We start from the raw sequence: 115,343 nt of genomic DNA, 5'->3' as shown, positions 1-115,343 counted from the left end.
TTTCCGATCGACCTGACCGACGATCTGCAAGGCATCGGCGGTACCCGTAACTGCGACTGGTTCTTCTCCGAAAACGCAGTGATGATCGACACCGCTGGCCGCTATGTCCAGCAGGAAAGCCAGCCCGATGTCGACGCCGTGGAATGGCTGGGCTTCCTCGACCTGTTGAAGAAGCATCGTGGCCGTCGTGCGCTCAACGGCGTCATCGTTGCGCTTGGGATCGACGCGCTGTCCGAGGGCGACGAAGCCGTCAAGGCGCATGGCCGCAAGATCCGCAGGCGCCTGGCCGAGCTCGAAGAGCGGCTGGAAATCCGCTTGCCGGTCTATCTCATGCTGACCAAGGCCGATCTGATCAGAGGCTTCGAGGCCTTCTTCGGCGGCCTGTCGACGGCGGCGCGCGAACAGGTATGGGGGACGACCTTCCCGCTCGATGCACGCGTCGACGCCAAGATGATCGCGGGCGAAATCACGACGCTGTCGAGGGAGCTGGAAAAGCGGCTGGTGCCGCGGCTGGAGGATGAGGACAAGCTGGCCGAACGGGCCGAGATCTTCCGCTTTCCCGCACAGCTGCAAAGCCTGTCCGAGCCGATCCAGGTGCTGGTCGAGGCGATGTTCGGCGAGAGCCGCTACGAGGAGGCAGCCTGGCTGCGCGGCCTCTATCTCACCTCGGCGACCCAGGAAGGCGCGCCGATCGACCGGCTGACCGCGGCGCTCGCCTCCTCCTTCGGCCTGCCGGCACGACGCACGATGCCGACGCAGCGCTTCGAGAAGCGCAGCTTCTTCCTCAAGAACCTTTTGACCGAGGTGATCTTCAAGGAGGCCGGGCTCGGCACCTTCGATCCGCTGGCGCAGCGCCGCCGCAGCTGGATCTGGCGCGGTGCCGCCGCTGCCAGCGCGGCTGCGGCCATACTCGCCGGCGGCCTGTTCACCTGGTCCTACTACGACAATCGCAACGCCATCGCCGCGCAAGCCGGCCAGTTCGAAGCACTGCAGGCGCCGCTGACGTCGACCGCCGCGACGCCCGCCTCGGTGCTGCAGCCGGCTATGGACGTTGCCCTGACCGCCATGGACGAAGTCGCCAATGCCAGGACTGCGCCTCCCAACAAGGCACAGGACCTGCTCGGACCATCGGCTTCGGCCGAGATGATGCGGGCGCAGACCGACACCTATGACCACGCTCTGCGCAACGTGCTGGAGCCGCGGATGGTGGCGTTGCTCGAAGCGACCATGTGGCGGCAGATCCGCGATCCGGACTTCATGCTGGGGGCGCTCAAGACCTACCGCATGATGACCGGCCTGTCTCAGATGGACTCCGACTTCGTCGAGAATTGGTGGGTGAACGACCTGCCCGAATTCGCGCCGGCCGCGCCCTTCCCGACCGCCGATGCGGAAGAACACCAGTTGGCCGCGATCCGGCGCATGGCGGTCGACGACAGCTACATCGCGCCCGACCAGGCGCTGGTCGCCGAAGCGCTGAAAACGGTCTGCACGATCTCGCTGCCGGCGCGGGCCTACAAGCAATTGCTGGCCGATCCGGCGGTGGCCGGATTGAAGGAATGGATCCCCGCCAATTTCGCCGGGCCGAACGGCGCCAAGGTGTTTTCGCGACGCTCCGACAAGACGCTGCGCGTCGGCATATCAGGCGCCTTCACCTATGACGGCTTCCACGACGCGATCCTCGACCGGGTCGAGGATGTGGCCGCCCAGGCGGCACTCGACCGCGCGGTGTTTGCCGGCGGTTGCTCGGAAAATTCCGAGACCTCGGTGTCGGCGCTGTCGGAAGATATCCTGAAGCTCTACTATGACGATTACATCGCGCAGTGGGACAGTTTTTTGCGCGACATGCGGCTGGCGCCGCTCAGCGACCTCAACATTGCCAGCGAGAATCTGAAAGACCTTTCCAGCGCCGATTCCGCGCTGAAGCGGCTGCTGACGGCGGTGGTCCAGGAGGTCGACCTCACCCGCTCGGACGAGGCGCCGACCGACGACAAGGCGGCGGCGAAGGGCGGCTCGAAACTGCTGGGCAAACTCGGCAAACTGGGCAAGATCGTCAAGACTGGCGCCAAGCTGCTGCCGCGCGCAGGATCGGCCAGCGAAGTCGACCTGACCGGCACGCTGGTGGCCGAACACTTCAAGCCGCTCAAGAGCACGATTGCCGAGGTCGACGGCCAGCCGCCGGCGCTCGATGCCGCGGTCGTTGCGCTGACGGCGCTGTCCAATGTGCTGCAAACGGTGACCGCCAATCCCGACCCGCAGGACGCGATCAAGAAACAGGGCGGGCTGGCCGAACTGACCGGCGCCGTCGCCCGCCAGGCACAGATCCTGCCCGACCCGGTCAACACCTGGCTGAGCGGCATTGCCGGCGACACCAGCGGGTTGACGCAGAAGGCCGTGGCCTCCGAGCTCAACGCCATCTGGCGCGCCGATATCCTGCCCTTCTGCCAGGCCGCGCTCAACGACCGCTATCCGTTCAGCCCAGACAGCGCCGTCGACGTCAATGTGCGCGACTTCGCCCGCCTGTTCGGACCGGCAGGGATGATCGACGGCTTCATCAACGACCATCTGATCAGCTATGTGGACACCTCGGCGCAGCCTTGGAAATGGCGTGCCGATTTCGGCCTCGACCCATCGGCGCTCGCCGCCTTCGAGCAGGCGCGGCGCATCCGCGACGATCTCTTTCCCGGCGGTCAGGGCCCGGTGATGGCGTTCACGCTGGAGCCGACCGACCTGTCGCCCAACGTCACCCGCGTGACGCTCAACCTCGACGGCCAGAACCTGGTCTATTTCAACAATGCGACGCGACCTCAGCCGATGACGTGGCCCGGCAAGGACGGCACCGGCGTCATCTCGCTCGCCTTCCAGCCGATCGACGGCTCGCCCGAAATCATGCTCAACGAGACCGGCAGCTGGGCGTGGCTGAGGATGCTGCGCGGCGGCCGCTTCACCGGGACGTCGCTGTCCGATGTCTACAGCCTGCGGCTGGGGACGAAAGGCATGTACGCCGATTTCAAGCTCAAGGCGGCGAGTGTCGAAAATCCCTACAACCTCCAGATGTTCAAGAAATTCTCATGTCCGCCGCAGATCTGATCCTGCCTGGCTTCTACGGCAAAATGCCCGCCACCGGCGACTTCGTCAGCCGGCGGCTGACGGGCGAGTTCGTGCGGCTTTGGGACCGCTGGCTGGCGCAGCATCTGGTGCCGCTGTTTGGCCAGGACATCTGGCCGCCGGCCACGGCGCTGCGGTTTCTGGCCGGCCCGAACTCCTTCGGCGCGTCGGCGGGCATCATCCTGCAGAGCGCCGACAAGGTGGGCCGGAAATTCCCCTTGAGCGTCGTTGCCCTGCTACCCGAAGCGCCTGTCGCGCTGACGCATGCCGAGGCATGGTTTGCCGGAATCGAGGAGGCCGCCACCGCCGCCCAGCAGGGCGAGCTGACGCCCGAAGAACTGGATGCAGCTTTGACGGCACTGCCGATGCCACAGGCCGAGCCGGGCGAAGAGCTGATCGCCGACATGGTGATGTGGACGGCGCACTCCGACATTTTCGACATCGGTCCGCACGCGCCGCAACCGACGCTGGAGACAATCCTCGCCGGCAGCTGGGAGACCAGCTGATGGGAGCGCAACTCTGATGTTCGTCAGCCAGAACACCACCCCGTTTCTCGCCGAGACTTTTCCCTATCAGGACAAGCATTGCGTGAAGTTCTGCGTCGCGGTCGTTCGCGCGACATACGATGTCGATGAGCAAGGCAACTGCACGCCCAGCACGACGCAGTCACCCTTCGTCTACGCCGATACCCACTACGGCGATCCCGAGACAACGTCGGTACGCGTCGAAAGTGATTTCGTTCCGGTCAAGCCAAAATGCGAAGTGCTGCTCGACGCCCAGGCGGTCGCACCAATCGGCCGTCCAATGGAATCGATGGAAGTTGCGCTGATCGGGCCCGGCATCGACAAACGCGCCATCCTCACCGGGCAAAGACGCTGGTTCAAGACAGGTCTGGGTGTGCAGGCCTCACGGACTACGCCCTTTGTCAGCATGCCTCTCGCGTGGCATCTCACTTTCGGGGGAACTGACAGGACAGATCCCGAGAAGCCGCACGGCGATGGCGTGAACCCTATCGGCACCGGCTTCCTGGTGAGCCAAGCCAATCCCGACGGTGTCCTTTTGCCGTGCGTGGAGCACCCGCAATCACGTGTCCGCATCTGGAACGACCGCGTGAAGCCGATCGGCTTCGGCCCGGTGCCGCGCTTCGCCAAACAGCGCGCGCAATATGCGGGCACCTATGACAAGAACTGGCTCGACAATATTTTTCCCTACTTGCCGACGGATTTTGATGATCGCTATTTCCAGGCGGCGCCACAAGATCAGTGGCTTGATCTGCTCAGTGAAGGGATGGTTTTCGGCTGCCTGGGGATGACTGAAAGAGGGCGCTTCGCGGCTAGGTTGCCAAGGCTCTCCGTGCCCGTCCGGTTTGTCTACGAAGACCGCATTGAGCGCAAGACCCTCGTTCCCGACACGTTGAACATCGTGCCGCACGAAGGCAAAATCGTGTTAGTGGGCCGGGTGAGCACGAAGGTTCCGCGCAAATTCGTGAAACTGCAGCAGGTGGAGATTGGCGTTAATCTCATCCCGGATGATGATGACAAGCCACACTACGCTGGACTGGGCGTGGCAATTGAAGCCCTGAAAAACCAACGGCGCCTGTCATGAGTTGGGTCTCCTGCATCAGCCTAGTGACACCGGTTGGCTACAGCGCCGCCAGTTCGATCGCGGCCATGCGGGGAAAAATAGCCGCATTCAACGAGCTGAGCTATCATGATGCGGAAGGCGAGCCGATCATCGGCGCAACAGTCGACGCCTTGCCGCTCAAGCTGCGAGGTCGCGAGCGCATCTCGGCGCTGGTCAAACTCGCATTCGAGCAACTCGATGCCGACACCGTGACCGGTCTGCCTTGGGGGCAGATGCCCCTTCTGTTGTGCACGCGTGAGAACGAAATGCCTGGTGGCAGGCTCAAAGGAATTCTGGCGGGAATAACACTACCGGACGGACGCGGGCTGACGGGACCGAAGCTGCTGCATATCGCGGGCGGCCCTGTCGCGGTTTTCACCGCATTGTCCCATGCCGAGACGCTTTTGAAGAGCGAAGGATATCCCGCATGCATCATCGTCGCCGTCGATAGCCTGGTGGATGCGCGCACATTGTCGTGGCTTGATCTACATCAGCGATTGAAAACCAGTGCAGTCACCGACGGACTGGTTCCTGGTGAAGCTGCCGGGATCCTGGTGGTGACGCGCGATGCCGCTTCTTTGACCGCGATCAGCATTCTCGGCATCGGTTTTGGCGTCGAGGGGTCGACCTTGTTCAACGAGACGCCCTTCCGAGCCGACGGCTTGAGCGCCGCCCTGAAGGCCGCGCTTGCCGATGCCGGCGTGCCTATGCACAAAGTCTCGTTTCGCCTGTCCGACGTTGCGGGTGAAAGCTACGCTTTCGAAGAGTTGGTGCTGGCACAGATGCGCAATATGCGTGAAGTCCGGCCCTGCCAAGACGTTTGGCACGCAGCGGATTGCATTGGCGACAGCGGCGCCGCCGCCGGCATCATCCAGTTCGCCTGGGCCGAGCAAGCCTATGCGCGCAACTATGCGCCGGGAAAGCTCGCCGCGCTTCACGCAAGCTCTTGCTTCGGCCCAAAGGCCGCAGCAATTGTGGCACCCAGAAGGCCTAGTTGACCGATGACAAAGGACGTCTTCGCCGAGAAGTGGGAAATCGCCGGCAAGAACGGCATGAACAAGTCATTGGCGCGCTTTCCCGACGTGTGTCTGTCACCGCCTTCGCCGCCAGCCGGGCCTATCCCGGTTCCTTATCCTGACACGTCGTTTTCGAAAGACCTCCAAGAAGGGTCCGAGACGGTCAATATCGGCGGCAAACCCGCCGCGCTCGCCCAAAAGTCCTATTACAAATCGTCGCCTTTGGGCAACGAGGCGGCCACCCGGAGCTTTGGCGCGTCTGTCGTCACCCACCAAATCACCGGCAAGACCTACTTCCAAGCCTGGGCGATGACGGTGAAGTTCGAGGGCAAGAACGTTTGCCGGCATATCGACATAACAACAAGCAATCACGCCTCGCAGATCGGCGCAACGCCACCGGCGCCTACGAATGAAACCCAGGACATGAAACAGGCCAAGGCGGCCATCCAAGCCGGCAAATGTCCCTGTTGCGGCAACCCTTTGCATAAGTGGCAGAAGGACCCCAAGACCAAGAGACCGTATCGGGTGATGACGGCGGGCGCCTTCTGGCGAAAGCAGATCAGCTTGATCAAAGTGCCGGACAAGCAGGCCGAGAAAGATACACTAACTGAGACCCTCGAGCGGATGAACAGAAGAAAGACCAGGCAGCGCAAGAAAAGAAAGGACGGCCAGCCGAGTTGCCCAAATGTCCAGACGAAGGAGAACCAGGGCTGCGCACTCCATTTCGACATACCTCAGCATCGCGATAAGATTACGCGACATCGTCCGACCGTGAAGCGACCACTTGGTCCAACAGCGGCCCAGGCAGCGGGCGACGCCTTCAGCTCGAAGAAGAAGAGCGCGGTTCTGAGTATCTGGAGCAAGATGAACCCGACGAATCCGATTCCCGCTGCTTATCCCCCTCCAAACAAGCCACCACCTAGCAAACTAAACCACAAGACGCCGCGCATGGCAGGTGGTTGCAACGATCAAGGAAACGTCGTTCCCCAGCACTACATGAACACCAAGGCCTGCAACGATATCGAAGATGACCAGAGCGAACTGGAAAAGGTCGCGAGCCTAATTTATTGAGTAGACATGGAACACTATCCAAAGATCGCCAACACCGCATTCGAGGAACTCAGCTATGGGTTTCATCCCAAGTCGTTCGACCTCTATGCGTTGGACCTAGCCCGCCTCGAAACGAGCACACGCGCATGGGAGCGGATAGCAGCGGTTCTGCTAGGATGCACGCGCGGAAACTTTTCAAGGCTTCCGGAACTCGGCCCGTTGATGCGAGACAATCCGCTTTACCTACTTTGGCATGCGATCGCCAACATTTCCGGTTATGCCGGCACACTTCAGTCGGTGCGGCAGACTTTCGATCATATCGAGGACAAAAGCGGAGACAATTTCCTCTATTTCCTGGCAATTGCACTGGGAGCTACATCCAACCTCTCTGCGGTCGACTACCTTATGGAAGCGCACAAACGAGCTGGGGACATCGAGCCGCTAAGACAGATCGAGCAGGAAATATCCTTCCTTCTTGAAGCCGAGGATGGCCCATTGATGGCGGGTTCCATGGAGGAAGTCTTGACGGACGAGGGCTGGGTCGAGAGAGCTAACCGCGAGAGATATTTCGACCAAGTGAAGCAGGCGCGCGATGCGGTGCTAGAGCGCGTAGGCTCCAAGGATATTCCGATCTATGGAGGCGAGGCGATCGACATCGCCAAGATTGCGAAGCGCATGTATCGCAACTTGAAACAGGACGAGGAGCGGGAGCAAAGGCTGGCACGGGAAGCGACGCTGTTCGAGGCTACCACAGGCATCAATTGCTCGAAAATGTTCGATAGAAACGGCAACTTGAAATCGTTGCAGGCTGCCGGAATCCTCGAGACATTTTTCGACAGCGATGAGATCGGGGGCTTCAAGGCGGGGCAGAGATATTTTTTCGGTCACCCGATAGGGATCTGAGCAGTTCCACGCGTGTGCGGAGAGATCGCTGCTGCAAGGTTGGCCCTATCCGAAAAATCCACTCGCCTTGGCCCACTCCATGACTTTGTCAGCCAGCGGGATTTTTTGCTCGCCATATTCGAAGCGGTGGACAAATTCCAAACCGGCTTCGGCTGGGTCAATGGTGAACAAATCATCTTCTTGCGCAGCGTCGGGGAAGAGCTCCAGAAAAGCCGCACCCGCTGCGGCGGCCATCGCGGGTTCGCGCATGCGATCGACGAGCCAGTTGAGTTGGGTCTTGTCGTTGAGCATCCCAACTGCGCGGACAGCCGCCGGGTTCGCGGCGCGCATCAGACCTCCCAGCCAGGACCGGACTTCCCTCGACTGCGTTGTATTGATCAAAGTACGCAGCGCGGTGAGTGCGTTAGCGTCGTCTGATGCGGCTACGGCCTCAAGATCGGGCCTAACCCGCTCCCCAAATCCAAGCTCTGCGAGTGCGACACCGGCCCAGAAGCGTACCTGGGCATCGCGATCATCGAGCAGCGCCGCGACAACCTGGACAAGCTCGATATGTCGAAGTCTCGCCGTGAGCCTAAGACCGATACACCGCGTCTCTGCGCCAGAGTCCTTTAGCAAACGCAAAAGCGTTCTGCCGGGGTCCATCTTGTGCACGTCGATCGCGTGAGCGGCAAGTTGCCGCTTAACGGGATCCTCGTGCGACACCCACTGTCTGACCCACCTCGCGATCTTGTCCGCTCGATGGATTTCCAACGCGCCAACAAAGCCGTAGGCTGCGTTCCTTTCAGCGCGGAAGAATTCAATCGACTCGTTCAGGCTTTTTTCGTCTTCCAGCTCAATTGCCAGCCATGCACACGTGAAAAGTTCGCCTTTGTCGGGAAAATCGGCCCATTGTTCGATGGCAAATGGCCAAGCCGCCGCGCCGGCGATCCGCAGCGCGTCTAGATGCACCTCAAGCCGGTCGCCAAAGCTCTTTGCCACCTGAACGTCCGGCGGGTCTGCATTCAGCAGCGTATCTCTTTGCGCCCAAAGGAATGCCACCAATTCGACATGCTGACGGAGCACGTCATCAGCCACCCTGTTGGGCCGCGCCTGCGTTGTGACCTGTGGCCCAGTCATCAGTTCAGATTCACGGAGCCACCGCGGATATTGTTCGCACCGCTAGCATGGCTCACGATGTATTTTCCGCGAAGCGAGATATGTCCATCACTGTCAAGTATGAGACTGGACTTTCCGCAGCGAAGTTCGATCCTCTTCGAGGCCTTCAGTCGGACATATTCACCATCGCTGATAACGCGCTGGGCCGCGCGCTTGCGGGCTGGTTCGATGATCGGTCCCATGATGAGCGGACGTCTCGGGTCGCCGTCCTGAAACAGCAACGCCACTTCTGATCCTATCATAGCCTGATTGAGCTCAACCAGGCTTCTGGCCCTCAGCGCCACATCCTCGGGATTGCCGGGAAATACAACCAGCGGACCCTGATCGTCGAAACCAAGGAACAGCCCGATGACCACCCCATAGATACGCTCGACAACTTTGCTCATCGCGACCTCAATTCTCGTTGATCTTCGAGCCCTTCAGGATGATGTCACCCGAGGCTTTGGCGTTGATCTTACCAGATGCCTTCAAGAAAATGTCCTTTCCCTCCACAACGATCGTGCCATCCTTTTTCATGACAACCTTCGAACTTCCGCATGTTAGGGTGATGTCGTCCGCCGCTTCGATCGACAGGCTTTTGCCAGACTTTGTAACCGAGTCTTCCTTGATGTCGGTAAGGCTACCCTTTGCAATCTTGAGCATGAACCCGCCACCAACTTCAGTGGAGTCATTCGACGTGATTTTGGCTGTGCGCGAAGCGCCTACATCGGTGGCCTGTGACGCGGCGATCGCGACGGTCTGGCCAGCACCGATGCTGATGCTCTGATCGGCGCCGATGGTCCAGGTATCGCTCGTGCCTATGTTGTGCGTCTGGCTGATGCCCACGGTCATTGAGCGTGTCGCGCCGATGGTATTGGTCTGCACCGCACCCACGGTTCGGGTCTCGGAGGCCCCAACGGTATCGACCCGCGCCGCGCCAACAGTCACCGTCTGCACGATCGCCACGGTCTGCGTGTGATTAGCGCCGATCGTCTCGGTCGAGTTGGAGCCGATGCTTATCGTCTCGTTCGAACCCACCGTCAGCGAGCGGTTGACGCCGACGGTCTCGGTGTCGTTGTTGCCGATATTGGTGGTCTGGTCGACGCCGACCTTGACCGTCTTGTTGTTGCCGACGTCCTCGTCGAGGTTGTGACCGACGGAGTGCTTGGCGTCGTGGTCTATGCGGTCGGACTGGTCGTGCTGGACCAGCTTCTGGCGATCATTCTTGATCAGAAGGTGATGGTCCTTCTGCGCCTGGAAATTGACCAGTTCGGAGCCGGCCTTGTCCTCGAACATCAGCTCGTTGTAGCCGCCACCGCCCTTCGACGAGTTGGATTTCCAGCCCGACTGCGTGGCGTTGCCGGGCAGCCCGTAGGGCGGCATCTGCGAGGCGTTGTAGACCCGGCCGGTGATGATCGGCAGATCCGGATTGCCTTCGATGAAATCGACGATCACTTCCTGGCCGATGCGGGGAATCTGGATGAAGCCCCAGCCGCTGCCGGCCCAGGTCTGCGACACGCGCACGAAGCAGGAGCTCTTCTGGTCCTTCTTGCCCAGGCGGTCCCAGTGGAACTGCACCTTCACCCTGGCATATTTGTCGGTGAAGATTTCCTCGCCGGACGGACCGACGACCGTCGCCGTCTGTGGCCCGCGCATGATCGGCCGCGTCGTGATGCGCGGTGGCCGATAGGCGACTGAAGTCGGCGCCACGCCGAGCACGACCTTGAAATTCTCGCCATCGGTGTCGACGCCGGCGCGGTAGCCCGGATCGAACAGCCGGTATTCGGCGCTGACGACCAGATACTCCTTGTTCTGGTCTTTGCGCGGAAAGCCGTCGAGCTTGAAGGTGCAGCCGGAGAACAGGCCGCGCACGGTGCCGACGGCGGCAATGCGCATATGCGCCGCCTGGATTTCTTCGCGCCTGATCGCCGCCAGGCTGTCGCCGCGGCCGACTTCCAGATGCGCGCCGGGGTGGCGATAGTTCTCGCCGGCAGCCTGCTTGTGGCCGAAGGGCTGTGCCGACTTCGCCATCAAATCGGCGGCGGGCTTCTCGAAATCATAGTCGGTGTGGGCATAGGCGCCGGGGCGCACCGCGCTGCCTGGAATCCAGTCGGTGATGTACTCGACGTCGCGGCGCGAGCCCTGCCCTTCGAACTGATAGAGCACCGTCTCATAGCCCGGCGCTGGCTTCAGCTTGCTCATGGCGTCGGCCAGGATCAGTGTGTGCTCACCCTCGGCATGCTCGAAGAAGTACATTATGCCTTCATGCTCGAGCAGCCGCTGCACGAAATCGAGGTCGCTCTCGTCGTACTGCACGCAATATTCGCGCGGCGGATAGGAGCCCTGCAAGCGCTTCTCGAACTTGGCGATGCCGCCATATTTGGAGAAAATCTCCTCCACGATCTCGACGGCAGTCTTGTCCTGGAAGATGCGGCAGTCGGTGGTATTGCCGAGGAACCACAGCCACGGCCTGACGACCGCCTCATAGTGAGCCAGCCGATCTTCGATGCGGGTAAGGCGAAACTCGGCGATGAGGCCGCTGAACCAGCGTTTGGGATCGGCCTCGCCTTCGATCGAAACGGCGCCGCCCAGCATCTTCAGCGGGTCGATATCGGCATTGGTCGAGACAAATCCAACGGTGTAGGCAAGGCAGCGGCTGATCTCGTCGCGGCCGACGAGATGCGTGAAAGTCAACAGTTCGGCGCCGACCGGCGTCTGCACAAGCGCGGCGCGTTGTTCACTCGGCATGGGTCGTGCCCCTCCTGAGCGCTAGTGTGGCAGGTTCGATGCCCTTCTTGTGTTAACGACCTCACGTTCAGGGACATTTCGCAACTTGCCACCTAAGCCATGTTGAGCCTACCACATGTTCTATGGCAGACCAAAGAGGACAAGCGGCAGGCAGTTGCTGTTGGCGCCGCTTTCGCCAGTGTGAAACGCCGCTCTCCCGCTGTGCCCGCAAGCTGCTAGACTGTGGCACATCGGATCAATGGAAACGGCAGCGGTCGACGGTCCATAGCGCATGTTCATCAGTCTGCAGATCAGCAATGTCGATGTCCTGCCTGCCGGGCTGCCGCCCGGCTACGCATCGCGCGACCGCGGCTTCGAGATCGGGCGGGAGAACTGCGCCTGGACCTTGCCCGATCCGGACAAGTTCATCTCCGGCCGACATTGCGAAATCCGCTACGAAGGCGGCGCCTTTTTTCTCCACGACGTCTCGCGCAACGGCACATTCGTCAACGGGTCGAGCCAGCGCCTGACCGGCCCGCATCGGTTGGCGCAAGGTGACCGGCTCCGGATCGGCCGCTATATCGTCTCGGTGTCGATCGATGACGGGAACCCAGCCTTCGGTGGCCATGGTTCGACGCAACGGCAGATGCCAGTTGCCGGATCCTTTCCAGACCATGTCGCATCGCCACGGTCACCGACCGCGCCACCCGCTTCGGTCTCCAGCCGGCCGCAGCAAGCCGACGAGATCCTGCGCGCGATTGCCGCCGGCGCCGGCATTCCGCCAGAGGTGCTTTTGCTGCGCCAACCGCAGGAGGTAGCCGGCGAGATCGGCGCGGTGCTGCGCATCGTCGTCGACGAGCTGGTGTTGCTGTTGAAGGCGCGCGCCGCTGCAAAAGTCCTGGCCAAGACCAGCGACCGGACCATGATCAATTCCGCCGACAACAATCCGCTGAAGTTCGTGCCCGGGACAGACGAAATCCTCGACATCATGTTCGCGCGGCGCAGGGCCGGCTATCTCGATGCCAGGCACAGCATCGAAGACGCTTTCCACGACCTCAAAACACATGAATTCGCCACCTTCGCCGCCATGCAGGCAGCGCTGTCGCGGTTGCTTGACGATCTGTCGCCCGAGGCGATTGCGAAAAAACTGCCGCCATCCTCCTTTGCCTCGAAGAAGACGCGCGCCTGGGACGCGCTGGTCGCGACCTGGCGGGCCAAGGAGGAAGCGCACGAGAACGGCATGCTGGACATATTCCTCACCTATTTCAGTGAAGCCTATGCCAAGGCCGCCAAACAGAAGACCGGCAAGGGCTAAGCCCGCGCACCGCTGAAGACACCGTGAAGGCGACCCGAGCACGGGCCGGCCACCAAAATTGCGCCGGGTTTCCATCGCAACCTTCTGAGACTACGATCACATACGACGATTGAGCACGCGGGTACGGTTGGTCGACCTCGGGGGTCTGCGGCACATGTCATGTCACGGCGAGATAGCGTCCTGCGGTCCGCGTTTGCGCGGACATGGCGCTGTGCGTCGCGGCGCGCGGGCGTAGAGGCAGGGATCGGCGATGAGCTCGAAGGATGATCCTTTCGATCCGACCGGCAAAACCGTCATCCGCCCCAGCCGCCCCAATCCCGGCCGCAAGCAAAAGACGGTTCTCGCCCGCGATGCGCCGGCCCCCGGCAGTACGGTGATCGCCCCTGCCAGCGTCCCGGAACCCACGGTTTTCGATCCCAACGCCGGCCGCCAGCCGCCGTCCGACGTCACGGGGACGGTGATCTATCAGGGAACGCCCTTCGCCAACGCGCCGGCCGATCCGCCCGTTCACGGCTCAGCCGGGACGGCGGGGAAAACGCCATGGGATGCGCTGCACGGCGCCAGCGATGCCGTCGATTATGGCGCGGCCAACCCGATCGTCGCTGCCGCGGCGCCCTTGCTGATACTGCTTGGGCATCTGCGGCTGATGGCTGTCGAAAGACCGGCCGAGCCGCTGGCGCAGCATGTCGCCGGCCTGATCGAGGATTTCGACCGCAAGATCGCCAGGACCGATACCTCGGAAGAGGATGCGCGCATCGCCAGCTATGTGCTTTGCGAAACCGCCGACGATATCGTCGCCAATCTGCCCGGTTCCAGCCGGGATGCGTGGGCGCAGCACGCCATGCTGCAGCGCTTCTTCCAGGTCAAACCCACCGGCGCCGGTTTTTTCCAGGCGCTGAACACGGTGCTGGCGACGCCGGAACCTCATCGCAATCTCATCGAGCTGATGCATGTCTGCCTGTCGCTTGGCTTCGAAGGCCAGTATCGCGGCCAGCCGCGCGAGAGCCTCGAACGGGTCCGCCGCGACGCCTACGAGACATCAGCCTATTTCCGCGTCCTCGGTGACGACGACATTTCGCCGCGCTGGCAAGGCTTGTCGGTCACATCGGCGCAAGGCTCCAGGCGGGTTCCGCTCTGGGCCATAGCCGCTGCAACCGCGGCAGTTTTGACCGCAGCCTTTTTCACGCTGCGCGTGCTCATCACCAATGATGGCGAGGCTGTTGCCGGCGAGTTGCTGGCGCTCAATCCGGCGACGCCGGTCACCATCGAGCGCACCGGTTTCGTGCCGCTGACCGAGGAGGTGAAAGTCGTCGCAGCGCCAACGACGATTGCGCAGGTCGATCGCATCCGCACTGCCTTGGCCAAGGAGATCGAAGGCGGCGGCGTCAGCGTCGGCACCAAGGGTGATTTCATCATCGTGGAAATCAGCAACGCCCTGCTGTTCCAGTCGGGACGAGCCGAGGTCAAGCCGGAGTTCGAGCCGGTGGCCGCCAGCATCGCGGCGGCTCTCGACGCGGAGCGCGGGCCGATCCGGATCGTCGGCCACACCGACAACATCAAACCGAAGAAGACCAGCGCCTTCAAATCGAATTTCGACCTCTCCGTCGCACGTGCCCAGTCGGTGGAAAAGATGATCGCAGCGCATTTCAGCGATCCGTCGCGGACAAAGGTCGAGGGCAAGGGCGAGGACGAGCCCATCGCCGACAATGCAACGCCGGACGGCCGCGCCAAAAACCGCCGTGTCGATGTAATGATCCCGCGGGAGGAGATGCTGTGACCGGCTGGCTGCTGCGCATCTTCAGCGCGCTCGCGCTCGCCGGCTTTGCCGCCGCGGTCTGGTACGCCGGCCCGTTAATCCGCTTTGCCGGCGCCCGGCCGTTGGATCCCATCTGGCTGCGGGCAGCGATCATCGGCATCGTCGTCGGAACGGTGGCGATCATCTATGCAATCCGGTTCTGGCGCAGGCGCAAGGCGCAGAAGGCGCTGGAGGCCGCCATGGCCAGCGCCGAGGATGACGGCAGCGATGCAAAGGTGCTGGAAGCTCGCATGAACGAAGCAGTCGCGACGCTCAGGCAGTCGAGCGGCAAGCGCAACTTCCTCTACGACGTCCCCTGGTACATCGTCATCGGCCCGCCGGGCGCCGGCAAGACCACCGCGCTGGTCAATTCCGGCCTGAACTTTCCGCTTGCCGGGTCGGGCCAGGCGCAGCCGGTGGCGGGTGTCGGCGGTACGCGCAATTGCGACTGGTGGTTCACCGACGAGGCGGTGCTGATCGACACGGCCGGGCGCTACACGACGCAGGATTCCCATGCACGGACCGACAGCAAAAGCTGGCTGGCGTTCCTGTCGCTGCTCAAGCGGCACCGGACGCGTCAGCCGATCAATGGCGTCATCCTGGCGATCAGCCTTGCCGATCTGATGGCGGACGGAGAGCAGGCGGCCCGTGTCGCCGAGATCCGCAGCCGCCTGCAGGAAATCCACGAGGTCCTGAAGGTCCGCTTTCCCGTCTACGTGCTGTTCACCAAGGCCGACCTGGTCTCCGGATTCATGGAATATTTCGGCGGTTTCGACGAAGCACGCCGGCGCAAGGTGTGGGGCGCAACCTTCCAGACCGCCGAGCGCGGCCTGAACATGGTCGCAGAAGCGCCAGCCGAATTCGACGCGCTGGTGAAGCGCCTGACCGAAGAGATGAGCGAGCGGCTGCAGGCGGAGACCGATCCGGTCGCGCGCATCGCCATTTTCGGCTTCGCCGCGCAGCTCGGTGCGCTGAAAGGCCGGATCGTGAATTTCCTCGAGGGCGTTTTCGAGCCGACGCGCAAGCAGCTGAACGCCCCCCTGCGCGGCCTGTATTTTTCTTCCGGCACGCAGGAAGGCACGCCGATCGACCAGTTGCTGGGCAGCATCGGCCGCAGTTTCGGCAAAAACGTCCAGGCGCATCTTTCCGGCACCGGCAAAAGCTTCTTCCTGCACGATCTGTTGAGCCGCGTCATTTTCGCCGAGTCCGGCTGGGTGTCCTATGACAGGGCGGCCGACAGGCGCGTTGCGATCGCCCGCTACGCCGGCCTGACAGCGATCGCGGCCATAGCGATCGCCGCGCTTGGCGTTCTCGGCCTGAGCTTTACGACCAACAAATCGCTGGTCGCTGCGACCGGCCAGGCGGCAGGCCAATACCGCGCGACAGCCGCGCCGCTGCTGGCCAGCACGACGGTGTCGGATGCCGACCTCGAAACCGTCATCGGTGCGCTAGATGCGCTGCGCGGCCTACCAGCCGGCTATGACACCAAGGATCAGCCGACGCCGGCCACGGCGACGTTCGGCCTCAGCCAGCGTGAGCGTATCCTTTCGGCTTCCGAGACTGCCTACCGGCAAGGGCTGGAGCGCATGTTCCGCTCGCGCCTGCTGTTCCAGCTCGAACGCACGATCGAGGCCAGGATGGCCGATCCGATGGCGCTGTACGAGCCGCTGAAGATTTACCTGATGCTGGGCGGCAAGGCGCCGAAAGTGGATGACGAGCTGGTCGTCACCTGGCTGAAGCGGGACTGGGAACAGAACCGCTATCCCGGCGCCCACAATCGCGACGGCCGGGCGCAACTGGAGAAGCATTTGCGCGCCATGCTGGCGCTCGACGATGACCAGGATCCCTCGTTCGAACTCAACCGCGCGCTGGTCGAATCCGCCCAGCGCTCGCTCGGCCGCATGAGCCTTGCCGATCGCGCCACCGCGCTCATCCAGTCGGCCACCTATGCGGCGGCGCTGGACGATTTTTCGGTGTCATCGCAAGCCGGCGCGGAGGCGCCGATGCTGTTCGAGCGCAATGACGGAAACGATCTCGCCGGCCTTCGCGTCCCCGGTCTCTACACCCATGCCGGCTTCGACTTCTATCTGGCGCAACTTGCCAGGAGCGCGCAGGCGCTGGTCGACGATCAATGGGTGATCGGCTCGAGCGGCGAGCAAGGCGGTTTCGACCAGGAATTGCTCAAGCTCGGCCCGGAGCTGCTCGATCGCTATGGCAAGGGCTTTGCGGCGGCGTGGAACGAGGTGCTCGACAGGTTGAAGTTCAAGGCAATGGCCGCCGACAAACCGCAATATCTGGCGCTGTCCGCAGCGGGATCACCGAGTTCGCCGCTGATGCAGCTGTTCGAGGCGATCGCGCGCGAAACAGCTTTGACGCAAGAGCGCAATCCGGCTGCGCCGTCTCAAGACAGCGGCCAGGAAATCGCGGCACGCGCCAAGGGCCTCGCCCGCATCGGCATCGAGCTTGCGGCGCGCAAATCGCAGAGCAGGGCCGGGACCGCCTTTGTCAGTACGCAGAACCAGGATCCCGGCGCCAACATCGAAGCCCAGTTCCGGTCTTTCCAGGCTTTGGTGGCCGGGGCGCCGGGGCAGCGGCCGCTCGACGCCCTCACCCAGAATTTCCGCGAAATCTATCAGAGCGTGCGGCTGGCCGCCGATGTCCCCGCCCAGACGGACCAGGCCAACGCCAATCTGCAGCTGCAGATCTCGACGTTGCGCGCCAATGCTTCGCGGCTGCCGAAGGCGCTGGCCAGGATGGTGAGCGCGGCGGCGGACGATTTCGAGGGCACCGTCGCCGAAACATCGACCACGCATCTCAACGAGATGCTGGAGGAGACCGTCGGCCGTCCGTGCGAAGAGATGATTGCCGGGCGCTTTCCATTCGCCCCCGCCGGTACCGACGATGTCGCCATGGCGGATTTTGCCAGATTGTTTTCTCCAGGCGGGGTTCTCGACCGGTTCTTCGCGCAGAACCTGGCGTCGCTGGTCGACATGAGCGGCCAGGACTGGGACTGGAAGCAGGACACCAGGTTCGGCCGCAATCTGGCGAAATCGACGCTGAAGAACTTTCAGCTCGCGGCACAAATCCGCGCGGCTTTCTTTCCGCTCGGCGGGCCGGTGCCGTCGATCAACATCACCTTCACGCCGCTGTCGCTGCATGGCGATGCCGACATGGCGCTGCTCAATATCGACGGCCAGGTGCTGCAGGCCACCCAGGCCGGCAACACGCCCGGACTGATTCCGTGGCCGGGCAAGACCGGTTCGGCCAGTCTCAGCCTGACGCCGGAGCTGCCCGGCCGTGAGTCCGCAATCAAGTTCGACGGTCCCTGGGCGTTGAAACGATTGCTGGACAAGGGACAGGTCACCGCCAATGGCGACAGTCTCGAAGCGCATTTCGTCATCGGCGGACGGGATGTCGCCTACACGATCAAGACCGGGGAGGACGGCAACCCATTCACGCTGCCGGCGCTTTCCGCGTTCAGCTGTCCGAAGGCTTTCTGATGGGGAATTGCATGGCAGGACCAGCGATTGCAGGACGCAGAGACAGCGGCGGCACCACACGGTCCGTCATCAGCGGCTTAGATTTCGATACTCTAATGAATGGGGCTGTGGCAGACTGGCCAGGCACGTCAGCCAAGGCGTTGCGGAGCGTAGGCAAGTGAACGATGCCGCCTTTGAGAGCTACGGCGTGAGCCACAAGGGCTGCGTGCGCAACCACAATGAGGACAGCTTCCTGGTCGAGCCGCAGATCGGCCTCTGGGTGGTGGCCGACGGCATGGGCGGGCACGAGGCCGGAGAAGTCGCTTCGGCAAGCATTGTCGAGCATCTGGCGACGATCGGCATCGCCAGTTCGGCGCCGGATCTGCGCGCCCGCTTTGAGGATCGGCTGAACCGGGCGCATGCCGAGATCCGCCGGATTTCGCGCTCACGCGGCGTGACCATCGGCTCCACCGTTGCCGCACTGCTGGCCATGGACGGCAGGTTCGCCTGCCTGTGGTCGGGCGACAGCCGCGTCTATCTCGTGCGCAACGCCGCGATCTCGCAGATTTCGCGCGACCACACCGAGGTCCAGGAACTGCTCGACAGCGGCGCAATCAGCGCGGCCGAAGCGGAGAACTGGCCGCGCCGCAACGTCATCACCCGCGCCATCGGCGTCAACGACGAAATCGCCATCGACTTCCAGCAGGGAGAGACCCTTGCCGGCGACATTTTCATCCTCAGCACGGACGGGCTGACGGCGCATGTCAGCGACGCGGAAATTGCGGCAGCAGTGCTCTCGGCAGCGCCGCAGGCTGCCTGCGAAAAGCTGCTTACCATGGTGCTCGAGCGCGGCGGCACCGACAACGTCACCATCGTGCTGGTCAAGATCAGAGACAAAGGCAATGGCCTGTCCCGTGCAGGAGGCCAAGACCGATGAGCTCCGACGACAAGACCCGGCTATTGCCCAACATGGCGGATACCAGCGTCGGCACGCAGCTCAGCGGCATCTACGAGCTCGACGAACGCATCGCGTCGGGCGGCATGGGCGAGGTCTATCGTGGCCACAACATCCAGACCGGCGATCATGTCGCGATCAAGATCGTGCTGCCGGAATTCGCCCGCGACCAGACGATCCTGTCGCTGTTTCGCAAGGAAGCCTCGATCCTCAACCATCTGTCGCATGACGCGGTCGTACGCTACCACGTCTTCACCATCGATCCCGGCATCGGGCGGCCCTATCTGGCGATGGAATTCGTCGACGGCCAGTCGCTGTACGACGTCATGCGCGGCGGGGCGATGGCGACTCCGGATGTGCGCAAACTGTGCCACCGGCTGGCCTCGGGCCTGAGCGCCGTGCACCAGGCCGGCGCCATCCACCGCGATCTGTCGCCCGACAACATCATCCTGCCGGGCGGCCGGGTCGAGCGGGCAAAGATCATCGATTTCGGCATTGCGCGATCGGCCGCGGTCGGTGGCGAGACGCTGATCGGCGGCAAGTTTGCCGGAAAATACAATTACGTCTCCCCCGAGCAGCTCGGGCTCTATGGCGGCGAGGTCAGCGAACAGTCCGACATCTACAGCCTGGGGCTGGTGCTGGCGGCGGCGCTGCGCGGCAAGCCGATCGATATGGGCGGCTCGCAATACGAGATCGTCGAAAAACGGCGGACCGTCCCTGATCTCTCCGGCATCGATGCCGATTTCAGGGACATTGTCGAAGCGATGCTGCAGCCTGACCCGGATGATCGACCGGCCAGCATGGCCGAAATCGCCAGGTTGACGCGCGACGACAGCGACGCAACCTTGCCGCCGGCATCGCTCGCGCCCCGGCCCGGTCTGCCGCGAACCGGGCAGACCGCAGGGCCTGTCTCGAAGATCGGGGACTCGCCGGCCCAAGGCTTCGGTTCGGCCCCGCCAAGCGGCACGGCGGAGCCGTCTTTCGTGCCGCACGTGCGCCCGGCGCACCTGTCGCAGCCGAAACCGGCTGCTGAAACTCCCAAGCGAGCAAGCACACCGCCGAAGCGTGCTACTACAGGCAGAAATCTGACGATCGCGGGGCTGTCGGCGGTGGCCGTGGTATCGCTTGGAGGGCTCTATGCATCGGGTATCGTGGGATTCGGAGACGGGCCTCGCGTCACCGACACCGGCAAGCCGCTCCAACCCGAACTGACAAAGCCGATCGTCGCTGACAAGCCCGTTCCGGACACTGCGCCGGTCGAGAAGACGGTGCCAAAGCCGCAACCAGCGGAGACTCCGGCTGAAGATCAGGCCAAAGCGCCGGTCGAGCCGCAGCCGACGCCGCCAGTCGCGTCGAGCGCCACGGCCCCGCTGCCGGCCGCACCAACCGACAAGACCGTCGCGCTGCAACCGCCATCCGGCCCGTCACAGTCCGATGCCGCGAAGAACCCCGAGCCTGTCAGTCCGCCGGTAGAGCCCAAGGCGACAGCGCCAGCCACGCAAACACCTGAACCGACGGCCGAGGCCCCCAAACCCACAGCACCGACGCCGGAACCCACCGCTCAAGCGCCCGAGCCCAAGGCGCAGGCGCCTGAACCGACCGCGCAGGCGCCCAAGCCGGACACGCAGGCGCCTGAACCGACCGCGGAGCCTAAGCCGAGCCAGCCCGATATCGCCAGCGGTGAGCAGGCCGACAAGCCGGCAGAGCCCGACATTGCCATGAACGTGCCCAAGCCGGAGGTGCCGCCACCGGCCGATGCGGCCGCGGAGCGGGTCACCTGGGTACGCGCCTTCAATGGTGGTGACTGTTTTTTTGCGACGGTGACGTCGGCCGCCGACAAGGGTGTCGCGATCGAGGGCTTCGGCACGTCGGTGCCACCCTTCGAACAGTTGCTTGGGGAATTCCAGGCGAAGTTCCATGTCGAGCCGGATATCAGCGTCCGCCTTATCCAGCCCCCGCAATGCGGGATCACCGGCTTCCTGCGTTTCATGGGCGCGAGCACGGCCGACAGGCCGCAGCTTGTCCTCGACCAGACATCGGTGCCGGACGGCTCGCCGATCGACGGCACGCTGATGACGCATGGCGGGCTGGTGTCGAGCGTGTTCCTGATCGACCACAGGGGCATCGCCTTCAACCTCGACGATCATGTTGTCGTACAAGCCGACAAGGCGACCTTCTCGATCCCGATCGGGCTCGGCGCCGCCGACAAGGCGGCAGGCAAGGCGTTGCCGCAGATCATCATGGTGATCACCGGGCCGCAGGACATAAAGGCGGCGGACTTCACAACGCCGACGCCGGCCTCGGTGCTGTTGCCCAGGATCCTCGACGAGATCGGCGCCAGGAGTTCGGCATTTTCGGCGACCGCCAAATACTTCCGCCTCGGCGGCTAGCACCGACGCCGATGCAACGCCGTCGCCGTGATCCCGTCCTGCTTGCCCGGAACGTGCGGGTGAAGCTCTCCGCGAGCGCGGTCGCGACGCTGTTGCTGGCGCTTCTTTCCACCGGGCAGGCGCGCGCCGAATTCACCGTCTGCAACCGGACGCTCGACGTCGTCAATCTTGCCGTCGGTCAGAAGGTCGACGATGCCGACCAGACCGATGGCTGGTGGACCATCGGCGCCAATCAATGCGTCAACGTCATTCGCGAGGAGCTGACCAACCGCTACATCTACATCTACGCGACGGATGTCTTCGGCCACGCCATTCTGGCAGGCTCCACCGACATGTGCATCGAGCGGCGGCGGTTCTCGATCCGCGGCATCGATGAATGCTGGCAGCGCGGCCATATCGCGGCGAAGTTTCTCGAAGTCGACACGCAGGAACAGGTGCGCTGGACCTTCTTCCTGACCGGAAGCGCACCGTGACGCACAGCATCGACACCAGCTTCAAGGCAAAGAAGCAGGCGCGCGCCGCGCTGCGCAGGCGCAGGATCTGGATCGGGCTGGCGGCTGGCCTGGCGACAATCGTCCTCGCCGCGATTGCCACCGGCTTTTATCTTACCGCCGACTACTGGTCGTTCGGCGACGAAGACGAGGAACTGCAAGCCGTCGAAGGCTCGGACGACGTGCCGGCCGACGCATCGGTCTACGTGCCGGCCATCATCGACCTTGCCGGCGACCCGATGTGGATCACACTGGCGCCGGAGGCGGGCGCCGCCAAGAGCCGCGGGATGCCGCGCCCGACGGAGCTCGACCAGGCCGGCATCTCCCCTCAGATCATGGTTCTCTCCGACGTGATGCTGAGCGCCAGCGAAAAATTCATGACGACGATCCCCTCGACGCAGGAGGATTTCGCCTTCTTCCAGGCGCAGCGGAAGACCGCGGTCGCGCCACCGGCCGAAACCGGCGATCCGCAGAATGACCTGCAGAACGATCTGAAGCCATCGCCCGGCGCGGACGGGGCTCCGGCGGCCTCCGGCCCAGCTCCTGACCCGCAGGTCGCTCCGGGTGCATCGACGGCGGCCGATGACCCCGAGGCCGGCTGGGGCGAGACCATCGATGAGGGCGAAGCAGCACTCCCCGCCTTTCAGAAGACAGCGGTCGAAAACAACACCAGCGTTGCCAACGTCAGCTCGGAATACCAGCGCTTCGAGGCGACCCAGGACATTTTCGTGAAAATCCTCAACGACCGCAGCCTGGACAGCGTGGCGCTCGATGCGCATTTTTCCGCCGACGACGCAAAGCTTGCCGGCGAGGCGCTGAAGGCGCTGTTCGACAAGGACGGCCTGCAGCCTGGTTATGTCGTGGCGATGCGCGGCTTTAGGCCGACGCGCGAGACCACGACGATGTCGCTGATGCAGGTCTCGATCTACGCCAGGAACGTCTTTGTCGGCACGCTGACACGCAACGCGGCCGGTGCCTTCGTGTCGGGCGTCGACCCGTGGGTGCGCGAGGACCTGTTCAATTATTCGGGCGCCGAGACCGAAGGCACGCAGAAACGGCAATACCGCCTGCTCGACGCGATCTATTCGACGGCGGCCCGCAACAATGTGCCGAGCGGCATCATTGGCGAAGCCATCATGTATCTGTCGCGGGGACAGGATCTGGATGCTTTCGCCAGCGAGGACCAGCGTCTTGTGCTGATCTATTCGCAGACGCCGCGCGGCAAGAACGAGACCGACGGACGGGTGCTCTATGTCGGTATCCAAGGCACGCAAAAGAGCTTGGATTGTTTCGTTTTCCAGCAGAGCGACGGCCAGTTTTCCTGCGTCTCGGGCGATGACCAGGTGCGCTCGCTGACGGTGGCCAACGGCATGGTGACGCCGGTCAACGGTGTCATGACGTCGACCTTCGGGCCGCGCAAGCATCCGATCCTGGGCGTTGTTCGCATCCACAAGGGCGTCGACTGGGCAGCACCCGTGGGGACCCCGATCGCAGCAGCCTTCGACGGCGAGATCATCTTCCAGGGCGACGGCGGCGGCTACGGCAATGTGGTCAAGATCGCCCATGGCGGCGGCCGCGAGACGCGCTACGCGCATATGTCGAAATTCGCCATCGCCAGCGGTGTCGGCACCAAGGTGAAGGCCGGCGACATTATCGGCTATATCGGCACCACCGGCCTGTCGACCGGGCCACATTTGCATTTCGAACTCTATCAGAGCGGTCAGGCGATCGATCCGCTCGGAACAGTGACCGCTGCAATCGCCGTCACTTCCAGCGATCCCGCCGTCGAAACGCTGACCGACCGTATCGTCCACGTCGAATCGGGCGGTAGCGCGCGGGCCAAGAACCCGCTGTCTTCGGCGACAGGCGCCGGCCAGTTCATATCCAAGACCTGGATCCGGATGATGAACACCTATCGTCCCGAACTGGCGCGCTCGCTGTCGACCGCAGACCTGCTCGCTTTGCGCTACGACGCCACCATCTCGCGTGAGATGGTGCGCAATCTGGCGCGCGAGGGCGAAGCCTATCTCAAGGCGCGTGGCCACCAGATCACCGCCGGCCGGCTCTATCTCTGCCATTTCCTCGGTATGGAAGGCGCCCATCAGGTGCTGGCGTCGCCGGGATCGGCGCAGTTGAGCGCCGTGCTCGGCTCGTCCGTTATCCAGGCCAACCCGTTTCTTGCCGGCAAGACCGCCAGCTACGTCGTCGACTGGGCGGAACGGAAGATGGGCCGCAAATTGCCGACGCCCGCCACCACCGATGCGGGCCAGCAGACGACGACGGAAGTCCGCCAGACATCGCCGGAGTTCGAAAAATACAAGCAGGCGATAACGGCACTGGTCGGCTCGATCCAAAATACTCTTGAGCCGGGCTAGAGCTGGCAGTTCGCCCCGGCTTTCGCCAAGCCGATTGGTTCTGAGGCCGGCGAATGGTATGTTTGCGGATATTTGGGAAGGTTTTTGGGTCCTTGTGAACCAAAACTGTGGCTGGGATCACATACGCCCAACAACCATTTTGGCAGAAGCGATACAGTCGCTGGTGAAATTTAGCATGCGCAGCCATCAATAACGCGCCCCATTGGGGCGGAGGGCCGATCCCATGAAAGCGTTTGCCGTCCTTTTGAGCGGAATTTTTCTGTTGATGTTGACCGTGCTTGGCACCGTCCAGGCGGCGGCGCCGGATGCCGGTGGCGTCAAACGCGTCGCGCTGGTCATCGGCAACAGCAAATACGTCCATGCCGTCGAATTGCCCAATCCGGCCAATGACGCACGCCTGATCGCATCGACGCTGCGCAATGCCGGCTTCGAGGTGATCGAGGGTGTCGACCAGGACAATGCCGGCATGCACAGCCTGATCAGCAAATTCACCGAGCAGTCCTACGATGCCGACCTCGCCGTCATCTTCTATGCCGGCCACGGCATGCAGGTCGACGGCAAGAACTTTTTGATCCCGGTCGACGCCGAACTGACGTCACCTGCCTATCTCAAGACCCGCACCGTCCAGATCGACGACTTCATGGCCGCACTGCCGCCCGACCCGGCGGTCGGCGTCATCATCCTCGATGCCTGCCGCGACAATCCGCTGGCACGGACGCTGGCGGTCGCGATGCCGAAGACCCGCTCCACCGCGCTGGGCACCGGCCTGGCGCCGATCGACCCTAAATCAGAGGGCGTCGGCACCGGCGGCATCCTGATTGCCTATGCCACCGACCCGGGCGCCATCGCCTTTGACGGCAACGGCGTCGACAGCCCCTACTCGACCGCGCTCGCCAGGCACCTGACCGAACCCGGCGTCGAGATCCAGAGCGCGCTGACGCGGGTGCGCGGCGAAGTGGCCGAGACCACGCAAGGCCGCCAGCGGCCATGGCACAACGCATCGCTGGGCCGCGAGGTCTTCCTTGGCAAACCGGCCGCCGAAGCCGCACCGATGGTAAAACCGGCCGCCGATGACGCGAACGCCGCGGCAGCGCCCGCTCCTGCTCTCGGCACCAGCGAACCGCCTTCGTGGGAAGTCGAGCAGCGGCTTTGGGACGAGGCCTCGAAGCGCAACACCGCGCCATTCTACGAAGCCTATCTCGAGCAGTTTCCGAACGGCCGCTTCGCCACGGTGGCGCGGCTCAACATCGATGCGCTGAACGATCCGAAAGCCCAGGAACGGGAAGTCGCCGCGCTTGCCGCGGACGAAGCGAACTCGGGTTCTGCCGTGCGCACCTCGGTCGGCATTTCGGACGACATGAAGAAGGTGCTGGGCACCGAGGAGACGGAGAACGCGATCGGTCTCGATCGCCAGGGCCGCATCGACCTGCAATTGCGCGTCGAGGCGCTGGGCAACGAACTTGGCCGCGTCGACGGCAATATCGGCGCCAAGACCCGGCAAGCGATCGGCGACTGGCAAGAGGGGAACGGGCTGCCTCCGACCACCTTCCTGACGCGCGAGCAACTGGCGTTCCTGGTTATCCAGACGGATCCGATGATGGAGGCCGTGCGTGCCAAGCATGAGGCCGACCAGGCCGGCGTGGACAAGCCGAGAAAACAGGTGGTGCAGAAGGCCCGCACGCTGAAGCCGGTGGCGGAAAAGCCACGCAAGAAGCAGTACGCCCAGAAGCCGCGCCGACAACAGCAGTTCGTGCAGAAAAGGCGCAACCGCGAGGTCGTGCGCGAGGACGAACCGCCACCGCGGGACAACAATGATTTCCTGACCAAGGCGCTGATCTTCGGCACCGGCGTAGCGGTCGGCGGCGTGCTCAAGAACTGACCGATCACATCGAACGGCAACAACGCCGCGTGTCCGTTGGACGCGCGGCGTTTTCTGTTAAATTTCAACATCCAGTCGAGATCGCGCCTAGTCATCCTCGTATGCGCTGAAATAGTTCCGGAACTTTCACGCGCGATCAAGTGCTAGTGCAGAGCATTCGGCCGAAGGAGAGTAAAAACCTTGTGGCGGCAGATGGATGGTGGTTTGGTCTTTCCTAGTGAGAGAGGAATCGGATGTCCAGACTTTGGCTAACTTACGCTTGGGTAGACAACCAGAACGCGGACGTGGATTTTGTCATTCAGTCCCTGAAAGACCTTGGCCTGGATGTGAGATACGATCGAGCTGAACTGCTCACTGGAAGACGTTTGTGGGATCAGATCGACAGAGGCATCTCCGACCCGGCCAGAACTGACGCGTGGGCTATTTTTGCGACCAAGCAGAGCCTAGAAAGCGAGCCTTGCCAAGAAGAGATTGCATATGCCTTAGATCGCGCGCTCCGAACGCGCGGCGGTGATTTTCCCTTGATTGGGATATTCCCGCAACCGATTGAACGCGGTTTGATCCCTTCAGCAATAGCGACGCGACTATGGGTGAGTCTTCAGGACCCTAACTGGGCTAAGCAAATTGCTGCCGACCTGTCGAAAACGCCGAAAAAGGCAGAGGGCGACAGAGTTGAGAATTTTGTCGTCGGATACCACACGCAAGGTGAGGAAAAAATCGTAGAATTGAGACCTCGAGCGGGTCAATGGTACCCAGCCATATTCGCAGTGCCCACCGCCGAATACTCCAAAGTCAGACTGATTGCGGTTGGTCCAGCCGGCCGACCCCCAATGACCTCCATGGTGTCTGAGAGCGATGTCGCGTTTCCGGGCTACAAGGGAATTCGACTTGGCAACGCAATCAACAACCTGACCAGCATCTATGTTTATCTCCAGGGACAGCCCTCAGAGATTGTGTTCGGCGCCGAGGGAGAACTCTATCGTTTGTTTTCTAAAGGCGAATAGGAATGCGCAAGGCGCATCCGATGCTGGTAGCGGGAACTTTCCGAATTCGGAAGGCCACAAGAACCTGCGCCGGAGACTGACGCGATTTTCGCTAGATGGAGCGGCACGAACAGCCTAGTCAAAAGCCGATGGAGCTCGGCCGATAGGACGAAAAGCATGCTGTCAAAAGACGCAGCCAGCGACACTATTGCGCTTTCACCCGCATCTCGACCCGGCGATTGGTGGGATCGTAGGGGTCGGGGTTGCGTGGATTGGCCTCGCCGAGACCGACCGCCTTGATGCGGTTGGCTTCGATGCCGTTGGATTCGAGGAAGGCCGTCACCGACTGCGCCCTGCGCTGCGACAGGCCTTCATTGTAGGTCGCCGAGCCGGATGCGTCGGTATAGCCTTCGACGACGAAGGACAGCTTGCTCAGCCGATCGTCCTTCAGCGCCTTGGCGAACTCGTCGAGTTCGCTGCGCGCCTTGGCGTCGAGCTCGGACGAATCCAGGCTGAAATTGATCAGCATATCGAGGCGGGTCTTCTCCGGAGGCTTTTCTTTCTGGCTGGTCTTGCTCTTGCACTCGTCCTCGGTGCCGACACAAATCCCGCGTGCCGCGCCGTGATCGATAGCGCCGGCAAAGAACTTCACAATGTCTTCCGATTTCTGAAGTGGGTCGGCATAGACGTGCGTCGAGAAAAGCACGGTCGCCAATGCCAAGACTGAAATGTGCCGCTGCATAACGGTTACTCCCGTTTCGAGCATCCGATTTTCACTCAGGCCCGATCCATGGATCCGGGCCAACTCTTCCTGTTCGACAATGATCTGTCGAGATCACGGTCGGCTGTGGAATATACCAAACCGTGAGGCGTTTGTCTGTGAACAACGTCATGGACATGTGGTGGTCGACAGACTTGACCCGCGCCTCGCAGGCGGGTTGAGTGAGGGCTGGGGGAGGATAACAGCAGCGATGGTCAACGGGCTTCGATTCCAGACCGCACGCGATCTCTTCGCCGCGAACACGGCTGTCGCCCGGGACATGACGGCCGTTCCGACCGACCAACCCTCGCTCGAGTTCTGCCGCCGGCTGATGGCCGGGCGCATCCCCGAGGAAGCGATTACCTTTTGCGCCTATCTCCTGCCTGACCGGGCCGCAATCTGGTGGGGCCATGAGTGCCTTGGGCATCTGACCGAGCTGCTCGAAGAGCAGGATCTCGCAACGCTGGCCCTGATCCAGGACTGGGTCGGCGACCCCAACAATGCGAGCCGCCGGGAGGCTGTCGCCGGGGCGGCGATGACGCAGCAGCACACGCCTGCCGGCTGGATCGCGCTAGCGGCGCAACGGCACATCAATGGCCTGACGCCGCAGACCAACGGGTCGAGGCTGCGGCCGCTGCCGGCTGCGCATGCCGTCAATGCCGGCATACTGGCCGGACTGGCGCGGGTTGCGGTGGCGGACCGTTTCTCCGTGCTCACCGCCTTTGTCGAGATGGGCATCCATCTGGCCGAAACCGAGGCGCTGCGCCGAGCCTGATTGCTCTGGATCGTGATGAGATTTCATTGAAATCTGATCCAACCCATTGTTGGCGGTCTCATTTGCAGCCGTTTTGCGCCCATTTGCCGAGTGCCACCTTGAAGCGCGTGCCCAGCGGGTGTTGCAGGCGCAACACCGAGACATCATTGGTGACGTAGGTCTTGGCCTGGTCGCACAGCCGCTCCTCGGTCCATTGATGACAGTTGCTGCACTGGTTGTCCCAGACGGACTTTTCCAGGCCCTCGACCGGACTGAAGTGCGGCTTGCCCTGGATGAGTTGGGCGATGCTCTTGCCGTCGATCGCCGGGTCGCCGAAATTGACCGGAACGTCGAAAAGGACTGGCGCGTCCGAGCCCAGCTTCGGAATTTCCTCACGCAGCTGTTCCAGCGCCTGCTCGCCGGCGTCCGCACCCGGCGGATTGGCGGCCGCGCCGGTGCGCGCCTGCGTATCGCCTTCGGGCGCAGCCGCGCCGGAATCGCCGACGATCAGCGGCGCCTTGAGATCGACCTTGTGAAGCACGACATCGGTGGTCAGCGAAACGTTGATCCAGGGCCGCTGGCGTCCGGCTGTGGCCTTGAACACATCCGACGTAACCCGGTTCATCGCTTCGGTGATCGAGACGTTGACCTCGCCGATATGGGCAAGCAGCGCCGCCGAAAATGGCGAGTGCTCGCCCGGTCCGTCATAGGCGAGCTGGTTGGGACTGGCAGCGAAGGCGACCAGCGTGCCGGCGCCGCCATTCTCGATCGGTATTTCGGCAAGGCCGCTGCTTGCCGTGCTGTCGCCGCCAGTCTCCTTGGCAAGCACATCGGCGAGCGGGTTGTCGCGGCAGGCGTCGAGGAACACCAGCCTGATGCTGGTCTCGCGCGACATCTGCCGCAGGATGAAGTCCACCTGCACGGCTTCGAAGTCGAGCGAGGTCTCGTCCTCCAGCGCCGCATCGACAGGCAGCAGGTAATTCCTGCCCGAGACCTGCAGGCCATGACCGGCATAGAAGAACAGCGCGATATCGGCGCCACGCACCTGCCGCGCGAATTGCGCGATCTTTTCCTGCGTCTGCGCCTTGGTGAGATCGAGGCCGGAGACGATTTCGAAGCCCAGCCCCTTCAGGCGATCGGACATTGCCTGCGCATCGTTCACCGGATTGGGCAGCACCGGCGCGTTCCGGTAATGGGAATTGCCGAGCACCAGGGCGATGCGGCGTTCGGCACTGGCCGCGGTCATGGTAATGGTCATGGTCAACGCAAGCGCCAGCACCGCGAGGCCGATGCCGCGCATGAAGTTGCCGCAACTTGCAATCATGTCCAAACGCACCGGATTCCTTTTCGGTTGACGGGCCTTCTCAGTTAAGGACCGGCTCAGTTGGCGAGCGGCGTGGCGGAGAACTCGATCCGCCGGTTCAGCGCCTTGTTCTTCGGCGTATCGTTCGGCGCCACCGGCTTTTCCTCGCCATAGCCGGAAGCCGTGATCTGCGCCGATGGAATGCCCGCAGCGATGATCGCGTCGGCGACCGCCTTGGCGCGCCGTTCCGACAGGTTCTTGTTGGCCGTCGGCGACCCGTCGGAATCGGTATGGCCCGAAACCTCGACCTTCAGTTTCGGACATTTGCCGACGACGCCGACCACCTCGGCCAGCAGTGGGCGGCTCTTTTCATCGAGCCGAGCGCTGGCTGGGCGAAAATAGACGGCGCCGGTGCGCGACAGCACCTCGAACCTGTTCAGGCATTCATCGTCGCTGAAGGACGTCTTGCCTGCATCTGTGGCGACCGGCCCGGCATCGGCTGGGGCTGCGACGGCAGGCGCCGCCGCCGGCTTGGCCCCATCAGCGGTGAAGACGAAGTCGAACGACACCGAAGCCGTCGGGACGATGCTGCTGACATTGGCCGCCTGCTGGAGTTTTTCGATGTTGGGCAACAGGCCGAAATCCTCGACATGCACGGCGACCGGCGCCTCCGAGGCGATCGACACCATGCTGTCGGTGATCATGGTGACCACGACATTGGCCTCAAGGTCCTTGTCGACGCCGTGCAGGCTCAGGCGAAACGGGATATGCGCGCTCATGCGCCGTTTGGTGGCGAGATCGGCAAAAGCGGCGGGATCGACTTTCGCCGTCACTTCCGCCGTCGGGAATTTAAAGGTTTCGAAGAACAGGAAGCGCATGCGGACATTGCGAAGGTCGATGCCGGTGTCGACCGAGTTGAGGTCGAACGTGACCTTGGCGGCGCCATCCGATGTCAGCGTGCCCGAGAGGTTCCTGATCTTGTTGGTTTCGACAATGGTGTTCTTCTTCACCGATTGATAGGTGAGCGTCGAATTCGCCGGATCGAGCGTCCAGTTCGGCTGCGCGTTGGCCGCCTGCGGCGCAAGCAGCAACAGACCGAACACCACGACCACCAGAGCGGGCCGACGCCAGCGCTGCGACGACTTTCCATGCCTTACTAATCCGACGACCCCGAACATGCATGTCCCCCGTGACAACACATTTCAGTTGCGATGACGGCGGTCGAACGCCGTGACCTCAGCCAGCATAGAGCGTTAGCCGCGGCTTAGCGAGTAGCGGAGGCGTGATATCGCCGTTGCTTGCTCGGACAGGCCCCGGTTATCGGCTGGCCCACAGCACCCCACGCTCGAAGATGGTGCGCATTTGCGGGACGGAAAACTCATCCGCGGTGTGGCCGAGCGCGCTGAAGAAGACGCGGCCCTTGCCGTAGCGGCGCTTCCAGACCACGGGCATGACGACGCCGTCGATGAAGTCGAGATGCTCACCGCTGAACGTCGTCGTCGCCAGCACCTCGTTGCTCGGGTCGACATGCATGTAATACTGCTCGGAATGGTAGGCGAAACCCTCGATACCCCTGACGATCGGATCGTCGCTGATGATGTCGACACGGTAGTGGATGATGTCGCCGGGGTGCGCGACCCATTGGCCGCCGGTCATGAACTGATAGGCCGGCTCGTTGCGAAAACTGTCGCCCATGGTGCCGTGGAACCCGGCAAGGCCGGTTCCGCCGCTGACGGCGGCGGTGAGGTTTTGCAGCTCCGGTTTCTCGATCGTCGACATGGTGATCACCGGCACGATCAGATCGATGGCCGGGAGCTGCGGATCGGCGAGCGCCGATGTGCCCTCTTCTATCCGCACCTCGAAGCCATGCCCGGTCAATATCTCGCTGACGACAGCGGCGCTGCGGGCCGGCGTGTGACCCTCCCATCCGCCCCAGAAAATCAGTGCCGTCTTGCTCATGCTCGTCTCTCCTTTGGTCGGCAATATTGATAGGCAAGCGGAACGCTTTTGTCTTCCTTCCATGATGGGCATTCTGGGACGGGCATTTCTGGTCGGAAATCACGAACCGGCGATGAATTCCGTGGATGAGGACCGATTGGCCGCGCTGGCGTCTTGTTTCAATACCGGGCTGCACTCAAATCAGCTGTCTTCGCGTTTGCGCAGACATCGGTCCGATGCGCCCGCAACCAGCCGGAGCCTTCCGGGGAGACCGCTTTATGAGTTTCGACCAGACGACTGTCGCCGCTTATCTGGAAGTCATCACCATCAACCTTGTGCTCTCTGGCGACAATGTCGTGGTGATCGGCATGGCGGCCGCAGGCCTCGCCAAGGCGTTGCGGCAGAAGGCGATCATCGCCGGCATTGCCGCGGCGGCGGTGATCCGCATCGTCTTTGCCGTGATCGCGGTGCAGCTGCTGGAAATTCCTGGGATCATGCTGGTCGGCGGCATGCTTTTGTTCTGGGTGTGCTGGAACATGTTCCAGGAGTTGCGCTCGGCCGGCGACGGCGAGGACGTCGACACTGAAGCCGCAGCACTTGCGACGGCGCGGCCGGCCAAGGCGCTGCGCACCGCGATCCTGCAGATCGTCGTCGCCGATGTCTCGATGTCGCTGGACAATGTGCTGGCCGTGGCGGGCGCCGCCGCCCACGACATGAATGCGCTGGTGTTCGGTCTCATCCTGTCGGTGGTTCTGATGGCGGTCGCCTCGACGCTGGTGGCGGCGCTACTTGCCAGGTATCGCTGGATCGGCTGGCTCGGTCTGGCGATCATCGTCTATGTCGCGGGAAATATGACTCTGGACGGCATCGAGCAAATGAGAACGGTCGACTTCCACGCGCTGCTCTCGCCAGCTGCAAGCTAGCGGTGCATGCGCGGTCTTTCGTGACTTTTCAGCCTTAGAATCTACCAACCGCTATCTGTCCGCTTTGGGAGAATGATGGACAACACCAGTGCAAAAGTGGCCATCGTCGTCGCCACCCTGCGAAAGGCTGGAGTTGCGTGCCACCTTTTCGGAGGTTGGGCGGAGGAAGTTCTTGGTTTGCGCGCGCCATCCCTGCATGGTGATATCGATCTGCTTTATTGTGACGAGAATTTCACAGAGTTTGATAGGGCGCTTCAGGACCTTCCTCGTTTCGAGGAGATGCCTCTGAAACGCTTCCGTCATAAGCGAGCGTTTCGTTTCCTTGGAACAGTGTGCGAGTTTACGCTCGTTCAAGGGTTAGAGAGACCAATAACTCTGTTTTGGGGGGACGTTCCGTTCGCGTGGGACAGCCCTCTCTGGCATGATTCCCTTGTCGAAATTTGCAGCGAGCCGATTTCGGTCGTATCTGCCGCAAATCTCAGGCGATACCGTAGGCACCATAGGGCGACACAGCCTTATCGCTGGCGTGAGCCACAAGCGCTGGAACCCTATGAGTAACTGGTCTTAGCGACAGAAAAGCTATAGTCAGGCGATGTCGAAAATCCGTCCTGGGTTGAGAATGTTGTGCGGATCGAACGCCACCTTCAGCCGGCGCATGGCTGATATCTCGGCGTCGCTGCGCACGAGGTTCAGCCATTTCTTCTTGTCGAGGCCGATGCCGTGCTCGGCCGAGACGGCGCCACCGCATGCGGCAACGCCGCGATAGATGATCTCATAGGCGGCGGCCGGTTCCGTGGTGTCGACCTGATAGTGCAGATTGCCGTCGCCGAGATGGCCGAAGACGTAGATCTCGGCGCTGCTGTCGACGGCGTGGATCGCGGCTTCGGCGTTGCGCAGGAAATCCGCCATTGCCGCCAACGGGATGCTAATGTCGACGCCGAGCATTCCCTCGATCGCAAACAGGAATCGGTTAGCCTCTTCGCGCACATCCCATAGCGCACGGAATTCGCGTGGCGACTGCGAGACGACCACGTCGTCGACGATGCCGTCCTCGACCGCCTGCATCAGCACCGAAGCGAAACGCTCGCCGTCCAGCTCGGCCTGGCTGCCCTGGATCTCGGCCAGCACATAGACCGGCGCGCCGACAGGCAGCGGCGCCGGCGCCGCCATGCCGGCAATCATGGCGCCGTAGAGCGGCGAGAAGTTTACCTCATAGGCCGAAAGCAAGGGCCCGAGCCGCTGCTTGAGCAACCCCAGCAACGCAATCGCCGCCTCCAGCGAGCCAAGGGCGCAAAAGGCGGCAACCTCGGTGGCGGGCTTGGGATGCAGCCGCAGGCAGGCGCGAGTAACCACGCCCAGCGTGCCTTCGCTGCCAATGAAAAGCTGGTTGAGATCGTATCCCGAATTGTCCTTGGCCAGGCCACGCAACGAAGTCAGGATCGAGCCGTCGGCAAGCACGGCCTCCAGCCCCAGCACCTGGGCGCGGTACATGCCGTAGCGCAGCACGCGAATGCCGCCAGCATTGGTGGCGATGTTGCCGCCGACCGTCGCCGTGCCGCGCGCGCCGATATCGACGCCGAACATCAGGCCGGACGCATCGGCCGCTTCCTGCACCATTTGCAGCGGCGCGCCGGCTTCCGCGATGATGGTTGCCGCGGCGCGGTCGGGCGCTTCGACCGCGGTCATGCGCTCCAGCGACAGCACCGCTTCGCCCGGCTGCACGCGCGCGCCGCCGGCCAGCCCGGTGCGGCCGCCATGGACGACCAGCTTCTGGCCGATACCACTGCATAGGCGCAGGATTTCGGCGACGTCGGCGGCGTTGCGCGGACGCAAGACCAGTTCGGGCTGGCCGCCGCCCTTGCCGGAGAGGTCGTCGCCATAGCGCGGATCGATAGCATCGCCGATCACAATCGCGGCGGCATCGAGCCGACGATATAGCTGGGAAAGAAGCCGATCGATCTGTTGTGTCATGGTGCCTGGACTTTTCAGCGCTCTTTGTGACCGAGACTTTGATGCGCGACAATTTTCGCGTCAATTGAACAAATTTACGCACGGTATAATCTGTCATTGCGCGTTGAACCCACTGACGTTTCCTGTAAATTTCGTCTGCCGTTGCGTGGCGGACGCGCCGGCTGCAGGACCGTGGGCAGCGTCAAGGGATGACCGAGGTTCTGGCGCGTGCCAGACGAGGATTGAATGCCAATGACGCACAAGACGATGGAGGATTTCGCCCGCTCCTGCGGCGTCTCCAGGCCGACGCTGTCGAAATATTTCGACGATCCGACCAGCGTCAAGCCGGCAACGCGCAAGCGCATCGAAGAGGCGTTGCGGTCGTCCGACTACCAGCCCAATCTGTTTGCCCGCAACCTCAACCGCAAGCGCACCCGCGCCATCGGCATTGTCGTACCGACGGTCACCGATCCCTTCTATTCCGAAATGGTCAGCCGCATCGAGCTCAGGCTGCGCGACGAGGGCTACTGGCCGATCGTCATCTCCTCGCATGGCTCAACCGAGCTCGAAATGGAGGCGACACGTACCATCCTGTCGCTGAAAGTTTCGGGCGCGCTGATCGCGCCGCTCGGCTTGCGCTCGGACCGGCGCGCGCTGGAGAAGCTGACCCAGACAATGCCGGTCGTCTATTTCGATACCTATCTCGAAGGCGGCACGCCCTTTGTCGGCAACAACAATGCCCAGAGCGTCTCGACCATCGTCGACTATCTCTGCCGCTCCGGCGACGCCCCGGTCTATTTCGATATCCCGCATGTCAATCACAATTCGCCGGAGCGCCTGAACAGTTACATCGCCGCGATGCATCAGCTTGGCCAGGACCCGGTGGTTATCGGCAACACCCGAGACTACACATGGGATTTCGAGCGCATCGGCTACGAGCAGATGGAACAGATGCTCGGGGCCAGCGGCCTGCCGGGCAAGACCAGAGGTCTGTCCGGCAAGACCGGAGGTCTGCCCGGCAAGACCATACTGTGTGCGAATGACCGCCTGGCTTTCGGCGTGATGGCGGCAGCCTTCGCGAAAGGGCTGAAGATCGGCCGCAAGGCCGATTGCGACCTGCGTATCGCCGCCCATGACGACCATCCGCTGAGCCGCTACACCTGCCCCGCACTGACCACCATCGCGCAGGATTTTGCCGCCATGGCGGGGCGCAGCGTCGAGACATTGCTCGCTTTGCTCAACGAGGATAGGGCGAACGTCGCGCCGAAGGTCAGCCTTGACGCCGCCCTGGTCATGCGTCAGTCCGCTTGAAATTTCCAAAGGCGGGATCGAAGCTGAGCCACGCGGCAATGGCGGCGGCAACCGCCTGTCTCGCTGCCGGGCCGTGACGGCCCATAGAGACGAAGCCGTGGATCTGACCGGGCCAGTGTTCCAGCACGACCGGCACGCCGGCCTCGTGCAGACGCCTGGCATAGGCCTCGCCCTCGTCGGCGAGGATGTCGTGACCGGCGATGGCGATGAAGGCGGGCGGCGCGCCGGCGAGGCTATCCGCCTTCAGCGGTGAGATGCGCCAGTCGACGATGTCGGCGGCGTCGCGGATGTAGTGATCTCGGAACCAGGCCATGGTCGAGGCGGTCAGGCCAAAGCCTGCGGCGAAGCGGCGATAGCTGTCGGACGTCTGCCCGGCATCGGTGTTGGGATAAAACAGAAGCTGCGCTGCCGGCGGATTTTTGTCCCCCCGCGTGAGCAGGCCGAGCACCGTGGCGAGATTGCCGCCGGCGCTGTCGCCGGCAACCGCGATGCGGGCAGCGTCGATGCCGAGTTCGTCCGCGGCGCTTTGCATGAAGGCAAGTGCCGCTCGGCAATCCTCTATTGCCGCCGGGAATTTGTGTTCCGGCGCCAGCCGGTAGTCGACGGAAACGACGACAGCGCCCGCCTCGTTGGCGAACCAGCGGCAGATCTCGTCATGCGAGTCGAGATTGCCGATCACCCAGCCGCCGCCATGGAGATAAAGCAGCGCCGGAGCGCCTGCCGAAGGCGCGCCCTGCCCGCGATAGATCCTGAGCCTCAGCGGACCGCTGGGTCCTGCAATGATGCGCTCGCTGATCGACGCGACCAGCTCGCGCTCGCCTTGCAGGGTCGGGAAGCCTTCATTGTAGGCACGGCGCGCCTGCTCAGGCGTTCCCGTTTCGAACGGCGGCGCGCCGGCCTGGCTGCCGAGCTCGAGCAAATGCCGGGCCTCCGAATCGAGTGTCGACAGGGACGGTGGCGATGTCACGGACGAATCTCCCGTCAGGCAAGCAGGCTTGCCGCTTCGTCTTCGCCAAGCAGCGGCGGCTGGTCGACCGTGCCGTTGACCGCGACGGAGCCGCGGCTTTCGCCCGAGGCCAGGATCGCCTCCATGATCTCAAGCACATGCAGCGCCAGCTCGCCCGAGGCGCGCGGTTTTCTGCCCGCGTCCAGCGCGCGCGCCAGATCGGCGACGCCGAGCATGCGGTAATTGGCACGGTCGGGCGCGGCATAGGGCCAGTTGCGGGCGCCGTAGAGTTCGTTCTTGCTGGCGAAATCGGCCCAATCGGCGCCACGTTCCGACAGCGAGACCGTGCCGCCGAACGTGTCGGGATCGGGTAGCCTGAGCGAGCCTTCGGTGCCGTGCAGTTCGATCGGATGGTTGGAGTGTTTGAACACGTCCCAGGAGGCGCCGAAGGTGACGGTGGCGCCGGAACGGAATTCGAGCAGCGACATTATGTTGGTCGGCGTGCCGACCTTGAATGTCGTGTTCTTGAACGGCCCGTCGGCCGTGATCAGCCTCTCCTCCTGGCCGCGCGTCGCCATCGCCATGACGCGCTCGACCGGCCCGAGCAGATTGACCAGCACGGTCAGGTAATAGGGACCCATGTCGAACACCGGACCGCCGCCGGGTTGATAATAGAATTGCGGATTGGGATGCCAATGCTCCATGCCGCGCCCCATCATGAAAGCGGTGCCGGTCACCGGCTTGCCGATGGCGCCGTCATCCATCAGCCGGCGCGCGCGGCGGCCGGCTGCACCCAGGAATGTGTCCGGCGCCGAGCCGATCAGCAGGCCGCGCTTCGCGGCCTCGGCGACAAGGCGGCGGCCGTCGGCGGCGGAGGTTGCCAGCGGCTTTTCGGTGAAGACATGCTTGCCCGCCGAGAGCGCTGACAACGAAATGTCGAAATGCGCCGCGGGGATTGTCAGGTTCAGCACGAGGTCGATATCGGGGTCGGCCAGCAGCGCGTCAACGCCCAGGGCGCGGATGCCGTATTCCCTGGCGCGCAGCTCAGCCATGTCAGCGGAAATGTCGGCGCAGGCGCGTAGCTCGACACCACCGAAGAGCGCTGCATTGCGCAGATAGGTCATCGAGATGTTGCCGCAGCCGATGACACCGATGCCGAGCTTTGTCTCTGATCCGTGCATTTCCAGCTTTCCTCTCAAGCCAAGGGCATGCTGCGCAACCGTTGCAGTTCCCACGACCCCCCGCAATCCGCTATACAGGACTTTAAATGTTGACGCGCGTAAAATTTTTATAGAGCATGTGAGAGTTCTGGCGCAGGATTGGGAGGCCGCCAGCGTGAGGAGGAGAACATGACCGGCATGAAAAACGGCCGACGGCCGCTGCGAAGCCCGTGGGTCATGCGCGCTTTCCGTCGCGCATCAGAGACCGGGATGGGTTCAGGCATAGATCACCTTGGCCCCGATCCTATCAAGCTCGCTGCGTATTGGACCGGGCAGGCCATCGTCGGTGATCACCACATCGACGGCCGACAGCGAAAATGCCTTGGACGTCCCGCTGACGCCCCATTTGCTCGAATCGGCGAGCAGGACAACGCGCCGGGCCATGCGAACGAGGTTTCGCTTCGTTCGCGCCATGTCTTCGTTCACGTCGACCACATCCAGTGACGAGTCTATCGCATGCGCTCCAACAAAGACCTGATGCGCTACCAGGCCGCCGAGAGCCGTATCGGCATCGGTGATCAGCGTGCTCACCGTGTCGGGATAGACCCGGCCGCCGATCATATGAACGTCGAGCCCGGGACGATGCATAAGATGCTGCACGATATTCATGGCCGTGGCCGCGACCACGACATTGCTGAGCGGCGGTAACTGCATGGCAAGCTGCATCAAGGTCGAGCCACCGTCGAAGATGACTGACTGGTTGTGCTCGAAAAGGTCGAGCGCCGCCCGGGCGATGCGCTTCTTTGCGTCGAGGTTCGTTTGCATCCGCCGCGCGAACGCGGCCGTCGTCGAATCGGTGGTCCGGGTCACCGCCCCTCCACGGGTCTTGGTCAGCAGTCCCTTGCGGTCCAGTATTTCGAGGTCGGAGCGCACCGTGACCTCCGAGACGCCAAACCCGTCCGACAGGTCCTTGATGCGAACCTGTCCGCTGCGTTGCACCTCGCCCAGGATCGATTGGCGTCTCTGCTCCGACAACATTGCCCTGCCTTGCCTTCCCGGGCCAGGCAATCGCCCTGGCCTCGGCTCACCTTACCGGAAATATGCAGATTCGAAAGGTTTCGAAAGATTGTTTTTCTTTTTTCTTTCGGAAACACTGGATTTGGCATTTTTAAATCAACCGATCAGGGAATTTTGGACTCATGAGCCTAGGAACCAGGGTGCGCCTCGCGCGCCTCTTCTCGCATCCATCGGGGAACCTTTTTGGCGGCGCGGTCGACCACTTCGTCGGCTATGGCGACGTGCGCAAAGGCGGCCTTGCCGACCTGCCGGGTGCGCTCGCACGCGTCATGGCGGGCAAACCCGACTACGTCAGCATCCAGCCTGGCACCGCGCGCCATCTGTGGCCGCAATATGCGGGCAAAGCTTCCCTGGTGATTCAGGCGGGCTGCTTCACTGCGGACGATCGCATCAGCGAGTTGATCGCAACGCCCGAGGACGCGGTGCGCGCGGGGGCCGATGCGTTGGCCGTGGCCATTCCGGTGCGCGGCGCGACGGAGGGCAAATACATACGCTGGCTGACCGATTCGGTGAATGCGGCGGCCCGCTACGGCATGCCTGTGGTGGCGCATATCTACCCTCGCGATTTCACCGACGGAGCAAAGATCGTCTTCACCCCCGACGAGATCGCCTATGCGGCGCGCATCGGTTACGAGTCCGGCGTCGACGTGATCAAAATCGGCTACACCGGCGATTTCGAGTCGTTCCGGGAGACCGTCCGGACCTGCCCGGTGCCGGTTGTCATCGCGGGCGGTCCAAAGACCGATACGCTGCTCGGCGCGCTTCAGCAGACGGCGGATGCCATCCGTGCCGGCGCGCGCGGCGCCGTGGTCGGCCGCAATCTCTGGGGGCACGGCGATCCGGAGAAGGCAGCGCTTGCCTTTCGCGGCGTCATCCATGACGGCCTTTCGGCGCAAGACGCCCTGGCGAAGGCGGGTGCCTGAACGATGCCCACCATCCCCTCGATCCTCGGCTTCGGCGCTATTGCGATCGACGACATCGTCTACGTCGATCAGCCATTGTCGGCGGGCAAGGGTAAGGTTCTGCAAAGTACCCGCGCCTTCGGGGGAAATGTCGCGACGGCGCTGGCCGCCGTCGCGCGGCTCGGCGGAACCGCCGGGTTCGTCGGATGGCTGGCCAGTGCCGCGGACGACGCGGTGCAGTTCGATCTCGTGGCGAGCGGTATCGAAACCGCATTCGCGCCGCGCCATCCCGACGCGCGCCCGGTGCACTCGCGGATCACCGTCGGCTCGGACGGGGAAAGGTTCATCGCGTATGACGACGATGCGATGCTGGGCACCGCTCCGGACTTTCCGGACGATATCCTCAGCCGCGCAACCGTCCTGATCGTAGATAGCTATGCGACCGGGTCGCTGGATGTCGTGGCTCGGGCTCGCGATCTCGGCCTTGCGATCCTCGGCGATATCGAATGGAGCAGCGGCCCCGCCACGGAGCGGCTGATCGCGCTCTGCGACCATCTCATTCTTCCACTTAGCTTTGCACGGACTGCCACGGGGCGCCGATCGCCTGCCGAGATGCTCGATGCCTTGTGGTTGCCATCCCGATCCGCCGTGGTTCTGACCGATGGAGGCAGGGGTGTGTACTATCGCGGCCGTGAAGAGACAGGTCTCTGGCACCTGCCCCCGCACCGGGTTGCGGTCGTCGACTCCACAGGCGCGGGTGACTGCTTTCATGGCGCCTATGCCCATGCGTTGACGCGCGGAGCCGACACTGCGGGCCGGGTGGCATTCGCGGCCGCGGCGGCGGCCGTTTCGATAACGGGGCGTGGCGGGCGCGAGGCGCTTCCGACCGAGGACCAGGTCACGCAACTCCTGGCATCGGCGAACGCGCCGTCAGTAGTCCAACTGAAAAATGCGCATGTCGATGCTGGAGCATGAACTGAAACGATCCGAGGAAACATTTCGCAGGCGAACACAAGCCCAGGAGAATCATAAAAATCGGGGCTTATACTTGTGGAGGGAGGAATATGGCAGAAGTCATTCTTGAGAATATCTGCAAAACTTACGGGAACAGTTTTCGCGCAATCGATCAGTTGAACCTATCGGTCAAGGACGGCGAGTTCTTGATTCTCGTCGGGCCGTCGGGCTGCGGCAAATCCACGGCGTTGCGAATGATCGCGGGGTTGGAAGACATCACCAGCGGCAGCCTTCGGATCGGCGGCATCGACGTCGTCGACATGCCGCCCAAGGACCGCGACATCGCGATGGTCTTCCAGAGCTACGCGCTCTACCCGCATATGACGGTATCCGAAAACATCGCCTTTTCGATGCGGCTGGCAGGCAAGCCGAAGGCCGAGCGCAAGAAGCGCGTGGACGAGATCGCCAAAACTCTTCAGCTGACGTCTTTGCTGGACAGCAAACCCGCGAACCTGTCAGGCGGGCAGCGTCAACGGGTTGCCATGGGCCGCGCCATGGTGCGCGAGCCGGCCGCCTTTCTCATGGACGAGCCGCTTTCCAATCTGGATGCGAAACTGCGTGTGCAAATGCGCGCCGAAATCACCAGCCTGCAAAAGCAGCTCGGCGTCACGACCATTTACGTGACCCACGATCAGATCGAAGCGATGACGATGGGCGACAGAGTCGCGGTGTTGAAAGGCGGTGTGCTGCAGCAGGTCGACACACCCAAGAGGCTCTATGAATCGCCGGTTAACGCCTTCGTTGCCGGCTTCATCGGCTCTCCTTCGATGAACCTTTTCGAGGCGACCCTGAAGGGCGGCGAGCTCGCTTTTCGCGACTTCGCCGTCCGGCTGCAGGATGCAGCCTTCGTGCGCAGGCCGGCCTTGAGGTCGTATGCGGGGCGCAAGGTCGTGCTCGGGATCAGACCGGAGGATCTTTATGACAGCAGCCTTGAATCCGGTCGCAAGTATCAGACGATACCGGCCAGGGTGACCTCGATCGAGGAACTCGGCTCCGAACAGATCGTCCACATGAACATCGACGCGGTCCGGGTGGACTCCGGCGATCCGGATGCGGTGGACGATTTCGGCCTGGCGTCGAACGCGGTGGCGAGGTTCGAGCCGATCAGCGCCGTCCGCTCCGGCTCGGAAATCCGGTTGGCCGTGGATGATGCCAAGTTCCATTTCTTCGATCCCGAAACGCATCTGGCGATCTGAAGATCTGCGGAAGACCGCGGGCGGGAGCGAGGTGCCTGCGGAAGATACAAGAAGGCTTCTGAATGAACAGACGACCGTCCGCATTGTGCGGCCGATCTTGAAGAAGGAGGAGAAAATGATGTTTCGGATACGACCCGCGATGCTGAAAATAGCCGCGGCCGCATGGTTGCTTGGTGCAACCGGCGCCATGGCGGACACGACGCTGGAATTCACACAATGGTGGGAGCCCGAATTGCCGGCGGGATCGCTCAGGGCAATCATGAACGACTTCGAGGCTGCAAACCCCGGCATCAAGGTGACGCTGGTCAGCGGTCCCTATGCGACCACGCGAGACCAGATCTCGGTCGGCGCCGCAACCGGAACGCTTAGCGACGTCGTCGGTCTCGACGGCGCCTGGGTGAACAATCTGAACGCGCAGGGTGCGCTGGCCGACATGAACCCGATGATGGATGCGAGCGGGTTCGACAAGACCCAGGTCGCGGATATCATCAAGGTGGACGGCAAGGCGGTGATGTTTCCCGTGGCTTCGTTCGTCTATCCGGTCTTCGTCAATCTGGACCTCGCCGCCCAGGCAGGCGTGACCAAGCTGCCGTCGACCCGCGGGGAGTTTCTCGAAGCCGCCAAGAAGATGACCCACGCCGACAAGAACCAGTATGGCTGGGTGCTGCCCTTGTCGCTGCAAACGCCGTCCGGTGTCCAGAACGACCTGATGTCGTGGGTCTGGGCCTCGGGCCAATCGATGATGGTTGAAGGCAAGCCGGCTCTCGAGGGCAAGCCGGTCGTCGATATGCTCACCTTCGTCAAATCACTGAACGACGCCGGCGTCATCTCGCCCGGCATTGCCACCAAGACCGAGCAGGAGAAGGTCGAGGAATTCGTCAACGATCGGGTCGGAATGATGATCGACTCGCTTGCGCATGTGAACCTCATCCGCAAACGCAATCCCAAGCTGAACTTCGACCTGATCCCGGTCCCGGTCGTGGCGGACTACAGCGGCAAGCGCGGCCTTCCCTACGCCTCCTGGGGCATCGGCATCTCCGCCGCCTCGAAACATCAGGATGAAGCCTGGAAGCTCGTCCAATATCTAATGAGCGAGAAGGTGAATGCCAAGCTCGTGTCGCTTGCAAATGCCTTCCCGGGCAACGTCAACGCCAAGCCCGATTTCGTGACCTCGGACAAGGCTTTCGCCAAGGCTTTCGAAATCTTCAAGACCGGCTATCTCGCCAACGAGTTCACGGGCCTGCCGGTGGCTGAAGACCTGATGACCCAGTTCGACGTGGAGGTTCAGAAGATGCTTGCCGGCGAGCAGTCTCCGGAACAAGCCGCAACCAACGCTCAAAAGGGCTGGACGGCGAAATTCTGAGCGGCCATTGCCCGTTTGCTATCTTCCACCGGGTGGCCCGGCCTCGGCCAGGCCACCCGTCAACAACGGATCGGCAATTTGAGATGGACCTGTTTTTGAAGCGCACCTTCCTCTTGAAGGCACATCCCAGGGGTCGCACATGACCGGGCAGAAGCGCTCCCACCATCGACTGAAACGAGCGGTCGCACCCTATCTCTATCTGTCACCATCGCTCCTCATAATCGGCCTTCTGATGCTGCTGCCGATGGTGACGGTGATTGGCTATTCGTTCCAGAACAGCGCGGTGCTGCGTCGCGACCCGTCCTTTGCCGGACTGAAACACTACCAGGCGATCTTTGCCGATCCGGTGTTCTGGGCCTCGCTGTGGCACACGCTCTACTTCACCTGCATGAGTGTCGTCTTCCATATGACCATCGGCATGCTCTTCGCACTCATGCTGAACAGCGACCGCATCAATCCGACGCTGCGCAACATCCTGCGCGTGCTGTACATACTGCCCTGGCTGTTCACCGCGGTGATTATCGCGGTGATCTGGCGCCTTCTGCTTGAGCCGAATGGTGTCGTGAACAGTGTTCTCATGCAGATCGGCATCATCGGTTCCAAGGTCGAGTGGTTTTCCTCGCCCGCGACCGCGCTGCACGCCGTCACCTTCGCCAATATCTGGGCGGGCTACCCGCTTTTCATGGTCAGCCTGCTCGCAGGCTTGCAGGGCATTCCCAAGGATTTCTACGAGGCCGCCGATATCGACGGCGCGAAGGCCTACCAGAAGCTGATCTTCATCACCATTCCGCAGCTGATGCCGATCATCATCAGCATCTCGCTGCTCGACTTCATCTGGACCATGCAGGTCTTTCCATTGATCTGGATAACGACGGGTGGCGGTCCGATCTACTCGACCGAGGTCCTCAGCACCTACACGTACAAGCTGGCGTTTTCGAGCTACAACCTATCGCAGGCCTCGGCGAGCGCCGTGGTCATCCTGCTGATCTCTCTCGGCCTGACGCTGTTCTACATCCGCTATCAAAAGGCTCGGTAGTCACATGAGGAAAAGGCACACGCCCAAAGACAGGCTGATCACCGCCGCGCTCCATGTCGCGCTTGCCGCAGGGCTCTTTTTCGCGGCCTTCCCGATCTACTGGATGCTGAGCAGCTCGTTCAAGTCGAACACCGAAATCTTTGCCCTGCCACCAACCGTCCTGCCGAAGGCCTTCACGCTGGAAGCGTATGCGGCCATCCTTGGTGATCCGGTAAAGCTGCGCTTCTTCTTCAACAGCTACTTCGTGGCTGGAGCGGTGACCGTGCTGACGGTGCTGATCGCCTTGCTGGCGGCCTATGGGTTCAGCCGTTTCAATTTTCGCGGCAAGGGCAGCCTCAACACGCTCATCATCAGCACGCAGACGATCCCGCCGATCACGCTTTTGATCCCGTTCTTCGGGCTTGTCGTCTCGTATGGCATCTTCGACACCTATGTCGCGCTGATCCTGACCTATCTGGTGTTTACGCTGCCCTATGCGATCCTGCTGATGACGGGATATCTGAACACCTTGCCCCGCGACCTCGATGAAGCGGTGGCTGTCGACGGCGGCACCAGTTGGACCGCACTGTGGCGGGTGATCGTCCCGATTTCACTGCCTGGTATCGTGGCGACGTCGGTCTACACCTTCCTGTTGTGCTGGAACGAATTTCTCTTTGCGCTGACGCTAACGAAGTCGACGTCCATGCGCACCGTCCCGATCGGCATCCAGCTGTTGATGGGACAACACGCCTTCGAATGGAACCAGATGATGGCGATGAGCGTGCTCGGCTCGCTGCCACTGCTGGTCATCTACCTGGTTGCCCAGAGGTTCTTCCTCGCCGGCATGACCGCGGGCTCGGTCAAGTAGGGTATCCCTCGAACGGAGGTGGAATCAAGGAATGAAAGGATGACCGTGAAAGACCTGAAAGTCGGCTGCCAGACCTTTACCTGGGAAATGCTCGGGGACCGCTTCGCCGGCGGCCCGGACGATCTGCTCAAGGCGATCGCCGATGGCGGCTATGCCGGCATCGAGATCACCGAGACGATGATCGGCCGCTATGCCGAAAAGCCGGCGGAGTTCGCGGCCGCGCTGAAATCATCCGGACTGACGCTCGTCTCCTTCGCCTTCGGCTCGAAGAGCGGTTTCACGCTCAGGGATGAGATCGGCGCCGACCTCGAGACCGCCAAACGCTGGATCGACTTCGCCGCCGCCTTTCCCGGCGCGCTGGTGTCGATGGGCTCGGCCACGATCGTTTCCGACGGGCCGCGCGACGGCAAGTTTGCCATCGCCGCCGAGGTCTACAACAAAGCCGGCGAGCTCGGGCGCGAGGCCGGCGTCCAGGTCGCGGTGCATCCAAGCTCGCATCACAATACGCTGCTGTTCGACCGCGCCGACTACGACCGCATCTTCGGGCTGCTCGACGCCTCGCTGGTGGGCTGGGTGCCCGACACCGGCCACATCTTGCGCGGTGGCCAGGACATGGCGGATACGCTCACCACTTATCGCGACCGCATCCGCTATTTGCATCTGAAGGATGTCGACGCGTATGGAACCTGGGCGATGCTCGGCAAGGGCGTCTGTGACACGGCGAAGGTGATCGAGATCGCTGGTGCTGCACCCAATTTCAACGGCTGGCTGGTGCTGGAGGAAGAATCCGAAACGGCTGCCGCCGACCCTGCCGGCGCCGTCAAAACCAACCGCCAGACAATGCGCGGCTACGGAGCCTGAGACGATGACGACGAACAAGTCCCTGTCCGGCCCCGCCGCAATTGCCGCTCTGCCGCGCAACCGGCTTATCGGCGAGTTTTCGCTGTGGTCGGCCGACCTCGCCAATATGGAGCGCGATTTGAAGCGCATCGAGACCCATGTCGATGTTCATCATATCGACGTCGCCGACGCCCGATTCACCCCTGGCTTTCTGTTCTTCCCGGACCTGGTGGCGCGCATCGCCAAGCTCACCGCGAAGCCTATCCATGTCCATTTGATGGTCGAAGCCGAGATCGTCGAGGAACAGACGCGCCAGTTCATCGAGGCCGGCGCCGACCTGATCAGCGTGCATGCCGAAAACGGCGAGACCGGTCTGCGGGCCGTGCGGCTGGCGCGTGAACTCGGGGCCGAGGCCGGCGTGGTGCTGCGGCTGGAAACACCGGTCGCGGCCGTCACGCCCTTCCTGCCGGAAGTGGCGTTCGTGACGCTGCTCGGCACTTCCATCGGCGTCAAGGGCCAAAGCCTGTCGGAGCAGGCGTGTCCGCGCCTGATCGAGGCGCGCGTGCTGATGCGCAAAGCCGGCCGCGAGGCCGACATCGTGCTCGCCGCCGATGGCGGCATCCGCCACGAGACCGTGCCCTTACTGCGCGCCGCAGGTGCGGAGACCGTGGTGCTGGGCTCGCTGGCCTTCGGCGATCCCGACCTTGCCCGGCGCATGGCCTGGCTGCACGGGCTGGAGGTCGCCGCCTGATGACCAAGCTTGCGCTGGCCTTCGATCTCGGCGGCACGGCGCTGCGCGGTGCGCTGGTCGAAAGCGATGGCCGCATCGTCGCTCATGCTTCAGCGCCGACGCTTGCCGGTGCGGGATCCGAGGCGGTGATCGGCCAGATCGTCGCTCTGGCAGGCACGCTGCTTAGGGAACACCCGCAGGCAAACGTCGCCGGCATCGGCGTCGGCGCGCCGGGACCGCTCGACCCCAAGGCGGGCATCGTGATCGCGCCGCCGACGCTGGCCGGCTGGCACGACGTGCCGCTGATCGACATTCTGGGGCAGCATTTCGGCCTGCCGGTGCGGCTGGAAAACGACGCCAATGCGGCGGCGCTCGGCGAATGGCGTTTTGGCGCCGGACGCGGCAGCGGATCGCTGGTGTTCGTGACCGTATCGACCGGCATTGGCGGCGGCGTCGTCGCCGATGGCCACATCTATCACGGCAGGCGCGGACTGGCGGCTGAGATCGGCCACATGACCATCACCGGTGAAGGCGACCGCTGCTTTTGCGGCGCCATCGGCTGCTTCGAGGCCGTTGCCTCCGGAACCGCGCTCGGCCGCCGCGCCACGCGACTGACCGCGCCGGGCGACGGCTCGCTCTTACGACGGCTGTCAAATGACGGTGACGTCTCGGCCAGGCATGTCGTAGAGGCTGCCAAGGCCGGCGACGCCAACGCTCTCGACCTGATCGAGGCGGAAGCAAAATGGCTGGGCATCGGCTTCACCAATCTCTTGCATCTCTATTCGCCCGATCTGATTGTCATGGGTGGCGGCCTTTCCAACGGGTTCGACCTTCTGGCACCGTCGATCAGAGCGGTCATCCAGCAGCGAGCGATGCCGGCCTATCGCGACGTGCCGGTCGTGCAGGCTGAACTCGGCGACCGCGCCGGGCTGATCGGCGCCGCGAGCCTGATCCTGTGGGAAGGCGAACCGGGTGCGCCGCTGGCGATGGCGCAGGACGACAAGGACAGAGGCGCGACCCCCGATGCCACGGAGGCACGCCATGGCTGAACTCGAGCTGCGCGGCGCGCGCGAAGATGGTGAATGGTCCAGTTTTGAATGCAGCGCCAAGGTCCCCGAAGAGGACCCCTACCCTTCGCGATTCCAGCTGGCGTATTTTCGGATCGTTTGCCGCTTGTCTTCCGACAAGCCAACAAGGAGACTCTCCTCGAGATAGCCTTGCCGGATGAGATTGGCGAAGACCTGTATTAGCTGTGAATAGCGATAGTCGAACATCTGGTCGATCTTCCGTCGCTGCTGCCGCAGAAAGTCTTCGACATCCCACATTTCGGAAGGCGTTGCCGCAACGTGGGCCCTGCTCTTGAGTTCAGCCAACGTCTTGTCGAGCGCCACCTTCAGCGCTGCGTCATAGGCAGTGCGGGCGACTTTCTTTTCGGACGGAGACCATTTCTCATCAGCGGTCATCGACTGTCTCTATCGTGTTCGCGGCGGCCGTCATCCGGTAACCCTGGGACGCAGGACCCCGCCTTTGGGACCAATCTACTTTCCGCAATGGTGATCGTTGACCTTGTTCAGCGCATTCGCGTCCGGCCCGACCCGGTCGTAAGAGCACGGGCCGGCCGCCGTGGTGATCAGCATTTTGTCATAGTAGCGCGGGCCGCCGAACAGGGCGTAGATGAGGTCGCGATGGGCGGGGACGTAGCGTTCGGGTTCTGGCTGACGATGGCGATGCTTGTCTTTGGCGACAGCCGCTGTGGACAGGCTGCAGCCGACAGCGAGAGCGAGCATGCAGGTCGCAAAGATCTTGGTGGTCATCGGCAGTACCCCTTCTGACGGTTCGGAATCGCAGCATATCCAAAAGCGCCTGCCGAACAAAGGTTCCCTCGCCGGCATTGCCGGCCGGTGCCGAAATCAGCCCGCACTGCGCGCGCGCCGCCGTTCGGCTGCAACCAGGAGGTCGACGAAAGCGCGCACCTTGGCCGGCCTGAAGCGCGCCGGCGGGAAGACGGCATGGATGCCACCGGACGGCAAGGTCCAGTCCGCGAACACCCGCACCAGCCGGCCGCGCGCAATGTCGTCGGCGACGCTGTAATCCGGAAAGATGCCGAGGCCGATGCCGGCCAGCACGCAGGACAGCACGCCTGGTGTCTTGTCGCAGCTGACGACGGGGTTGAGTTCGGCCAGCACCGTTTCCGTGCCCCTCGAGAACAGCCATTGGCCGACCCCGCGCAACTGGGCGTTGCCGACCCAGGGCAGCGACTTCGCCTGCCTGGGGCTGGCTTCCCCAGGCAGCCTGGCGGCCAGTTCCGGGCTGGCGACGACGAATTGCTGCAGGCTGCCCAGCCGCCGCGCCAGATTGCTGGAATCGGCAAGCCAGCCGACGCGGATGCCAAGATCGATCTGCTCGTCGACCAGGTTGCTGACCGCATCGTCGAAGATCGTCTCGACCCGCATTTTCGGGTATTTTCTGATGTAGGCGGCGATGGTCGGCGCCACCACCTTCTCGCCATAATCGAGCGGCGCCGTCAGCCGCAGCGTCCCCGTCGGCTGCGCCGCTCGCTGCGAAATGTCGCCATAGGCTGCCTCCGCCTCGCGCAGGATGATCGCGGCCCGGTCATAGAACAGACGACCCTCTTCGGTCGCCGTCACGCGCCGGGTCGTGCGCCGCAACAGCGTAGCGCCAAGCTCTTCTTCGAGCTTGCCGACCTGATGGCTGACCACAGCCTTGGCAACATCGAGACGGTCGGCAGCGGCCGTGAACGAGCCGGTCTCCACCACGGTGGCGAAGTAGACGAGCCGGTTGAGATTGAGGAGTTCGGTCACAGGCCGCTCATTGTCTGATTTTATCAGACAGTTTGTATGATTGATCGCTATTTTTCGCAAGCGGTCCAGCTGTCATCTATCGGGCAACAGAATGAGGCCGCCATGACCAATGCAACCCTAACCTATCTTTTCGACCCGCTCTGCGGTTGGTGCTATGGCGCCACGCCGATGCTGGATCGACTGGCCGCCGGCGGGGCCGCACTCGATCTGTTGCCGGTGGGGCTTTTCTCCGGTGCGGGCGCGCGGCCGCTGGATGCAGGTTTTGCCGCCCATGCCTGGGACAATGACCAGCGCATCGCGCGGCTGAGCGGACAGCGCTTCAGTCAGGCCTATCTCGACAATGTGCTCAATGTCAGCGGCACCTTGCTCGATTCTTCCGCTGCCACCATGGGCATCAACGCCGCCGGACTGGACGACTGGCGCCAGCGATTTGCGGCGCTGAAGGCGATCCAGCATGCCCGCTACGTCGACGGCCGCGATATTGTGACGGTTGACGGCGTCGCCGCGGTACTGGCCGACGCCGGCATGAGCGACGCGGCAAAGCTTTTGAAAGCGCCGACGCAGGCGTTTCTGGCGAAGCATGACGACCTGGTCAGCCGCGGGCGGGCATTGTTCCAGCGGCTGCATGCCAATGGCGTTCCCGCGCTCGCGGTGATCGGCCAAACGGCGCCGCGCCTGATCGGCGCCAACGCGCTGTTCGGCAGCTACGACAATCTCGTCGCTCACATCGAGGCGGCGTAGTCCCAGAAACTCTCCCCAGACGAAATTCTCCCCAGACGAAAGGAAAATCCCCATGAAAATCGCACTTATCGGCGCGTCCGGCCAGGTCGGCTCGCGCCTGCTCAAGGAACTCTCCGATCGCGGTCACAGCATCACCGCCATTGCCCGGCATCCAGACAAGATCGCGGCACTTCCGGGCGTGATTGCCAAGAAGGGCGACGTCTTCGACAAGGATGGCCTTGCCGCCCTGATCAAGGGTCATGACGCGGTGATCTCCTCGGTGCATTTCCTCGACAGCGATCCCGATACGCTCATCGCAGCCGTGCGTGCTTCCGGCGTCAAACGCTACCTCGTCGTCGGCGGCGCCGGCAGCCTTGAGGTTGCGCCCGGCAAGCGCCTGGTCGACACGCCGACCTTCCCTGATATCTACAAGGCCGAGGCGCAGAAGGGCGCCGACTTCCTCGACACGCTGCGGACGGTCGACGATCTCGACTGGACCTTGCTGTCGCCTTCGGCGCTGTTCGTCGCCGGCGAGCGCACCGGCAAATACCGCATCGGCAAGGACACGCTGCTGACGTCAGACAAAGGCAGCAGCATTTCCTTCGAGGACTATGCCATCGTCATGGCCGACGAGATCGAAAAGCCGGCGCATATCAAGCAGCGCTTTACCGTCGGCTACTGAGCGCACTTCATTGACAGGCGGGCCACTCGACGGAGTGGCCGGCGCCGGTTCCTATCGACGATAGTGCCATCGGAGCCTCCGATGGCACTATCGCTTTCTTCCGTTTCCACTCCTGCCGCCGGTCTGCGAACTCTCGCCCGGAGCGGTTCAGGACAGGAACGGAAACATGGCAGACATCGCAAAATCGAAAATCGCTATCGTTGGCGGCAGCTCCGGAATGGGGCTGGCGTTGGCAAGGCGGTGCCTGGTCTCAGGCGCCGAAGTCATCATCGTCGGCCGCAGTGAAGCCAGGCTCAAGCGTGCCGGCGAGGCGCTGCAGAACCCTTCCGCTTTGAGCGCCGTCGCGGCCGATATCGCCAGGGAGGATCAGGTCGCTGACCTGTTCAAGCGAATTGGCCGGCTCGACCATATCGTCAGCACCGCCGCCGACATCGAAGGCGCCTATGAGCTATTGCCTTCAGTCGACCTGAAGGCGGCGCAGCGGGTCGTCGAAAGCAAATTCTACGGGCCGCTGCTGCTCGCCAAGCATGGCGCGCCGCAGCTTTCGGCCAACGGCTCCATCACCTTCACCTCAGGCATTGCCGCCTACCGGCCGGCGGCGCGCGGCTCGGTCGTTGCCGCCGTCAACGCTGCGCTGGAAGGGTTGGTGCGGGCGCTGGCGGTCGAGCTGGCGCCGGTCCGTCTCAACGCCGTCTCGCCGGGCTGGGTCGACACGCCGATCTGGAGTTTTGTGGCCGGCGACAAGAAGCACGAGACGCTCGATGCAATGGCCAGGCGCCTGCCGGTCGGCCGCGTCGGACAGCCGGACGACATTGCCGATGCCATCGCCTTTCTGATGGGCAACGGTTTTACGACAGGGACGGTTCTGCATGTCGAGGGCGGTCACCGGCTGATCTGAGCGCAGCGAAATTCCTGGCCGCGGCCGCCAGCAGCAGTTTCAGCGCCGGCGGCTGGACGCGCCGGCGGCGCCAGATCATGACCAGCGACGCCGTGCGGGCCGGACCCGGCCATGGCAATTCGACGATCTCGCCGCGATCGAGCGCGTCGGCAACGGCCAGCCGCGGCACCAGGCTCACGCCGACACCAGTCGCCACCAGGCCCCCAATGGCGCCGATGCTGCCGACTTCGGCGGCAAGTTCTGGCGCTGCAATCTCGGCAAAGGCAGTGTCGAACAGATGCCGGTAGACGCATCCGGTTTCCGTCACCACGAAACTCATCGCGGCGAGCGCGGTTAGGTCGTTCTGTCGCGATGCGGCCGCATGCTCAGCTGATGCGACAAGGACCAGCGGCTCGGCCGATATCGTGCGCCGGGCCAGACGTTCGTCCAGACCGCCCTTGTCGAAACAGAAGGCGACGTCGATCTCGCTCTCTTCGAGCTGCCGCAGCAGGGCATCGCTGCCGGCGATTTTCAGCCGCAGACCGATCTCCGGGTGGTCGCCTCGAAAGGCCGCCAGCCATTGCGGAAGTCTGACGGTCGCAATCGTCTCCAGCGCGCCGACCGTAACCGTTCCGGCGGTCATTCCCGTCGTTGCCTCGACGGCAATACGCGCCTCCTCCGCCAGTTGCAGAATCTCTTCCGCATAGGGTTTCAGCGCGTCGCCGGCCGTTGTCAGGTCGAGGCCGTGGCGCGAGCGGATGAAGAGGACGACACCAAGTTCGCTTTCCAGCGACTGGATCTGGTCGCTGACGCTCGACTGCGCCAGATGAACCTCCCGCGCTGCGCGGGTGATGTTGCGGTGCCGCGCCACGGCGAGGAAGGTCTTGAGCAATCGTGGGTGCATGCCGTTTCCGGATCTGTCTCTGTTCGACATTTCGGGCTTGGCTGGTCCATTTGCAACCCTGTTCCATTTGCAACCCCGGTCCATTTGCAACCCCGGTCCATTTGCAACCCATTGACGCCGGCGTCATCTGGTTGCGGCAGACCGAAGGGCCAGAATTTCGCGGCAATGACCCGCAAGTTTTCCCACGGCCGGCGCGGTGGCCCAAGAGATCGCCTCTGGCAGATCGCATCGTACGTATGCTCTATGCCAAGCTGATTTCCAGCACCGATGGAAGGACCGACATGCCCCGCCCGCAAGGAACCATCGCCCCGATCCTGACGCCGTTCGAGAACGATGGCCGCATTGCCCGTGACCTTTGGATCTCACACGCCAAATGGGCGCTGGGCCAGGGCGCGCATTTCCTGTCGCCGTTCGGCACCACGGGCGAGGCGCTGTCGCTCTCGCTCGACGAGCGCATGCAGGCGCTGGAATGGCTGGTTGCATCAGGCATTTCGCCGGGGCGCATGATGCCCGGCACCGGCGTCACCGCACTGCCCGAAACCGTCGAACTGTCGAAGCACGCGGTCGGCCTCGGCTGCGCCGCCGTGATGGTGCTGCCATCGTTCTTCTACACGGCCGCCGGGGACGATGGCCAGGCGCGCTACTACAGCGAGCTGATCGAAAGGGTGGCCAACCCGGCGCTGAAGATGATCCTCTACCACATCCCGCAGAACTCCGGCGTGCCGGTAAGCCCTGCCCTGACCGCCCGGTTGAGCGCGGCGTTTCCAGAGACGGTCGTCGCCTACAAGGATAGCGCCGGCGACTGGAACAACACGGCGGCGGTGATTGCCGCCGCACCCGACGTCGCGGTGTTCCCCAGCTCGGAGGCGCAACTGACCAAGGGGCTCGCCAGTGGTGCTGCGGGCTGTATCTCCGCGACCGTCAATCTCAACGCTGCGGCCATCCGCGCCCTCTACGACGCGACGATCGCTGGCCAAGACGTCACGGAAGCGGACGCCGCGATCAGGGCGTTCCGCAAGGTGATCCAGGATGCAGGCCTGATCCCGGCAATGAAGGCCGTGCTGGCGGTGCGCTCCGGCGACAAACGCTGGCTCAACCTGCGCGCGCCGCATGAGAATGCGACGCTGGAAAGCGGCAAGGCGCTGCTCACTGCGCTCGGTCCCGCAGCCGATCACATTGGCCGAGGTCACGCATGATGGCGGTTGGCGCAACCCACATGCTCGCATCTTTTCAATCGGCCTAAAGTGACGAGCCTGCCGCCTCTAACGCCGACACGGGCTTAAGCGGTCGCGGACGATCAGCCCCTTTCAGGCACAGTGCGATACCGCCATTGGCCCTTGAACGGTCAAAATCGAGGCGTACCATCGCGGTATCTGAAACTGAGTCTGTTTTCATTCGTCTGGGCTAATGTCCGGATCGGATTGGGTATTTTCCTTGGCAATGGATGCAACCCGCGGCGCAGCGATGCGCGGCAAATCGTTTGCCCATGTGGCGGAGGCGTCCTGGGGCAAGGGCCTCAGCACGCTGCTGCGCATCGTGCGCATGACGCTGCGCCATCCTTGGCAAGTTGCGATCACCATCGCCTCGACCTTCATTGCCGCGACGCTGCAGCTGTTCATCCCGCGCCTGCTCGGCCACGCCATCGACCAGGCGCAAGGCGTGATGGCTGGAGGCGGCGGCGCGGCGGCTGAGCAGGCGCTGTGGACGACGGCGATCACCTTGCTCGTCGTCAGCATTCTGCGCGGCCTCTTCACCATGGCGCAGAATTATTATGGCGAGGCCGTTGGCCACCGCACCGGCTATGAGCTGCGCCTGGCCTTCTACGAGAAGATCCAGCGGCTGAGCTTCTCCTTCCATGACCGGGTGCATACCGGCGACCTGATTACGCTTGGCCTGCTCGACCTCGACGGCGTGCGCATGTTCTTTTCCACCGGCATATTGCGCGTGGTGCTGCTCGGCGTGCTGATCGGCGTCGGCTCCTATCTCCTGATCAGCACCGATCTCGAGCTCGGGCTGCTCAGTCTGAGTTTCGTGCCGTTCGTCGCCTGGCGCTCCTCGGTCACACAGCTCAGGCTGCGCAGCACCTGGCTGACGCTGCAGGAGCGGCTGTCAGTGCTGAGCCGGGTGATGGACGAGAACCTCGGCGGAATCCGCGTCGTGCGCGCCTTTGCGGCGCAGCGGCATGAGCTGGAAAAATTCGACCGCGCCAAGAAGTCGGCGCTGGAGCTTGCCGACCAGCGCGTCGACATCCGCGTCTCTAACACCAGCGCCATGAATTTTTCCTTCCTGGCGGCCATGGGCCTGGTGCTGTGGTTCGGTGGCCAGAAGGTGATCGCGGGCCAGATCAGCGTAGGCACGCTGGCGCAGTTCCTCACCTTCATGACCATCCTGCAGATGCCGGTGCGCCAGCTCGGGCTGATGGTCAACTCGTTCGCCCGCGCCTCGACCTGCGGCACAAGGCTGTTCGAACTGCTTGACGCCGAACTTGACATCGAGGATGCGCCTGATGCCAAGGATCTCGTGGTCACCGAAGGCTTGCTGCGCTTCGACAATGTCGGCTTCCGCTACGCGGGCGCCGGCGGCCGGCCGGCGCTGTCGGGCATTTCCTTCGAGGCCAGGTCCGGCGAGACCGTCGGCATTGTCGGCCCGCCTGGCAGCGGCAAGTCGACCATCGCGCATCTGATCCCGCGCTTCTACGATGTGACGTCAGGCGCGATCACCATCGACGGGCAGGATATACGCGAGGTCACGCTGCAATCGTTGCGCAAGGCGGTCGGCGTCGTGCAGCAGGACGCCTTCCTGTTCACCACCTCGATCGAAAACAACATCGCCTATGGAAATCCCTGGGCGCGCGAGACCCGCATCGGGCAGGCGGCTGAATACGCCCAGTTGCACAATTACATCATCGGGCTTCCGGCCGGCTACACCACGGTCGTGGGCGAGCGCGGCTCATCGCTTTCCGGCGGCCAGCGGCAGCGCCTGACCATCGCCCGCACCCTGATGCTGCGGCCTTCGGTGCTGGTCTTCGACGATTCCACCGCGGCTGTCGACGCCGGCACCGAGCAGCGAATCCGCACCGCGATGAAGCGCTTCGCCAAGGACCGCGTGACGCTGATCATCTCGCACCGGCTGAGCTCGCTGATGCATGCCGACCAGATCCTGTTCGTCGAGAATGGCCGCATCTCCGAGCGCGGCACGCACCAGGAATTGTTGGCGCTGGGTGGACGCTACCGCGCGCTTTACGACCTGCAGCTGCGGCCGGACGACGATTTGCCGGTGGCGGTGGGAGCCGCATGATGTCGACACAGAACGACGACCAGAAGGAAGACACCAGCCGGCGGCCCACAAGGGCCGTCGTCGGTTCGCACCGCGACGAGGAAGAGGTCTTCGGCAAGGTCTACGATCCGCGCATCGTGCGCCGCATCTGGAGCTTCGTGAGACCGTATCAGGGCCGGATCTTCATCTCGGTCGCCGCCGTTTTGGTGTTCACTCTGACGCAATTGGCGATCCCGCTGGTCATCCGTTACGCCATCGACCACGGCATGGCGGCGGGCAAGGCCGACAGCTCCGTCATGAACTGGGCCATCGGTGCCTTCGCCCTGATCATCCTGATCAACTATGCCGCCAGCTATATCCAGGAAAGCGTCGTCGGCAAGGTGGCCGAGAATGTGCTGTCGGATTTGCGCCGCGCCATGTTCAGCCATCTGCAGCGTGTGTCGCTGAGCTTCATGGACAAGACCGAGGTGGGCCGGCTGATGTCGCGCCTGCAGGGCGACGTCAATTCGATGCAGGAATTCCTTGAGACGTCGGTGATGTCGGTGGGCGACATCGTGCTTCTGTTCGGCATCGTCAGCGTGCTTTTGTGGCTCGATTTCCGGCTCGGTCTGCTGACGCTATCGACCATGCCGGCGTTGTTCATCGTGCGCCTGTTCTGGCTGCCGCGCGCCAAGGTCGCCTTCATGGCCGCGCATGAGACCAACTCGATCGCCAATGGCGCGCTGGCGGAAGGCATCCATGGCGTGCGCACTGTGCAGAGTCTCGAACGCCAGCACGTCAATTTCGACCTCTATGACGAGAAGGTGCTGGCCAATCTCAGGGCTCACCTGACCTCGGCCAAATATGCGCAGGTGATGGTGCCGATCGTCGACACGCTGACCGGCATTGCGATGGCGACGGTCATCGTCGTCGGCGGTTCGATGGTGCTGTCGCACAGCCTCGACATCGGCGTCATGGTGGCGTTCCTGTTCTACATCCAGCGCTTCTTCGACCCGATCCGCTCGCTCACCATGCAGTACAGTGTCATGCAGCGCGCCATGGCGTCGGGCCAACGCATCTCCGAAGTGCTGGACGTGCCGGTCGACGTTAGCGACAAACAAGGCGCGGTGGCGCTGACGCGCGACATGGACGGTTCGGTCGAGTTCAGGAACGTCACCTTCGGCTACCGGCAGAACCAGCCGGTGCTGAAAAACATGTCCTTCCGCGTCAATCCCGGCGAGACGGTTGCGCTTGTCGGTCCGACCGGTTCGGGCAAGTCGAGCTGCATGGCGCTGGTGCACCGCTTCTATGATGTCTGGTCGGGCGAGGTGCGGGTCGGCGGCCACGATGTGCGCGATGTGACGCAGGATTCGCTCGGCGACCAGGTGGCGATGGTGCTGCAGGAGCCATTCCTTTTTTCCGGCACGGTGCTGGAGAACATCCGCTACCACAAGACATCGGCTACCCGCGAAGAGGTTGTGCGCGCCGCGCAGGCCGTCGGCGCGCACGACTTCATCAAGCATTTGCCCGATGGCTACGACACCGAGCTCGAACAGCGCGGCGGCAATCTGTCCCTCGGCCAGCGCCAGCTGATCAGTTTCGCCCGGGCGCTGGTCGCCGACGCAAAAATCCTGGTGCTCGACGAGGCCACGGCGAGCATCGATTCCTACACCGAGATGCTGATCCAGAAGGCACTGGTCACGCTTCTGGAAGGCCGCACCGGGCTGGTCATCGCGCACCGGCTGGCGACCATACGCGGCGCCGATCGCATCATCGTTCTACAGAACGGCGAGATCGTCGAAAGCGGCAACCACGAGCAGCTGATGGCGCTCAAGGGCCTCTATGCCAGGCTCTACAACATGAACTACGCATCGTTCGACGATATTGCCGAGGAAGACATAGGCGCGCTGGCCGGCAAGGCGACGTGAGCTGCTGCCGGTTCGGCTCGACTGGAAATAGTGCGGGGCCAAAACTCGTCGTCGACCAATTCGGCTTCAGATGTCGACACGTTTCAGCTCGCCTTCCAGCGTAAGCCCGGCGTCACGCCTGCCGGCGCGTTCGGGTGGACGAGCCGCCGGCCGCCTTAAGGGCGATCCCGCGTAAATTCTGAATTCTACGCGCCGCCCAGCGCGCGCGATGGCCCGCCCAGCTTGCGCCTGAACCTCAGCAAACGCCGTGATGATGGCTTTCGTTCCTTAGCCGTCGGATGAAAATCGCCGGGGAACAGGAAGGCTTGCTGGGAGTTTAGTTCTTCGAGCCGCGCCGTGAACGGCGCGGCAGCGAAGGAGACGGCATATGGGCCTGGGTACCATTCTTATTATCATCCTGATCATCGCGTTGCTCGGCGGCTTCAGCGGCCTCGGCGGCGGCCCCTTCTACGGCACTGGTTACTATGGCGGCGGTGGCCTCGGGCTGGTGCTGATCATCGTGATCATTCTGGTTGTTCTCGGGCGAATATAGCGTCGCCATTGGCGGCCGCCGAGTTCTACGGCGGCCGCGTTTTCGCCTGACATTGAGGTTTGAAGACATGGCAGCTGAAGACATTGCTGGTCCGGAAACACTGGGCCGGCGTCGGTGCGAGCGAGAGCGAACGCGACGAGCTGGGATATCCTAATGGTGGCACGATCCGAAGGCGGCGGGCGTAAGCTGCAGACCCCGACACCCGCCTGGCGGCCGTGGCGTTCATCGAGGCGGATCGGACGCTTCGAGGAACCCAGGACGGCGACGAGGCGGGTTCGGCCTTTCTCGCTCTTGTCGACAAGGGCAGCATCGGCCCGAAGGCCGCAATGGCAGGCACGCCTTACGCCTGAACGCGGTCAACCCGCCGTAGTTCCGCCAGCAGAAACACCACCAGCACGCAGCACAGAATGCCAAGCGACGATGGCAGTCCCTGATGTCCGGTCAGTTGCATCGCCAGCCCGGCCACCGGGGAGCCGACGATGCCGCCTACGCCCCATACGAACGCGAAGGCGGCATTGCCGGCGATCAAGGCTTGACCGGTGAAACGCTCGCCGAGCTGGATCAGCGACAGCGTGTAGATCCCGAACGAGACCCCGCCCCAGACGAAGAAGAGCGGCCAGATAAGCCACGTAGCGAAGAGCAACGGCAACAGCCAACAACCGGCCAGGCAAGCCAGGACACAGAACAGCATCATCGGCTTCGAGCCAAACCGTTCGGCGGCGCGCCCAAGCACGACCTGCAGCACGGCATTGCCGGCGATGAAACAGGTGATGAGCGAAGCGATGCGCTGCTCAGTGCTGCCGAGCGCGGCACCATAGACGGCGAACAGCGAAAGCAGGACTTGCTCGAAGACGGCAGCCGTGAAGACTGCAAACAAGAGCAGCGGCGCCCGGGCGAAGAAGCCGCCGACCGACACCGCTTCGCCCTCACGCGGCATGTCGGGCAGGCGTGGCGCGACGGCAAGCACGATCAGGCCGCAGACAAGGAAGGCCGCGCTGCCGATGATGAAGGGTGGCCATCCTTGCGTGCCGACCAAGCCTAGCGACAGCGGGCCGAGGCCAAAGCCGGCGGAAACGATGGAGGAGTATAGGCCCATGATGCGGCCTCGGCGTGCGGCGGGTGTGATCGAGACCAGCCAGGTTTCACTGATCACGTAAAGCGGATTGGCAAAGAAGCCGAGCAGGAAGCGCAACGGCATCCAGGCCCATACATCCTGCGTCCAGGCAATCGCGATCAGGACGGTTGCTGCCAGGATCGAACACACAACCGCAAAGCGCGCCGCGCCCACCCGCCGGACCAGCGCCGGCGTGAAGAGCGACGATATAATGAAACCCAGAGGCGTCATCGCGGCCGAGAGGCCGATAAGGCCCGGTGTCGTCCCTTGCCGTTCCAGGATGAAGCTGAGCAGCGGATAGGTCAGCCCCTGTGCTACGGCGAACACCGTAACGGTCGCGATGATGCCGGCCATCGCGACCCATGCGATGCGGTTCTCTGGCGGTGACGTCGCGTCTTCGGCGCTCATGCCGGCTTCGAAGCAGGATCGGCACGTTCCGGCAAGTGCAAATGCCGGCAAAACGCCGCGGTACGCCCAAACAGGCGGGCGGGTCTTATCCGCGACATCAGCTCACACTTGCCAGAAGCGTTTGACGATTTCGGCCTCGACCTGGCGTCTGGTCAGACCGATATCGTCGATCAGGTGCGGATTGGCCTCCGCCATCTGCTTGAGGTCCCAGCGAAAGCGTATCCGCTCGCGCCAGGCCGCGATCATGCCCCGCGGGCCCGTCGGACGCCTGCCCGATGACACCGCCTTTTCCGGCAAGGCTGCACGAGCAGAAGCAAGGGTATCGTTCATGGCAACCTCCATTCGGTTTGAGGAGCGACAGCCCTCGGCTTGAAAGAGGTTGAATTCTGCCGCATGCGGACGGCGCCGTAATTAAGCGCAGCCAAATAGTTCTCAAAAGTTCCAAACTGGCTAGAGCACCTCGCCGTTTCATGGAAACGACGAGGCGCTCAACTCTTTGTTTTGACGCCATACGTCCGTGAAGCGCTCCGCGCTTTCCCGTGGGAAAACCGCCTTCACACCTTTCCTGGAATTGCTCTATAGATGCGCGTTATGCAGGGATCGCGCTTTGCCTTTGGTCCGTTCGTGCTTGATCCGGGTGCGGGAACGCTCCTTCGGGACCAAGTTCCCGTAGCCGCCGGCCACCGCGGACTGCAGCTGCTGGCGGCGCTCGTCGCCCGGCCCGGCGAGATCGTGGCCAAGGCCGAGTTGATGGATGCGGCATGGCCAGGCACCGCCGTTGAGGAAGGCAACCTCACCGTCCAGATTGCGCAATTGCGCAAGCTGCTTGGTCCGGCCACGAACGGCGGAGAATGGATATCGACCGTTCCGCGCGTCGGCTATCGCTTCGCCGGCGCCATCGAACAGCTCGGCGACGAGAAGCGACAGGCTTTGCCGCTGCCCGCCAAACCGTCGATAGCCGTGCTGCCCTTTGCCAATTTCAGCAACGACCCCGAGCAGGAAGCCTTCGCCGACGGGTTGACCGAAGACCTGATCACCGACCTGTCGAGGATTGGCGGCCTGTTCGTCATCGCGCGCAACTCGACCTTTGCCTACAAGGGCAAGGCGGTGGATGTGCGCGAGGTCGCCAGGGAACTTGGCGTGCGCTATCTCTTGGAGGGCAGCGCCAGACGCGCCGCCGGGCGCGTGCGCATCAACGCCCAGCTGGTCGACGCGCTGAGCGGCGAGCATTTGTGGGCAGACCGCTTCGATCGCGGCCTGGAAGATATTTTTGCCGTTCAGGACGAGGTGACGGCCAAGATCGTCGAGGCGCTGCTTGGCCGGCTGCGCGCGCCGCTGCCGCGCAACCGGCCCCGAAATCTCGAGGCCTACGATCTGTGCGTGCGAGCCCGCAACCTGATCGACGTCTCGCCGGAGACGGCGCGCGAAGCGCATCTGTTGCTGACGCGCGCGCTTGCGCTCGATCCGGACTATGCCGAAGCCTATCGCTGGCTTGCCATGAACCACTGGATGGGATGGGTGCATTGGGGAGAGCCCATTGAGCCTGCCCGCGGCCTTGCCCTGGAACTGGCGCGCAAGGCTGTGGCGATCGATCCCAACGATGCCGGCTGCCACTGGGTGCTTGCTAACCTGCTTGCCTATGAGCGCAGATTCGACGAAGCGGATGTGGGATTTGCCAAGGCGTTCGAACTCGACCCGAACGAGGCCGATGCCTGGGCGACATTGTCCGACATCGCGGTCCTGGCCGGGCGCGTCGAGGACGGCCTCGACTATATCGGCAAGGCGTTCCGGCTGAACCCGTTTCCGGCAAGCTGGTACTACCTGACGCTCGGCCAGGCGCAATATGCGGCGCGCGACTATGAAGCCGCCGTCGGGACGACGCGCCGGGACGAGACGTATCGGACAAGCTCGCGCCGTTTCCTTGCGGCAAGCCTTGCGCAACTCGGCCGGATCGATGAGGCGCGCGCCGAGGTCGACCTGTTCCTTGTCGCGAACCCACATTTCACCACCCGCCACTGGGTCGAGACGGAGCCGTTCCGCGACACTGCCACGCTCGACCATTTCGTCGATGGCTTCCGAAAGGCCGGACTTCCGGAGTGACGGACCGGCGTGCTCGATCGATGCAGGCACCGTCGGTTGCGGCTCAATCTGCCAGTGTTTGCAAGTCGCGAGGCCGCTGACCGATCTTGCTTCCGCGAGCAGTCATCCAACAGCGATTGCAGCGAAGCGGCGCGCGAAACCTCTGTCACGGTGAAGCCGGCTGGAACGGCCAACGATCGATCCGGCCGCGGGTGAGCGCTGAGTGGCGGCGGGCGACTACCTGTTGCGCTCTCGTCTGCAATGCCGGCATCGCGGTCGCCGTGGGCAATGATCGGCTTGCCTCGTTGAGCTTTCGACGCGCTCCGACAACTCGCGATGATTTTTCTAGATGCCGGATGATTTTCTAGATGCCGTTTGTCGAAGCATGATCTTTTCCGAAAACCGTTTCCCACTTTCTGGATCACGCTCTAGCGGCTGGCGTGATCGGGCAGTCCGCGCAACCTGATTATCTGAGCGCCCTTTAGCTTTCCTTGTTTGAGGCCGGCGGCGGGAGTAATAGTCGCCACGGAATTGCGAGGAGGAAAAGATGACGCTGAACTTCGACCCGAAGGCGAAGGCCACGGCGTTGTACCATGGCGAATTCCGACCGATGTTCATTGGCGGCAAGTGGGTCGCGGCGCGGTCCGGCCAGGGCATGCAGGCACTCAATCCGGCAACAGGCGAGGTGCTGGCGACAGTGCCGCGCGGCGGGGCTGCCGATATCGACTCGGCGGTGGCCGCCGCGCGCGCGGCCTTCGAAGGCCCATGGTCCAAATTCTCGCCCTACGAGCGGCAGTGCGTGCTGCTCAGGATCGCCGATCTGTTCGAGACGCATTGGGAAGAGCTCAGCGTTTCCGACACGCTCGATATGGGACTGCCGATCACGCGCACGCTCGCCAACCGGCGCCGCGTCATCGGCATGCTGCGCTTCTATGCCGGCATGGCCACCGCGCTGCATGGCGAGACGATCGACAATTCGATTCCCGGCGAGATCGTCACCTTCACCCGGCGCGAGCCGGTGGGCGTCGTTGGTGCGATCATTCCCTGGAACGCGCCGACCGCCGCCTCGATCTGGAAGATCGCGCCGGCGCTGGCGACAGGCTGCACCATCGTGCTGAAACCGTCCGAGGATGCGTCGCTGACGCCGCTGCTGATCGCGCAACTGATGCAGGAAGCCGGCGTGCCCGACGGCGTCGTCAACGTCGTCACCGGCACCGGGGCCGAAGCCGGTGCGCGGCTCGCCGAACATCCAGACGTCAACAAGATCGTTTTCACCGGATCGACGCTGACCGGCCAGGCCATCGCGCGGACAGCCGTGGCCAACCTCAAACGCGTTTCACTGGAGCTCGGCGGCAAGTCGCCGATCATCGTCTGCCGCGACGCCGACATCGACAAGGCTGTTCCGATCGCGGCGATGGCGGTGTTCGTGCATTCGGGCCAGATCTGCATTGCCGGCTCGCGGCTGTTCGTGGCGCGCGAAATCCATGACGAGTTCGTCCGCCGGCTCGCCGATTTCGCCGGCAGACTGCGGATCGGCCATGGCATCGAGGCAGAGACGGAAATCGGACCGCTCATCAATGCCAGGCAGGCAGGCAAGGTGGAGGGCTATATCAGGGCCGGCAGCGACGAAGGCGCCGAACTGGTCGCCGGTGGCTCGCGGCTGACCGGCGAGCTCTACGATGGCGGCAACTTCATTGCGCCGACGGTCTTCGGCGCCGTGTCGGACCAGATGACCATCGCGCGCGAGGAGATTTTCGGCCCGGTCATTTCGGCGATGCCCTTCGACACGCTCGACGAAGCGGTGGCGCGTGCCAATGCGACGCCCTATGGCCTGGCCGCCGGCATCTTCACCACGCATCTGGGCACCGCGCACAAGCTTGCGCGGCGGGTCAAGGCCGGCTCGGTCTGGGTCAACATGTACCATGCCATCGACCCGGCGGTGCCGTTCGGCGGCATGAAGATGTCGGGTTATGGCCGCGAGGGCGGCATCGAGCATCTGCACGAGTATCTGGAGACCAAGTCGGTCTGGATCCAGACCGACTGATATTCGCGCGGCGTACTCTGCGAAATCACGATGAAACCAAAACGGCCAGGACGGCGGCGCAGTCACCGGCTTTGACCAGGCCGGGGAAATGCCGCGCCGCCAGAATGCCGGACATTTTTGCCCGGATTTCCTGCGGAGCGATGCCGGTGCGGCCGGTGGAATGGATGCGCGCCAGCACCGAGCCTTCTTTCACAGGCTCGCCGAGATCGACCATGGTTTCGATCATGCCGTCGTCCTCGGCGAAGGAGAAGCAATCGCCCGACGGCATGTCGAGCCACTGCGTCGGGCTCTTCTCTACTGCACCGGCGACAATGCCGGCATGACGCAGCACATTGCTGATGCCGCGCCGCGCAATCCGCACCGTCTGTGCGCGCGAGGTGCCGCCGCCGCCAAGCTCGGTGCTGACGAAGACCTTGCCCATTTCCTCCGCCGCCGTGTCGTACATGCCGACGGAGTCGATCTCGATCATGCGCATCGAGAACGGGGCAGAGAACGCCGCGACCGCATCGAAGGCTTTCTGCTCCAGCACCTTGTCGGGCACCGTGTGGGCGGCACAGAAGGGCACGAAATCCAGTGTCTTGCCACCGGAGTGGAAGTCGAAGACGAGGTCGGCGCGGGGCAGCAATTCGCGCTGGAAATAGTCGGCGATCTTTTCCGTCACCGTGCCGTCGGGACGGCCGGGAAAGCTGCGGTTCATATTGCCCTTGTCGATCGGCGATGTCCGGGTGCCGGCGCGAAAGGCCGGATAGTTCATCGCCGGCACGATGATCACCGTGCCGCTGACCTGTTTGGGATCGAGCGTGCGGGCGAGATCGTAGAGCGCCAGCGGCCCCTCATACTCGTCGCCATGATTGCCGCCGGTGAGCAGGGCAGTCGGCCCCTTGCCGTTGCGGATGACGCAGATCGGGATCATCACCGAGCCCCACGCCGAGTCGTTGCGGCTGTAGGGCAGGCGCAGGAAACCATGTTGCACGCCGTCCTTGTCGAAATCGACGGTCGGGGCGATCGGGGATGGGCGAAGGCTAGGCATCGGGCTCAATTCTTCACCACCAGTTTGCGCGGTACATTGGCGAGGCACTCTACACCGGTTTCGGTGATCAGGATGGATTCGGTGATTTCCAGTCCCATGGTCTCCAGCCAGAGACCGGTCATGAAATGGAAGGTCATGCCAGGCTTGAGTTCGGTGCGGTCGCCGGGGCGCAGGCTCATGGTGCGTTCGCCCCAATCCGGCGGATAGGAGAGACCGATGGAATAGCCGGTGCGGTTGTCCTTGACGATGCCATATTTCTTCAACACGGCGAAAAAGGCGTTGGCGATGTCCTCACAGGCATTGCCGGGCTTTGCCGCCGCCAGCCCCGCCTCCATGCCTTCCAGTGTCGCCTTCTCGGCATCCAGGAATTCCTGTGTCGGCTTGCCGAGAAAGACGGTGCGCGACAGCGGGCAATGGTAGCGGTTGTAGCAGCCGGCGATCTCGAAGAAGGTGCCCTCGCCCGACTTCATCGGCTGGTCGTCCCAGGTGAGATGCGGCGCCGAGGCGTCGGCGCCCGACGGCAGCAGCGGCACGATCGCCGGATAGTCGCCGCCGATGCCGTCGACGCCGCGCGTGCCGGCATCGTAGATCTCGGCGACCAGATCGCATTTGCGCATGCCGACCTGGATCTTGTCGACGATGCGCTGGTGCATGGCTTCGACGATACGAGCCGCCTTGCGCATATAGTCGATTTCAGTCGGGCTCTTCACCGCGCGCTGCCAATTGACCAGCGCTGTCGCGTCGACGAAGCGGGCGTTGGGCAGGTGCTTCTGCAACGCGGCGAAGGCGGCAGCCGAGAACCAGTAATTGTCCATCTCGACGCCGATGGTCAGCTTGCCCCAGCCGCGATCACTAAGCACGCTGGCCAAAAAATCCATCGGGTGGCGCTCGGTCGACTGCACGTAGTGGTCGGCATAGCCGACGATGTTGTCATGCGCGAGATAGGCGGTGCGCTTGGCGCCATTGGCATCCTGGCCGCGGCCGTACCAGACCGGCTCGCCCGATGGGGGCACAATCACTGCTTGGTGCACATAGAACGACCAGCCATCATAGCCGGTCAGCCAGGCCATGTTGGAGGGGTCGCTGATGACAAGCAGATCGACGCCTTTCCCCTCCATGGCTTTCCGCGTCTTGGCGAGGCGATCCGCAAATTCGGCGCGCGAGAATTTCAGGTTCGGTTGCATTGTTCTTGGTCCTCGTTTGTTGGGCCTTGCGGCCAGCATCAGCTTTCAAAAATGGTTCCGGCATTTGCCGCCCGCGCCCGGTTGCGAGCGAGCGTGGCGATCGCCGTATCCTGCACGCCGGTGCCGGTGAGGTCGGCGATGGTGATGTCGCTGGGTGAGCGCCTTCCGTGCCGTTCGCCGGCGATGATCTGGCCGAGTTCGGTGACCGCGGCATCGGCTCCCATCACGCCCGATGCGATGGCGTGATGCAGTTCTCCCAGACGCCGTGTCTGCTTGGCGCTGTCGGCGACATAGAGATCGGCCATGCGCAGGATCGCCGGCGCGATCTCGTTCTTGTGTTCGGCATCCGAGCCCATGGCGGTGATGTGCTGCCCGGCAACGACAAAGCCGGCCTTGATCAGCGGCTCGGTCGAGGGCGTGGTGGTGACGATGATGTCGGCGCCGATGGTTGCTTTGGCTGCATCCGGCTCGGCGCGCACGAGAATGCCGAGCTTTTCGCGCAGCGCGCCTGCGGCCGTCTCCGCCTTGACCGCATCGCGCGCCCAGATACGTGCCTCGGCGATCGGCCGCACCAACATGAGCGCTTCGAGTTGCAGCCCGGCTTGCACGCCGGCGCCGAAGATTGCGGCGACGGACGAATCCGGCCGCGACAGATGCTTCGCCGCGACGGCGCCGGCAGCAGCGGTGCGGACATCTGTGAGATAGCCATTGTCCAGCAGCAGCGCCTCGACCACACCGGTTCTTGCCGAGAGCAACACCATCATGCCGCCCCCGCTGGGCAGACCGAGCTTCGGATTGTCGAAGAAGCCGGAGCTTATCTTAACGGCGAAACCGTCTATTCCAGGCACATAGGCCGACTTCACATCGACCTCGCCGCGCTGCTCGTGAATGTCCAACCGCAGGATCGGCGGCATCGCCACCGGCAATGTGGCGAGCGCGCGGAAAGCGTTTTCGACGCAGGCGGCCGCGTCGAGATCGAGCGGCACGATTGTGCGCAGTTCCTTCTCGGTGAGGATCGTCATCCGGCTCATGTGTCGCGCTCCATACTAGCGCGCACCACGAAGGATAGTGTTCCGTCGCACCCCCCTCTGGCCTGCCGGCCATCTCCCCCGCAAGGGGGGAGATTGGACTGCACTCCTGCCTTCGCCAATCTCCAGCGCAGCAAGAATAGCGACCGCATCGAAGCTGCCGATCTCCCCCCTTGCGGGGGAGATGTCCGGCAGGACAGAGGGGGGTGGGCGGGAATTCGGCGTGGGAGAGTTTTCATGCCGCGCGCTCCGCGATTGCGTCACCGCAGACGATCTTGCGATGCGTGTTCATGTCGATATTGCGGCCCGAGAGAAGAACGACCACCGGCCCGGTCGCCCTGACCTTGCCGGCGAGTAGCGCAGCGATGCCGACCGCACTGGCGCCTTCGACGATCTCGCGCTCTTGTTCATAGGCATGGCGGATGCCGGCGGCGATCTCGTCCTCGCTGAGCAGGATGACGTCGTCGAGCAGATCGCGGCACATGGCGAAGGTCAGCCGGTTGTCGAGACCGATGCCGCCGCCGAGCGAATCCGCCAGTGTCGGCAACTCCTCGACCTCGACCGGACGGCCGGCATCGAGGCTGGCCTTCATCGCCGCGCCGCGCGCCATCGAAACGCCGATGATTTTTGTCCCGGGGCTGACGCCCTTGACGGCGGCGGCGATGCCCGAGGCGAGTCCACCACCGGAGAGCTGCACCAGGACGAGAGCGGCATCCGGGACCTGCTCGATCATCTCCAGTCCGAGCGTGCCTTGCCCGGCGACGATGGCGGGATGGTCGAAGGGCGGCAACATCACCAGCCCCTCTTGCGCCACCAGCCGCTCGACCTCCTGCTGCGCCTCGTCCTGACTGTTGCCGATGATGCGGACATCCGCGCCAAGCCGACGGATTTCGTCGAGCTTGTTGCCCGGCACCAGTCGCGACATGCAGATCACCGCACGCATGCCTTCGAGCTTCGCAGCATGGGCCAGCGCACGGCCATGATTGCCGGTCGACGCCGCGACCACGCCGCGCGCCTTCTCCTCGGCGCTCAGCGAAGCAACGGCATTCGAGGCGCCGCGCAGCTTGAAGCTGCCGGTGGTCTGGCGGTGTTCAAGCTTGAGGTGGACGGGGATGCCCAGTCGTTCGGAAAGGCTGTGAGATAACCCTGTCGGCGTGCGTTCGATTTTGCCGGCAACTCGCTCCCGGGCGGCACGAATATCGTTAAGGGTGACTGTCGTCATGATCGTCAATCGCGCGGCAAAGGCAGCGTCATCAGACGGCCAAATTCGGGATGCGACGTCCCGTCGCCACACAACCGCAAACAATTCCAGGCGCTGGCCTGATTGCTGGTGACGACCGGGCGGTCGATCGCCTGTTCCATGCCGGGAACCGCGAGCGCTCCGCGCAATGCGGTGCAGGACACGAACAGTGCATCGGCCTGCGCATGCGTCGCCTCACGAGCCAGGTCGACGATCGCTGCCGGCGCAATGCGCGCCATCTCGCGATCGTCCTCGAAACCGAGACAGGTGAAGCTGAGGATATCGAAGCCACGTGCGGCGAAGTAAGCCGCCATCGGCCTGGAGGTTTGGACGGTGTAGGGGGTGAGGATGCTGATCTTTTTCGCGCCCAGCACCTGCAGCCCGCGCAGGCCGGCCATCGGCGGCGTGACCACAGGAACACCCGGCTTGGCAGACTGGATTGCGGCCTCGATTTCAGCGTCGCCAATCACCACCGAGGCCGAGGTGCAGGAGTAGCAGATCGCGTCGAGGTTTTCGTCGGGCAGGATCAGCGCCGCGCCCGCCGCAAGCTCCGGCTGCATCTTGCGCAAATTCTCCGGCGTAGTTGGATTCTTGTAGGGAATGCGCGCGACATAGACGCCGACCCGCTCGCTCGCCACCATGCGGCGAAAGTCCGGCTCGCTGGTGTGGTCGGTGGCAAGGATGATCAGGCCGACGCGCTTTTCCAGCGGACGCGCGTCGAGCGCCGGCATTGTCGGCGTCAGCCTGATTTTGGGCAGCGGTTTCATCTTGAGAATTACCTTTCGATCTTGCCGTAGCGATGTTCCAGCCAGCGCAGCAGCACGACCGAGAAGAGGCTGATGACGAGGAAGAAGGCGCCGACCAGCGTGATCGGCTCGATGTAGCGATAATAGGTGTTGGCGACGCTCTTGGCCTGGTTCATCAGCTCCAGCACGGTGATCGCCGACAGCAGCGGCGTCTCCTTGAACATGGCGATGAAATAGTTGGCCAAAGCCGGGATCATCGGTGGGATCGCTTGCGGAATGATGATGTTGGTCCAGGTCTGCGTGGCGCTCAGATTGCAGGCCTTGGCCGCCTCCCACTGGCCGCGCGGCACGTTGTCGATACCGGCGCGATAGACTTCCGCCGTGTAGGTGCCGTAGTGCAAGCCGAGCCCGATGACGCCGGCGACCAGCGGCGGCAACAGGATGCCGAAATCCGGCAGCACGTAGAAGATGAAATAGAGCTGCACCAGAAGTGGCGTGCCGCGGATGAATTCGGCCGCCCAGCCGACGGTGCGCGACAGGACCTTGTTGGGCGAGCGTCGCGCCAGCGCGATGCCCAGACCCACGATAGCGGCCAGCACGGAGCCGAGCAGCGTTGCCAGGATGGTGATCTTCACGCCCTGGATCAGCGTCGGCAGGATCTCCCAGACGAAGTTCCAATCCCAATCCATCAGGAGGCCCAATTTATCAGAAGGGCATTGGCCATCAGACGCGCACCCCGTCGAGGCCGCGCGCCATGCGGCGTTCCAGAGAACGCACGCCCCAGGAGATGATCAGCGCCAGGGCGAAATAGATGATCAGGATGGTGGTGAACGGCGCCAGCGTGTTGCCGGTCTGCGAGCGCACGACCTGCGCCTGAAAGGTGAGATCGGCGAGCGAGATCAGCGACACCACGGAGGTCGCCTTGAGCAGTTCGATGGCATTGTTGCCGAAGGTCGGCAGCATGACCAGCAGCGCCTGCGGCAGGATGACATGGCGCATGCCTTGCCAGCGGCCGAGGTTGAGCGCGATGCAGGCCTCATATTGTTCGCGGCCGACCGACTGGATGGCGCCGCGTACCACCTCGGCCGCATAGGCGCCGACATTGAGGCCCAGCGCCAGCACACCCGCCTGCAGCGGCGTCAGTTCGAGGCCGATCAACGGCAACACGAAATAGGCAAAAAACAGCTGCACGAAGATCGAGGTGCCGCGGAAGAATTCTATATAGGCGGTGGCCAGCCAGCGCAGCGCAAAGAAGCGCGACACGCGGCCCATGCCGGCGAGGAAGGCCATGATCAGGGCGAGCACCGACCCCATCAGCGTCAGCTCGATGGTGACAAGCGCTCCCTGCAATATCAGGCCGAGGTAGCCGGACCACTGGGTCATTCGGGTTCCAACGGTTGGGTTCTAGCTCCTTCTCCCCGTACACGGGGAGAAGGTGCCGGCAGACAGATGAGGGGCAGCGCTAAATTCTCAGAACCTGGCGCCGCCCATCATCCGGCCCTTCGGGCCACCTTCTCCCCGTGAACGGGGAGAAGGCAAAACGGCCCTATTTCGCCGCGCAGAGTTTGTCGCGCGTGGTCGACATCGCTGCTGCCGCCGAGAAGCCGTAGGGCTCGATGATCTTGGCGAACTCGCCGGATTTCTTCAGCTTGGCGAGCTCGACATCGAAGGCATCGCGCAGGGCCTCATCGCCTTTCTTGAAGGCGGCGCCGTCGCAATAGACCGGCGCGCCGACCACCGGGGCGATGACTTCGAGGTTCGGATCGTTGGCTTTCTTGACGAGGTCGTTGATCGACAGGACGGGAAGCGAATAGGCATCGATGCGACCGTCCTGCAGCATCTTCAGGCCGCTCTGGCCGTCCGGCACGACGATGACGCGCTCGCGCGGCACGCCGGCGTTGAGCGCCAGCTTCTCCTCGGTGCCGCCACCGGGCGCGCCGATGGTGGCTGACGTGTCCTTGGCGACGTCCTCGTAGCTCTTGAAGCCCTTCGGATTGCCCTTCTTGACCAACATCGCCTCGGCGTCGCACAGCACCGGCTCGGAATAGACGACCGCCGCGCAACGCTCCGGCTTCATGAACAGGCCGGCGGTGACGACGTCGAAGCGGCCGGCCTGCAGGCCGGGGATCATCGCGCCATATTCGGAGATCGAAGCGACGATGTCGGCAACACCGAGACGCTTGAAGACCTCGCGCGCCACGTCGGGCGCCGCACCCGAAACTTTGCCGTCGGCGGCGACCGCCGTATAGGGCGGCTCGTTGGCGATCGCGACGCGGGCAAAGCCCTGCGCCTTCAATTGCTCGAGCTTGCTGTCATCGGCCGAACCGGTGCTCGACGCGGCGAGCACCGCCGTCAGTGCGAGACCGGCGACGCCGGCCAGAATGCCAAGTTTCTTCATTGTTCCCAACTCCTTGTTGTCTTCTTGGTTTTGTCTGGGGCGGTCTTCCGCCCCGCAAAGCGGTCAGACACGATGTCCGGCTGCGATGATCTTCTTCAGGAAGCCTTGCGTGCGCTCCTGCTTTGGATGGCGGAAAATCTCGTCTGGTTTGCCCTCTTCGACGATCTTGCCGCGGTCGAAGAACAGCACGCGGTCGGCGAAGTCGTGGGCAAAGCCCATCTCGTGGGTGACCAGCAGCATGGTCATGTCGGTCTCTGCGGCGAGCTTGCGCATGACATTCATCACCTCCTCGACCAGCTCCGGATCGAGGGCCGACGTCACCTCGTCGAACAGCATGATCTTCGGCGACAATGCCAGCGCACGGGCAATCGCCACGCGCTGCTTCTGGCCGCCGGACAGCTGCGCCGGCATCGACTTCGCCTTGTCGGCCATGCCGACCATGTCGAGCAGTTCCATGGCCCGCTTTTCAGCGGCGGCGCGAGGCGTGCCCTTGGTCAGCATCGGCGCCAGCGTGACGTTATCCATGACGCATTTGTGCGGAAACAGATTGAACAGCTGGAAGACCATGCCGATCTTCTGCCGCATCTTGGTCAGGTGCCGCTCGTCGGCGGGCAGCAGCTGGCCGTTGCGCTCCATGTGATAGAGCTGCTCGCCATCGATCTGGATATGGCCGCCGTCGATCTTCTCCAGCGTCATCAGGATTCGCAGGATCGTCGTCTTGCCCGAGCCGGACGGGCCGATCAGCGCCAGCTTCTCGCCGGGCATGACCTGCATCGACAGGCCGTCCAGTACCTTGAACGAGCCGAAGCTCTTCGAAATGGCGTCGACCTTGATGATGGGTGAGGACAAATGAATTTCCCCTGCTGGAGAAGCCTGTGCCCTTAACGATGCGGAACGCGCCAAATCATGTCAATTGGGAAAATAAAATCATGACAATATTTCCGGCACTGCATGATTCCAGAGCAATTCCCGCTTAGATTGCGAGCAGCAGATGCTCCGGATCGCCAAGCAGCAACTTGGTGACAACGCCGAGGCCGGCGCGCAGTTCCCCCTCGGTGGTCGAGCCGAGCGAGATGCGCACCGCCGGATGCCAGGGCGCATCCGAGATGCGGAAGGAGGTGCCGGGCGCGATCGCCACGCCTTGCAGGCGGGCCTGGGCGACGAAGCTTTCCTCGGCACGGTCCGCGGGCAGTTGCAACCAGACATGCAGCCCGTCGCGCCTGGCGCGATAACCAACCCCGCCCAGCACCTCGGCTGCGATGTCCTGGCGGCGGCGCAATGCCGCGCGCTGCCAGCGAACGAGTTCCATCGCCGTGCCGTCGGTCACCCATTTGGTGGCGATCTCGGCCACCAGCGGCGTCGCCATCCAGTTCGACACCAGATGCCGGTTGGCAACGGCGGCGACATAGCGGTCGGGCGCCGCGAGATAGCCGATGCGCAGGCCAGGTACGGTGATCTTGGTGAAGGAAGTGACGTAGAGCGTGCGCTCCGGCGCAAAGGCGGCGACCGGCGGCGGCCGGTCCTCGATCAGCGGACCCAGCACATCGTTCTCGATGATGGCGATGTCGTGCTTGCGCGCGACCGCGGCGATCTCTTCGCGCCGCCGAGCGTCCATCAGCGTCGCCGTCGGGTTGATCACCGACGGTTGCACGAATACCGCGCGAATGTCGGTGAGCCGGCAGACCTCGTCCAACGCCTCCGGGATCAGGCCATTGCCGTCGATCGGCAGGCCTTCCAGGTTGAAGCCGAGATAGCGCGCCAGCGGCACCAGCGTGTGGTGGCCGATGGCCTCGGTGGCGACAGTCGATCCCGGCGGCGCAACGCTCATCAGCGCCACGGTCATCCCGGCGGTCGCGCCATTGGTCAGGCTGATATTCTGTGCGGAGGTGTCGAGCCCACACAGTTTCAGCCATTCGACAGCCACCGCGCGGTGACGCGGGAACACCATGTTGGGCCGGAACGACAACGCCGAACTGGATGGCAGGTTTTCGGCCAGCCAGCCCAGCGCCTGCTTCAGCCGCTCCAAATGCATCGGCTCGCAGACCGGCTTCAGGATTGACAGATCGATGACCTCGCCGAGGCGCTCCGGCAGATAGGGCGGCTCCGGGTCGCGGCGCTGCGTCTGGACAAAGCTGCCACGGCCGATCTCGCCCGAAATCAGGCCGCGCCGGATCAGTTCTTCGTAGGCGCGGCTGACCGTCTGCACCGACAGTTTTAAATCGTCTGCCAGCCTTCGATGCGTTGGAAGCCGCGCGCCGTTGGCCAGCCGCCCGTCATGAATGGCGCGGGCGAACTGGTCGGCCAGCGTTTGATAGGCTGGCCGACGGATGAGCGCAGGGTCGGGTTGCCATGATGTCATGACTTAATAGAGATCGAAATCAGTGCAATTGACAATCGAAATAATGCGCCGTCATGGTGATGCCGACAAAAAGCGGACGCCGATGACATCGAAACTCGACGCGGTCGACCTCAGGATACTCGACGCCATCCAGCGCGACGGGCGCATCACCAAGCTGGCGCTGGCCGAACAGGTCGGGCTGTCGCCGACGCCGTGCTGGATGCGGCTGCGCAAGCTGGAGAAGGCAGGCATCGTCTCGGGCTACCACGCCAGGATCGCCATGCGCGTGGTGGCGCCGGTCGCCACCGTGTTGATGGAGGTGACGCTGGCCAGCCATCGCCAGGCCGATTTCGACCGCTTCGAACGCGTCATCCGCGACATCCCCGAAATCGTCGCCTGCTGGTCGGTGGGCGGCGGCGTCGACTATGTGGTCAAGGTGATGACGCGCGACATCGACGCCTATCAGCGGCTGGTCGACGACCTGCTGGAGCGCGAGATCGGCATCGACCGCTACTTCACCTACATCGTCACCAAGACGGTGAAGGACGAAATCGTGCTGCCGATAGCCGACCTGCTGCCGGCGTCGGCATAAGCCCGGAGAGAATGTCTGTCGGGACGGCACAATAGAGAGAGTCTCTCTCCTTCAGGGCGTCGAAACAGTCTCTCTGTCTGCATGTGACGGATAGTCTTCCCGCATCGTCCGAACCGGGAGGCCTCGACCATGTCCGCGCATTTTGCCCGCTCGCATCGCCATGAGGCGCTCGACCGCCTCTCCGACCGCCGGCTGCTGCGCGAGCTTGCCTATGTCGATGGGCATTGGACCGCGAGCGAAGCGGCCGAAAGCTTTGAAGTCACCGATCCGGCCACAGGCGCGACGGTCGCGTTTGTCGCCGCGCTCGATGCGCAGCAAACGACAAGGGCAATCGGTGCCGCCGCGCGTGCCTTCCCGGCTTGGCGGTCACTGCTGCCGCAGGAGCGGTCGAGAATTCTGCGAAAATGGTTCGAGCTGATCATCGCGGCGAAAGACGACCTTGCCCTGCTGATGACTTTGGAACAAGGCAAGCCGCTGCAGGAATCGCTCGGCGAAATCGACTATGCCGCCTCTTTCGTCGAATGGTATGCCGAAGAGGCAAAGCGCCTCAACGCCGAGAGCGTCACCAGCCATCTGCCGAATGCCGAGATGATGGTGAGGCGCGAGCCGCTCGGCGTTGTCGGCGTCGTCACGCCCTGGAATTTTCCGGCGGCGATGCTGACCCGCAAGGCGGCCGCCGCACTCGCCGCCGGCTGCACCATCGTCGCACACCCGTCCTCGGAGACGCCGCTGTCGGCGCTGGCGCTGGCTGAACTCGGCGAGCGCGCCGGCCTGCCCGCCGGTGTCTTCAACGTCATCACCGGCAAGGCAGCGACGATCGTCGGGCGCATGTGCGAAGACCCGCGCGTCCGCGCCATGAGTTTTACCGGCTCGACGGAGATCGGCCGGTTGATCGCCGCACAGTGTGCTCCGACGATGAAGCGGCTGGTGATGGAGCTTGGCGGCCATGCGCCGCTGATCGTCTTTGCCGACGCCGATGTCGACAACGCAGTGAGCATTGCCATCGATGCCAAGTTTGCAACGTCAGGCCAGGACTGCCTTGCCGCCAACCGCATCTATGTCCAGCGCCCGATCTACGATCGCTTCTGCGCCGCCTTTGCCGAGCGCATCGAGGCGCTGCGGACCGGCAATGGGCTTGTCGAAAAGATCGATATCGGACCGCTGATGCATGAGCGCGCCGTGACCAAGGTCGAGGAACAGGTCGCCGATGCCGTCGCCCATGGCGCGCGCTGCCTCACCGGCGGCAAGCGGCATCAGGCCGGGCCGCTGTTCTACCAGCCGACGTTGCTGGCCGATGTCAGCGACGAAGCGCTGATCATGCGCGAGGAGACCTTTGGGCCGGTCGCCGCAGTCACGCCGTTCGACAGTGAGGACGAGGTGATCGCCCGTGCCAACGCCACAGAATATGGCCTCGTCGCCTATGTCGTTACCGAGAATGGCGCCCGCCAGCAACGTATGGGCCGCGCGCTCGACTACGGCATGGTCGCCATCAACCGCGTCAAGATCACCGGAGCGCCGATCCCCTTCGGCGGCGTCAAGCAATCCGGCATCGGCCGCGAAGGCTCGCGCCACGGGCTCGAAGCTTTCACCGATCTGAAGTACCTCTGTCTGGACGTCACATAGTCCGTCCGGCCATCTCTCAAGGAGTCAAAAAATGCTCGACCAGTCCAACGAACTCAACGCCTGGGATCGCGACCATTTCTTCCATCCTTCGACCCATATGGGCACGCATGCGCGGGGCGAGAGCCCGACCCGCATCATGGCCGGCGGTGAAGGCGTCACCGTCTGGGACAACAATGGCAAGAAGAGCATCGATGCCTTTGCCGGTCTCTATTGCGTCAATGTCGGCTATGGCCGCCAAAAGATCGCGGATGCCATCGCCACCCAGGCGAAGAACCTCGCCTATTACCACGCCTATGTCGGCCACGGCACCGAGGCTTCGATCACACTGGCCAAGATGATCATCGACCGCGCGCCGAAGGGCATGTCGAGGGTCTATTTCGGCCTCTCGGGTTCGGATGCCAACGAGACCAACATCAAGCTGATCTGGTACTACAACAACGTGCTTGGGCGGCCGGAGAAGAAGAAGATCATCTCGCGCTGGCGCGGCTATCACGGTTCGGGCGTGATGACGGGATCACTGACCGGGCTCGACCTGTTCCACAACGCCTTCGACCTGCCGCGCGCGCCGGTCCTGCACACCGAAGCGCCCTACTATTTCCGCCGCGCCGACCGCTCGATGAGCGAGGAGCAGTTCTCGCAGCATTGCGCCGACAGACTGGAAGAGATGATCCTGGCCGAAGGTCCCGAAACCGTCGCCGCCTTCATCGGCGAGCCGATCCTCGGTACTGGCGGCATCGTGCCGCCGCCGGCCGGCTACTGGGAGAAGATCCAGGCGGTGCTGAAGAAGTATGACGTGCTGCTGGTCGCCGACGAGGTGGTGACGGGCTTCGGCCGTCTGGGCACCATGTTCGGCTCCGACCATTACGGCATCAAGCCAGACCTCATCACCATCGCCAAGGGGCTGACCTCGGCCTACGCGCCGCTGTCGGGCGTCATCGTTGCCGACAAGATGTGGCAGGTGCTGGTGCAGGGCTCCGACAAGCTCGGTTCGCTCGGCCATGGCTGGACCTATGCCGCGCATCCGATCTGCGTCGCCGCAGGTGTCGCCAATCTCGAACTGATCGACGAACTGGACCTGGTGACGAACGCCGGTGAGACCGGCGCTTATTTCCGCGCCGAACTGACCAAGGCTGTCGGCGGGCACAGACACGTCGGCGACGTGCGCGGCGACGGCATGCTGGCGGCGGTCGAATTTGTCGCCGACAAGGACGACCGGGTGTTCTTCGACGCCTCGCTCAAGATCGGGCCGCAAGTGGCGACAGCACTTGCCGCCAGCGGCGTCATCGGCCGCGCCATGCCGCAGGGCGACATACTAGGCTTCGCGCCGCCGCTCTGCCTGACGCGTGAGGAAGCCGACATCGTCGTTTCCAAAACCGCCGATGCCGTCAACAGCGTGTTTTCCAATCTCTGAGATCGACCGTGAATGCCATGACCAAGACCCTCCCCGCCACCATGGCCGCCGTGCTGCTCACCGGGCATGGCGGACCGGAAAAGCTCGTCTATCGCAGCGATGTGAAAGTGCCTGTGCCTGCCGCCGGCGAGGTGCTGGTTAAGGTCAGCGCTTGCGGTATGAACAACACCGATGTCTGGGTACGCCAGGGCGCCTATGGCACGGAGGAGGACGCTGCCGCCGTGTCGACGTGGCGGCGGCAAGGCAACACGCTTACCTTCCCGCGCATCCAGGGCACCGACACGGTCGGCACCATCGCTGCCGTCGGCGAAGGCGTTTCCCCGGGCCGTATCGGCGAACGGGTAATGGTCGACTTTTCGATCTACAACCGCGACGACGATTCGCTCGCCGACATCGACTATATGGGCCACGGTCGCGACGGCGGGTACGCCGAGTACCAGACGGTGCCGGGCGAGAATGCGCATGTCGTCGATACTGAAATGAGCGACGTCGAACTCGCCACCTTCTGCTGCGCCTACCTCACCGGCGAACAGATGCTGGAGCGCTCCGGGCTGAAAGCCGGCGAACGCGTGCTGGTCACCGGCGCCTCGGGCGGCGTCGGTTCCGGCATCGTGCAGCTGGCGCGGGCGCGCGGCGCCATTCCCTATGCGGTCGTCGGCAAGGGCAAGGAGCAGGCGGTGCGCGACATCGGCGCCGAAGCGGTCATTACCCGGGGCGTTGCCGATCTTCCCGCCGCCGTGAATGAAGCCACTGGCGACCAGCCGATCGATGTGGTCGCCGATCTCGTCGGCGGCGCGATCTTCAACGACCTGCTGCGCATCCTGCGACCTGAAGGCCGCTACACCACGGCAGGCGCCATCGCCGGCCCGGTCGTGCAGCTCGATCTCCGGACCATGTATCTCAAGCAGCTGCAACTGCATGGCTCAAGCCAGGGCACCCGCGCCGACTTCCGCCGCATCGTCGGTTATATCGAGGCGAAGAAGATCCGACCGCTGGTCGGCGGCGTCTACAGGCTCTCCGATTTTCAAAAGGCGCAGGCAGACTTCATCGCCAAGGACTTTGTCGGCAAGCTGGTGGTTGTGCCGGACGCCATGTGGAACATCCGGGCATAACGGCTCCCCAACGCTCCTACGTCAGAGCGCGTCGTAAACGGCATCAATCAATACCTTGCGGCGTGGATCGACGTCGTCGAAACCCAGCATGCGGTTGGTGACGTAGCCGAATCCGACGCCGGCGCCGGATCGGCAAAACCGAGGGCGCCGCCCCAGCCGCCATCGCAGCGACGCGCGGCTGGCATAGGCGGCGTCGTCGAGTTGAAAGCCGGCGGCGAATTGCCGGCGCTTGAGACATAGCGCGCATGAGGCGAACCGGAATCATCGCAACGAATGCAATCCACAGGCCGGCAACCAGACCCTGCATCTTGACAGACGAGGCGAAAGCCAAAAGAGTGAAACCGGTTTCACTGGAGACCACCGGTGCATTTCGACCTGTCCATTCTTCTGCCGCATCTGGGTTTTCTGGCGCGCGGCGCCGAACTCACGGCGGCGGCTTGCGCGCTGTCGCTGGTGGGAAGCGTCGTCATGGGCGCGTTGGTGGCGATCGCACGCACCTCCGCCTCGGCACTGCTTCGACGGATCGCCTTCGTCTATGTCGATCTCTTCCGCAATGTGCCGTTCATCGTCCAGCTGTTCTTCTTCTATTACGGCCTGCCCGAGCTCGGCATTTACATCGATGCCTTCACCACCGGCGTCGTGGCGCTTTCGATTGCCGGCGGCGCCTATGCCTCAGACATCATTCGCGCCGGCATCCTCGCCATCGACCAGGGCATCATCGACGCCGCTGAAGTGAGCGGCCTGTCCAGGCGCAAGATCTTCACCCGCATCGTGCTGCCGATTGCGCTGCGCACCTCCGTGCGACCGCTCGGATCCGTGCTCATCAACATGATCCTTACGTCCTCGATCCTCTCGACCATCACGCTCAACGAGCTCACCGGCTCGGCCCAGATCGTGGTCTCGCAGACCTATCGGCCCTTCGAGGTCTATGTGGTGCTGCTCTGTGCCTATGCGGCCCTGACCTATCTGGTCTCGCTGGGCGTCACCCTGCTCCACCGCCATCTCAATCGGGACATGATGGAGGCGGTCGACTGATGCGGTTCAGCGACTTCACCTCCTACGACCTGATCCTGCTGGCGCAAGGTCTCGGCACCAACATCGCGCTGTTTCTCGTCACCTCTCTGATCGGACTGCTGATTGGCCTGAGCTGGGCGTTGGTGCGGTTCTACCGTGTGCCGGTTCTGGCCCAGGTCGTCACCTTCCTGTCGGAGCTGTTGAAGAACTCGCCGGTGTTGGTGCAGCTGTTCCTGGTGTTCTTCGGCCTGCCGGCGCTGTTGCATATAAGGGTGACGCCGGTCACCGCAGCGACCATCACTCTGTCGGCGAACACCGCGGCATTCGTCTATGTCATCGCGGTCTCGGCGATCGAGTCGATCGAACGCGAGCAGGTCGAGGCCGCGCGTGTCTTCGGCCTGACCCGGTGGCAGGTCCTGCGCCATATCGTTTCGCCCCAGGCTGCCGCCTTCGCGGTCGGCCCGCTCGTCGCGCTGCTGGTCAACCAGCTTCAGGTGACGTCGCTGATTTCTGTCATCGGCGTCGTCGACCTGACCAAGATTGGCCACATCCTCAACATGCGAACCTTGAAGCCGTTCGCGGTCTGGACCGTCGTCGGGCTGCTCTACTATGGCGCGGCAAAGCTGGTCGCCCTGCTTGGCGAGCGTCTTGAAAACCGCCTGCGGGCGCACAGCGCCTGGCGGGGGCTTTAACATGCTCAAGATCGAAAACGTGCACAAAGCGTTCGGCGAGGTCACTGTGCTGGACGGCGTCGACCTGACGATCGCGCCCGGCGAAGTGGTCTCGATCCTCGGGTCGTCGGGGTCCGGCAAGTCGACACTAATCCGTTGCATCAACGGCCTCGAAAAGCTGAAGTCGGGCCGCATCACGGTCGACGATTTCGATGTCAGCAAGCCGAAGGAGCTGGCCGAGGCGCGCAAGCGCTCAGGCACCGTCTTCCAGCTGTTCAACCTCTATCCGCATATGAGCGCGCTTCAGAACATTACGCTCGCCCCGATCGAGGTGCTGAAGATGCCGCGCCCTGAGGCCGAGGCGCTGGCGCGCAAGCTGCTCGAGTCCGTCGGCCTCGCCGATCGGGCCAACGCCTACCCGGCGCAGTTGTCGGGCGGGCAGCGCCAGCGTGTCGGCATCTGCCGGGCGCTCGCCATGCAGCCGCGCTATCTGCTGCTCGATGAAGTGACCAGCGCGCTCGACCCGGAAATGACTTCCGAGGTGCTGGCCATCCTGGCAAAGCTCGCCGCGCAAGGCACGACGATGCTGTTCGTCACCCACGAGATCGAATTCGCGCGCGAGATTTCCAACCGCATCGTCTTCCTCGACAAGGGCAGGCTGGTGGTCGATCTGCCAACGGATCGTTTCTTCGCCGCGGACGGCGGCCGGGCGCAGCCGCGGGTTGCGCAGTTTCTCTCCAAGATGCGCAAGGACTAGGAATGCTGCTGTTAGCCAACAACGAAGCATGGCCGGGATTCGAAACCTCGGTGCAAATGCTGCGCGATGGCGCCGTCAGCCTGGACGCGATGGTTGCCGGCATCGGCATGGTGGAGAAAGAGGTCAAGGTTCGCAGCGTCGGTTATGGCGGCTGGCCGAACATGCTGGGCGAGATGGAGTTCGACGCCGGCGTCATGGACGGCAATACAAGAGAGGTCGGTTCAGTCGGCGCCGTGCCAAGGACCTTGGCGGTCGCTGCCCTGGCGCAGCAGGTAATGAAGCGCCTGCCGCATGTGATGCTGACCGGCGAAGGGGCGCGGCGCTTTGCCAGCGAAATCGGTTTTGCCGAAGACGAAGTCTTGTTCGAGGACAGCAAGCGCGTCTGGTGGGTGCGGCTGCAACAGGAACTCACACCGCAACAGCTGGCGAAATTCCCCGATATCGATCTGGCGCCGCTCAGCCGTACTATCACCGATCCCGAGCGGGTCCGCGACACCACCGTCTTCCTGTCGGCGGATGCGCGGCGCGGCATCCATGCCGCGACTTCGACCTCGGGCTGGGCCTGGAAATATCCGGGCCGGCTCGGCGATTCTCCTATTCCCGGCGCAGGCTTTTACGCCGACAGCCGCTATGGCGCGGCGGCGTGCACCCACACCGGCGAGATGACGATGCGTTGCGCGACCGCGCGGACCGTCGTGCTGGCCATGAAGCTTGGCCGATCCCTGTCGGATGCGGTCGCGCTGGCGGTCGAGGAACTGGCTGAACTCGACACCGGCTTCCTGGCCGGAGTGGTCATCCACGCCGTGGACGCCGAGCAGAACCACGAGGTGGTGAATTTCAGATGCGAGGGCGAGGTCCGCTACTGGCTCTGGAAGGATTCTATGTCCGCACCCGAATTGCGGGCGGCAAGACGCGTCACTTGAAAATAAGGAGAGGAACCATGAAAACCGTACTGCGTGCCTTCGCCGCGCTGGCCATCGTGGCCGGTTCGGCATTTCCAGCCCTTGCCGGCATGATTGACGACATCCGCTCACGCGGCACCATTCGCATCGGCGTATCGCTCGGCGGCGAGCCGATCGGCTTTCGGGATGCACAAAACAACCCTGTCGGCTACGATGTCGATGTCGCGACGCTGCTGGCGCAAAAGCTCGGCGTGCCGGTCGAGTTCGTCGACGTCTCGGGCGATGCGCGTATTTCCATGCTGGTGTCGGGACAGATCGATGTCGCGGTCGCAAACACCTCGGCAACGCTCGAGCGGGCCAAGACCGTCAACTTCACCATCCCCTACAACCGGGCCGGGCTGCGCGTCATCGTCCAGAAGGATGCCGGGATAACCGACCTCAAGGGGCTCGCCGGCAAGAAGGTTGTCGTCGGCCGCGGCACCACGGGCGAAACCTTCCTCAAGGCAGCCGTGCCGGACGCAGAGCTCGTCTATGTCGACCAGTTCGCGCCCGACGGGGTTCTGCAGCTGCAACAGAAGCGCGTCGATGCGGCGATCGAGGATTCCTCGCTGCTCGATTACCTCGCAACCAAGACACCGAGCCTGGTGACGCTGCCTGGCCTCTATTCCAACGATCCGATCGGCATCGCGGTCGCCAAGGGCGATCCCGAATTCGTCCGCTGGCTCGACATGTTCGTGTCCGACTTCATCCAGTCGGGCACCTACGAGGCGACCTACAAGAAGTGGTGGGGGCCGGGCTCCAACCCGCCGGCGCTCAACCCGCTGTGGTGACACCCACTACCGGCAACCGATCGGCGCACAGTCGAGGCGCCGTCGCAACGATCGCCGATGTCGCGCGGCTGGCAGGCGTGTCGCGTGCCGCGGCCAGCCGTGCGCTGTCGAGCGGACCGCGACCGGTCTCGGCGGACAAACGCGAACGTGTCGTGCAGGCCGCCGCGCAGCTCGGCTACAAACCCAATCTCCTGGCGCAAAGCCTGACCACCAAGACCGTCAATCTGGTTGCCGTCGTGGTCAACCACATTCACGACCTTTCAGATCTCGACCTGTTCGACCGGCTGCTCGACGCAATCCAGTCGATCGGCAAGCAGGTCATCCTCATCCGCATCGGCTCGGCGGAAGGGGTCGAGGATTTTCTGCGCAACGGCGTTGCCTATCATGTCGATGCCGCCGTGGTGTTCTCCGACTTTGCCGATGCAGCGACGGTGCGGCGCATGTTTCGCTCGAACCTGGTCATCATGCTGAACGGACTGCATGACGATCTGTCACCCACCGTCATTCCCGATGAAGGCGTCGGCATCGCCGAGGCCGTGGCGGATGCGGCGGCCAAGCGCGCGCGCACGGCCAGCCTGCTGACCGGCCGTTCGTCCTCGCGAGTCGAACAGCTGCGCATCGGCCACTACCTCGGAGCGTTCCGGCATCATGGAATTGAACTGCTGCAGACGGTCCAGGGAGACTATTCCTACGAGTCGGGCTATGCGGCAGCCGCCGGCCTGACGGGACGCGGCTGTCCCGATGCGGTCTTTTGTACGTCCGACGCGATGGCCATGGGTGTTCTGGATGTCTGCCGGGCGGATTTCCCCGACAGCCGGCCCAGCCGCTTCCGCCTCTATGGCTTCGACAATGTGTCCCTGACCAATTTCGACGCCTACCCGATATCGTCAATCGGCTACGACAAATCAGACTATGTGGGTCATATCGTTGGCGCCCTCTCCAATCCGCAGGTCTTCATGCCCGGCCAGCCGCCTGTCGTTATATTGACCCGGCTGATTTCGCGCTTGACCGCGTAACCAGCGCCGATGTTGGACTGCTTGTCCGGCGTCGATCTCCCAGAGATCGAACGGAGATCGCGCCGGACAATGTACCAGCGCCTACTGCAATTTCGCCTGCAGCGCGTTGACGTCGTCGGTTGTCATTTCACCGTCCGTCGTCACCTTGCCGTCGACGATCTTCCACAACCGGAACGGGCCGGTGATGTCGCCATATTTGTCGAAGCTGACCGGACCGATGACGCCTTCATAGCGGATCGGCTTGCCATTCTTGATCAGGCCGAGCGCCTTGGCGAACTCGTCCTTGCCGGCATAGATCGGTGTGCCGGCAGGATCGACCGCCTTGTACATGGCATCCTTGATCTTGGCTGGATCCTCGGAGCCGGCAATGGCAATGGCGAGACCGACAATGGCGCCGGCATCATAGGAACGGTCGGCTGCCGGGTTCGACGGTTCGATGCCCGAAAACTCCTTGTAGTTTTTCAGGAAATAGTCGGTGGATGCCGTCGGGCTGGTGCCGGAAGAGGTACCATAGGCATCCTTCAGATAATCGGCGCCGACGGATTCGATGAAGTCCGGGCTGTTCATGCCGTCATTGAGCAGGAATTTCTGCACGCCGCCCTGCGATATCCAGGTGCGGGCGACCGTTGCGCCGTCGACCGGCGTGCTGACGAGGTAGAGTCCGTCCGGCTCGCCTCCCATCGCCGCCGTCACTTCCGAAGCATAGCTCGACTGCTTTTCGTTGTAGGGCGTGTCGGAGACGATGGTGCCGCCGAGCGCTTTGTAGGCACGCGAGAATTCGGCCACCATGTTGACGCCGAAGTCGTTGTTGACATGGATGATCGACAGTTTCTTGAAGCCCTTGTCGATGGCGTATTTGGCGGCGGCCACGCCTTGCAGCGCGTCCGACGTGATGGTGCGGAAGAAGATGCCGTTGGTCTTGCCGTCGCGGCCAAGGGCGGTCAGCGTCGGCGAGGATGAAGCCGGCGACACCTGCACGATCTTGGCCGGCCCGGTGACCGAGGTCAAAATCGGGATCGACACCGAGGAGATGATGCCGCCGATGATCACCGGCACCTTCTTGACCTGTACCAGCTGGGTCGCGGCATCGACCGCGATATTGCCCTGGCTCTGGCTGTCGCGCGTGTCGGTTGCGAGATCGCAGCCGCGTACGCCACCGGCTTCATTGATGTCGCGGAAGGCCATTTCGACGGACTTCGCGCCGGCCTGGCCGTATTCGCCGGCCGGACCGGTGAGCTCCATGACCAGGCCGACGGTGATCTTGCAGTCCGCTGCGTGTGCGGCGCCGGCCATCGTCACGAGAGCCAGTGCTGTGGTGATTTGAAGTATCGTCTTCTTCATTGCCGTTCCCCTTTTCTTGTTTGAACTTTTGCCTGTTCAGCCTTCCGGCGCCTGCAGCCAGGTCTCATGCAGATGCCGCCATTCGACGCCGTTTGGTGCCGATGAACTGGTGGTGAAGACCGCACTGGACTGCCGGCGACTGTGTTTGCCGGCGCGCAGTTGCGCCTCGATGTAGAAGATGACGATCGTGTCCGCGTCCTGCCAACCCGGCCTGATGTCCTCGATCGATATGGCAAAACCGTCGTCGCAAGTGGCGCGGCTTGTCCGGACATGATCTACGACCGCGTCGCGATCGAGGATCTGGCCATTCGGCGCCACCATGGTGAGGCCTTCGCCCATGACAGCCTCGAAGCGGCCGAACTCCACAGCGTCGGCTCGCGCGGCGACAAACCAGTCGACGAAGAAGCGATGCAGGTCGATGATTTCAGCGCTGGCACGCGAAAAAAGGGAAGGCTCTCCGCTCATTTCTTCCCCGCATTGAGGTTGTAATGCATGATCGAGCCGTGGCGGCCATGACGGTCGCGCTCCAGCGCGTAGACATCGCCCGCGAGGCCGGTGCCTTGTGCGATGGCGGCAGCAATCCGCGCGCGATCGTCGGCGTCGAGCGCGACGTCCATGATTTTCGTATTGGCCAGCGCATGTGCCTGGTTGCGCGCACCCACAATGACGGCCGCGACCTGCGGCTGCTCGAGCACCCATGCCGAGGCGATGGTGGCAATGTCGACGCCGTGGCGATCGCCGACCGCTTTCAGCGCCTTGAGCAGGGACTGGAACAGCTCCCAGCCGCCGAAGTCGTCGATGATCAGCTTGTATTTGACCAGCGAGCGGTTTTCGAGCGGCGTGGAGGGCTCGGCCACGCCAAGCCATTTGTCGCTGAGGAAGCCGCCCGCCACCGAGCCGTAGCAGAGGAAGCGGACACCGTTCTTAGCGGCAAGGCCCGCAAGGCTGTTTGCCGGCCGCTGGTCGAGCACTGAATATTGCAGTTGCTGGCTGACCAGCGGGATGCCCGCGGAGAGGATTTCGGCTAGCCTCGGCGTATCGAAATTGGTGGTGCCGAGATTGCGCACCTTGCCTTCCAGCCGAAGCTCGTCGAGCCAACCCATCGCCTCGACGTAACGAGGCTGGTCATAATCCCACCAGTGAAACTGCACGAGGTCGATCCGCTCGGTCTTGAGCCTGCGAAGCGACTGATCGACGATGCCCCTGATGTAGTCGCGGCTGATGCCTGCCAGTCGTTCGAGGTCCGGCACCAGCTTGGTGTGCACCTTCATCCTGGCCGCGACATCGAGACCGCGCTCGCCGGCCAGCCGCAGGCGCGCGGCGCCGATCAGTTCCTCGACGCCGGTGTAGATGTCGGCGCAGTCATAGGTCCAGATGCCGGCATCGAAAGTGGCGATGAGGTCGGTCACCGCCTGGCTGCGGTCGACGGCGCCATGCCCGCCGGCCAGCTGCCAGCCACCGCGGATGACTCGCGAGATCCCATAGCCGGGGCTGAGTTCGATGGTCCTGGCGGTCATCCCTTGTCGGTCTCCTTCGGCAGCGGCACGGCCGTGGTTTCGGCATGGCTGAACCGCCGCTTGGCAAGCCTGACGATGCGGAGCCGGCTGGCGCAATTGGGATCGGGACAGGCGATCTCGGCATCCGAGGTCATCCAGTCATTTGCATGCGTCGGGCGCTGCTTTGCCGCCAGGAGCGGCAACACGGCCGAGATCGAATAGATCGAAAAGCCCTGCCCTGCCGGCAGCGAGAGCATTTCGCCCTTGAGTTCGAAATAGTCGCCGGCCCTGGCGCCGCAATAGACCGGCTTGCCCTCGGGGATGACCGCTTCGACGCGCAGATCGAAGAGTTCGAAACTGTCGTCGGCCATTCAGGCCTCCACCAGGCTGAAGGTGATGTCACAGGCGCCGTTGCGGCGGATGACGCCGCAGGCGGCGGCAAACTGATCGCGCTCTCCGGCAAGCACTTGCGCGACCACGCTGCCGGCCAGCCAGCCGATCGGGAACAGCAGCCGCGCCCCCTGCCCGTAGTACAGGCCGATATCGAAGATGGCATTGGGATTGCCGCCCCACACGCGTGGCGGCACATAGGACAGCACGATATCGCCGGGCTGCGGCGTCAGCGTTGCATTCTCCGGTGGCAAAGACTGGGCATAGGCCTGGCCGTGGAGATCGGCTGACGGAACCGGGCACGAGATTTCCGGTCCTGTCCACATCGCATGGATGCCTGGGATGATGCGTGGCTGCGCCAGATACGCCAGCAGGAAGGCGGCATTCTCCGGCGCCTTTTCGGGCAATAGCAGCGCCGTCACGGAAAGCTTCGAGCGTGGTTCTGTGATGCCGATGGCGGGCTTGGGCATGTCAGTCCTTCGCCGATTGAAGTTTGTCGCGCAGGAAGGCGAAGGGGCGGCTGATGTCGGCTACCAGCGCCTCGCGCGCCGCTTGCGCATCCTGTTTGGCAAGTGCCGCGACAATTCGACGATGATAGTGGGCGGTATCAACCTCGCCTGCCTCGGAGAAGGCATAGATGGCGACGCGGATGCAGGGACCCGATTGAAGCCAGAGGCTTTCGATCATCGGGATCAGCACAGCCGAGCCGCAGCAGCGGTAGATCTCAAAATGGAAGCTCTGGTTGAGCGTCGCTTCGCGATCGATATCCTTCTTGTGCTTCAGGGCCCGCATCTCGTCCCACTCGCCCAGCATGGCTTCGATCGATGCGATCTGGCGCGGGCTCATGCGCCTGGCGGCAAGCGCTATCGCTTCGCCTTCGATGAGGGAGCGGGCACGCAGGAGGTCGTCGATGCGCTCCAGCGTGATCGGCGGCACGCGCACGGAACGGTTGGGCAGCGCCTCCAGCGCCTTTTCCGTGATCAGCCGGCCGAGCGCTTCGCGTACCGGCATGGTCGAGGTGACCAGCGCATCGGCAAGACCACGGATGGTCAGCACCTGGTTTGGCTCGAAAAGGCCACCGATCAGAGCACGGCGCAACTCGGAATAGACGCGATCCTGCACCGTCTCGCGGCCGACCGGCGTAAGCTGGGCTGCGATCGTCTCGTTGTTCTTTTCGATGGCAGCCTTCTGCATTACCGGCATTTGCCCCGTTTTCGGCTTGCGAATGAAATTAAAGCCGAATAGCGTGATCAAAGCAAGTGTGATCACAAATCAAAAATCAGGAGGCGACAACGATCGTCTTCGGCCAGAGGGTTTGATGAGCGATGCAGCGGAGCGCCAACGGCAGGAGACCCGTGCGCCAGTTCTGACGGCACGAAACGTCGTCAGGCGTTTTGGCGGCCTTGTCGCCGTCAACGATGTCTCGTTTGATGTCAAAGCGGGCGAAATCCTCGGCCTGATCGGGCCGAATGGCGCCGGCAAGACGACGATGTTCGATCTGTTGGCGGGCAGCATATTGCCAACCAGCGGCGATATCCTGCTCAATGGCACGCGCGTCTCCGGCGAAGCCGCTCATCTGCGTATCGGCCGTGGTCTTGGCCGCACCTTCCAGATCCCGCGCCCCCTGCCCAATCTGACGCTGATCGAAAACATCATGCTGGCGGCGCAGGGCCAAGCCGGCGAAAAATTGCTCGCCAACTTCGTCACGCCGTGGCGAGTGGCGGCACAGGAAAGAGCAGCCAGGGCAAAGGCACTCGAGCTGCTCGAGCTCGTCTCGCTCGCTCGGCTGGCGCACGAACCGGCGCGCGTGCTTTCCGGCGGTCAACGCAAGCTGCTCGAACTCGCCCGCGTCATGATGGCCGATCCGGCGATCATCCTGCTCGACGAACCGGCCGCCGGCGTCAACGCGACGCTGCTCGAGATCATCATCGACCGCATCCGCGACATCAACGCGCACGGCATCACCTTTCTGCTGATCGAGCACAATATCGACATGGTGACGCGGCTCTGCCATCGCGTCCTCGTCATGGCGAGCGGCCAGTTGCTCAGCGAAGGCACGGCGGAAGAGGTCGCCCGCGACCCGCGCGTCATCGAGGCCTATCTCGGAGGTGCGGCATGAGCGAAACTGTCCTCAACGTCCGCAATCTCGAGGCCGGCTATGAGCCCGGCGTGCCGATTGTGCGCGGCGCCTCGATCACCGTCGGCAAGGGGGAGATCGTCGTCGTGCTCGGCCCCAACGGCGCCGGCAAGTCGAGCTTCATCAAGGCGATCGCCGGCCTTGTCCCGATCACCGGCGGCACCGTATTTCTGGACGGCAAGGACATCACCGCCGCTCCCGCGCACACCATGGTTCGGCTCGGCCTGGCCTTCGTACCGCAGACGGAGAACATCTTCCCGCTGATGTCGGTCGAGGACAATCTGAAGGTCGCCTGCGGCATCCTCGAGCGACGCGAAATCCCTGCCCGCATCGAGGAAATGTATGCGGCCTTCCCCGACCTCGTCCGCCAGCGCCGCACCGCCGCCGGCAATCTGTCGGGCGGACAGCGGCAGATGCTCGCCGTCGCACGTGCGCTGATCGTCCATCCCAAGGTGCTGCTGCTCGACGAGCCATCGGCCGGCCTCTCGCCGAAATTCGTATCGATGGTGTTCGAGATGCTGGCCGGCATCCGCAGGTCCGGCGTCACCATCCTGCTGGTCGAACAGAACGCCAAGGCAGCGCTGGCCATCGGCGACCGCGCCTATGTGCTGGTCGAAGGCAAGGACCGGCACGAGGGTGTGGCGTCCGAATTGTGGAACGATCCTGTCGTCGCCGAACTCTATCTCGGCCAACGCCCTCACGCCGGCAAGGGAGGCGCGGCATGAGCCTGCAATTTGTCGTCGATGGGTTGCTGACCGGTTCGATGATCGGCCTCGGCGCCATTGGCGTGACGCTCACCTATTCGATCCTGCGCTTCTCGAACTTCTCCCATGGCGACTTCATGGCCTGGGGCACCTATGCGACGCTCGCCGTCGTCAGCACCATCGGCGCGATGTTCGGCAAGGTGGAGCCCATTGGACCGCTGTCCTTCGGCTGGTCGCTGCTGGTTGCGCTGGTTGTCGGCATGACTTTCACCGCCCTGCTGGCGCTGTTGCTCGACAAGGTGCTGTTTTCGCGGCTGCGCTCGCAGGGGCAAGCCATCATCGTGGTGATGGCGAGCTTCGGCGCCTCGATGGCGCTGCGCAGCCTGCTCGAATTCACCTTCAGCTCACGCCCGACCTATTTCAGCCGGGCGATCCAGATCGCCATGCCGGTCGGCTTCGGCATCCGCATCACGCCCGATCAGATCGCGCTGCTGCTGCTGACCGCAGTGCTGGTGCTCGGCGTGCATCTGTTGATGACACGCACGCAGACCGGCCGCTCCATGCAGGCGCTGAGCCAGAATGCGGCCCTGGCCCGCATCGTCGGCATCGATGTTGCCTCCGTGGTGCGCGTCACCTGGATCATCGGCGGGGCGCTGGCCTGTGTGGCCGGCGTGATGATCGGCATTCTGGTGCAGATCCGCCCGTTCATGGGCTTCGACATGCTGCTGCCGATGTTCGCCGCCGCCATCCTGGGCGGCATCGGCAGCATACCGGGCGCCGTGCTCGGCGGCCTGATCATTGGCCTTGCCGAAGCCGGTGCGGTGCAGCTGATCGGCGCCGAATGGCGCGCCGCAATCTCCTTCATCATCCTGATGGCGGTGCTGTTCGTGCGGCCGATCGGCCTGTTTGGTGTGAGGGAACGCTGATGGACCTGCTCGGCTACGGCGCCTTCTTCCTGACCACCGCACTGATCTTTTCGCTGGTCACACTGGGGCTCAATCTGCAGTGGGGGCTGACTGGCCTTTTCAATGTCGGTCTTGCCGGTTTCGTCGCCATCGGCGCCTATACATCGGCGCTGCTCACGACCCCGGACGATGCCGCGCGCTTCGGCGGCTTCGGTCTGCCGATCCTGGCCGGCTGGGCGGGCGCCATGATCGTCGGCGGTATCGCCGCAGCAATTACCGGCATGGCCACGCTGCGTCTGCGATCAGACTACCTGGCGATCACCACCTTCGGCGTCGCCGTCGTCGTGCAGCTGGTCGCGCTCAACGCGCAAAAACTCACGGGCGGCCCGTTCGGCATCGGTTTCATCCCGCGCCCGTTCGGCGGCCTTGCCGAAACGCCGCTGTTGTTCAACGTGTCGAACCTCGCCGTCGTTTCGGCTGTGACGCTGATCGCCTATCTCGCTCTGGAGCACCTGTCGCGCAGCCCCTGGGGCCGCGTGCTCAAGGCGCTGCGCGAGGACGAGCGAGCGGCGATTTCGCTGGGCAAGAGCGCGCGCTTCTACCGCGTCCAGGCCTTTGCCGTCGGCGGCGCCATCATGGCGCTGGCCGGCGCTTTGCAGGCGCATTTCACCGGCTTCATCGCGCCCGATAACTATCTGCCGATCCTGACCTTCCAGGTCTGGGTGATGCTGATCGTCGGCGGCTCGGGCAGCAATGCCGGCGCCATTGCCGGCAGCATCCTGGTCTGGGCGATATGGGCGGGGTCGGGCACGCTGACCAGCGTGCTGTTTGCGCCCGAGCAGCAAGCACGCGCGGCCTCGCTGCAGATCGTCGCCATCGGCGTCATGCTCTGCGTCATCCTGCTGATCCGGCCGAACGGATTGTTCGGCGACCGGCCGCGCCGGCCGAAGCCCGGCAAACAGACAAAGGCGGCGGCCAGCGAGAACGAGGCCGGACCATGAATGCCATGATCCGGCAAGACGTGCATGGCGTTTCACTCTGGCATGCCGTCAGCCGCAACCGCCGCGACCGGGGCACGCTGCAAGGCGGGCTCGACGTCGATCTCGCAATCGTTGGCGGCGGCTTTTCCGGCCTGTCGACGGCATTGCATGCCGCCGAGAAGGGGCTTTCGGTCGCGGTCCTCGAAGCCGAATTCATTGCCTGTGGTGCGACCGGCCGGAATGCCGGCTTCGTCGTTCCGAACTTTGCCAAGCGGGATCCAGACGACATCATCACCGAACTCGGACCCGAGCGCGGCGGGAGGCTGATCGATTTCGCCGCGGGAAGCGCTGACCTGGTCTTCGGCCTGATCAAGCGGCATGGCATCGAATGCGACGCTGTGCAGAATGGTTGGATCCAGCCGGCGCATTCGTCCGCCGCGCTGGAAAAGACGCGATCGCGCGCCGAGCAATGGGCGGCGCGGGGCAGGCCGACCGTAACGCTCGATGCCAAGGCGGTCACGACGCTCACCGGTATCGGCGGCTACGCCGGCGGTTGGATGGATAACTCGGGCGGCGTCCTCAATCCGGTCGAGTATGCGCGCGGCCTGGCCGATGCCGCCGAAAAAGCCGGCGCGCGGATCTTCGAGCAGACGCGCGTCGCTTCCATCGACCGCGCTGCGGATGGCTGGACCTTGACGACCGCATCCGGCGCCGTGCGTGCGGGCAAGGTGGTGATCGCCACCAACGCCTATGGCGGGGCACTGAACCGGACACTGGCGCGGACCTATATCCCGCTGAAAGTCTTCCAGATCGCCACTGCGCCGCTGTCGCGGGCCATACGCGCGCGCCTGCTGCCCGGCGGCCAGGGCGTTGGCGACACCAGGCGCAACCTGTTCACGTGCCGCTTCGATGGCCAGAACCGGCTGATCAGCGGCGGCATGCATGTCGTCGGAGCCGGCGCTGAGACGCGCATGCCGCAAACGATTTGGCGACGGCTCGCCAGGCATCTCGATTTGCCTGACCTGCCGCCGCTTGCCTACAGCTGGACAGGCGTGGCGGCGGTGGTGCCGGATTTCCTGCCGCGTCTCATCGACCTCGGCCCGGGCCTGATCGCCGGCTTCGCCTGCAACGGTCGCGGCATCGCCATGACCACGGCAATGGGCAAAGTGCTGGCGGACTGGGCGAGCGGAACGGACGCCCGATTTCTGCCGCTCCCCTTCGCACCGCCAGCGCCGATCCCGCTGCACAACCTCGTGCGCTATGCACCGAATATGCTGCTCCCCTGGAGCATCCTGCGCGACCGGCTGGATTAGACAGCCAAGCCAGGTGATCCTCCTGCCGGCGCGCTCACAGCGACCCGAAAAGGACCGCCACACCTTCCGCAATCGATGACCGTGGTGGCCCAAGAGGATATAGTCAGATCCCCTCCCCATCCAGCCGCATCTACTCCGCAGCCTGAACCCGATTGGCCTGGATGACCGCCCGGATCTCGGACCGGCAGGAGCCGCAATTGGTGCCGGCCTTCAGGGCGCCGCCTATGGCTTCGACTGTCGCGCACCCGGCTGCCACTGCCGCCGCGATCTGGTTGACCCCGACGCTGAAACAGGAGCAGACGGTCGCGCCCGCATCGGGCCGATCGGCGCCGGCGCGACCGGCGACGATCCTGAAGCGTTCGCGTTGGCTGGTGTGAACCTCCTGGAGTTGCTGTGCCGCCCAACCCCGCGAAACCGCCACCGGTCCCGACGCGATAAACAAAGCCCCGGCGAGGTGCTGGTCGTCGAAGGCAGCAATACGATGCTGGCCGGTATCGCGGTCGTGATAAGCGAGCGTATCGGCTACGGGAACATCGAAAAGCGAACCAGCAAAACCAGCCCAGTCGATGTCGTCGTCAGCAAAGGCAAGCTCCACCCGCCAGCCGCCCTTGCATTTGGCCACGGCCCAGTAATCTGCTGCGAGCGCCACCGGCTTGCGGCGCACCACAGCGAAGCCGAAGGCTCTCGCGGCGAATTTCTCGATACGGGCGCCGACATGTTTCAGCGCAGGTTGGCCGGAAACCGGATCGGTCAGAGGCGCGGTCAGCGTGTCGAGGCGGCCCTTTGCCGAAAACTGATCGGTCCAGTGCATCGGCGCAAACACGCTCCCCCGGCGCTGGCGTGCCGTCACCAGCGCGCGCACCAGCACATCCCCGCGCAGGCTGGAGACGCGCACGATGTCGGCGTCGCCAATGCCGTGATGCGTGGCATCCGCCGGGTGGATCTCGACGAAGGGCTCGGCCATGTGCTGGGAGAGACGTGGGCTTTTCCCAGTGCGGGTAATCGTGTGCCAATGGTCGCGAACACGGCCGGTGTTGAGGATCAGCGGATAGTCCGGGCTGGTGCGTGTCTCGACGATGGGACGAATGGCGATGAAGCGCGCCTTGCGGTCGGGATTGTAGAAATTGCCGTTGGCGAAGAAGCGGGTGCTGGAAGGGTCAAGTCCCGCTTGAACACCCCCCTCTGTCCTGCCGGACATCTCCCCCGCAAGGGGGGAGATTGGCAGCTTTGACGCCGGCATATCTTCTGCATCGTTGGTAATTGGCGAAGGCCGAGGCGACGGCTGATCTCCCCCCTTGCGGGGGAGATGGCCGGCAGGCCAGAGGGGGGTGGCTGGGCTCGGCGCCGGCCATTGGAAAGGCTCAAGCGCTGCATAGGCCTCCTTATCAACACCAGCATAACCACCAATATCGAAATCCCGTGCGCCGTCATTCTCGAACCCCGACAGCGCGGCGTGTTCGGCGAAGATTTCCGCTGGCGACGAATAGGAAAACGCCTCGTCAAACCCCATCCGCTTGCCCACCTCGGCGACGATCAACCAATCCGGCCGCGCCTCACCGGGCACTGCAAGAAAGCTGCGCTGGCGCGAGATGCGGCGCTCTGAATTGGTCACGGTGCCGTCCTTCTCGCCCCATGCGGCGGCGGGCAGCCGCACATGGCCGTGGCGCACGGTGTCCGTGCTCGCCAGCACATCCGAAACCGCGACAAACGGGCAGGCCTTGATCGCTGCCTCGACGGCATCGGCATCCGGCATCGAATCGACCGGGTTGGTGGCCATGATCCACAGCGCCTTGATGCGCCCGTCGGCCACCGCCTGAAACATCTCGACCGCCTTCAGACCGGGCTTTTGAGCGACGGCCGCCGCATTCCAGAAACGCTGCACGCGGTCGCGGTGCTCGGGGTTTTCGATCTCCATATGGGCGGCCAGCATATTGGCCATGCCGCCGACCTCGCGGCCGCCCATGGCGTTGGGCTGGCCAGTCACTGAAAACGGTCCTGCCCCAGGTTTGCCGATGCGGCCGGTGGCGAGATGGCAGTTGATAATGGCGTTGACCTTGTCGGTGCCCGAAGACGACTGGTTGACGCCTTGGCTGTAGACGGTGACGGTCTTCGCTGTGGCGGCAAACAGGCTGTAGAAGCGGGCAAGCTCCTCTTCGCTCAAGCCGGTGGCGGCGGCAGCGCCGGCAAGATCGAGTTTCGAGGCGGCGAAGAGCGCTTGCCCGAAGCCAGTCGTGTGGGCGGTGATGTAGGCGCGGTCGAGCGCGTTGTGCTGGCCAAGCCAGGCGAGCAGACCAGTGAACAAAGCAACGTCGCCATCCGGCGCGATCGCCAGGTGCATATCGGCGATATCAGCAGTCATGGTGCGGCGTGGGTCGACCAGCACGACCTTCATCTCCGGTCGTTTTTCCCGGGCCGTCGCGATGCGCTGGAAGAGCACGGGATGGCACCAGGCGAGATTGGAGCCGACCAGCACGATCAGGTCGGCGAGCTCGAGATCCTCGTAGGTGCCGGGCACGGTGTCGGAGCCGAAGGCGCGGCGGTGGCCGGCAACCGATGAGGCCATGCATAGCCGCGAATTGGTGTCGATGTTGGCCGAGCCGATGAAGCCCTTCATCAGCTTGTTGGCGACATAGTAGTCTTCGGTCAGCAACTGGCCGGAGACATAGAAGGCGACGGAGTCCGGACCGTGCTCGGCGATGGTTTGCGAAAAGATCGAAGCGACGAGATCGAGCGCCTCGTCCCAGCCGGCACGGCGACCGTGGATTTCGGGGTAGAGCAGCCTGCCGTCGAGGTCGATGGTTTCGCCCAGGGCCGAGCCCTTGGAGCAGTGCCGGCCTATTTTCGCTGTATGTGCGGGTGCGCCGCGGACGCTGAATTCTCCGTCCGCGGCGACTTTCGCCAGCACGCCGCAACCCACCCCGCAATAGGGGCAGGTGGTCCTCACCTCGCGCGCTTCGCCCAGTTCCATGCTTCAGGCCGCGCGGCTGGCCAGCGCTTTCAGCGCAATGAACAGGTGCTCGCCCTCGGTCCGCACAGGAATGGTGCGTACGGCGCCCTCGTCGGCGCCGAGCGCCTTGCCCGTCTCCAGCGAGATGACCCAATTGTGCAAGGGACAGGTGACGGCGGTGCCGTGGACGATGCCTTGGCTCAGCGGCCCACCTCTGTGCGGGCAATGATCGTCGATGGCGTAGACCTGATCGTCCTGCGTGCGGAAGACGGCGATCTTACCCTCGGGTGTGTCGACGCAGCGCGCGCCACGCCGCGGGATGTCGGAGAGTGAGCCGATCGATATCCAGTCCATTTTGATCACTCCGCCGCCTGCGCAAACCCGACAGAAGCCATTGGCCGGAACTCGTGCTTGTCCTTGCCGGAGACGCGTTCCGACCACGGGTCGACCTGGGCGAATTTCTGGCTGAAGACGAAGCGCTCGTAATAGGCCTTGCGCTTGGCGCCGTCGTCCATGATCTGGCGCTTGATCTCGGGGATGCCGATGCGCTTGGCCCATTTGTAGATGCGCTCGAGATAGCGGCCCTGCTCGCGATACATCTGCGTCAGCGCCACGACATGCTCCAGCGCCTCGTCTTCGGTCTTGACCAGGCCAAGCACTTCGGTGCCCTTGATGTCGAGGCCGGCGGCGCCGGCGAAATGGATCTCGTAGCCACTGTCGACACAGATCACGCCGACATCCTTGCAGGTCGCCTCGGCGCAGTTGCGCGGACAGCCCGACACCGCCATTTTGACCTTGGCCGGGGTCCACGAGCCCCACATGAATTTCTCGATGCGAATGCCGAGGCCGGTCGAATCCTGCGTGCCGAAGCGGCACCAGTCGGAGCCGACACAGGTCTTCACCGTGCGCAGGCCCTTGGCGTAAGCATGGCCTGAGACGAAGCCGGCCTGGCCGAGATCGGCCCACACCGCCGGCAGATCCTCCTTGCGGATGCCCAGCATGTCGATGCGCTGGCCGCCGGTGACCTTGACCATCGGTATCTCGAACTTATCGACGACGTCGGCGATGGCGCGCAGTTCGGCGGCGTTGGTGACGCCGCCCCACATGCGCGGCACCACCGAATAGGTGCCGTCCTTCTGGATGTTGGCGTGGACGCGTTCGTTGATGAAGCGCGACTGATAGTCGTCGGCGTAATCGTTCGGCCAGTCGCAGACGAGGTAGTAGTTGAGCGCCGGCCGACATTTTGCGCAGCCGCAGGAGGTCGTCCATTCCAGCTCCTGCATGACGGCGGGAATGGTCTTCAGGCTCTTGGCGATGATCAGCCGGCGCACCTCGTCATGGCCGAGCGTGGTGCAGCCGCACATCGGTTGCACGGCGGCCGGGTTGTATTTGTCGCCGATGGTCAGCACCATCAGCTTCTCGACCAGCCCGGTGCACGAACCGCAGGAAGCCGATGCCTTGGTGTGGGCGCGCACGTCGTCGAGCGAAGCCAGGCCCTTGGCCGTGATCGCGCCGGTGATCTTTCCCTTGCAAACGCCGTTGCAGCCGCAGATTTCCGCATCATCCGGCAAGGCTGCAACGGCCGCCATAGGGTCCAGCGGGGCACCCCCCTGGTAGGACTGGCCGAAGATGAGCGTGTCGCGCATCTCCGATATGTCGGTCTGCTTCTTCTTGAGATCGTTGAACCAGGCCCCGTCCGCCGTCTCGCCATAAAGCACGGTGCCGATGATGCGGTCGTCCTTGAGCACAAGGCGCTTGTAGACGCCGGCGGCGGCATCGCGCAGCACGATCTCCTGGCGGTCCTCGCCTTCGGCGAAGTCGCCAAGCGAGAACAGGTCGATGCCGGTGACCTTGAGCTTGGTCGGCGTGTCCATGTGGACGAAGGCCGCTGCCTCGTTGCCGGCCAACTGGTTCGCGGCAACGCGCGCCATCTCGTAGAGCGGCGCGACCAGCCCGTAGACCTGGCCGTTGACCTCGGCGCATTCGCCGAGCGCGTAGACGTCGGGGTCGTTGCTGCGCATGCCGGCATCGACGACAATACCACGATTGACGGCTATGCCGGCCTCCTTGGCCAGCGCCGCATTCGGCCGGATGCCGACCGCCATCACCACCAGCGTTGCCGGGATGATGGTGCCGTCGGCAAGCTCCACCTGCCCGACCTTGCCGTTGCCGGTGATCGCCTGGGTGTTGGCCTTGGTGATGACCTTGATGCCGCGCTGTTCCACCGCGCGCTGCAGGAGATAGCCGGCGGCTGGATCGAGCTGACGCTCCATCAATGTCGGCATGACATGCAGCACGGTGACGTCCATGCCTTGGGCGTTCAAACCTGCTGCCGCCTCCAGCCCGAGCAGGCCGCCGCCGATGACCACGGCCTTGGCGCGCGACTGGGCGGCAAGCATCATGGCCTGAACATCGTCGAGGTCGCGATAGGTCAGCACGCCCGGCAGATCGTGACCGGGCACCGGAATGATGAAAGGCACTGATCCGGTGGCGATGACGAGCTTGTCGTAAGGCTCGGTGACGCCGTGGTCGGAGGTGACGGTCTTGGCCGCCCGGTCGATGGCGACGATCTTGTGACCCTTGTAGAGGGTTATGTTGTTGGCGATGTACCAGCCGTCGCCGTGGATGATGATTTCCTCATAGGCCTTTTCGCCGGAGAGAACCGGCGACAGCATGATGCGGTCGTAGTTCACCCGCGGCTCGGCGTTGAAGATGGTCACGGTGTAGCGGCCCGGCGCCTGTTCGAGCAGATGCTCCAGCATGCGCCCAGGGGCCATGCCGTTGCCGATGATGACGAGCTTTTCGGTCATGGCGTTACTCCGCGGCTTCGACGAAGCGATGACGTTCATAGAGGAACTTCAGCACCGCTTCGCGGCAGCGCAAAAAGGTGCGGTCGGAAGAGAGTTCGACGCGGCGACGCGGCCGTGCCAGCGGCACCGCAAGCACCTCGCCGATGGTCGCCGCCGGACCGTTGGTCATCATGACGATGCGATCGGACAACAATACCGCCTCGTCGACATCGTGGGTGATCATGATCGTCGTCGAGCCGAGCCTGGAATGGATGTCCATGACCGCGTCCTGAAGATGGGCGCGCGTCAGCGCGTCGAGTGCACCGAACGGCTCGTCGAGCAACAGGATCTTCGGCTCCATGGCAAGCGCCCGGGCAATGCCGACGCGCTGCTTCATGCCGCCCGATATTTCGGCCGGCCGCTTGTCCTTGGCATGGGCCATCTGCACGAGATCAAGATTGCGCATGATCCAGTCATGCCGTTCGGTCCTGCTCTTGGAACGACCAAAGACTTTCGACACCGCCAGGCTGATGTTTTCGTAGACGGTGAGCCATGGCAGCAGGCTGTGGTTCTGGAACACCACGGCGCGCTCGGGTCCGGGGCTGTCGACCTCCTTGTTTTCAAGCAGCACGGCGCCGGCGGAAACCTTGGTCAGCCCGGCGATCAGATTGAGCAAGGTCGACTTGCCACAGCCGGAATGGCCGATGATGGAGACGAATTCGCCCTTGTCGATGGTCAGCCTGATGTCCTTGAGCACCTCGCTGACCTGACCGCCGCGGGCAAAGGATTTGTCGATATGGTCGAGCTTCAGATAGGCCGTCATCGCCCTCTCCTCACTTTGCCGTTGTGCCGCGGGTGACGAAAGCGCCGACCGCAGCGACCAGGCGGTCGAGGCAGAAACCGGTGACGCCGATATAGGCGAGCGCGACGATGATGTCGGGCAGCCGCGACGAGTTCCAGGCGTCCCAGATGAAGAAGCCGATGCCGACGCCGCCGGTCAGCATTTCGGCGGCGACGATGGCGAGCCAGGACAGGCCGATGCCGATTCTGAGGCCGGTGAAGATGTAGGGTGCGGCGGCCGGAACCATGATCTTGACGAAGAATTCGAACTGGTTGAGCCGCAAGATGCGTGAGACGTTGCGGTAGTCTTCCGGAATGTTTCGCACGCCGACGGCGGTGTTGATGATGATCGGCCAGATCGAGGTGATGAAGATAACGAACAGCGCCGACGGGCTGGAATCGCGGAAAGCAGCCAGCGACAGCGGCAACCAGGCCAGCGGCGGCACGGTGCGCAGTATCTGGAACACCGGATCGAGGCCACGCATGGCCCAGATCGACTGGCCGACCAGGGCGCCGAGCGCGACGCCGACGATCGCCGCCAGGCCGAAGCCGATGGCGACGCGCTGCAGAGAGATCAGCACCCGCCACGCAAGGCCGATATCCTGCGGGCCGTTGTTGAAGAACGGATGCGCGATCAGGTCATAGGCCTCGTTCCACACCTGGCTGGGCGGCGGCAGGCTGGCGGTCGGCGACGAGCAGGCGATCTGCCACACGACCAGCATGAAGGCGATAACGATGACCGGCGGCACCAGGGCGGTGGCCAGCCTGCCGGCGATCGCGATCGGGTCGAAGCGGCGCCGCGCTTTGGCGGTGAAAGCGATGACCGCGGCAGGCTTCGCGGGGAACGCCTTCACCGTGGTTTCCTCAATGGCTTGGATGGACATGTCTGAGTATAACTCCGGGGTCGATGCGGGCGACAAGCGGCGAAGCGCCGTTGCGCTGGGGGCGACAAACGGCGCAACGCGCCGTTTGCGCCGGTCAAGCCGATGCCTTGATCTTCAGGCTGTCGAGATAGGCCGACGGGTTGGCCGGGTCGAAAATCTTGCCGTCGAAGAATGTCTCGACGCCACGCGACGACGAGGCCGGAATATCGGCTGCGGCAACGCCGAGATCCTTCGCCGCCTCGCGCCAGATATCCTCGCGATTGACCTGATCGACCAGCGTCTTGATGTCGGTGGTCGGCGCGAATTTTCCCCAACGGATGTTTTCGGCGAGGAACCAGCTGTCGTGGCTCTTGTAGGGATAGGAGACGCCACCCTTCCAGAATTTCATGTAGAGGTCAGTGCCGGTGGCCACGCGGCCATTGCCGTAGTTGATGTCGCCCTTGAGGCGGCCGATAATGTCGGCGACAGGCACGTTCATCCATTGCCGCTTGCCGATGATGGCGGCCATCTCGTCCTTGTTCTCCGTGGCCTCACACCATTGCTGGGCCTCCATGACGGCCATCACGATCGCCTTGGTGGCGTTCGGGTATTTGTCGATGAATTCGGCGCGGAGGCCGAGCGCCTTTTCGGGATGACCCTTCCACAGTTCGCCGGTGGTGGCGGCGGTGAAACCAACGCCCTGGTGGACGAGCTGTTCGTTCCACGGTTCGCCAACGCAGAACACGTCCATGTTGCCGACTTTCATGTTGGCGACCATCTGCGGCGGCGGCACGACAATGGTCGAGACGTCCTTGTCGGGATCGATGCCGCCGGCGGCAAGCCAATAACGGAGCCACAAATCATGGGTCCCGCCCGGGAACGTCATGGCGGCCTTGATTTCCTTGCCGGCCGCCTTCTTGGCGGCGAAGGCGTCCTTCAGCTTGGAGGCGTCGAGCCCGACACCGGTGCCGGCGTATTCCTGCGCAACCGAAATGCCCTGGCAGTCGTAGTTGAGCCGCGCCACGATAGCCATCGGCATCGGCTGGTTGTTCTGCGTCACCTTGCCGATGTGCATGAGATAGGGCAGCGGCGTCAGGATGTGAGCGCCGTCGATGCCGTTGGCTTCGCCGCCGAGCATCAGATTGTCGCGCGTCGCGCCCCAGGAGGCCTGCTTGAGCACCTCGACGTCGGGCATGCCGAACTTGGCGAACAGCCCCTTCTCCTTGGCGATCATCAGCGGCGCCGCGTCGGTCAGCGCGATGAAGCCGAGCTTGGCGCCGGTGACCTCCGGAGCGGTCGTGGCGGCATAGGCGCCCGAGGGGAAGAGCTTGCGGGCCGCCACGAACAGGCCGGCCGTCATGGCGCTGCTGACAAGAAAATCGCGGCGCGTCACATCCTTGAGCGATGTTCCCGTCCCGATCCATTTCCCTATTTTTTCTTTCATCGTGATCTCCGGTTGAACGCGAGGGCTTCGTCGAGTGGCCCAAAACAAAAAAGCCGCCGTCCAGGCCTGGCGCGTCCGTACATCCGGGATCGCGTCGTTGACCTGAGCGGCAGCTTTGCCTGTGGCGCCCGCCATTGGACGCCTGTTCCGTGACCCGCGAAGGGCCTGACTAATTCAAAGCAGGAACCGTGCCAGTTTTGGGTGAAACGAAAAACCTAAATGAAATCAACATTACGCGCCAGATGCCGGCACGCGAGGCGACATCGCAAGCAGATCAAAGATTGTTCACTACAGCAATCGCACGCACATTTTTTGTGCAATGCACAAGAATGGCGCGAGAATGATCAGGCTTCCGCGCGAGCCGCTTTCTGGCGCGCTATATAGCCGTCGATCTCGTCGGGGTCGAAGGTCTGACCGTCGAAGAAGCCGTCCGGCCCAAGCACCAAGCCTGCCCCGGTCGCACCGACAGCCGTGGCGACCTTAAGCGCGCCCTCGACCTTCGCATTGGCGCCGGGAAGTGCAACGCCAAGCGGCTTTAGCGCCGAGCGGTAGAGGTCCGGACGGTAGCAGTCACGGGCGATAGCAAGGTTTTCCGGCGTGTGCTCGACATGCCCCCAGCGCACCATCTGCGTATAGAACCACAGCGCATGGCTCTTCCACGGAAAGTTCGCCGCCTTGTCGAAGGGCAGGAAGAAGTCGTCGACATCCAGTTCGGCGCCGCCGCCCAGTTCAAGATGGCCGGTCAGGATCGGCATCTGGACAGCTGGTGGCAGGCCCAGGAAGCCAACTTGAGCCATCACACCAGCCAGTTCGGCGTGGTTGCCCCGATCCTGGCACCAGCGCGCCGAATGATGCAGCGCGCGCAGCAATGCTGCCAGCGCGACCGGGTTCTCCTGCGACCAGGCCTTGCGCACGCCGATCACCTTCTCCGGACTGTTGCGCCACAGCAGCGCCTTGACGGTGACGATATGGCCGGTGCCGGCGGCGACCGAGGCGCTGTTCCAGGGCTCGCCGACGCAGTAGCCGTCGATCCGCCCGGCGACCAGCGCATCGGCCATGAAGGGCGGTGGCACGATGACGATCTCGATCTCGCGCTCCGGATCGATGCCGCACCCGGCAAGCCAGTAGCGCAGTTCGTAATTATGCCCCGAATGCGGGTGCACCACGGCAAAGCGCAGCGGATCGCCGCCAGCCCCGGCGCGCTCGTGAATGAAGGCACGAAGGGCTGCGCCCGCGCGCGCGGGCTCGAGATCGGGTATGGCGCCGTGTGCCGCCATGCCTTCCCAGACGGCGTTGGAGATGGTGACGCAATTGCCGCCAAGCCCGAGCGAAAACGGCACGATTGTCTCGGAAGCAAGCGGCGTCAGCCCGAGATTGCAGGCGAGCGGCATCGGCCCCAGCATGTGCGCCAGGTGGAAATGGCCGATGGCGATGCGGTCGCGGATGTTGGCCCAGGAGGTCTCGCGGTGCAGTGTGAGATCGATGCCCTCGCGTGCGGCAAATCCAAGCTCACCCGCCGCAACCAGCACGGCACTGTCGAAGAGCGGCATGAAGCCGGCGGTGATCTGGTGCTCGGCGCTCATGCTCATTCGTCCTCCGGCGGCCCGAGCAGCCCGGCGGCAGTCACCAGGCTCTGGGCAATGTCGCCGATCTTGCGGTTCTGGTTCATCGCCGTCTTGCGCAGCAGCGTGTAGGCGGCCTCTTCGGTCAGGCCGCGCGACTTCATCAGGATGCCCTTGGCACGGTCGATCACCTTGCGGCTCTCAAGCTCGCCTCGAACCTCTTCCAGCTCGCGCGCCATGCGCGAGAAAGCGTTGAAGCGGCTGACCGCCATGTCCAGGATCGGCTTGACGCGCTCTTGCCTGAGGCCGTCGACGACGTAGGCCGAAACGCCGGCATCGACCGCCGCTTCGATCGATGCCTGGTCCGATCGGTCGACGAACATGGCGATTGGCCGCTTCACCGCACGCGACAGCTGGAACATGTTTTCCAGCATGTCGCGGTTCGGGTTTTCCAGGTCGATGACGATGACGTCCGGCTCGATCTCGGCAATGCGCCGCGCAATGCCGGTCACGTCGTGGATGACGGTGACCCGCTCATGGCCGGCCTCGCGCAAACCTGCCTCGATGATCGCGGCGCGGATACGGTTTTCGTCGATGACCAGGACGGCGAGTGAGCTGCGGACCATGCGTGCATTGTGGGCAAGGTCGCAAAATTGTGCAATGCGGCATGGTCACAGGCTCCCGCCGCGGAACAAACCCCGACCGACAACGACCCGGTCTGGGTGGTCGGGACAAGGAATGCAGCGCAACGCTGGCACTGGTGATGACAGCCTTGCCGGTCGCCTGGTGCCCTACCCAACGGTCTAGGTGCGATGAGACTTGCACCGCAACATCGGCTTGTTAAAGGTGGGGGCAACGACGGACATAGCTGTCCTTGCTCGCCGATCTGACCGGAAGGTTACCGCACGATGCTGCTCATGAAACGACGATTAGGGGCCAGGGAGCCGGCGCGCCCGGCACGGCGTCCCGGGAACCTGACGGCGATGTTCGTCCTGATAGCCGGGCCGCTCGTCCTTGGCATCGCCCTCCTGTTGGCTGGTCCGGCACAGGCCCAGGCACCGGCCGCCGTCACGCCCGACAAGGTCAAACAGCTGTTCGAGCTTCTCGACGATCCGTCGGTGAAGGCCTGGGTGGCCGAGCAACGAAATCAGGGCGCAGGATCGACGGAAGCGCCTGCCGAGACTGGCGCTCCGCCGGCCGACGCCGTGGCCGCACCGGGCCAGATGAATACTATGGCATCCTCGACGCTCGATCGGATCAAGCATCACATCGAAAAGATCGTGCGAACCTTGCCTTCGCTGCCGGACCAGTTCGCGCGCGTCCGGGCCAATACCATGGATGATATGTCCAGCAAGGGCCCCGTCAGCATATTGGTGCTGATTGCGATCTTTATCGCTGCCGGCCTGGCGCTCACCTGGGCAATATACAAGCTCACCCGTCCATTTCGTCTTTGGATCATCGCGCAACCCAGAGATACGCCCATCGGGCGGGCCAAGAAGATCGGCGGCCGCACCCTTTATTCCAGCATGATGATCGGCTCGTTCGCATTGGGCAGCGCCGGCGCGTTCATGCTGTTCGACTGGCCAGCGCTCATCCGCGAGATTGTGCTGACATTTCTGATGGCTGCGGTCTTTACGTGGGCTGTGCGCCTGTACGTGATGGCCACGCTCGTCCCTTCCTTCATGGAGGTCGAGCACGCCATCGAGGTTCGTGCCCTGCCGATCACCAACGGAGCTGCTGACCATTGGGCTTATTGGCTGCCCCGGATCGTCGGCGTTTTCGCCTTCTTCGCCGCCGCTTTTGTCCTCTTGCCGGGTCTCGGCATCGACCAGGACGGAATGATGGTCCTGTTCGTCGGCGCCGATTTCATCCTGCTGTTGCTCTTCCTGCTGGCCATTTGGCGTCGGCCAAGAACGCAGCGAGACCGCGTGCGCCACAGCGGTCACACGGCAGTGACATGGTTGTTGACGGCCTATTTCGTCGTTCTGTTCCTCGAACGCATTGCCGGGCTCTACACATTCTTCTGGTTTACCTTCACCGCATTCTTCCTGCCTTTGGCAATTGTGCTGACAGAGCGCGGGGTTAATTTCGTCCTGCGGCCCGGTTCGGAAGATGCGGGCCGGCCGACGATCCCGGCGGTGACGATCGCTGTCATCGATCGCGGTATCCGGATGATTTTCATCCTCGCGGCGGCTTACCTTCTCGCACGCGTACTGGGCCTGGACATGCAATCCATGCGCGGCAGCGATACGACCACCATGCTCATATTGCGCGGCTTGATCAACGTCGTGGTCATTGCCCTTGCTGCCGATTTCGGCTGGTCGATCATCAAAGCCTTGATCGAACGAAAGCTGGGCGTCGCCGCGATCCCGCAAGCGGTGATAGGCGAGGAGGACATCCTCACCCTCGAACCGCATCAGGCGCGGCTGCACACGCTTTTGCCGATCATCCAGAACATTCTGCTAGCAGTGATCATCGTGATGGCGGTGCTGATGATGCTCGCTTCGATCGGCATCCAGATCGGCCCGCTGATCGCCGGCGCCGGCGTCGTCGGCGTCGCCGTGGGTTTTGGCGCGCAAACCATCGTCAAGGACGTGATCTCTGGCGTGTTTTATCTGCTCGACGATGCTTTCCGTGTCGGCGAATACATTTCATCGGGCAGCTACAGGGGTACGGTGGAGAGCTTTTCGCTGCGCTCGGTGAAGCTGCGCCACCATCGTGGTCCGCTGTTCACGATACCTTTCGGTGAACTCGGCGCCGTGCAGAACCAGAGCCGCGACTGGGTCACCGACAAATTCAACATCACCGTTGGCTATGACACCGATATCGACTTCGCCCGCAAACTGATCAAGCGAATTGGCCTGGAACTGGCGGAAGATCCGGAGTTCAAACACTGGGTGATCGAACCGATCAAGATGCAGGGCGTGCAGGAGTTCGGCGAGTACGGCATCGTCTTGAGGGTCAAGGTCACGACCAGACCTGGAGGCGCCTTCAGCATGAAAGGCAGGTTCTTTTTGCGCCTCCGCCAGGCCTTCAAGGAGCAGGGCATCGAACTCCCATTCCCGACCGTCCACGTCCAGGGGCTGCAAGACCCGCATGGGACAGAGAATGCGCCTTTGGAGGTCACACCTGAATTACGAATGGCCGTCGCCCAGTCGCACACCAATCGGCGCAGAAAAAAAGCGAGCACAACGGAGTAGGACGCTGTGATACCGGCCGGTCGCAACACGGCTTTCCGCGCGAAGCCTGGACCCACGACACCACGCTAGTCGGAACTGCCGATAGCGGTGACGCGATCGCCGCCAACCAGCACCAGCGTGGCGTTCCTGAGGCCAAGCTTGACGAAAAGAGCAGATACGCTGGCCTTTCCGCGAGGCTCAGAGCGCAATCCATGCGGTCTTGAGGTCGATATATTTTTCCAGCGCATGCAGCGACTTGTCGCGACCGAAGCCGGACTGCTTGACGCCGCCAAGCGGCACGGTGATATCGGCTCCGCCATAGGTGTTGACGTGGACGACACCGGCGTTGATGGCGCGCACCATGCGATGGGCCGTGGAAAGATTGGCGGTCCACACCGCCGAGGCAAGTCCGTAGACGGTGGAGTTGGCGAGATGCACCGCCTCCTCCTCGGTCTCGAAACGCATCACGCCGAGCACAGGTCCGAACACCTCTTCGCGCGCCAGCTGCATCTCTTGCGTCACGTTCTCGAAGATCGTCGGCGCCATGTAGCTGCCGCCGGTCTCGGTCAGTATCCGTTTGCCGCCGGCGACGAGACGGGCGCCTTCGGCTTGCGCCATGGCGACGAAGCCGAGATTCTTGTCCAGCTGTTCGGCGCTCGATACCGCACCGACATCGCTGGCGAGATCGAGCGGGTCGCCGACCTTCAGCAGCGTGGTTGCCGAGACAAGTTCGTCCATGAAACGATCATAGACCGACGACTGGACGAGCAGACGCGAGCCGGCAACGCAGACCTGGCCTGAATTGCGAAAGATTCCGTTGGCCGAGACGACCGCCGCCTGCTTCAGGTCCGGAGCGTCGGCAAAGACGATGTTGGGCGACTTGCCGCCAAGCTCGAGGAAGACCCGCTTCAAATTGGAACGGGCGGAGTATTCGAGCAGCCGCCGGCCGACCGGCCCCGATCCGGTAAAGGCGATGGCGTCAACATCCATGTGGAGGCCAAGCGCTTCGCCGGCGACAGCACCATGCCCGGTAACGACGTTGAACACGCCTTCGGGAAGTCCAGCCTCGCTTGCGAGTTCGGCCAGCCGCAGCAAGGTCAGCGAGGCGATCTCCGGCGGCTTGACGACGACGCTGTTGCCGGTGGCCAGTGCGGGCGCAATCTTCCAGGCGCCGATCATCAGCGGGAAGTTCCACGGCACGATGACGCCGACGACACCGAGTGGCTCCCTGTGGATCAGCCCGAGCACATTGTCGGCCGTCGGCGCGATCTCGCCATAGACCTTGTCGATCGCCTCGGCGTAGTAGCGGATGGTGCCGGCCGCCGACAGCGGCTCGGCCTTGTAGGCCATGCCGATCTCGGTGCCGTTGTCGCGCACGCCAAGCACGACCAGCTCATCGACATGTTTTTCGGTCAGCTCGGCAAATTTCGTCAGCACCTTCTTGCGGAAGGCAGGGGCGGCGCGCGACCATGAACCCTTCTCGAATGCTTTTCGCGCCGATCGGACCGCGCGATCGATGTCGGCCGCATTGCCGTCGGCGATGCTGGCAAAAGGGCGGCCGTCGATCGGCGAAATCACCGCCAGTGTCGCGCCGCTCGTCGCTGCGGCCTGTACGCCATCGATAAACAAGCCCCGCTCGCCGATCTCCGTCTTGCGCAGCGCGTCGATGGCATTCTGGCTGATCATTGGTGGCGGACTCCCAGGGAAACATACAACGTGGTTGGCGCGCGGAATTCCCAGCCGCGAAACACCGGCACCTTGCCCGGCACCAGGCTGAGATCGGGGAAGCGCAGGAGCAGCAGCCTTAATGCAAGGCACATCTGCTCGCGCGCGAAAAACCGGCCCGAACAGAAATGATGACCAAAGCCGAAGGCGGCATGATTACCTTCCCTGCGGTTGATGTCGAAGCGGTCTGGTTCGGCAAAGCGGCTCTCGTCGCGGCTTGCCGAGGAGACAAGTGCAGCGACCGCGGCGCCGGCAGGGATCGTTACGCCGCCAAGCTCGACCGCCCGCGTCGTCTGCCGCGTCTGGGTGCCGATCGGCGCCACCCAGCGCAAGCCTTCATCGACAGCCCTGGGCACAAACGTCTCGTGATCGGCGAGCACCTGCCGCAATTGTTCGGGATGCGCAAGCAGGCCGGCGAGGATCGAACCGGCACCATGTCCGGGCTCCTGCATGCCGCCAAGCAGGATGACCTTGATGCTTGGCATCAAGAAATCGATCGGCCGCGTCGTGCCTTCCGGCATGCCGTCATGCAGCATATGCGACAGCGCCGAGCCGTCGGGGGCGCGCGCCAGTCTATCCAGAGTCGGCCGGATGGCTGCGCCGACCTCGGCGCTGATCGCGTCGGCGATCTCTTGCCGCTTCGGGTCGTTCTCGAAATTGATGGCGCCCTGCGCAAGGCCATAGAACCAGCGGCGCAGCGTCGGCATGTCGGTGTCGGCAAGGCCAAGCGAGCGCGCCAGGCTGAGCGTCGACACCGGCTCGAAATAATCCGCCATCAGCTCGGCGGAGCCTTGTTCGGCGATCCGGTCGAGAAAAGGTTCGGCAATCGACCGTACGAGATCGCCGGCATAGGCGGCGACGGTGCGCGGCCGGTATTTCGGATCGACGCCTTGGCGCAGCTGTCTATGCGTTTCGCCGTCGGTGGTCAGGATGGTCGGCTTGCCGAACGAGCGTTCGACCGGAGACGTACCGACGACGGCGGAGAAGATGTCGGGTGACTTTGCGACGGTCTCGACGTCCTTCCAGCGGGTGACGAACCAGAGATTGACCGCCGGCACGAAAGCGACAGGCGCACTGCGCCGCAGTTCCGCATAGATCGGATACGGATCGGCTTCCAGCGCCTCAACGGTGATGCTCTCGGCAAAGCTCAACGCCGTTACTCCCTTGCGATGGAAAGGGGCGGCGCCGAACGCGCTACCCCCTTGTCCTTTGTCCTAGTCCTTCAGCGGCACGCCGAGATTTTCGAAGGCAACCGGATCCCGGCTCTTCAACGCACCGGCAAGCAGCAGGCCGACCACCGCGGCAATCAGCACCAGCCCCGGCAGCAACACGCCAAGGAAGCCACCGGCCCCGGACAGGCCACCGAAATTAATGACGATCAGGTAGATGATGACGACGAAAGCGATGAAGGCCAGCCCAGGCAGGATGGTGGTCTTCAGCGCATTCTCCTGCGTCGACGGGTTGGCGCGGAAGTACATCACCACGGCGAGCGAGGCCACCGCCATCATGACGATGACTCCCAGCGTCGCGACATTGGTCAGCCAGGAAAACAGCGCCAGAACCGGATCGAGGCCGAGTATCGCGAACAGTCCGATGACGATCGCTGCCAACACGCTCTGGATGACGGAAGCGACATGCGGGCTCTGGTGCACTGAATGCGTCACGCCGATCGCTTCAGGCAACAGCTTCTCGCGGCCCGAGACGTAGATGTAGCGGGCAACCGCGTTGTGGAACGCCAGCACGCCGGCAAACAGGCTCGACACGAACAGGATGCCCATGGCGTGCGACAGCATGGTTCCGGCGTAGCGGTCGGACAGGCCGAACAGGAAAGTCGTCGGATCCTGAAGCGCCTGCAGTGCCGGCAACAATTTGTCGACGCCGGCGCCGACCGCCATCAGCCAGGCCGTGACCATGTAGAAGACGCCGATCAGCAGCACGGAGAAATAGGTGGCGCGCGGAATGGTCACCTTGGGGTCGCGGGCTTCCTCGGCGTAGATCGTCGTCGCCTCGAAACCGATGAAGGCGGCGAAACAGAACAGGATGGCGATGGCGGGCGAGCCGCTGACGATCTGGCTCCAGCTGAACGGCGCCGCCGAGAGGCCGCTGTCGCCACCGGTCTTGAGGATGGCGAGGTCTAACACCAGCACCACGATGTATTCGCACAGCACCAGCACCGTCAGGATCTTGGCCGAGAGGTCGACCTGGCGGTAGCCCAACACCGCGACGATGGCGACGGCGATGAAGCTCCACACCCACCAGGGCAGGTCGATGCCCCAGCCGGCGAACAGGCCGGCGGTCGCGGCCCCCAGCAGGCCCATGACCCCGATCTGCATGGCGTTGTAGGACAGGATCGCGATGATTGCGGTTGCGCCGCCGGCAAAACCGCCGAGCCCGCGCGCGGCATAGGCATAGAAGGCGCCGGCATTGCCGACATGGCGCGACATGGCGACGTAGCCGACCGCAAACAGCAGCAGCAACACGGTCACGATAAGATAGGTTCCGGCAAAGCCCGCCCCGTTGCCCATAAGCATGCCGAGCGGCGTGCCGCCGGCGACCGCGGTGAGCGGCGCCGCCGCCGAAATCACCATGAAGGTGATAGCGCCGACGCCAAGACTGTTCTTGCGCAGCCTGTTGGCGGGCGCCTGTTCCGAAACTGCTGACATTTGTCCCTCCAGTCTTACGAACCCCTGGGTTCGCGGCCGCTCGGCCTGTTCCCTGAATGCCATCGGTTCATTATTTGAACCCTTATTTTGAATATAGACTTGCAAAGAATGCGGATGCCTGTCAAGTTAATTCACACATTAAGTTTCTATCCGAGCGGGAGGCTGGATGGGTACGGTCGGCAAGGCGATTTCACTTCTGGAGCTGTTCACGGCGGACGAGCCCGAGCTCGGACTTTCCGATCTCGCGCGGCGGTGCGCCTTGGACAAGGCGGCGACGCGGCGGCTGCTGATGGCGCTGGGCGGCCATGGCTTCGTCGAGCAGGATGCCGGCACGCGGCACTATCGCCTCGGCGCCGGCCTGTCGCGGCTGGCGCGTATCCGCGAAGCCTGCTTCCCGTTCCTGCAAACGGCAATTCCCGTGGCGCAGGATTTGGCGGGTTCGACAACCGAGACGGTGCATCTGTCGGAATTCGGCGTCGACAGGCTGATCACCGTTTATGTCGAGCATTCAAGCTGGGCAAACCGGGTGAACATCGATGTCGGCCAGCTTCTGCCGCTGCATTCCACCGCCTCCGGCATCGCCTATCTCGCCTTCGCCGACAACGCGACCGTGAAAGCATGCCTGACAGGTTCGCTTGAGGCCTTCACCGATCATACCCTCGTCGAGCCGGCCGCCATTTCAAAGTCGATCGGCGAGGCGCGCGACCGCGGCTATTCGATCTGCGGCCAGGGCCATGAGGACGGCGTGATCGGCGTCGCGGCTGCAATCCGCGCCGCCAATGGACTTGCGCTGGGGAAAATTGCGGTGGCAGCCCCGAAGGCCAGGACGACACCGGCTGCGATCGTGGAACGAGGGCTTGCGGTTGTGACCGCGGCACGGGAGATTTCGATGCGCCTCAATGGCGAAAACCTGCAAACCCTGAGGAGGCAGGCCTGATGTCTGCAGATATGGCGCCCCGCATCCTGGTCATCGGCACGGGCGATACCAAGACCGACGAACTGCTGTTCATGAAAGCGTGTATCGAGGCATCCGGTGGCCGCGCCGTGATGATGGATGTCAGCGTGCTGGGCGCCCCCGCCTATAGTCCCGATCACGACAAGCATGCCGTTGCGCGGGCCGCTGGCGTGACGATGGCCGAAATCGTCTCGAGCGGCGATGAAAACACCGCCATGACATTGATGGCCGTCGGCGCCGTTCAGCTGGTGCGCCAGCTTCACCAGCGCGGCGAGATCGACGCCTTCATCGCCATCGGTGGTTCGATGGGAACCGATTTGGCGCTCGATGTCGCGCTGTGCCTGCCGCTCGGCGTGCCGAAATTCGTCGTCTCGACCATCGCCTACTCGCATCTCATTCCGCCCGAGCGTGTCGCGCCCGACCTGATGATGATCCTGTGGGCAGGCGGGCTCTACGGCCTCAACACCATCTGCAAGCTGGTCCTTTCCCAGGCCTGCGGCGCGGTGGTCGGTGCGGCGAAGATCGTGCTTGCATCCCGTGCTTCGGCCCCGGCGGTCGGACCGACCATCGGCATGACTTCGCTGGGCAGCAGTTGCCTGCGCTATATGAAGACGCTGAAGCCGGCGTTGGAGCAGCGCGGCTATGACGTCGCAGTCTTTCACACCACCGGGATGGGGGGCCGGGCCTTCGAATCGATCGCCAGCCAGGACCATTTCTGCGCGGTGTTCGACTTCAGCCTGCAGGAGATCACCAATCATCTTGCCGGTTCGGTCGTCAGCTCCGGCGCCGACCGGCTCGAGAATGCCGGCGCCCGCGGCATTCCGCAGATCGCAGCCCCTGGCGCCGTAGACATGGTCGATTTGCCGACCTGGCAGGCGCTGCCGACAAAGTTCGCGCAGCGGCCATTCCATGCTCATAACAGGTTGATCGGCTCGATCACCGTCGATGCCGCCGACCGCCGTGAAGTCGCCAGGACCATCGCCGCCAAGCTCGGTGCGTCGAAGGGGCGCTCCGCTTTCATCCTGCCCTCCGGCGGCATCCAGGAATGGGATGCGCAGGGCGAGCCGCTGTACGAACCCGAAGCCCTCGCGGCGTTCACCGATGAGATGCGCAAGGCCATTCCCGCCGGCGTCGAGTTCCACGAGATCGACGCCCACATCAACAGCGACGAGTTCGTCGGCAAGGCGCTCGAAATCTTCGACCGCTGGGTCGAGGAAGGCATCATCCCGCGCGGCATGCCGGCCAAGGGAGTGGCTGCGTGAGCGCTGTTCCTGCCCAGGCGCTCGTCCTCGATTTCGGCGGCGTCGTCACCCGGACCCTTTTCGAGACCCATGCCTTGACCGAACAGGCGCTCGGCCTCGCGCCGGGAACGCTGCAATGGCACGGGCCGTTCGACCCGGATTCAGATCCGCTGTGGCGCTCCATGCAGGCCAACGACATCAGCGAGCGCGATTATTGGCGCACCCGCACCAGCGAAGTCGGCCGGCTCGTCGGCGAGGACTGGGAGGCAATGGAGACATTCGTCCAGCGCGCACGCGGAGCCGAGCCGGAAAAGATCGTGCGGCCCGAAGCCGTCCGCGCCATCCGGACCGTGCATGCGGCGGGATTTCGCCTGGCGATCCTGTCCAACGAGCTAGATCTGTTCTATGGCGCCGGCTTCCGTCAGCGGCTGCCGCTGCTCGAGCTGTTCGACACCATCGTCGACGCCACCTATACCCGCATCCTCAAGCCCGATCCGCGCGCCTATGCCTTGGTGACCGAGGCGCTTGGCCTGCCTGCCCGCGCCTGTGTGTTCGTTGACGACCAGCAGCGCAATGTCGATGGCGGCCGTGCCGTCGGCATGCGCACCGTTCATTTCGACGTCGCGCGGCCGGCACTTTCCTATGCCGAGGCCCTCGGCCATTTCGACCTCATCTCCTGAGACATTTGCGGAGCCTTGCGATGCGCGACATCAATTTCCTCACCGAGAAAAACGCCAAGCCGATCTGGCATCCGATGGCACACCCGGCCGAGATGCGGGCCAACCCGCCAAAGGTGATCATGAAAGGCGAAGGCGTGATGGTCACCGACATCGACGGCAACACCGTGCTCGATGCGGTTGGCGGACTGTGGAACGTCAATCTCGGCTACTCCTGCGACCCGATCAAGAAGGCCATCGCCGACCAGCTCAGCGCCCTGCCCTACTATTCCGGGTTTCGCGGCACGTCGACCGGCCCGTCGATCGAGCTCGCTTACGAACTCAGCGAATGGTTCGAACCGGAAGGCATGGTGCGGACCTTCTTCACCTCGGGCGGCTCGGATTCGGTCGAAACCGCACTGCGGCTCGCCCGCCAATACTGGAAGATCCGCGGCCAGGGCGACCGGACAAAATTCCTCGCGCTGAAGAAGGGCTATCACGGCACCCATTTCGGTGGCGCGTCAGTCAACGGCAACGCCAATTTCCGCCGCAACTATGAGCCGCTTATGCCCGGCGTCTTCCACATTCCCGCACCCTGGACCTTCCGCAATCCGTTCGATGAGACCGATCCGGCGCGGCTGGCCAAACTGTGCGCCAAAGCGCTGGAGGATGAGATCGCCTTCCAG

100 protein-coding genes (2 of these 100 running past the window's edge) are annotated in these 115,343 nt (G+C 63.4%); 56 read left to right on the top strand and 44 right to left on the bottom strand.

What is annotated here, in order from left to right:
* The 6 genes from tssM (NKI37_RS11110) to NKI37_RS11085 form a co-directional block, all read left to right on the top strand.
* Positions 1-3,087, top strand: partial view of a type VI secretion system membrane subunit TssM gene (gene tssM, locus NKI37_RS11110; protein ID WP_023823516.1) — the 3' portion only. Its footprint begins 450 nt before the window's first position; 3,087 of the gene's 3,537 nt are visible here — the last part of the coding sequence; the start codon falls outside the window, past its left edge; its stop codon occupies positions 3,085-3,087.
* Positions 3,069-3,611, top strand: coding sequence for a type VI secretion system-associated protein TagF (gene tagF, locus NKI37_RS11105; protein ID WP_023726336.1), 543 nt, complete (start codon positions 3,069-3,071; stop codon positions 3,609-3,611). Before tssM (NKI37_RS11110) ends, tagF begins: the two co-directional genes overlap by 19 nt.
* Before the next feature lie 16 nt (positions 3,612-3,627).
* Positions 3,628-4,710 (top strand): DUF2169 family type VI secretion system accessory protein, encoded by a 1,083-nt coding sequence (locus NKI37_RS11100; protein WP_352444489.1) that lies wholly within the window; start codon positions 3,628-3,630, stop codon positions 4,708-4,710.
* 149 nt (positions 4,711-4,859) lie between these two features.
* Positions 4,860-5,726: a hypothetical protein gene (locus tag NKI37_RS11095; RefSeq protein ID WP_155923223.1), complete on the top strand. Its 867-nt coding sequence runs from the start codon at positions 4,860-4,862 to the stop codon at positions 5,724-5,726.
* Positions 5,727-5,729: 3 nt separating this feature from the next.
* Positions 5,730-6,815 (top strand): DUF4150 domain-containing protein, encoded by a 1,086-nt coding sequence (locus tag NKI37_RS11090; RefSeq protein ID WP_023823519.1) that lies wholly within the window; start codon positions 5,730-5,732, stop codon positions 6,813-6,815.
* A gap of 6 nt (positions 6,816-6,821) precedes the next feature.
* The gene (locus NKI37_RS11085) at positions 6,822-7,697 is read left to right on the top strand and encodes a hypothetical protein (RefSeq protein ID WP_023823520.1); all 876 of its coding nucleotides are present in this window, start codon (positions 6,822-6,824) and stop codon (positions 7,695-7,697) included.
* Positions 7,698-7,742: 45 nt separating this feature from the next.
* Here the strand turns inward: NKI37_RS11085 and NKI37_RS11080 are convergent, their stop codons facing one another.
* The 3 genes from NKI37_RS11080 to NKI37_RS11070 are packed head-to-tail and all read right to left on the bottom strand — an operon-like array spanning position 7,743 to position 11,579.
* Positions 7,743-8,771, bottom strand: coding sequence for a hypothetical protein (locus NKI37_RS11080; protein ID WP_155923225.1), 1,029 nt, complete (start codon positions 8,769-8,771; stop codon positions 7,743-7,745).
* 41 nt (positions 8,772-8,812) lie between these two features.
* On the bottom strand, positions 8,813-9,238 hold the full coding sequence (locus tag NKI37_RS11075) for a DUF6484 domain-containing protein (RefSeq protein ID WP_023823522.1): 426 nt from the start codon (positions 9,236-9,238) through the stop codon (positions 8,813-8,815).
* Between the two features lie 7 nt (positions 9,239-9,245).
* A complete protein-coding gene (locus NKI37_RS11070) occupies positions 9,246-11,579 on the bottom strand; it encodes a type VI secretion system Vgr family protein (protein WP_352787692.1) in 2,334 nt (777 codons plus the stop codon).
* 271 nt (positions 11,580-11,850) lie between these two features.
* Between NKI37_RS11070 and tagH the strand changes: the two genes are divergently transcribed.
* From tagH to NKI37_RS11025, 9 genes are all read left to right on the top strand, one after another.
* Positions 11,851-12,873, top strand: a complete 1,023-nt coding sequence (gene tagH, locus NKI37_RS11065; RefSeq protein ID WP_023692193.1) for a type VI secretion system-associated FHA domain protein TagH — start codon at positions 11,851-11,853, stop codon at positions 12,871-12,873.
* A gap of 250 nt (positions 12,874-13,123) precedes the next feature.
* Positions 13,124-14,650: a type VI secretion system protein TssL, long form gene (gene tssL, locus NKI37_RS11060; RefSeq protein WP_352787690.1), complete on the top strand. Its 1,527-nt coding sequence runs from the start codon at positions 13,124-13,126 to the stop codon at positions 14,648-14,650.
* Complete coding sequence (tssM, locus tag NKI37_RS11055) at positions 14,647-18,168, top strand: type VI secretion system membrane subunit TssM (RefSeq protein WP_352787687.1); 3,522 nt, start codon at positions 14,647-14,649, stop codon at positions 18,166-18,168. Before tssL ends, tssM (NKI37_RS11055) begins: the two co-directional genes overlap by 4 nt.
* A 157-nt stretch (positions 18,169-18,325) precedes the next feature.
* On the top strand, positions 18,326-19,084 hold the full coding sequence (locus tag NKI37_RS11050) for a PP2C family protein-serine/threonine phosphatase (protein ID WP_023695276.1): 759 nt from the start codon (positions 18,326-18,328) through the stop codon (positions 19,082-19,084).
* On the top strand, positions 19,081-21,492 hold the full coding sequence (locus NKI37_RS11045) for a serine/threonine-protein kinase (RefSeq protein ID WP_352787685.1): 2,412 nt from the start codon (positions 19,081-19,083) through the stop codon (positions 21,490-21,492). Before NKI37_RS11050 ends, NKI37_RS11045 begins: the two co-directional genes overlap by 4 nt.
* Before the next feature lie 59 nt (positions 21,493-21,551).
* A complete protein-coding gene (locus NKI37_RS11040) occupies positions 21,552-21,965 on the top strand; it encodes a DUF1036 domain-containing protein (protein ID WP_023754015.1) in 414 nt (137 codons plus the stop codon).
* Positions 21,962-24,358 (top strand): M23 family metallopeptidase, encoded by a 2,397-nt coding sequence (locus NKI37_RS11035; protein WP_352596877.1) that lies wholly within the window; start codon positions 21,962-21,964, stop codon positions 24,356-24,358. Before NKI37_RS11040 ends, NKI37_RS11035 begins: the two co-directional genes overlap by 4 nt.
* Before the next feature lie 223 nt (positions 24,359-24,581).
* A complete protein-coding gene (locus NKI37_RS11030) occupies positions 24,582-26,237 on the top strand; it encodes a caspase family protein (RefSeq protein ID WP_352787682.1) in 1,656 nt (551 codons plus the stop codon).
* Positions 26,238-26,470: 233 nt separating this feature from the next.
* Positions 26,471-27,241: a toll/interleukin-1 receptor domain-containing protein gene (locus NKI37_RS11025; protein ID WP_352596881.1), complete on the top strand. Its 771-nt coding sequence runs from the start codon at positions 26,471-26,473 to the stop codon at positions 27,239-27,241.
* A 184-nt stretch (positions 27,242-27,425) separates the two neighbouring features.
* Here the strand turns inward: NKI37_RS11025 and NKI37_RS11020 are convergent, their stop codons facing one another.
* Positions 27,426-27,962, bottom strand: coding sequence for an OmpA family protein (locus NKI37_RS11020; protein ID WP_031214562.1), 537 nt, complete (start codon positions 27,960-27,962; stop codon positions 27,426-27,428).
* Between the two features lie 229 nt (positions 27,963-28,191).
* Between NKI37_RS11020 and NKI37_RS11015 the strand changes: the two genes are divergently transcribed.
* The gene (locus NKI37_RS11015; protein WP_023667916.1) at positions 28,192-28,755 is read left to right on the top strand and encodes a DUF6931 family protein; all 564 of its coding nucleotides are present in this window, start codon (positions 28,192-28,194) and stop codon (positions 28,753-28,755) included.
* A gap of 58 nt (positions 28,756-28,813) precedes the next feature.
* On the opposite strand, the gene NKI37_RS11010 is transcribed toward NKI37_RS11015, so the two are convergent.
* From NKI37_RS11010 to NKI37_RS11000, 3 genes are all read right to left on the bottom strand, one after another.
* Positions 28,814-30,058 carry a caspase family protein gene (locus tag NKI37_RS11010; protein WP_023667915.1) on the bottom strand — a complete coding sequence of 415 codons (1,245 nt, stop codon included), beginning with the start codon at positions 30,056-30,058 and terminating at the stop codon, positions 28,814-28,816.
* Positions 30,059-30,114: 56 nt separating this feature from the next.
* Positions 30,115-31,215: an OmpA family protein gene (locus NKI37_RS11005; RefSeq protein WP_023682638.1), complete on the bottom strand. Its 1,101-nt coding sequence runs from the start codon at positions 31,213-31,215 to the stop codon at positions 30,115-30,117.
* Positions 31,216-31,354: 139 nt separating this feature from the next.
* Positions 31,355-31,996 (bottom strand): ThuA domain-containing protein, encoded by a 642-nt coding sequence (locus tag NKI37_RS11000; RefSeq protein ID WP_352787677.1) that lies wholly within the window; start codon positions 31,994-31,996, stop codon positions 31,355-31,357.
* Positions 31,997-32,253: 257 nt separating this feature from the next.
* Between NKI37_RS11000 and NKI37_RS10995 the strand changes: the two genes are divergently transcribed.
* On the top strand, positions 32,254-32,898 hold the full coding sequence (locus tag NKI37_RS10995; protein WP_023754010.1) for a YjbE family putative metal transport protein: 645 nt from the start codon (positions 32,254-32,256) through the stop codon (positions 32,896-32,898).
* Between the two features lie 585 nt (positions 32,899-33,483).
* Here the strand turns inward: NKI37_RS10995 and NKI37_RS10990 are convergent.
* Entirely contained in the window at positions 33,484-34,869 is a 1,386-nt protein-coding gene (locus NKI37_RS10990; RefSeq protein WP_352787674.1) for an FAD-binding oxidoreductase, read from the bottom strand.
* A 225-nt stretch (positions 34,870-35,094) separates the two neighbouring features.
* On the opposite strand from NKI37_RS10990, the gene NKI37_RS10985 reads away from it, so the two are divergent.
* The gene (locus NKI37_RS10985; RefSeq protein WP_352787671.1) at positions 35,095-36,159 is read left to right on the top strand and encodes a LacI family DNA-binding transcriptional regulator; all 1,065 of its coding nucleotides are present in this window, start codon (positions 35,095-35,097) and stop codon (positions 36,157-36,159) included.
* On the opposite strand, the gene NKI37_RS10980 is transcribed toward NKI37_RS10985, so the two are convergent.
* The 3 genes from NKI37_RS10980 to NKI37_RS10970 form a co-directional block, all read right to left on the bottom strand.
* Positions 36,140-37,126, bottom strand: a complete 987-nt coding sequence (locus NKI37_RS10980) for an alpha/beta hydrolase (RefSeq protein ID WP_352787668.1) — start codon at positions 37,124-37,126, stop codon at positions 36,140-36,142. The two genes, NKI37_RS10985 and NKI37_RS10980, sit on opposite strands and share 20 nt — an antisense overlap.
* 14 nt (positions 37,127-37,140) lie before the next feature.
* Positions 37,141-38,286 carry a Gfo/Idh/MocA family protein gene (locus tag NKI37_RS10975; RefSeq protein ID WP_352794435.1) on the bottom strand — a complete coding sequence of 382 codons (1,146 nt, stop codon included), beginning with the start codon at positions 38,284-38,286 and terminating at the stop codon, positions 37,141-37,143.
* Between the two features lie 255 nt (positions 38,287-38,541).
* A complete protein-coding gene (locus NKI37_RS10970; protein WP_023724284.1) occupies positions 38,542-39,303 on the bottom strand; it encodes a DeoR/GlpR family DNA-binding transcription regulator in 762 nt (253 codons plus the stop codon).
* A 161-nt stretch (positions 39,304-39,464) separates the two neighbouring features.
* Between NKI37_RS10970 and NKI37_RS10965 the strand changes: the two genes are divergently transcribed.
* The 9 genes from NKI37_RS10965 to NKI37_RS10925 all read left to right on the top strand — a co-directional run bounded on the left by NKI37_RS10965 (position 39,465) and on the right by NKI37_RS10925 (position 48,319).
* The gene (locus NKI37_RS10965; RefSeq protein ID WP_352787662.1) at positions 39,465-40,265 is read left to right on the top strand and encodes a beta/alpha barrel domain-containing protein; all 801 of its coding nucleotides are present in this window, start codon (positions 39,465-39,467) and stop codon (positions 40,263-40,265) included.
* 3 nt (positions 40,266-40,268) lie between these two features.
* Positions 40,269-41,219, top strand: a complete 951-nt coding sequence (locus NKI37_RS10960; RefSeq protein ID WP_352787659.1) for a PfkB family carbohydrate kinase — start codon at positions 40,269-40,271, stop codon at positions 41,217-41,219.
* Positions 41,220-41,308: 89 nt separating this feature from the next.
* Positions 41,309-42,454 carry an ABC transporter ATP-binding protein gene (locus NKI37_RS10955; RefSeq protein ID WP_352787656.1) on the top strand — a complete coding sequence of 382 codons (1,146 nt, stop codon included), beginning with the start codon at positions 41,309-41,311 and terminating at the stop codon, positions 42,452-42,454.
* Positions 42,455-42,569: 115 nt separating this feature from the next.
* Complete coding sequence (locus NKI37_RS10950; RefSeq protein WP_352787653.1) at positions 42,570-43,817, top strand: ABC transporter substrate-binding protein; 1,248 nt, start codon at positions 42,570-42,572, stop codon at positions 43,815-43,817.
* A gap of 139 nt (positions 43,818-43,956) precedes the next feature.
* Positions 43,957-44,853, top strand: coding sequence for a carbohydrate ABC transporter permease (locus NKI37_RS10945; protein ID WP_023699786.1), 897 nt, complete (start codon positions 43,957-43,959; stop codon positions 44,851-44,853).
* Positions 44,854-44,857: 4 nt separating this feature from the next.
* On the top strand, positions 44,858-45,700 hold the full coding sequence (locus NKI37_RS10940) for a carbohydrate ABC transporter permease (RefSeq protein ID WP_023726308.1): 843 nt from the start codon (positions 44,858-44,860) through the stop codon (positions 45,698-45,700).
* A 39-nt stretch (positions 45,701-45,739) separates the two neighbouring features.
* Positions 45,740-46,561, top strand: a complete 822-nt coding sequence (locus NKI37_RS10935) for a sugar phosphate isomerase/epimerase family protein (protein WP_352787650.1) — start codon at positions 45,740-45,742, stop codon at positions 46,559-46,561.
* A gap of 4 nt (positions 46,562-46,565) precedes the next feature.
* A complete protein-coding gene (locus tag NKI37_RS10930; RefSeq protein WP_352787647.1) occupies positions 46,566-47,291 on the top strand; it encodes a ribulose-phosphate 3-epimerase in 726 nt (241 codons plus the stop codon).
* On the top strand, positions 47,291-48,319 hold the full coding sequence (locus tag NKI37_RS10925; RefSeq protein WP_352794433.1) for an ROK family protein: 1,029 nt from the start codon (positions 47,291-47,293) through the stop codon (positions 48,317-48,319). The genes NKI37_RS10930 and NKI37_RS10925 overlap by 1 nt, the downstream gene beginning before the upstream one ends.
* 78 nt (positions 48,320-48,397) lie before the next feature.
* Here NKI37_RS10925 and frp read toward each other — a convergent pair whose 3' ends face one another.
* The 3 genes from frp to NKI37_RS10910 all read right to left on the bottom strand — a co-directional run bounded on the left by frp (position 48,398) and on the right by NKI37_RS10910 (position 50,092).
* Positions 48,398-48,733 (bottom strand): fluorescence recovery protein, encoded by a 336-nt coding sequence (gene frp, locus NKI37_RS10920; protein WP_352787641.1) that lies wholly within the window; start codon positions 48,731-48,733, stop codon positions 48,398-48,400.
* Positions 48,734-48,808: 75 nt separating this feature from the next.
* The gene (locus NKI37_RS10915) at positions 48,809-49,084 is read right to left on the bottom strand and encodes a hypothetical protein (protein ID WP_023729215.1); all 276 of its coding nucleotides are present in this window, start codon (positions 49,082-49,084) and stop codon (positions 48,809-48,811) included.
* A 96-nt stretch (positions 49,085-49,180) separates the two neighbouring features.
* Complete coding sequence (locus NKI37_RS10910) at positions 49,181-50,092, bottom strand: LysR substrate-binding domain-containing protein (protein WP_352787638.1); 912 nt, start codon at positions 50,090-50,092, stop codon at positions 49,181-49,183.
* Positions 50,093-50,194: 102 nt separating this feature from the next.
* Here NKI37_RS10910 and NKI37_RS10905 point away from each other — a divergent pair, with 102 nt between their 5' ends.
* The 3 genes from NKI37_RS10905 (at position 50,195) to NKI37_RS10895 (ending at position 52,392) form a co-directional block, all read left to right on the top strand.
* Positions 50,195-50,833, top strand: a complete 639-nt coding sequence (locus tag NKI37_RS10905; RefSeq protein WP_023823542.1) for a DsbA family protein — start codon at positions 50,195-50,197, stop codon at positions 50,831-50,833.
* A 52-nt stretch (positions 50,834-50,885) separates the two neighbouring features.
* Positions 50,886-51,494 (top strand): NAD(P)-dependent oxidoreductase, encoded by a 609-nt coding sequence (locus NKI37_RS10900; RefSeq protein WP_023738386.1) that lies wholly within the window; start codon positions 50,886-50,888, stop codon positions 51,492-51,494.
* Between the two features lie 166 nt (positions 51,495-51,660).
* Positions 51,661-52,392: an SDR family oxidoreductase gene (locus NKI37_RS10895; RefSeq protein WP_352787634.1), complete on the top strand. Its 732-nt coding sequence runs from the start codon at positions 51,661-51,663 to the stop codon at positions 52,390-52,392.
* On the opposite strand, the gene NKI37_RS10890 is transcribed toward NKI37_RS10895, so the two are convergent.
* Complete coding sequence (locus NKI37_RS10890; RefSeq protein WP_352545044.1) at positions 52,343-53,275, bottom strand: LysR family transcriptional regulator; 933 nt, start codon at positions 53,273-53,275, stop codon at positions 52,343-52,345. The two genes, NKI37_RS10895 and NKI37_RS10890, sit on opposite strands and share 50 nt — an antisense overlap.
* Positions 53,276-53,556: 281 nt before the next feature.
* Here NKI37_RS10890 and NKI37_RS10885 point away from each other — a divergent pair, with 281 nt between their 5' ends.
* From NKI37_RS10885 to NKI37_RS10870, 4 genes are all read left to right on the top strand, one after another.
* Positions 53,557-54,471, top strand: a complete 915-nt coding sequence (locus tag NKI37_RS10885) for a dihydrodipicolinate synthase family protein (protein WP_023738384.1) — start codon at positions 53,557-53,559, stop codon at positions 54,469-54,471.
* Positions 54,472-54,739: 268 nt separating this feature from the next.
* A complete protein-coding gene (locus tag NKI37_RS10880; RefSeq protein ID WP_245260393.1) occupies positions 54,740-56,572 on the top strand; it encodes an ABC transporter ATP-binding protein in 1,833 nt (610 codons plus the stop codon).
* Complete coding sequence (locus NKI37_RS10875) at positions 56,572-58,458, top strand: ABC transporter ATP-binding protein (protein WP_352787631.1); 1,887 nt, start codon at positions 56,572-56,574, stop codon at positions 58,456-58,458. Before NKI37_RS10880 ends, NKI37_RS10875 begins: the two co-directional genes overlap by 1 nt.
* 367 nt (positions 58,459-58,825) lie before the next feature.
* The gene (locus tag NKI37_RS10870; RefSeq protein WP_023667887.1) at positions 58,826-58,990 is read left to right on the top strand and encodes a DUF3309 family protein; all 165 of its coding nucleotides are present in this window, start codon (positions 58,826-58,828) and stop codon (positions 58,988-58,990) included.
* Positions 58,991-59,330: 340 nt separating this feature from the next.
* Here the strand turns inward: NKI37_RS10870 and NKI37_RS10865 are convergent, their stop codons facing one another.
* Entirely contained in the window at positions 59,331-60,512 is a 1,182-nt protein-coding gene (locus tag NKI37_RS10865) for an MFS transporter (RefSeq protein ID WP_352787628.1), read from the bottom strand.
* A gap of 102 nt (positions 60,513-60,614) precedes the next feature.
* The gene (locus NKI37_RS10860) at positions 60,615-60,842 is read right to left on the bottom strand and encodes a DUF1127 domain-containing protein (protein ID WP_023692229.1); all 228 of its coding nucleotides are present in this window, start codon (positions 60,840-60,842) and stop codon (positions 60,615-60,617) included.
* A gap of 252 nt (positions 60,843-61,094) precedes the next feature.
* Between NKI37_RS10860 and NKI37_RS10855 the strand changes: the two genes are divergently transcribed.
* Together NKI37_RS10855 and NKI37_RS10850 are read left to right on the top strand one after the other, a co-directional pair.
* Positions 61,095-62,612, top strand: coding sequence for a winged helix-turn-helix domain-containing tetratricopeptide repeat protein (locus NKI37_RS10855; protein ID WP_352787626.1), 1,518 nt, complete (start codon positions 61,095-61,097; stop codon positions 62,610-62,612).
* Between the two features lie 526 nt (positions 62,613-63,138).
* The gene (locus NKI37_RS10850) at positions 63,139-64,635 is read left to right on the top strand and encodes an aldehyde dehydrogenase family protein (RefSeq protein ID WP_352787623.1); all 1,497 of its coding nucleotides are present in this window, start codon (positions 63,139-63,141) and stop codon (positions 64,633-64,635) included.
* Between the two features lie 25 nt (positions 64,636-64,660).
* Here NKI37_RS10850 and doeB read toward each other — a convergent pair whose 3' ends face one another.
* The 10 genes from doeB to ehuR all read right to left on the bottom strand — a co-directional run bounded on the left by doeB (position 64,661) and on the right by ehuR (position 74,620).
* Positions 64,661-65,665: a N(2)-acetyl-L-2,4-diaminobutanoate deacetylase DoeB gene (doeB, locus tag NKI37_RS10845; RefSeq protein WP_352787620.1), complete on the bottom strand. Its 1,005-nt coding sequence runs from the start codon at positions 65,663-65,665 to the stop codon at positions 64,661-64,663.
* A gap of 5 nt (positions 65,666-65,670) precedes the next feature.
* On the bottom strand, positions 65,671-66,849 hold the full coding sequence (doeA, locus tag NKI37_RS10840; RefSeq protein ID WP_352625509.1) for an ectoine hydrolase DoeA: 1,179 nt from the start codon (positions 66,847-66,849) through the stop codon (positions 65,671-65,673).
* Between the two features lie 38 nt (positions 66,850-66,887).
* Entirely contained in the window at positions 66,888-67,880 is a 993-nt protein-coding gene (locus tag NKI37_RS10835; RefSeq protein WP_031214548.1) for a cyclodeaminase, read from the bottom strand.
* 232 nt (positions 67,881-68,112) lie between these two features.
* Positions 68,113-69,099: a hydroxyectoine utilization dehydratase EutB gene (gene eutB / locus NKI37_RS10830; RefSeq protein WP_352787613.1), complete on the bottom strand. Its 987-nt coding sequence runs from the start codon at positions 69,097-69,099 to the stop codon at positions 68,113-68,115.
* A gap of 5 nt (positions 69,100-69,104) precedes the next feature.
* On the bottom strand, positions 69,105-69,884 hold the full coding sequence (gene eutA / locus NKI37_RS10825) for an ectoine utilization protein EutA (RefSeq protein ID WP_023747990.1): 780 nt from the start codon (positions 69,882-69,884) through the stop codon (positions 69,105-69,107).
* Positions 69,885-69,892: 8 nt separating this feature from the next.
* A complete protein-coding gene (ehuD, locus tag NKI37_RS10820) occupies positions 69,893-70,552 on the bottom strand; it encodes an ectoine/hydroxyectoine ABC transporter permease subunit EhuD (RefSeq protein WP_023686970.1) in 660 nt (219 codons plus the stop codon).
* A gap of 34 nt (positions 70,553-70,586) precedes the next feature.
* Entirely contained in the window at positions 70,587-71,246 is a 660-nt protein-coding gene (gene ehuC, locus NKI37_RS10815) for an ectoine/hydroxyectoine ABC transporter permease subunit EhuC (protein WP_023667875.1), read from the bottom strand.
* Positions 71,247-71,409: 163 nt separating this feature from the next.
* A complete protein-coding gene (gene ehuB, locus NKI37_RS10810) occupies positions 71,410-72,261 on the bottom strand; it encodes an ectoine/hydroxyectoine ABC transporter substrate-binding protein EhuB (RefSeq protein ID WP_023682674.1) in 852 nt (283 codons plus the stop codon).
* 63 nt (positions 72,262-72,324) lie between these two features.
* Complete coding sequence (ehuA, locus tag NKI37_RS10805) at positions 72,325-73,110, bottom strand: ectoine/hydroxyectoine ABC transporter ATP-binding protein EhuA (protein WP_023682675.1); 786 nt, start codon at positions 73,108-73,110, stop codon at positions 72,325-72,327.
* Between the two features lie 124 nt (positions 73,111-73,234).
* Positions 73,235-74,620 carry a MocR-like ectoine utilization transcription factor EhuR gene (gene ehuR, locus NKI37_RS10800; RefSeq protein ID WP_023682676.1) on the bottom strand — a complete coding sequence of 462 codons (1,386 nt, stop codon included), beginning with the start codon at positions 74,618-74,620 and terminating at the stop codon, positions 73,235-73,237.
* Positions 74,621-74,702: 82 nt separating this feature from the next.
* Between ehuR and NKI37_RS10795 the strand changes: the two genes are divergently transcribed.
* The 10 genes from NKI37_RS10795 to NKI37_RS10750 all read left to right on the top strand — a co-directional run bounded on the left by NKI37_RS10795 (position 74,703) and on the right by NKI37_RS10750 (position 84,527).
* Positions 74,703-75,191: an Lrp/AsnC family transcriptional regulator gene (locus NKI37_RS10795; protein WP_023686966.1), complete on the top strand. Its 489-nt coding sequence runs from the start codon at positions 74,703-74,705 to the stop codon at positions 75,189-75,191.
* A 129-nt stretch (positions 75,192-75,320) separates the two neighbouring features.
* Positions 75,321-76,814 carry an NAD-dependent succinate-semialdehyde dehydrogenase gene (locus NKI37_RS10790; protein WP_023686965.1) on the top strand — a complete coding sequence of 498 codons (1,494 nt, stop codon included), beginning with the start codon at positions 75,321-75,323 and terminating at the stop codon, positions 76,812-76,814.
* Between the two features lie 31 nt (positions 76,815-76,845).
* Positions 76,846-78,225 carry an aspartate aminotransferase family protein gene (locus NKI37_RS10785; protein WP_023686964.1) on the top strand — a complete coding sequence of 460 codons (1,380 nt, stop codon included), beginning with the start codon at positions 76,846-76,848 and terminating at the stop codon, positions 78,223-78,225.
* Between the two features lie 17 nt (positions 78,226-78,242).
* Positions 78,243-79,337 (top strand): alcohol dehydrogenase family protein, encoded by a 1,095-nt coding sequence (locus tag NKI37_RS10780; protein WP_032899967.1) that lies wholly within the window; start codon positions 78,243-78,245, stop codon positions 79,335-79,337.
* 363 nt (positions 79,338-79,700) lie between these two features.
* Positions 79,701-80,372, top strand: a complete 672-nt coding sequence (locus NKI37_RS10775; protein WP_023827980.1) for an amino acid ABC transporter permease — start codon at positions 79,701-79,703, stop codon at positions 80,370-80,372.
* Entirely contained in the window at positions 80,372-81,043 is a 672-nt protein-coding gene (locus NKI37_RS10770; RefSeq protein WP_023825949.1) for an amino acid ABC transporter permease, read from the top strand. The genes NKI37_RS10775 and NKI37_RS10770 overlap by 1 nt, the downstream gene beginning before the upstream one ends.
* 1 nt (position 81,044) lies before the next feature.
* On the top strand, positions 81,045-81,779 hold the full coding sequence (locus NKI37_RS10765; RefSeq protein ID WP_023699816.1) for an amino acid ABC transporter ATP-binding protein: 735 nt from the start codon (positions 81,045-81,047) through the stop codon (positions 81,777-81,779).
* Between the two features lie 2 nt (positions 81,780-81,781).
* Positions 81,782-82,702 carry an isoaspartyl peptidase/L-asparaginase gene (locus NKI37_RS10760; RefSeq protein WP_023714893.1) on the top strand — a complete coding sequence of 307 codons (921 nt, stop codon included), beginning with the start codon at positions 81,782-81,784 and terminating at the stop codon, positions 82,700-82,702.
* 17 nt (positions 82,703-82,719) lie between these two features.
* On the top strand, positions 82,720-83,511 hold the full coding sequence (locus NKI37_RS10755; protein ID WP_023667863.1) for a transporter substrate-binding domain-containing protein: 792 nt from the start codon (positions 82,720-82,722) through the stop codon (positions 83,509-83,511).
* On the top strand, positions 83,505-84,527 hold the full coding sequence (locus NKI37_RS10750; RefSeq protein WP_023827979.1) for a LacI family DNA-binding transcriptional regulator: 1,023 nt from the start codon (positions 83,505-83,507) through the stop codon (positions 84,525-84,527). The genes NKI37_RS10755 and NKI37_RS10750 overlap by 7 nt, the downstream gene beginning before the upstream one ends.
* Positions 84,528-84,608: 81 nt before the next feature.
* On the opposite strand, the gene NKI37_RS10745 is transcribed toward NKI37_RS10750, so the two are convergent.
* The 6 genes from NKI37_RS10745 to NKI37_RS10720 are packed head-to-tail and all read right to left on the bottom strand — an operon-like array spanning position 84,609 to position 88,948.
* A complete protein-coding gene (locus tag NKI37_RS10745) occupies positions 84,609-85,868 on the bottom strand; it encodes an ABC transporter substrate-binding protein (protein WP_023827978.1) in 1,260 nt (419 codons plus the stop codon).
* Positions 85,869-85,904: 36 nt separating this feature from the next.
* Positions 85,905-86,333: a hypothetical protein gene (locus NKI37_RS10740; protein ID WP_023667860.1), complete on the bottom strand. Its 429-nt coding sequence runs from the start codon at positions 86,331-86,333 to the stop codon at positions 85,905-85,907.
* On the bottom strand, positions 86,330-87,385 hold the full coding sequence (locus NKI37_RS10735; protein WP_023667859.1) for an aldo/keto reductase: 1,056 nt from the start codon (positions 87,383-87,385) through the stop codon (positions 86,330-86,332). The genes NKI37_RS10740 and NKI37_RS10735 overlap by 4 nt, the downstream gene beginning before the upstream one ends.
* On the bottom strand, positions 87,382-87,735 hold the full coding sequence (locus NKI37_RS10730; protein WP_023667858.1) for a TIGR04076 family protein: 354 nt from the start codon (positions 87,733-87,735) through the stop codon (positions 87,382-87,384). The genes NKI37_RS10735 and NKI37_RS10730 overlap by 4 nt, the downstream gene beginning before the upstream one ends.
* Complete coding sequence (locus NKI37_RS10725) at positions 87,736-88,224, bottom strand: DUF3830 family protein (protein WP_023667857.1); 489 nt, start codon at positions 88,222-88,224, stop codon at positions 87,736-87,738. It lies immediately after the preceding gene.
* A 1-nt stretch (position 88,225) separates the two neighbouring features.
* Positions 88,226-88,948 carry a GntR family transcriptional regulator gene (locus NKI37_RS10720; protein ID WP_023686960.1) on the bottom strand — a complete coding sequence of 241 codons (723 nt, stop codon included), beginning with the start codon at positions 88,946-88,948 and terminating at the stop codon, positions 88,226-88,228.
* A gap of 124 nt (positions 88,949-89,072) precedes the next feature.
* On the opposite strand from NKI37_RS10720, the gene NKI37_RS10715 reads away from it, so the two are divergent.
* The 5 genes from NKI37_RS10715 to NKI37_RS10695 are packed head-to-tail and all read left to right on the top strand — an operon-like array spanning position 89,073 to position 93,793.
* On the top strand, positions 89,073-89,873 hold the full coding sequence (locus NKI37_RS10715) for an ABC transporter ATP-binding protein (RefSeq protein WP_023686959.1): 801 nt from the start codon (positions 89,073-89,075) through the stop codon (positions 89,871-89,873).
* Positions 89,870-90,616 carry an ABC transporter ATP-binding protein gene (locus NKI37_RS10710; RefSeq protein ID WP_023686958.1) on the top strand — a complete coding sequence of 249 codons (747 nt, stop codon included), beginning with the start codon at positions 89,870-89,872 and terminating at the stop codon, positions 90,614-90,616. The genes NKI37_RS10715 and NKI37_RS10710 overlap by 4 nt, the downstream gene beginning before the upstream one ends.
* Complete coding sequence (locus NKI37_RS10705) at positions 90,613-91,521, top strand: branched-chain amino acid ABC transporter permease (RefSeq protein ID WP_023682690.1); 909 nt, start codon at positions 90,613-90,615, stop codon at positions 91,519-91,521. Before NKI37_RS10710 ends, NKI37_RS10705 begins: the two co-directional genes overlap by 4 nt.
* Entirely contained in the window at positions 91,518-92,501 is a 984-nt protein-coding gene (locus NKI37_RS10700) for a branched-chain amino acid ABC transporter permease (RefSeq protein ID WP_023686957.1), read from the top strand. Before NKI37_RS10705 ends, NKI37_RS10700 begins: the two co-directional genes overlap by 4 nt.
* Positions 92,498-93,793, top strand: coding sequence for an NAD(P)/FAD-dependent oxidoreductase (locus NKI37_RS10695; protein WP_023686956.1), 1,296 nt, complete (start codon positions 92,498-92,500; stop codon positions 93,791-93,793). Before NKI37_RS10700 ends, NKI37_RS10695 begins: the two co-directional genes overlap by 4 nt.
* Before the next feature lie 130 nt (positions 93,794-93,923).
* On the opposite strand, the gene NKI37_RS10690 is transcribed toward NKI37_RS10695, so the two are convergent.
* The 8 genes from NKI37_RS10690 to NKI37_RS10655 all read right to left on the bottom strand — a co-directional run bounded on the left by NKI37_RS10690 (position 93,924) and on the right by NKI37_RS10655 (position 104,864).
* Positions 93,924-96,761, bottom strand: a complete 2,838-nt coding sequence (locus NKI37_RS10690) for a molybdopterin-dependent oxidoreductase (protein WP_352794430.1) — start codon at positions 96,759-96,761, stop codon at positions 93,924-93,926.
* Between the two features lie 3 nt (positions 96,762-96,764).
* Positions 96,765-97,094, bottom strand: a complete 330-nt coding sequence (gene nirD / locus NKI37_RS10685; RefSeq protein ID WP_023682694.1) for a nitrite reductase small subunit NirD — start codon at positions 97,092-97,094, stop codon at positions 96,765-96,767.
* A 5-nt stretch (positions 97,095-97,099) separates the two neighbouring features.
* Entirely contained in the window at positions 97,100-99,550 is a 2,451-nt protein-coding gene (gene nirB, locus NKI37_RS10680) for a nitrite reductase large subunit NirB (protein WP_023682695.1), read from the bottom strand.
* 4 nt (positions 99,551-99,554) lie between these two features.
* The gene (locus NKI37_RS10675; RefSeq protein ID WP_023682696.1) at positions 99,555-100,352 is read right to left on the bottom strand and encodes an ABC transporter ATP-binding protein; all 798 of its coding nucleotides are present in this window, start codon (positions 100,350-100,352) and stop codon (positions 99,555-99,557) included.
* Between the two features lie 10 nt (positions 100,353-100,362).
* The gene (gene ntrB / locus NKI37_RS10670) at positions 100,363-101,253 is read right to left on the bottom strand and encodes a nitrate ABC transporter permease (RefSeq protein ID WP_023682697.1); all 891 of its coding nucleotides are present in this window, start codon (positions 101,251-101,253) and stop codon (positions 100,363-100,365) included.
* Between the two features lie 94 nt (positions 101,254-101,347).
* Positions 101,348-102,676: a CmpA/NrtA family ABC transporter substrate-binding protein gene (locus NKI37_RS10665; RefSeq protein ID WP_031196724.1), complete on the bottom strand. Its 1,329-nt coding sequence runs from the start codon at positions 102,674-102,676 to the stop codon at positions 101,348-101,350.
* Positions 102,677-103,020: 344 nt separating this feature from the next.
* On the bottom strand, positions 103,021-104,259 hold the full coding sequence (locus NKI37_RS10660) for a CmpA/NrtA family ABC transporter substrate-binding protein (RefSeq protein WP_352787706.1): 1,239 nt from the start codon (positions 104,257-104,259) through the stop codon (positions 103,021-103,023).
* Between the two features lie 2 nt (positions 104,260-104,261).
* The gene (locus tag NKI37_RS10655) at positions 104,262-104,864 is read right to left on the bottom strand and encodes an ANTAR domain-containing response regulator (protein ID WP_023686949.1); all 603 of its coding nucleotides are present in this window, start codon (positions 104,862-104,864) and stop codon (positions 104,262-104,264) included.
* Between the two features lie 282 nt (positions 104,865-105,146).
* Between NKI37_RS10655 and NKI37_RS10650 the strand changes: the two genes are divergently transcribed.
* Entirely contained in the window at positions 105,147-107,438 is a 2,292-nt protein-coding gene (locus NKI37_RS10650; protein WP_352787598.1) for a mechanosensitive ion channel family protein, read from the top strand.
* A gap of 177 nt (positions 107,439-107,615) precedes the next feature.
* Here NKI37_RS10650 and NKI37_RS10645 read toward each other — a convergent pair whose 3' ends face one another.
* From NKI37_RS10645 to NKI37_RS10635, 3 genes are all read right to left on the bottom strand, one after another.
* A complete protein-coding gene (locus tag NKI37_RS10645) occupies positions 107,616-109,103 on the bottom strand; it encodes an aldehyde dehydrogenase (RefSeq protein WP_352787595.1) in 1,488 nt (495 codons plus the stop codon).
* Positions 109,100-110,293 (bottom strand): cytochrome P450, encoded by a 1,194-nt coding sequence (locus NKI37_RS10640; RefSeq protein WP_352787592.1) that lies wholly within the window; start codon positions 110,291-110,293, stop codon positions 109,100-109,102. Before NKI37_RS10640 ends, NKI37_RS10645 begins: the two co-directional genes overlap by 4 nt.
* Positions 110,294-110,356: 63 nt before the next feature.
* On the bottom strand, positions 110,357-111,805 hold the full coding sequence (locus NKI37_RS10635) for an APC family permease (RefSeq protein ID WP_023692262.1): 1,449 nt from the start codon (positions 111,803-111,805) through the stop codon (positions 110,357-110,359).
* Positions 111,806-111,971: 166 nt separating this feature from the next.
* On the opposite strand from NKI37_RS10635, the gene NKI37_RS10630 reads away from it, so the two are divergent.
* The 4 genes in view from NKI37_RS10630 to NKI37_RS10615 are tightly spaced (at most 20 nt apart) and all read left to right on the top strand, a layout consistent with a single transcriptional unit that may run on beyond the window.
* The gene (locus NKI37_RS10630; protein WP_352787588.1) at positions 111,972-112,742 is read left to right on the top strand and encodes an IclR family transcriptional regulator; all 771 of its coding nucleotides are present in this window, start codon (positions 111,972-111,974) and stop codon (positions 112,740-112,742) included.
* Positions 112,742-114,022: a Tm-1-like ATP-binding domain-containing protein gene (locus NKI37_RS10625; protein ID WP_352787585.1), complete on the top strand. Its 1,281-nt coding sequence runs from the start codon at positions 112,742-112,744 to the stop codon at positions 114,020-114,022. Before NKI37_RS10630 ends, NKI37_RS10625 begins: the two co-directional genes overlap by 1 nt.
* On the top strand, positions 114,019-114,681 hold the full coding sequence (locus NKI37_RS10620; protein WP_023704730.1) for an HAD family hydrolase: 663 nt from the start codon (positions 114,019-114,021) through the stop codon (positions 114,679-114,681). The genes NKI37_RS10625 and NKI37_RS10620 overlap by 4 nt, the downstream gene beginning before the upstream one ends.
* Positions 114,682-114,701: 20 nt before the next feature.
* Positions 114,702-115,343, top strand: partial view of an aminotransferase class III-fold pyridoxal phosphate-dependent enzyme gene (locus tag NKI37_RS10615; RefSeq protein WP_023708115.1) — the start only. The gene runs 708 nt beyond the window's last position; 642 of the gene's 1,350 nt are visible here — the first part of the coding sequence; the start codon lies at positions 114,702-114,704; its stop codon lies beyond the right edge, outside the window.

Origin of the sequence: Mesorhizobium sp. M0626 (assembly GCF_040320665.1) — a bacterium.
Classification (GTDB): Bacteria; Pseudomonadota; Alphaproteobacteria; order Rhizobiales; family Rhizobiaceae; genus Mesorhizobium.
The sequence above is the reverse complement of the archived record's forward strand: the minus strand, read 5'-3'. Positions and strand labels throughout refer to the sequence as shown.

Coding starts and splice junctions, on each gene's coding strand:
- tagF (WP_023726336.1), top strand. CDS start 3,069: ATGTCCGCCGCAGATCTGATCCTGCCTGGCTTCTACGGCAAAATGCCC.
- NKI37_RS11100 (WP_352444489.1), top strand. CDS start 3,628: ATGTTCGTCAGCCAGAACACCACCCCGTTTCTCGCCGAGACTTTTCCC.
- NKI37_RS11090 (WP_023823519.1), top strand. CDS start 5,730: ATGACAAAGGACGTCTTCGCCGAGAAGTGGGAAATCGCCGGCAAGAAC.
- NKI37_RS11085 (WP_023823520.1), top strand. CDS start 6,822: ATGGAACACTATCCAAAGATCGCCAACACCGCATTCGAGGAACTCAGC.
- NKI37_RS11075 (WP_023823522.1), bottom strand. CDS start 9,238: ATGAGCAAAGTTGTCGAGCGTATCTATGGGGTGGTCATCGGGCTGTTC.
- NKI37_RS11070 (WP_352787692.1), bottom strand. CDS start 11,579: ATGCCGAGTGAACAACGCGCCGCGCTTGTGCAGACGCCGGTCGGCGCC.
- tagH (WP_023692193.1), top strand. CDS start 11,851: ATGTTCATCAGTCTGCAGATCAGCAATGTCGATGTCCTGCCTGCCGGG.
- tssL (WP_352787690.1), top strand. CDS start 13,124: ATGAGCTCGAAGGATGATCCTTTCGATCCGACCGGCAAAACCGTCATC.
- NKI37_RS11045 (WP_352787685.1), top strand. CDS start 19,081: ATGAGCTCCGACGACAAGACCCGGCTATTGCCCAACATGGCGGATACC.
- NKI37_RS11030 (WP_352787682.1), top strand. CDS start 24,582: ATGAAAGCGTTTGCCGTCCTTTTGAGCGGAATTTTTCTGTTGATGTTG.
- NKI37_RS11025 (WP_352596881.1), top strand. CDS start 26,471: ATGTCCAGACTTTGGCTAACTTACGCTTGGGTAGACAACCAGAACGCG.
- NKI37_RS11020 (WP_031214562.1), bottom strand. CDS start 27,962: ATGCAGCGGCACATTTCAGTCTTGGCATTGGCGACCGTGCTTTTCTCG.
- NKI37_RS11015 (WP_023667916.1), top strand. CDS start 28,192: ATGGTCAACGGGCTTCGATTCCAGACCGCACGCGATCTCTTCGCCGCG.
- NKI37_RS11010 (WP_023667915.1), bottom strand. CDS start 30,058: ATGATTGCAAGTTGCGGCAACTTCATGCGCGGCATCGGCCTCGCGGTG.
- NKI37_RS11005 (WP_023682638.1), bottom strand. CDS start 31,215: ATGTTCGGGGTCGTCGGATTAGTAAGGCATGGAAAGTCGTCGCAGCGC.
- NKI37_RS11000 (WP_352787677.1), bottom strand. CDS start 31,996: ATGAGCAAGACGGCACTGATTTTCTGGGGCGGATGGGAGGGTCACACG.
- NKI37_RS10995 (WP_023754010.1), top strand. CDS start 32,254: ATGAGTTTCGACCAGACGACTGTCGCCGCTTATCTGGAAGTCATCACC.
- NKI37_RS10990 (WP_352787674.1), bottom strand. CDS start 34,869: ATGACACAACAGATCGATCGGCTTCTTTCCCAGCTATATCGTCGGCTC.
- NKI37_RS10985 (WP_352787671.1), top strand. CDS start 35,095: ATGCCAATGACGCACAAGACGATGGAGGATTTCGCCCGCTCCTGCGGC.
- NKI37_RS10975 (WP_352794435.1), bottom strand. CDS start 38,286: ATGCACGGATCAGAGACAAAGCTCGGCATCGGTGTCATCGGCTGCGGC.
- NKI37_RS10970 (WP_023724284.1), bottom strand. CDS start 39,303: ATGTTGTCGGAGCAGAGACGCCAATCGATCCTGGGCGAGGTGCAACGC.
- NKI37_RS10965 (WP_352787662.1), top strand. CDS start 39,465: ATGAGCCTAGGAACCAGGGTGCGCCTCGCGCGCCTCTTCTCGCATCCA.
- NKI37_RS10960 (WP_352787659.1), top strand. CDS start 40,269: ATGCCCACCATCCCCTCGATCCTCGGCTTCGGCGCTATTGCGATCGAC.
- NKI37_RS10955 (WP_352787656.1), top strand. CDS start 41,309: ATGGCAGAAGTCATTCTTGAGAATATCTGCAAAACTTACGGGAACAGT.
- NKI37_RS10950 (WP_352787653.1), top strand. CDS start 42,570: ATGATGTTTCGGATACGACCCGCGATGCTGAAAATAGCCGCGGCCGCA.
- NKI37_RS10945 (WP_023699786.1), top strand. CDS start 43,957: ATGACCGGGCAGAAGCGCTCCCACCATCGACTGAAACGAGCGGTCGCA.
- NKI37_RS10940 (WP_023726308.1), top strand. CDS start 44,858: ATGAGGAAAAGGCACACGCCCAAAGACAGGCTGATCACCGCCGCGCTC.
- NKI37_RS10935 (WP_352787650.1), top strand. CDS start 45,740: ATGACCGTGAAAGACCTGAAAGTCGGCTGCCAGACCTTTACCTGGGAA.
- NKI37_RS10930 (WP_352787647.1), top strand. CDS start 46,566: ATGACGACGAACAAGTCCCTGTCCGGCCCCGCCGCAATTGCCGCTCTG.
- NKI37_RS10925 (WP_352794433.1), top strand. CDS start 47,291: ATGACCAAGCTTGCGCTGGCCTTCGATCTCGGCGGCACGGCGCTGCGC.
- frp (WP_352787641.1), bottom strand. CDS start 48,733: ATGACCGCTGATGAGAAATGGTCTCCGTCCGAAAAGAAAGTCGCCCGC.
- NKI37_RS10915 (WP_023729215.1), bottom strand. CDS start 49,084: ATGACCACCAAGATCTTTGCGACCTGCATGCTCGCTCTCGCTGTCGGC.
- NKI37_RS10905 (WP_023823542.1), top strand. CDS start 50,195: ATGACCAATGCAACCCTAACCTATCTTTTCGACCCGCTCTGCGGTTGG.
- NKI37_RS10900 (WP_023738386.1), top strand. CDS start 50,886: ATGAAAATCGCACTTATCGGCGCGTCCGGCCAGGTCGGCTCGCGCCTG.
- NKI37_RS10895 (WP_352787634.1), top strand. CDS start 51,661: ATGGCAGACATCGCAAAATCGAAAATCGCTATCGTTGGCGGCAGCTCC.
- NKI37_RS10890 (WP_352545044.1), bottom strand. CDS start 53,275: ATGCACCCACGATTGCTCAAGACCTTCCTCGCCGTGGCGCGGCACCGC.
- NKI37_RS10885 (WP_023738384.1), top strand. CDS start 53,557: ATGCCCCGCCCGCAAGGAACCATCGCCCCGATCCTGACGCCGTTCGAG.
- NKI37_RS10880 (WP_245260393.1), top strand. CDS start 54,740: ATGCGCGGCAAATCGTTTGCCCATGTGGCGGAGGCGTCCTGGGGCAAG.
- NKI37_RS10875 (WP_352787631.1), top strand. CDS start 56,572: ATGTCGACACAGAACGACGACCAGAAGGAAGACACCAGCCGGCGGCCC.
- NKI37_RS10870 (WP_023667887.1), top strand. CDS start 58,826: ATGGGCCTGGGTACCATTCTTATTATCATCCTGATCATCGCGTTGCTC.
- NKI37_RS10865 (WP_352787628.1), bottom strand. CDS start 60,512: ATGAGCGCCGAAGACGCGACGTCACCGCCAGAGAACCGCATCGCATGG.
- NKI37_RS10860 (WP_023692229.1), bottom strand. CDS start 60,842: ATGAACGATACCCTTGCTTCTGCTCGTGCAGCCTTGCCGGAAAAGGCG.
- NKI37_RS10855 (WP_352787626.1), top strand. CDS start 61,095: ATGCGCGTTATGCAGGGATCGCGCTTTGCCTTTGGTCCGTTCGTGCTT.
- NKI37_RS10850 (WP_352787623.1), top strand. CDS start 63,139: ATGACGCTGAACTTCGACCCGAAGGCGAAGGCCACGGCGTTGTACCAT.
- doeB (WP_352787620.1), bottom strand. CDS start 65,665: ATGCCTAGCCTTCGCCCATCCCCGATCGCCCCGACCGTCGATTTCGAC.
- doeA (WP_352625509.1), bottom strand. CDS start 66,849: ATGCAACCGAACCTGAAATTCTCGCGCGCCGAATTTGCGGATCGCCTC.
- NKI37_RS10835 (WP_031214548.1), bottom strand. CDS start 67,880: ATGAGCCGGATGACGATCCTCACCGAGAAGGAACTGCGCACAATCGTG.
- eutB (WP_352787613.1), bottom strand. CDS start 69,099: ATGACGACAGTCACCCTTAACGATATTCGTGCCGCCCGGGAGCGAGTT.
- eutA (WP_023747990.1), bottom strand. CDS start 69,884: ATGAAACCGCTGCCCAAAATCAGGCTGACGCCGACAATGCCGGCGCTC.
- ehuD (WP_023686970.1), bottom strand. CDS start 70,552: ATGGATTGGGATTGGAACTTCGTCTGGGAGATCCTGCCGACGCTGATC.
- ehuC (WP_023667875.1), bottom strand. CDS start 71,246: ATGACCCAGTGGTCCGGCTACCTCGGCCTGATATTGCAGGGAGCGCTT.
- ehuB (WP_023682674.1), bottom strand. CDS start 72,261: ATGAAGAAACTTGGCATTCTGGCCGGCGTCGCCGGTCTCGCACTGACG.
- ehuR (WP_023682676.1), bottom strand. CDS start 74,620: ATGACATCATGGCAACCCGACCCTGCGCTCATCCGTCGGCCAGCCTAT.
- NKI37_RS10795 (WP_023686966.1), top strand. CDS start 74,703: ATGACATCGAAACTCGACGCGGTCGACCTCAGGATACTCGACGCCATC.
- NKI37_RS10790 (WP_023686965.1), top strand. CDS start 75,321: ATGTCCGCGCATTTTGCCCGCTCGCATCGCCATGAGGCGCTCGACCGC.
- NKI37_RS10785 (WP_023686964.1), top strand. CDS start 76,846: ATGCTCGACCAGTCCAACGAACTCAACGCCTGGGATCGCGACCATTTC.
- NKI37_RS10780 (WP_032899967.1), top strand. CDS start 78,243: ATGACCAAGACCCTCCCCGCCACCATGGCCGCCGTGCTGCTCACCGGG.
- NKI37_RS10770 (WP_023825949.1), top strand. CDS start 80,372: ATGCGGTTCAGCGACTTCACCTCCTACGACCTGATCCTGCTGGCGCAA.
- NKI37_RS10765 (WP_023699816.1), top strand. CDS start 81,045: ATGCTCAAGATCGAAAACGTGCACAAAGCGTTCGGCGAGGTCACTGTG.
- NKI37_RS10760 (WP_023714893.1), top strand. CDS start 81,782: ATGCTGCTGTTAGCCAACAACGAAGCATGGCCGGGATTCGAAACCTCG.
- NKI37_RS10755 (WP_023667863.1), top strand. CDS start 82,720: ATGAAAACCGTACTGCGTGCCTTCGCCGCGCTGGCCATCGTGGCCGGT.
- NKI37_RS10745 (WP_023827978.1), bottom strand. CDS start 85,868: ATGAAGAAGACGATACTTCAAATCACCACAGCACTGGCTCTCGTGACG.
- NKI37_RS10740 (WP_023667860.1), bottom strand. CDS start 86,333: ATGAGCGGAGAGCCTTCCCTTTTTTCGCGTGCCAGCGCTGAAATCATC.
- NKI37_RS10735 (WP_023667859.1), bottom strand. CDS start 87,385: ATGACCGCCAGGACCATCGAACTCAGCCCCGGCTATGGGATCTCGCGA.
- NKI37_RS10730 (WP_023667858.1), bottom strand. CDS start 87,735: ATGGCCGACGACAGTTTCGAACTCTTCGATCTGCGCGTCGAAGCGGTC.
- NKI37_RS10725 (WP_023667857.1), bottom strand. CDS start 88,224: ATGCCCAAGCCCGCCATCGGCATCACAGAACCACGCTCGAAGCTTTCC.
- NKI37_RS10720 (WP_023686960.1), bottom strand. CDS start 88,948: ATGCAGAAGGCTGCCATCGAAAAGAACAACGAGACGATCGCAGCCCAG.
- NKI37_RS10715 (WP_023686959.1), top strand. CDS start 89,073: ATGAGCGATGCAGCGGAGCGCCAACGGCAGGAGACCCGTGCGCCAGTT.
- NKI37_RS10710 (WP_023686958.1), top strand. CDS start 89,870: ATGAGCGAAACTGTCCTCAACGTCCGCAATCTCGAGGCCGGCTATGAG.
- NKI37_RS10705 (WP_023682690.1), top strand. CDS start 90,613: ATGAGCCTGCAATTTGTCGTCGATGGGTTGCTGACCGGTTCGATGATC.
- NKI37_RS10695 (WP_023686956.1), top strand. CDS start 92,498: ATGAATGCCATGATCCGGCAAGACGTGCATGGCGTTTCACTCTGGCAT.
- NKI37_RS10690 (WP_352794430.1), bottom strand. CDS start 96,761: ATGGAACTGGGCGAAGCGCGCGAGGTGAGGACCACCTGCCCCTATTGC.
- nirD (WP_023682694.1), bottom strand. CDS start 97,094: ATGGACTGGATATCGATCGGCTCACTCTCCGACATCCCGCGGCGTGGC.
- nirB (WP_023682695.1), bottom strand. CDS start 99,550: ATGACCGAAAAGCTCGTCATCATCGGCAACGGCATGGCCCCTGGGCGC.
- NKI37_RS10675 (WP_023682696.1), bottom strand. CDS start 100,352: ATGACGGCCTATCTGAAGCTCGACCATATCGACAAATCCTTTGCCCGC.
- ntrB (WP_023682697.1), bottom strand. CDS start 101,253: ATGTCCATCCAAGCCATTGAGGAAACCACGGTGAAGGCGTTCCCCGCG.
- NKI37_RS10665 (WP_031196724.1), bottom strand. CDS start 102,676: ATGAAAGAAAAAATAGGGAAATGGATCGGGACGGGAACATCGCTCAAG.
- NKI37_RS10660 (WP_352787706.1), bottom strand. CDS start 104,259: ATGAGCGCCGAGCACCAGATCACCGCCGGCTTCATGCCGCTCTTCGAC.
- NKI37_RS10655 (WP_023686949.1), bottom strand. CDS start 104,864: ATGGTCCGCAGCTCACTCGCCGTCCTGGTCATCGACGAAAACCGTATC.
- NKI37_RS10650 (WP_352787598.1), top strand. CDS start 105,147: ATGCTGCTCATGAAACGACGATTAGGGGCCAGGGAGCCGGCGCGCCCG.
- NKI37_RS10645 (WP_352787595.1), bottom strand. CDS start 109,103: ATGATCAGCCAGAATGCCATCGACGCGCTGCGCAAGACGGAGATCGGC.
- NKI37_RS10635 (WP_023692262.1), bottom strand. CDS start 111,805: ATGTCAGCAGTTTCGGAACAGGCGCCCGCCAACAGGCTGCGCAAGAAC.
- NKI37_RS10630 (WP_352787588.1), top strand. CDS start 111,972: ATGGGTACGGTCGGCAAGGCGATTTCACTTCTGGAGCTGTTCACGGCG.
- NKI37_RS10625 (WP_352787585.1), top strand. CDS start 112,742: ATGTCTGCAGATATGGCGCCCCGCATCCTGGTCATCGGCACGGGCGAT.